This is a genomic window from Paracoccus chinensis (assembly GCF_900102885.1).
GTDB lineage: Bacteria > Pseudomonadota > Alphaproteobacteria > Rhodobacterales > Rhodobacteraceae > Paracoccus > Paracoccus chinensis.
In genome coordinates, this window is record NZ_FNGE01000006.1 from 1 (window position 1) to 111,506 (window position 111,506).

106 protein-coding genes, 4 tRNA genes and 1 pseudogene (1 of these 111 running past the window's edge) are annotated in these 111,506 nt (G+C 68.0%); 40 read left to right on the forward strand and 71 right to left on the reverse strand.

The annotated features are described in order from the left end of the window. Positions 1 to 861 precede the first annotated feature (861 nt). Positions 862 to 1,773, reverse strand: coding sequence for a manganese catalase (locus BLQ03_RS07575; RefSeq protein ID WP_090754499.1), 912 nt, complete (start codon positions 1,771 to 1,773; stop codon positions 862 to 864). Positions 1,774 to 1,925: 152 nt separating this feature from the next. Between BLQ03_RS07575 and BLQ03_RS07580 the strand changes: the two genes are divergently transcribed. Beyond that, entirely contained in the window at positions 1,926 to 2,669 is a 744-nt protein-coding gene (locus tag BLQ03_RS07580; RefSeq protein ID WP_245688725.1) for an MgtC/SapB family protein, read from the forward strand. Between the two features lie 24 nt (positions 2,670 to 2,693). Here the strand turns inward: BLQ03_RS07580 and BLQ03_RS07585 are convergent, their stop codons facing one another. Next, positions 2,694 to 3,839 (reverse strand): multidrug effflux MFS transporter, encoded by a 1,146-nt coding sequence (locus BLQ03_RS07585; RefSeq protein WP_090754501.1) that lies wholly within the window; start codon positions 3,837 to 3,839, stop codon positions 2,694 to 2,696. 322 nt (positions 3,840 to 4,161) lie between these two features. Between BLQ03_RS07585 and BLQ03_RS07590 the strand changes: the two genes are divergently transcribed. Then, entirely contained in the window at positions 4,162 to 5,160 is a 999-nt protein-coding gene (locus tag BLQ03_RS07590; protein WP_217629680.1) for a PAS domain S-box protein, read from the forward strand. Positions 5,161 to 5,445: 285 nt separating this feature from the next. After that, positions 5,446 to 5,625, forward strand: coding sequence for a hypothetical protein (locus BLQ03_RS07595; RefSeq protein WP_090754505.1), 180 nt, complete (start codon positions 5,446 to 5,448; stop codon positions 5,623 to 5,625). A gap of 192 nt (positions 5,626 to 5,817) precedes the next feature. On the opposite strand, the gene BLQ03_RS07600 is transcribed toward BLQ03_RS07595, so the two are convergent. The 3 genes from BLQ03_RS07600 to BLQ03_RS07610 all read right to left on the reverse strand — a co-directional run bounded on the left by BLQ03_RS07600 (position 5,818) and on the right by BLQ03_RS07610 (position 8,208). Further along, positions 5,818 to 5,903 (reverse strand) — tRNA-Leu (locus BLQ03_RS07600). Positions 5,904 to 5,947: 44 nt separating this feature from the next. After that, complete coding sequence (gene lipA / locus BLQ03_RS07605; RefSeq protein ID WP_090754507.1) at positions 5,948 to 6,895, reverse strand: lipoyl synthase; 948 nt, start codon at positions 6,893 to 6,895, stop codon at positions 5,948 to 5,950. Between the two features lie 113 nt (positions 6,896 to 7,008). Next, complete coding sequence (locus BLQ03_RS07610) at positions 7,009 to 8,208, reverse strand: DUF6456 domain-containing protein (RefSeq protein WP_245688727.1); 1,200 nt, start codon at positions 8,206 to 8,208, stop codon at positions 7,009 to 7,011. A 215-nt stretch (positions 8,209 to 8,423) separates the two neighbouring features. On the opposite strand from BLQ03_RS07610, the gene BLQ03_RS07615 reads away from it, so the two are divergent. Both BLQ03_RS07615 and BLQ03_RS07620 read left to right on the forward strand, forming a co-directional pair. Then, positions 8,424 to 8,753, forward strand: coding sequence for a DUF6477 family protein (locus tag BLQ03_RS07615; RefSeq protein ID WP_245688729.1), 330 nt, complete (start codon positions 8,424 to 8,426; stop codon positions 8,751 to 8,753). Positions 8,754 to 9,002: 249 nt separating this feature from the next. Continuing rightward, positions 9,003 to 9,779 (forward strand): invasion associated locus B family protein, encoded by a 777-nt coding sequence (locus BLQ03_RS07620; protein ID WP_245688730.1) that lies wholly within the window; start codon positions 9,003 to 9,005, stop codon positions 9,777 to 9,779. Positions 9,780 to 9,842: 63 nt separating this feature from the next. Here BLQ03_RS07620 and BLQ03_RS07625 read toward each other — a convergent pair whose 3' ends face one another. The 5 genes and pseudogenes from BLQ03_RS07625 to rpiA form a co-directional block, all read right to left on the reverse strand. Next, positions 9,843 to 11,216 carry a Do family serine endopeptidase gene (locus BLQ03_RS07625; protein WP_245688753.1) on the reverse strand — a complete coding sequence of 458 codons (1,374 nt, stop codon included), beginning with the start codon at positions 11,214 to 11,216 and terminating at the stop codon, positions 9,843 to 9,845. Positions 11,217 to 12,116: 900 nt separating this feature from the next. Beyond that, a pseudogene (gene hflC, locus BLQ03_RS19175) lies at positions 12,117 to 12,911 on the reverse strand (protease modulator HflC); the annotation flags it as partial. A 59-nt stretch (positions 12,912 to 12,970) separates the two neighbouring features. Further along, complete coding sequence (hflK, locus tag BLQ03_RS07635) at positions 12,971 to 14,227, reverse strand: FtsH protease activity modulator HflK (protein ID WP_090754509.1); 1,257 nt, start codon at positions 14,225 to 14,227, stop codon at positions 12,971 to 12,973. A gap of 101 nt (positions 14,228 to 14,328) precedes the next feature. After that, positions 14,329 to 15,708 (reverse strand): glutathione-disulfide reductase, encoded by a 1,380-nt coding sequence (gene gorA, locus BLQ03_RS07640; RefSeq protein ID WP_090754511.1) that lies wholly within the window; start codon positions 15,706 to 15,708, stop codon positions 14,329 to 14,331. After that, positions 15,705 to 16,433, reverse strand: coding sequence for a ribose-5-phosphate isomerase RpiA (rpiA, locus tag BLQ03_RS07645; protein WP_090754513.1), 729 nt, complete (start codon positions 16,431 to 16,433; stop codon positions 15,705 to 15,707). Before rpiA ends, gorA begins: the two co-directional genes overlap by 4 nt. Positions 16,434 to 16,657: 224 nt before the next feature. Here rpiA and BLQ03_RS07650 point away from each other — a divergent pair, with 224 nt between their 5' ends. From BLQ03_RS07650 to BLQ03_RS07660, 3 genes are read left to right on the forward strand one after another with little or no spacing between them, the layout of a single operon-like run. Next, complete coding sequence (locus BLQ03_RS07650) at positions 16,658 to 17,839, forward strand: bifunctional 2-C-methyl-D-erythritol 4-phosphate cytidylyltransferase/2-C-methyl-D-erythritol 2,4-cyclodiphosphate synthase (protein ID WP_090754515.1); 1,182 nt, start codon at positions 16,658 to 16,660, stop codon at positions 17,837 to 17,839. Continuing rightward, entirely contained in the window at positions 17,839 to 18,327 is a 489-nt protein-coding gene (locus tag BLQ03_RS07655) for a phosphatidylglycerophosphatase A family protein (protein WP_090754835.1), read from the forward strand. The genes BLQ03_RS07650 and BLQ03_RS07655 overlap by 1 nt, the downstream gene beginning before the upstream one ends. Then, positions 18,327 to 18,821, forward strand: a complete 495-nt coding sequence (locus BLQ03_RS07660) for a CinA family protein (RefSeq protein ID WP_090754517.1) — start codon at positions 18,327 to 18,329, stop codon at positions 18,819 to 18,821. Before BLQ03_RS07655 ends, BLQ03_RS07660 begins: the two co-directional genes overlap by 1 nt. Here BLQ03_RS07660 and BLQ03_RS07665 read toward each other — a convergent pair. From BLQ03_RS07665 to BLQ03_RS07705, 10 genes are all read right to left on the reverse strand, one after another. Further along, positions 18,818 to 19,849 carry a threonine aldolase family protein gene (locus BLQ03_RS07665; protein ID WP_090754519.1) on the reverse strand — a complete coding sequence of 344 codons (1,032 nt, stop codon included), beginning with the start codon at positions 19,847 to 19,849 and terminating at the stop codon, positions 18,818 to 18,820. The two genes, BLQ03_RS07660 and BLQ03_RS07665, sit on opposite strands and share 4 nt — an antisense overlap. Beyond that, positions 19,846 to 20,286, reverse strand: a complete 441-nt coding sequence (locus tag BLQ03_RS07670; protein WP_090754520.1) for a YcgN family cysteine cluster protein — start codon at positions 20,284 to 20,286, stop codon at positions 19,846 to 19,848. Before BLQ03_RS07670 ends, BLQ03_RS07665 begins: the two co-directional genes overlap by 4 nt. Further along, complete coding sequence (locus tag BLQ03_RS07675) at positions 20,286 to 21,230, reverse strand: bifunctional riboflavin kinase/FAD synthetase (RefSeq protein WP_090754837.1); 945 nt, start codon at positions 21,228 to 21,230, stop codon at positions 20,286 to 20,288. The genes BLQ03_RS07670 and BLQ03_RS07675 overlap by 1 nt, the downstream gene beginning before the upstream one ends. A 52-nt stretch (positions 21,231 to 21,282) precedes the next feature. Then, entirely contained in the window at positions 21,283 to 21,726 is a 444-nt protein-coding gene (locus tag BLQ03_RS07680) for a MaoC family dehydratase (RefSeq protein WP_090754839.1), read from the reverse strand. A gap of 101 nt (positions 21,727 to 21,827) precedes the next feature. Next, positions 21,828 to 22,691: a TIGR01459 family HAD-type hydrolase gene (locus BLQ03_RS07685; protein ID WP_090754523.1), complete on the reverse strand. Its 864-nt coding sequence runs from the start codon at positions 22,689 to 22,691 to the stop codon at positions 21,828 to 21,830. Positions 22,692 to 22,766: 75 nt separating this feature from the next. Continuing rightward, positions 22,767 to 23,684 (reverse strand): manganese-dependent inorganic pyrophosphatase, encoded by a 918-nt coding sequence (locus tag BLQ03_RS07690; protein ID WP_090754524.1) that lies wholly within the window; start codon positions 23,682 to 23,684, stop codon positions 22,767 to 22,769. Positions 23,685 to 23,763: 79 nt separating this feature from the next. Then, positions 23,764 to 24,078: a DUF1345 domain-containing protein gene (locus tag BLQ03_RS18825; RefSeq protein ID WP_245688732.1), complete on the reverse strand. Its 315-nt coding sequence runs from the start codon at positions 24,076 to 24,078 to the stop codon at positions 23,764 to 23,766. A gap of 40 nt (positions 24,079 to 24,118) precedes the next feature. Continuing rightward, entirely contained in the window at positions 24,119 to 24,346 is a 228-nt protein-coding gene (locus BLQ03_RS18830; protein ID WP_245688734.1) for a hypothetical protein, read from the reverse strand. Positions 24,347 to 24,349: 3 nt separating this feature from the next. Then, complete coding sequence (locus tag BLQ03_RS07700; protein ID WP_090754526.1) at positions 24,350 to 24,700, reverse strand: DUF4440 domain-containing protein; 351 nt, start codon at positions 24,698 to 24,700, stop codon at positions 24,350 to 24,352. Then, complete coding sequence (locus BLQ03_RS07705; protein ID WP_245688755.1) at positions 24,700 to 25,743, reverse strand: TraB/GumN family protein; 1,044 nt, start codon at positions 25,741 to 25,743, stop codon at positions 24,700 to 24,702. Before BLQ03_RS07705 ends, BLQ03_RS07700 begins: the two co-directional genes overlap by 1 nt. Positions 25,744 to 25,952: 209 nt before the next feature. On the opposite strand from BLQ03_RS07705, the gene groES reads away from it, so the two are divergent. Together groES and groL are read left to right on the forward strand one after the other, a co-directional pair. Beyond that, positions 25,953 to 26,240, forward strand: a complete 288-nt coding sequence (gene groES, locus BLQ03_RS07710) for a co-chaperone GroES (protein WP_090754843.1) — start codon at positions 25,953 to 25,955, stop codon at positions 26,238 to 26,240. 44 nt (positions 26,241 to 26,284) lie between these two features. Continuing rightward, positions 26,285 to 27,931: a chaperonin GroEL gene (groL, locus tag BLQ03_RS07715; protein ID WP_090754528.1), complete on the forward strand. Its 1,647-nt coding sequence runs from the start codon at positions 26,285 to 26,287 to the stop codon at positions 27,929 to 27,931. A gap of 118 nt (positions 27,932 to 28,049) precedes the next feature. Here groL and BLQ03_RS07720 read toward each other — a convergent pair whose 3' ends face one another. The 5 genes from BLQ03_RS07720 to BLQ03_RS07740 form a co-directional block, all read right to left on the reverse strand. Continuing rightward, the gene (locus BLQ03_RS07720; protein ID WP_245688736.1) at positions 28,050 to 28,712 is read right to left on the reverse strand and encodes a GNAT family N-acetyltransferase; all 663 of its coding nucleotides are present in this window, start codon (positions 28,710 to 28,712) and stop codon (positions 28,050 to 28,052) included. A gap of 94 nt (positions 28,713 to 28,806) precedes the next feature. Beyond that, positions 28,807 to 30,336 (reverse strand): Ppx/GppA family phosphatase, encoded by a 1,530-nt coding sequence (locus tag BLQ03_RS07725; RefSeq protein WP_090754532.1) that lies wholly within the window; start codon positions 30,334 to 30,336, stop codon positions 28,807 to 28,809. A 52-nt stretch (positions 30,337 to 30,388) separates the two neighbouring features. After that, positions 30,389 to 32,554: an RNA degradosome polyphosphate kinase gene (locus tag BLQ03_RS07730; RefSeq protein WP_090754534.1), complete on the reverse strand. Its 2,166-nt coding sequence runs from the start codon at positions 32,552 to 32,554 to the stop codon at positions 30,389 to 30,391. A gap of 147 nt (positions 32,555 to 32,701) precedes the next feature. After that, positions 32,702 to 33,391: a P-loop NTPase family protein gene (locus BLQ03_RS07735; protein ID WP_090754536.1), complete on the reverse strand. Its 690-nt coding sequence runs from the start codon at positions 33,389 to 33,391 to the stop codon at positions 32,702 to 32,704. 5 nt (positions 33,392 to 33,396) lie between these two features. Further along, positions 33,397 to 34,812, reverse strand: a complete 1,416-nt coding sequence (locus BLQ03_RS07740) for an AI-2E family transporter (protein WP_090754538.1) — start codon at positions 34,810 to 34,812, stop codon at positions 33,397 to 33,399. A 171-nt stretch (positions 34,813 to 34,983) separates the two neighbouring features. Here BLQ03_RS07740 and proS point away from each other — a divergent pair, with 171 nt between their 5' ends. Further along, positions 34,984 to 36,342, forward strand: a complete 1,359-nt coding sequence (proS, locus tag BLQ03_RS07745; protein ID WP_090754540.1) for a proline--tRNA ligase — start codon at positions 34,984 to 34,986, stop codon at positions 36,340 to 36,342. Continuing rightward, complete coding sequence (locus tag BLQ03_RS07750; protein ID WP_090754542.1) at positions 36,339 to 36,827, forward strand: DUF2937 family protein; 489 nt, start codon at positions 36,339 to 36,341, stop codon at positions 36,825 to 36,827. The genes proS and BLQ03_RS07750 overlap by 4 nt, the downstream gene beginning before the upstream one ends. 34 nt (positions 36,828 to 36,861) lie before the next feature. Here the strand turns inward: BLQ03_RS07750 and miaB are convergent, their stop codons facing one another. Together miaB and BLQ03_RS07760 are read right to left on the reverse strand one after the other, a co-directional pair. Then, positions 36,862 to 38,169 carry a tRNA (N6-isopentenyl adenosine(37)-C2)-methylthiotransferase MiaB gene (miaB, locus tag BLQ03_RS07755; RefSeq protein WP_090754544.1) on the reverse strand — a complete coding sequence of 436 codons (1,308 nt, stop codon included), beginning with the start codon at positions 38,167 to 38,169 and terminating at the stop codon, positions 36,862 to 36,864. 65 nt (positions 38,170 to 38,234) lie between these two features. Further along, positions 38,235 to 38,681: a DUF2380 domain-containing protein gene (locus tag BLQ03_RS07760; RefSeq protein ID WP_175558789.1), complete on the reverse strand. Its 447-nt coding sequence runs from the start codon at positions 38,679 to 38,681 to the stop codon at positions 38,235 to 38,237. A 176-nt stretch (positions 38,682 to 38,857) separates the two neighbouring features. Here BLQ03_RS07760 and BLQ03_RS07765 point away from each other — a divergent pair, with 176 nt between their 5' ends. The 5 genes from BLQ03_RS07765 to wecB all read left to right on the forward strand — a co-directional run bounded on the left by BLQ03_RS07765 (position 38,858) and on the right by wecB (position 45,880). Beyond that, on the forward strand, positions 38,858 to 40,234 hold the full coding sequence (locus BLQ03_RS07765; RefSeq protein ID WP_090754846.1) for an aminotransferase class III-fold pyridoxal phosphate-dependent enzyme: 1,377 nt from the start codon (positions 38,858 to 38,860) through the stop codon (positions 40,232 to 40,234). Between the two features lie 104 nt (positions 40,235 to 40,338). After that, positions 40,339 to 41,847 (forward strand): hypothetical protein, encoded by a 1,509-nt coding sequence (locus BLQ03_RS07770; RefSeq protein WP_090754548.1) that lies wholly within the window; start codon positions 40,339 to 40,341, stop codon positions 41,845 to 41,847. Continuing rightward, positions 41,820 to 43,820, forward strand: a complete 2,001-nt coding sequence (locus BLQ03_RS07775) for a glycosyltransferase (RefSeq protein WP_090754549.1) — start codon at positions 41,820 to 41,822, stop codon at positions 43,818 to 43,820. The genes BLQ03_RS07770 and BLQ03_RS07775 overlap by 28 nt, the downstream gene beginning before the upstream one ends. A 36-nt stretch (positions 43,821 to 43,856) precedes the next feature. After that, positions 43,857 to 44,783, forward strand: a complete 927-nt coding sequence (locus BLQ03_RS07780; protein WP_090754551.1) for a sulfotransferase family 2 domain-containing protein — start codon at positions 43,857 to 43,859, stop codon at positions 44,781 to 44,783. Next, positions 44,780 to 45,880, forward strand: coding sequence for a non-hydrolyzing UDP-N-acetylglucosamine 2-epimerase (gene wecB / locus BLQ03_RS07785; protein ID WP_090754554.1), 1,101 nt, complete (start codon positions 44,780 to 44,782; stop codon positions 45,878 to 45,880). The genes BLQ03_RS07780 and wecB overlap by 4 nt, the downstream gene beginning before the upstream one ends. A gap of 214 nt (positions 45,881 to 46,094) precedes the next feature. Here the strand turns inward: wecB and BLQ03_RS07790 are convergent, their stop codons facing one another. Then, the gene (locus BLQ03_RS07790; RefSeq protein WP_245688738.1) at positions 46,095 to 48,443 is read right to left on the reverse strand and encodes a ComEC/Rec2 family competence protein; all 2,349 of its coding nucleotides are present in this window, start codon (positions 48,441 to 48,443) and stop codon (positions 46,095 to 46,097) included. A gap of 105 nt (positions 48,444 to 48,548) precedes the next feature. Here BLQ03_RS07790 and gltX point away from each other — a divergent pair, with 105 nt between their 5' ends. The 3 genes from gltX (at position 48,549) to BLQ03_RS07805 (ending at position 52,671) form a co-directional block, all read left to right on the forward strand. Then, positions 48,549 to 49,940 carry a glutamate--tRNA ligase gene (gene gltX, locus BLQ03_RS07795; protein WP_090754556.1) on the forward strand — a complete coding sequence of 464 codons (1,392 nt, stop codon included), beginning with the start codon at positions 48,549 to 48,551 and terminating at the stop codon, positions 49,938 to 49,940. A gap of 52 nt (positions 49,941 to 49,992) precedes the next feature. Then, positions 49,993 to 51,285, forward strand: coding sequence for a citrate synthase (gene gltA, locus BLQ03_RS07800; protein WP_090754559.1), 1,293 nt, complete (start codon positions 49,993 to 49,995; stop codon positions 51,283 to 51,285). Positions 51,286 to 51,360: 75 nt separating this feature from the next. Next, positions 51,361 to 52,671, forward strand: coding sequence for an NAD(P)/FAD-dependent oxidoreductase (locus tag BLQ03_RS07805; protein ID WP_090754561.1), 1,311 nt, complete (start codon positions 51,361 to 51,363; stop codon positions 52,669 to 52,671). Positions 52,672 to 52,673: 2 nt separating this feature from the next. Here the strand turns inward: BLQ03_RS07805 and BLQ03_RS07810 are convergent, their stop codons facing one another. The 4 genes from BLQ03_RS07810 to folK all read right to left on the reverse strand — a co-directional run bounded on the left by BLQ03_RS07810 (position 52,674) and on the right by folK (position 56,600). Continuing rightward, positions 52,674 to 53,297 carry a DUF2062 domain-containing protein gene (locus BLQ03_RS07810; RefSeq protein WP_090754563.1) on the reverse strand — a complete coding sequence of 208 codons (624 nt, stop codon included), beginning with the start codon at positions 53,295 to 53,297 and terminating at the stop codon, positions 52,674 to 52,676. Between the two features lie 130 nt (positions 53,298 to 53,427). Beyond that, positions 53,428 to 55,548, reverse strand: coding sequence for a RelA/SpoT family protein (locus tag BLQ03_RS07815; protein WP_090754566.1), 2,121 nt, complete (start codon positions 55,546 to 55,548; stop codon positions 53,428 to 53,430). 31 nt (positions 55,549 to 55,579) lie between these two features. Further along, entirely contained in the window at positions 55,580 to 55,936 is a 357-nt protein-coding gene (gene rpoZ / locus BLQ03_RS07820) for a DNA-directed RNA polymerase subunit omega (RefSeq protein WP_090754568.1), read from the reverse strand. Between the two features lie 64 nt (positions 55,937 to 56,000). Next, entirely contained in the window at positions 56,001 to 56,600 is a 600-nt protein-coding gene (folK, locus tag BLQ03_RS07825) for a 2-amino-4-hydroxy-6-hydroxymethyldihydropteridine diphosphokinase (RefSeq protein ID WP_342672013.1), read from the reverse strand. Between the two features lie 4 nt (positions 56,601 to 56,604). On the opposite strand from folK, the gene BLQ03_RS07830 reads away from it, so the two are divergent. Further along, the gene (locus BLQ03_RS07830; protein ID WP_090754573.1) at positions 56,605 to 57,174 is read left to right on the forward strand and encodes a LabA-like NYN domain-containing protein; all 570 of its coding nucleotides are present in this window, start codon (positions 56,605 to 56,607) and stop codon (positions 57,172 to 57,174) included. Between the two features lie 82 nt (positions 57,175 to 57,256). Next, positions 57,257 to 57,964 carry a PAS domain-containing protein gene (locus BLQ03_RS07835; RefSeq protein ID WP_245688740.1) on the forward strand — a complete coding sequence of 236 codons (708 nt, stop codon included), beginning with the start codon at positions 57,257 to 57,259 and terminating at the stop codon, positions 57,962 to 57,964. A 32-nt stretch (positions 57,965 to 57,996) separates the two neighbouring features. On the opposite strand, the gene BLQ03_RS07840 is transcribed toward BLQ03_RS07835, so the two are convergent. Beyond that, positions 57,997 to 59,424 carry a class II 3-deoxy-7-phosphoheptulonate synthase gene (locus BLQ03_RS07840; protein WP_090754577.1) on the reverse strand — a complete coding sequence of 476 codons (1,428 nt, stop codon included), beginning with the start codon at positions 59,422 to 59,424 and terminating at the stop codon, positions 57,997 to 57,999. A 186-nt stretch (positions 59,425 to 59,610) separates the two neighbouring features. On the opposite strand from BLQ03_RS07840, the gene BLQ03_RS07845 reads away from it, so the two are divergent. The 6 genes from BLQ03_RS07845 to BLQ03_RS07870 all read left to right on the forward strand — a co-directional run bounded on the left by BLQ03_RS07845 (position 59,611) and on the right by BLQ03_RS07870 (position 66,216). Further along, entirely contained in the window at positions 59,611 to 60,795 is a 1,185-nt protein-coding gene (locus BLQ03_RS07845) for an ABC transporter substrate-binding protein (protein WP_090754579.1), read from the forward strand. A 122-nt stretch (positions 60,796 to 60,917) separates the two neighbouring features. After that, complete coding sequence (locus BLQ03_RS07850; RefSeq protein WP_090754581.1) at positions 60,918 to 62,102, forward strand: ABC transporter substrate-binding protein; 1,185 nt, start codon at positions 60,918 to 60,920, stop codon at positions 62,100 to 62,102. A 108-nt stretch (positions 62,103 to 62,210) separates the two neighbouring features. After that, complete coding sequence (locus BLQ03_RS07855) at positions 62,211 to 62,993, forward strand: ABC transporter ATP-binding protein (protein WP_090754583.1); 783 nt, start codon at positions 62,211 to 62,213, stop codon at positions 62,991 to 62,993. Next, positions 62,990 to 63,811, forward strand: a complete 822-nt coding sequence (locus BLQ03_RS07860; protein ID WP_175558790.1) for an ABC transporter ATP-binding protein — start codon at positions 62,990 to 62,992, stop codon at positions 63,809 to 63,811. Before BLQ03_RS07855 ends, BLQ03_RS07860 begins: the two co-directional genes overlap by 4 nt. 49 nt (positions 63,812 to 63,860) lie before the next feature. After that, complete coding sequence (locus BLQ03_RS07865; RefSeq protein WP_090754585.1) at positions 63,861 to 64,862, forward strand: branched-chain amino acid ABC transporter permease; 1,002 nt, start codon at positions 63,861 to 63,863, stop codon at positions 64,860 to 64,862. Between the two features lie 10 nt (positions 64,863 to 64,872). Beyond that, positions 64,873 to 66,216 (forward strand): branched-chain amino acid ABC transporter permease, encoded by a 1,344-nt coding sequence (locus BLQ03_RS07870; RefSeq protein ID WP_090754588.1) that lies wholly within the window; start codon positions 64,873 to 64,875, stop codon positions 66,214 to 66,216. An 82-nt stretch (positions 66,217 to 66,298) separates the two neighbouring features. On the opposite strand, the gene purN is transcribed toward BLQ03_RS07870, so the two are convergent. Together purN and purM are read right to left on the reverse strand one after the other, a co-directional pair. Beyond that, a complete protein-coding gene (gene purN, locus BLQ03_RS07875; protein ID WP_090754590.1) occupies positions 66,299 to 66,889 on the reverse strand; it encodes a phosphoribosylglycinamide formyltransferase in 591 nt (196 codons plus the stop codon). Next, positions 66,883 to 67,932 (reverse strand): phosphoribosylformylglycinamidine cyclo-ligase, encoded by a 1,050-nt coding sequence (purM, locus tag BLQ03_RS07880; RefSeq protein ID WP_090754592.1) that lies wholly within the window; start codon positions 67,930 to 67,932, stop codon positions 66,883 to 66,885. The genes purN and purM overlap by 7 nt, the downstream gene beginning before the upstream one ends. Before the next feature lie 127 nt (positions 67,933 to 68,059). Here purM and BLQ03_RS07885 point away from each other — a divergent pair. Next, positions 68,060 to 68,135, forward strand: a tRNA-Ile gene (locus tag BLQ03_RS07885). 19 nt (positions 68,136 to 68,154) lie between these two features. On the opposite strand, the gene BLQ03_RS07890 is transcribed toward BLQ03_RS07885, so the two are convergent. From BLQ03_RS07890 to BLQ03_RS07920, 8 genes are all read right to left on the reverse strand, one after another. Further along, the gene (locus tag BLQ03_RS07890) at positions 68,155 to 69,258 is read right to left on the reverse strand and encodes a tyrosine-type recombinase/integrase (RefSeq protein ID WP_090754594.1); all 1,104 of its coding nucleotides are present in this window, start codon (positions 69,256 to 69,258) and stop codon (positions 68,155 to 68,157) included. A gap of 1 nt (position 69,259) precedes the next feature. Further along, entirely contained in the window at positions 69,260 to 69,427 is a 168-nt protein-coding gene (locus BLQ03_RS18250; protein ID WP_175558791.1) for a hypothetical protein, read from the reverse strand. A 2-nt stretch (positions 69,428 to 69,429) separates the two neighbouring features. Further along, positions 69,430 to 69,648: a phage head-tail joining protein gene (locus BLQ03_RS07895; protein ID WP_090754596.1), complete on the reverse strand. Its 219-nt coding sequence runs from the start codon at positions 69,646 to 69,648 to the stop codon at positions 69,430 to 69,432. 4 nt (positions 69,649 to 69,652) lie between these two features. Further along, the gene (locus BLQ03_RS07900) at positions 69,653 to 71,422 is read right to left on the reverse strand and encodes a prohead protease/major capsid protein fusion protein (protein WP_090754598.1); all 1,770 of its coding nucleotides are present in this window, start codon (positions 71,420 to 71,422) and stop codon (positions 69,653 to 69,655) included. Then, on the reverse strand, positions 71,419 to 72,720 hold the full coding sequence (locus tag BLQ03_RS07905; protein WP_090754600.1) for a phage portal protein: 1,302 nt from the start codon (positions 72,718 to 72,720) through the stop codon (positions 71,419 to 71,421). The genes BLQ03_RS07900 and BLQ03_RS07905 overlap by 4 nt, the downstream gene beginning before the upstream one ends. Beyond that, entirely contained in the window at positions 72,720 to 73,160 is a 441-nt protein-coding gene (locus BLQ03_RS07910) for a hypothetical protein (RefSeq protein ID WP_217629682.1), read from the reverse strand. The genes BLQ03_RS07905 and BLQ03_RS07910 overlap by 1 nt, the downstream gene beginning before the upstream one ends. 79 nt (positions 73,161 to 73,239) lie before the next feature. Further along, positions 73,240 to 73,611 (reverse strand): hypothetical protein, encoded by a 372-nt coding sequence (locus tag BLQ03_RS07915; RefSeq protein WP_139166663.1) that lies wholly within the window; start codon positions 73,609 to 73,611, stop codon positions 73,240 to 73,242. Continuing rightward, positions 73,608 to 73,799: a hypothetical protein gene (locus BLQ03_RS07920; RefSeq protein ID WP_090754607.1), complete on the reverse strand. Its 192-nt coding sequence runs from the start codon at positions 73,797 to 73,799 to the stop codon at positions 73,608 to 73,610. The genes BLQ03_RS07915 and BLQ03_RS07920 overlap by 4 nt, the downstream gene beginning before the upstream one ends. Before the next feature lie 92 nt (positions 73,800 to 73,891). Between BLQ03_RS07920 and BLQ03_RS07925 the strand changes: the two genes are divergently transcribed. Further along, positions 73,892 to 74,158 (forward strand): helix-turn-helix transcriptional regulator, encoded by a 267-nt coding sequence (locus BLQ03_RS07925; protein WP_090754609.1) that lies wholly within the window; start codon positions 73,892 to 73,894, stop codon positions 74,156 to 74,158. A 133-nt stretch (positions 74,159 to 74,291) separates the two neighbouring features. Here BLQ03_RS07925 and BLQ03_RS07930 read toward each other — a convergent pair whose 3' ends face one another. The 13 genes from BLQ03_RS07930 to BLQ03_RS07985 all read right to left on the reverse strand — a co-directional run bounded on the left by BLQ03_RS07930 (position 74,292) and on the right by BLQ03_RS07985 (position 88,325). After that, positions 74,292 to 76,076, reverse strand: a complete 1,785-nt coding sequence (locus BLQ03_RS07930) for a phage terminase large subunit family protein (protein ID WP_090754611.1) — start codon at positions 76,074 to 76,076, stop codon at positions 74,292 to 74,294. Continuing rightward, on the reverse strand, positions 76,063 to 76,560 hold the full coding sequence (locus BLQ03_RS07935; protein WP_090754613.1) for a terminase small subunit: 498 nt from the start codon (positions 76,558 to 76,560) through the stop codon (positions 76,063 to 76,065). The genes BLQ03_RS07930 and BLQ03_RS07935 overlap by 14 nt, the downstream gene beginning before the upstream one ends. Beyond that, entirely contained in the window at positions 76,557 to 76,919 is a 363-nt protein-coding gene (locus BLQ03_RS07940) for a hypothetical protein (protein WP_090754615.1), read from the reverse strand. Before BLQ03_RS07940 ends, BLQ03_RS07935 begins: the two co-directional genes overlap by 4 nt. Then, positions 76,919 to 77,089, reverse strand: a complete 171-nt coding sequence (locus tag BLQ03_RS18255; RefSeq protein WP_217629683.1) for a hypothetical protein — start codon at positions 77,087 to 77,089, stop codon at positions 76,919 to 76,921. Before BLQ03_RS18255 ends, BLQ03_RS07940 begins: the two co-directional genes overlap by 1 nt. A 131-nt stretch (positions 77,090 to 77,220) precedes the next feature. After that, complete coding sequence (locus tag BLQ03_RS07945; protein WP_245688742.1) at positions 77,221 to 78,402, reverse strand: AAA family ATPase; 1,182 nt, start codon at positions 78,400 to 78,402, stop codon at positions 77,221 to 77,223. After that, positions 78,395 to 78,823 (reverse strand): hypothetical protein, encoded by a 429-nt coding sequence (locus BLQ03_RS07950; protein ID WP_245688743.1) that lies wholly within the window; start codon positions 78,821 to 78,823, stop codon positions 78,395 to 78,397. Before BLQ03_RS07950 ends, BLQ03_RS07945 begins: the two co-directional genes overlap by 8 nt. A 52-nt stretch (positions 78,824 to 78,875) precedes the next feature. Continuing rightward, positions 78,876 to 79,244 (reverse strand): YigZ family protein, encoded by a 369-nt coding sequence (locus BLQ03_RS07955; RefSeq protein WP_090754617.1) that lies wholly within the window; start codon positions 79,242 to 79,244, stop codon positions 78,876 to 78,878. Beyond that, a complete protein-coding gene (locus tag BLQ03_RS07960; RefSeq protein ID WP_090754620.1) occupies positions 79,245 to 80,909 on the reverse strand; it encodes a formate--tetrahydrofolate ligase in 1,665 nt (554 codons plus the stop codon). Between the two features lie 121 nt (positions 80,910 to 81,030). Beyond that, positions 81,031 to 84,663: a vitamin B12-dependent ribonucleotide reductase gene (locus BLQ03_RS07965; RefSeq protein WP_090754623.1), complete on the reverse strand. Its 3,633-nt coding sequence runs from the start codon at positions 84,661 to 84,663 to the stop codon at positions 81,031 to 81,033. Between the two features lie 409 nt (positions 84,664 to 85,072). Then, positions 85,073 to 85,624 carry a 5-formyltetrahydrofolate cyclo-ligase gene (locus BLQ03_RS07970; protein WP_090754625.1) on the reverse strand — a complete coding sequence of 184 codons (552 nt, stop codon included), beginning with the start codon at positions 85,622 to 85,624 and terminating at the stop codon, positions 85,073 to 85,075. Next, positions 85,609 to 86,991, reverse strand: a complete 1,383-nt coding sequence (gene mgtE / locus BLQ03_RS07975; RefSeq protein WP_090754627.1) for a magnesium transporter — start codon at positions 86,989 to 86,991, stop codon at positions 85,609 to 85,611. Before mgtE ends, BLQ03_RS07970 begins: the two co-directional genes overlap by 16 nt. A gap of 74 nt (positions 86,992 to 87,065) precedes the next feature. Next, on the reverse strand, positions 87,066 to 87,881 hold the full coding sequence (locus tag BLQ03_RS07980) for an inositol monophosphatase family protein (RefSeq protein ID WP_090754629.1): 816 nt from the start codon (positions 87,879 to 87,881) through the stop codon (positions 87,066 to 87,068). A 90-nt stretch (positions 87,882 to 87,971) separates the two neighbouring features. Next, entirely contained in the window at positions 87,972 to 88,325 is a 354-nt protein-coding gene (locus tag BLQ03_RS07985) for a helix-turn-helix domain-containing protein (protein ID WP_090754631.1), read from the reverse strand. A gap of 153 nt (positions 88,326 to 88,478) precedes the next feature. Here BLQ03_RS07985 and BLQ03_RS07990 point away from each other — a divergent pair, with 153 nt between their 5' ends. Together BLQ03_RS07990 and BLQ03_RS07995 are read left to right on the forward strand one after the other, a co-directional pair. Beyond that, positions 88,479 to 89,459 (forward strand): NADPH:quinone oxidoreductase family protein, encoded by a 981-nt coding sequence (locus tag BLQ03_RS07990; RefSeq protein WP_090754633.1) that lies wholly within the window; start codon positions 88,479 to 88,481, stop codon positions 89,457 to 89,459. A gap of 140 nt (positions 89,460 to 89,599) precedes the next feature. Continuing rightward, the gene (locus tag BLQ03_RS07995; RefSeq protein WP_090754635.1) at positions 89,600 to 90,343 is read left to right on the forward strand and encodes a Bax inhibitor-1/YccA family protein; all 744 of its coding nucleotides are present in this window, start codon (positions 89,600 to 89,602) and stop codon (positions 90,341 to 90,343) included. Between the two features lie 72 nt (positions 90,344 to 90,415). On the opposite strand, the gene BLQ03_RS08000 is transcribed toward BLQ03_RS07995, so the two are convergent. From BLQ03_RS08000 to BLQ03_RS08020, 5 genes are all read right to left on the reverse strand, one after another. Further along, on the reverse strand, positions 90,416 to 91,282 hold the full coding sequence (locus BLQ03_RS08000) for a hypothetical protein (protein WP_090754638.1): 867 nt from the start codon (positions 91,280 to 91,282) through the stop codon (positions 90,416 to 90,418). After that, a complete protein-coding gene (locus BLQ03_RS08005) occupies positions 91,279 to 92,136 on the reverse strand; it encodes a polysaccharide pyruvyl transferase family protein (RefSeq protein WP_175558793.1) in 858 nt (285 codons plus the stop codon). Before BLQ03_RS08005 ends, BLQ03_RS08000 begins: the two co-directional genes overlap by 4 nt. 110 nt (positions 92,137 to 92,246) lie before the next feature. Further along, positions 92,247 to 92,323: transfer RNA gene (locus BLQ03_RS08010), tRNA-Arg, on the reverse strand. Between the two features lie 48 nt (positions 92,324 to 92,371). Then, positions 92,372 to 92,845: a GNAT family N-acetyltransferase gene (locus tag BLQ03_RS08015; RefSeq protein WP_425415724.1), complete on the reverse strand. Its 474-nt coding sequence runs from the start codon at positions 92,843 to 92,845 to the stop codon at positions 92,372 to 92,374. After that, positions 92,842 to 93,153, reverse strand: coding sequence for an ETC complex I subunit (locus BLQ03_RS08020; protein ID WP_090754642.1), 312 nt, complete (start codon positions 93,151 to 93,153; stop codon positions 92,842 to 92,844). The genes BLQ03_RS08015 and BLQ03_RS08020 overlap by 4 nt, the downstream gene beginning before the upstream one ends. Before the next feature lie 134 nt (positions 93,154 to 93,287). Between BLQ03_RS08020 and BLQ03_RS18260 the strand changes: the two genes are divergently transcribed. Next, positions 93,288 to 94,055 (forward strand): superoxide dismutase family protein, encoded by a 768-nt coding sequence (locus BLQ03_RS18260; protein ID WP_090754644.1) that lies wholly within the window; start codon positions 93,288 to 93,290, stop codon positions 94,053 to 94,055. Positions 94,056 to 94,163: 108 nt separating this feature from the next. Further along, positions 94,164 to 96,353, forward strand: a complete 2,190-nt coding sequence (gene uvrB / locus BLQ03_RS08030; RefSeq protein WP_090754646.1) for an excinuclease ABC subunit UvrB — start codon at positions 94,164 to 94,166, stop codon at positions 96,351 to 96,353. Between the two features lie 19 nt (positions 96,354 to 96,372). Here uvrB and parA read toward each other — a convergent pair whose 3' ends face one another. Then, complete coding sequence (gene parA, locus BLQ03_RS08035) at positions 96,373 to 97,029, reverse strand: ParA family partition ATPase (RefSeq protein WP_090754648.1); 657 nt, start codon at positions 97,027 to 97,029, stop codon at positions 96,373 to 96,375. Between the two features lie 150 nt (positions 97,030 to 97,179). On the opposite strand from parA, the gene BLQ03_RS08040 reads away from it, so the two are divergent. Next, positions 97,180 to 98,229, forward strand: a complete 1,050-nt coding sequence (locus tag BLQ03_RS08040) for a dipeptidase (RefSeq protein ID WP_090754651.1) — start codon at positions 97,180 to 97,182, stop codon at positions 98,227 to 98,229. Position 98,230: 1 nt separating this feature from the next. Here the strand turns inward: BLQ03_RS08040 and BLQ03_RS08045 are convergent. Continuing rightward, positions 98,231 to 98,305: transfer RNA gene (locus BLQ03_RS08045), tRNA-Thr, on the reverse strand. 160 nt (positions 98,306 to 98,465) lie between these two features. Here BLQ03_RS08045 and BLQ03_RS08050 point away from each other — a divergent pair. Beyond that, positions 98,466 to 99,341, forward strand: coding sequence for a hypothetical protein (locus BLQ03_RS08050; RefSeq protein WP_090754654.1), 876 nt, complete (start codon positions 98,466 to 98,468; stop codon positions 99,339 to 99,341). A gap of 150 nt (positions 99,342 to 99,491) precedes the next feature. On the opposite strand, the gene BLQ03_RS08055 is transcribed toward BLQ03_RS08050, so the two are convergent. Further along, positions 99,492 to 99,743, reverse strand: coding sequence for a DUF2312 domain-containing protein (locus BLQ03_RS08055; protein WP_090754657.1), 252 nt, complete (start codon positions 99,741 to 99,743; stop codon positions 99,492 to 99,494). 104 nt (positions 99,744 to 99,847) lie between these two features. On the opposite strand from BLQ03_RS08055, the gene BLQ03_RS08060 reads away from it, so the two are divergent. Continuing rightward, positions 99,848 to 100,072: a hypothetical protein gene (locus BLQ03_RS08060; RefSeq protein WP_175558794.1), complete on the forward strand. Its 225-nt coding sequence runs from the start codon at positions 99,848 to 99,850 to the stop codon at positions 100,070 to 100,072. Positions 100,073 to 100,079: 7 nt separating this feature from the next. Next, positions 100,080 to 100,529 (forward strand): D-aminoacyl-tRNA deacylase, encoded by a 450-nt coding sequence (gene dtd / locus BLQ03_RS08065; protein ID WP_090754659.1) that lies wholly within the window; start codon positions 100,080 to 100,082, stop codon positions 100,527 to 100,529. A gap of 3 nt (positions 100,530 to 100,532) precedes the next feature. Here the strand turns inward: dtd and ligD are convergent, their stop codons facing one another. From ligD to BLQ03_RS18265, 4 genes are all read right to left on the reverse strand, one after another. After that, positions 100,533 to 102,950 carry a DNA ligase D gene (gene ligD / locus BLQ03_RS08070; protein WP_090754662.1) on the reverse strand — a complete coding sequence of 806 codons (2,418 nt, stop codon included), beginning with the start codon at positions 102,948 to 102,950 and terminating at the stop codon, positions 100,533 to 100,535. Continuing rightward, positions 102,951 to 103,841 carry a non-homologous end joining protein Ku gene (gene ku / locus BLQ03_RS08075; protein WP_090754664.1) on the reverse strand — a complete coding sequence of 297 codons (891 nt, stop codon included), beginning with the start codon at positions 103,839 to 103,841 and terminating at the stop codon, positions 102,951 to 102,953. Between the two features lie 75 nt (positions 103,842 to 103,916). Beyond that, positions 103,917 to 104,279: a cell division protein ZapA gene (zapA, locus tag BLQ03_RS08080; RefSeq protein ID WP_090754667.1), complete on the reverse strand. Its 363-nt coding sequence runs from the start codon at positions 104,277 to 104,279 to the stop codon at positions 103,917 to 103,919. Beyond that, complete coding sequence (locus BLQ03_RS18265; RefSeq protein ID WP_175558795.1) at positions 104,279 to 105,046, reverse strand: hypothetical protein; 768 nt, start codon at positions 105,044 to 105,046, stop codon at positions 104,279 to 104,281. The genes zapA and BLQ03_RS18265 overlap by 1 nt, the downstream gene beginning before the upstream one ends. A 220-nt stretch (positions 105,047 to 105,266) precedes the next feature. On the opposite strand from BLQ03_RS18265, the gene ileS reads away from it, so the two are divergent. Then, positions 105,267 to 108,218 (forward strand): isoleucine--tRNA ligase, encoded by a 2,952-nt coding sequence (gene ileS / locus BLQ03_RS08090; protein ID WP_090754668.1) that lies wholly within the window; start codon positions 105,267 to 105,269, stop codon positions 108,216 to 108,218. 6 nt (positions 108,219 to 108,224) lie between these two features. Here the strand turns inward: ileS and BLQ03_RS08095 are convergent, their stop codons facing one another. The 3 genes from BLQ03_RS08095 to BLQ03_RS08105 all read right to left on the reverse strand — a co-directional run bounded on the left by BLQ03_RS08095 (position 108,225) and on the right by BLQ03_RS08105 (position 110,665). Next, entirely contained in the window at positions 108,225 to 108,464 is a 240-nt protein-coding gene (locus BLQ03_RS08095) for a DUF1289 domain-containing protein (RefSeq protein WP_090754670.1), read from the reverse strand. Between the two features lie 10 nt (positions 108,465 to 108,474). Further along, complete coding sequence (folE2, locus tag BLQ03_RS08100; protein WP_090754672.1) at positions 108,475 to 109,437, reverse strand: GTP cyclohydrolase FolE2; 963 nt, start codon at positions 109,435 to 109,437, stop codon at positions 108,475 to 108,477. A gap of 61 nt (positions 109,438 to 109,498) precedes the next feature. Next, positions 109,499 to 110,665: an aminotransferase class V-fold PLP-dependent enzyme gene (locus tag BLQ03_RS08105; RefSeq protein ID WP_090754674.1), complete on the reverse strand. Its 1,167-nt coding sequence runs from the start codon at positions 110,663 to 110,665 to the stop codon at positions 109,499 to 109,501. A gap of 150 nt (positions 110,666 to 110,815) precedes the next feature. Here BLQ03_RS08105 and BLQ03_RS08110 point away from each other — a divergent pair, with 150 nt between their 5' ends. Continuing rightward, positions 110,816 to 111,506: the 5' portion of a TerC family protein gene (locus tag BLQ03_RS08110; RefSeq protein ID WP_090754676.1), read on the forward strand. The gene runs 341 nt beyond the window's last position; the window shows 691 of its 1,032 coding nt (coding positions 1–691); its start codon is at positions 110,816 to 110,818; the stop codon falls past the right edge of the window.

The window sequence follows — 111,506 nt, forward strand, 5'->3', positions numbered from 1 at the left end:
GCCCGCATATCCCTTCAGATATCTCGCAATGTCAAACAGCAGAGGAACAAAACAGACCGCAGTCGCCAATACCACTTGGCGCCAACAGCCAGCCCGTCCCGAATTTCCTTCCGCCCCGTCGCCGAGGCCGGAACCCTATCTAGCCATCCCGCGTTGCCCCGTCAAGACCAAAATCCCGACTTTCTTCCGCAGCAGCCTCAAGAGCCCCACCCGGTTCCGCCTCCCGGCTTCCCCGTCCCGCCCAGCGTCCCCGCCGTTCGGTGAAGCGGTATCTAGGGGGAGATGCAGACAGGGGCAAGCACAAAAAATCACCCGAGCCGCAACTTCGTTGCAACCAACTGAAGCACAACACTTTCCTCTGCCAGTTCCGCCACCCGCAACCGGCCCGGAACCCAGAACAGCCACAACCCGACCCGAATCTCCCATGGAATCGCAACAGCCCAGTGACGGAAGACGTTCCAACACGCGGGACAGGACAGGGGAACTGGAGGGCCAGGGAACCGGCCTCCAATCCGTTACCAAGTCCATCCTCCAGCGCCCGGCGGACCTGTCCTATTTGGCAACTAACCAGACCGGATCTGCTGGGGTAATCATCGCCTTGTTAGTGAGTGTGCCACTTGGCGTTTACCAGTGCGTGGGGGTGACCTTTGGTTGCCCCCTTCTGGTTGGTCCCTGATCGATCCTGAAAAGCCCGCCCTCCCAGGCGGGTTTTTTCCTGTGCATCTTCTGTGCATCTTACACGCAGAACAACGCGGATGTGCCTTCCCTACTTCCCCTGACCCTCTAGCCCGCAGCGGGCGCCTGCCGATGCAGCACCCGCACAGGGATGGGGTCAGGCAGTGGAGACCAGCCTTCGCGACCTTACTCCTTCGCGGTCTTGGGAACGGGGTGCGTGGGCGTGCCGTAAAGCCGCGGATCGACCGCGTTCAGCTGGCCCTCGTCGCTCGATATGGGCTGGGGCGAGGCGAGATATTCGAATGTCCCCTCGCCATCGGGCGTGGTGCCCGCCGACCAGCGGCCCTCGCTGCTTTCGGTGTCCTCCGAGCAGTTCCAGAACTGGTAGCTGACGCGCCCGTCCTCGAGCGACTGCGGGAAGTTCGAGGGCACGGGGGTTTCCTCCGGGCCGTTAGCGGCCGTTTCCTCTATGGCGGCAAGACACTGGTTCTGGTGCATGGTGTCGCGCGCGATCATGAAGGCCAGCATCCGCTTGACGCCCGGGTCGTTGGTCAGGTTAAACAACCGCGACACCTGCAGCCGACCCTGGCCTTCCGCCGTGACGTTGAACCGGAAGTCGGCCAGCAGGTTGCCGCTGGCAATGGTGTATTTCGCGTTCCAGGGATAGCCCACGCTGTCCGCGGGCATCGCCCCCGAGCCCGAGACTAAAGCGTGCTGCGGATTCATGCCGGCCACGATCACGTCCTCGACCCAGCTGCCGCCTAGCACGGCACCCACGACGCTGTTCCGGGCCGCATCCTCCTGCGCCTCGACGGGCGAGTTCTCCAGCAGACGCGCGATCATGGTGGCGAGCATCTCGACATGGGCGATCTCCTCGGTGCCGATGTCCATGATCATGTCCTTGTATTTCTGTGGGCCGCGGCAGTTCCAGCCCTGGAACAGATGGGGCATCATCACGCTCATCTCGCCCCATTGGCCGCCCAGCGGCTCTTGCAGCATCCTGGCGAGGACGGGGTCGGAACGTTCGGGCTTGGCGTCGAACTGAAGGTGCGACCGAGGCTCAACTGTCCCGCACCGCCTCGATTGCCCGGCAGCCACTTATGTTATGTCATTGCCGCATCACGCAGGGATCATTGGCCCCCTGCCCTCTCTCGAACGGGCACCCATGCTTGCGGACTTGAGTTCTGCGCGGCATCAGCTTCTGCTGATGTCTTGCAGACCTTTGTCTGAACCGCTGACAGGAGCGCGCCTTGCCGGACTTCCTCTTGCCTGTGCTGACGGCCGAAATGTGGCTTCCGCTTGCCAGCAGCCTGCTGACCGGCATGCTGATCGGGCTCGACCGCGAGCTGCAGGGCAAGCCGGCGGGGCTGCGGACACATACGCTCGTGTGCTTCGCCTCGACGCTGCTGACGCTTGCGGCCGCACATCAGGCGCAATGGACGGTCGATCTCCTGCCGGGCACGCAGGTCGTCTCGGATCCCACCCGCATGGCGCATGGCATCCTGACCGGCATTGGCTTTCTGGGCGCGGGCGTGATCTTCCGCGAAGGCTCGTCGGTCCACGGCCTGACGACCGCCGCGTCCCTCTGGATCGCGGCTGCCTTGGGGGTGGTCTATGGCGTGGGGATGTTCGGCGTGGCTCTGGTCGGCACGGTCGCCACGCTAGTCGTCCTGATCGCGCTGCGGCTTCTTTACGCGGTGCTGCCGCGCAGCTCGAGCCTGCGCCTGACGATCACCGTGGGCGAAGGTGCGGACCTTGACGCGGCTGCCGTCCGCCAGCTTCTGCGGACCCACGGCCTGCGCGACCAGCCCCTGAGCCAGAGCTACGATTCGCGCAACAAGACCATCCAGTTCACGACCTCGACCTACAGCCGCAATCTTTCCGGATGCGACCAGCTCGCCGAGGCCCTGCGCGCCCACTCGGCGGTTCTGGGCTACACGATGCTGCTGATCGAGGACACGGGCGCGACCGACTCGCCGGAACGGGACGGCTAGGCAGGAAGCCGACCGGGTCCTCCCTTAGCGCGCATTCATCACGGCCAGGATCGCACCCAGCGACCCCAGCGCAGACAGCAGCATGATGACCAGCAGAGAAGTGGCACCCGCGCCCGGCACCAGGAAATAGCCCGCAAGCGCCGCCAGCGCCGCGCCCCCCGCAACCGCCATCGCGCCGCCCAGTCCGCTGGCGGTTCCCGCAAGCTCGGGCCGCACGCTCATCATCCCGGCATTGGCGTTCGGCATCACCATGCCATTGCCCAGGCCCATGAAGGCGACAGCCCCGAAGAACATCAGGGGATGGTGCAGTTGCGCCAGGTCGGCCGTCAGCGACACCGCCAGGGCAGCCACCGTCACGACCGCGCCCCACAGGATCATCCGGTCCATGCCGACAAGGATCGACCAGCGGCCCGAGGCGAAGTTGCCCAGCAGATAGCCGATCGAGGGCGCGGCGAACCAGTAGCCCACCTCGGCAGGGGACAGGTGGAACACCGTCTCGCCGACAAAGGGGGCACCGCCCAGGTAGGCGAAGAAGGCCCCCGAGGCGAGCGTCGCCGCCATTGCATAGCCCCAGAACCGGCCCGACCGCGCCAGCACCGGATAGGCCTTGATCTGCGCCCGCAGGGACAAGCCGCCCCGCGCGGTTTCGCCCATATCCACCCAGGCCAGAACGAACACCGCCACTCCAAGCGCGAGCATGGCAGTGAAGCTCGCCTTCCAGCCCCACAGCTGGTCCAGCGCGCCGCCCAGGATGGGGGCCAGCATCGGGACGACCGACATCCCCATGGTGACATAGCCGATGCGGCTGGCGGCCGCGGGTCCCGCAACCATGTCGCGCACCACTGCGCGCGACAGCACCAGCCCCGTCGTCACCACCGCCTGAATCATCCGCATGACCAGGAACCAGCCCGCGTTCGGCGCCAGCAGCGTGCCCGCGCTTGCCGCAAGGAAGATCGCCAGCGCCCCCAGCATCACGGGCCGGCGTCCCCAGCGGTCACTGATCGGCCCGACCAGCAACTGGACCACCGCCGAAGCCGCCAGATAGGCCGAGACCGACAGCTGCATCAGCCCGTAATCGACGCCGAAATACCGTGCCATCCCAGGAAGGGAAGGCAGGAACACATTCATCGACAAAGCGGCGATGCCCGCCAGTGCCACCAGCGTCGCCATCTTGGGCGGGGTTCTCGTCCCAGTCGTGAAAGACAATCCATGCTCCCGAGGAAGATCAGGGCGGCATCCGTGTCGTGTCGCCAAACCGTTTTCTCACCCGGACCGAGCCACGAAGACAAGCCTGTGGCAGCCGGGCGACCTGCCCAAAGCCAGCAGTGCCAGCCCTCGGGTGCAGCCCGCGATGGCGTAGCGTCCGCTCTTGCCTTTGGGGGTCGCCTATGCCCGGGGGGCATGCTAGCCTTCGCCGCCCCGGGCCCGCATGGGTCTAGCGGACATTTCATTACCCGAAACCAAGCACTTCGCCCTTCATCCAAGAGATGCCATGTCAGTTCTGGAAGAAAACCTGCAGCAGCACTTCGCTGCGATCGTGGCGGGCTCGGATGACGCGATCGTCGCCAAGGATCTCAACAGCATCATCCTGAGCTGGAATCCGGCAGCCGAACGCATCTTCGGCTATTCGGCCGAGGAGGTGCTGGGCAAGCCGATCACCATCCTCATCCCCGAGGACCGCCAGCACGAGGAGGTGGACTTCATCGACCGCCTGCGCCGGGGCGAGCGGATCCAGCATTTCGAGACGCTGCGCCGCAAGAAGAACGGCGAACTGTTCCCGATCTCGGTCAGCATCTCGCCCATCCGGGACAGGAACGGGAAGGTCATCGGGGCGTCGAAGATCGCCCGCGACATCACGGCCCAGCGTCGCGCCGCCGAGCAGCAGCGCCTTCTGCTGTCGGAGATGAGACATCGCGTCGGCAACAGCTTCGCGATTGCCAGCGGGCTGCTGAGGCTCTGCGCGGACCAGGCCTCGGAGGTGGACGACTTCGTGGGGCTCATGCGCGGGCGCTTCCTTGCCCTCGCCGCCGCGCATTCCCTTGCCGCGCCAGCCACGGCAGAGGGAACGGAATCCTCCGGGGAAAGGCCCCTCGGCGCGCTTCTCGAAGCAATCCTTCAGCCCTTCACGGGACCTCTTCCTGCCGACGTCAGGGTCGAGGATGTCGTCGTCAGCGGTGCCGCCGTCACGCCTCTGGCGCTGGTGCTTTACGAACTCTGCACCAACTCGGTGAAATACGGGGCCCTGTCCCGGAAGAACGGACGCCTTGCGATCACCGGCACGCGCAAGGGTGATCGCCTCATCATCCGCTGGACAGAGGAATTCCAGAACCAGCCCCGGGACGAGCAGGTTTCCCGAAGCGGCTTTGGAACCACGATGTGCGAGTCGGCGGTAACGGACCAACTGGACGGCACGTTCCAGCGTGTCTTCACGCAAAGCGGGATGGAGGCCACGCTCGACCTCAACCTCCATCGCCTGACGGCGAAGACCTGAAGGCTTCCGGTCCGGCGAAGCCGGAATGCACAGGTGCAGAGGGCGCATCCAAACCCGGAATGCCTGTCGGACTTGTCTGTGGTGGCAAGGCATTCCAGGCAGAGCAAGCCTGCGCCTTTTCCGGGCAGATTCCGGAACAGCCATGGATCGTCAGTCCTGTCCTGCGCGTTGAAGCGCGATCACCATGGTTTCGGGCGCCCCGATCAGGCGCCTGGCGGCAATGCTCCGGCAAGGAATGCAGGGGCGGACCCTGTACATGGACCCATTCCACGAGGATGCCGGGCAATGTCCGACCTCGCTGCCCGACTGGAAAACGAGCTGACCGCCCTGAATCACGCTGCCCAGCGCGCGGCGGCCACCGCCCTGTCGCTGAACCACCCGCAGGCCGAGGCCCTAAGGATGATCGCCGCCTTCACCGAGCGCCTTGTCAAGGAAAGCGGCCCGTCCTCAAGCTTCAGGCAGTGAGGCGCGCTTGAGGGCCATCGGGGAACACGCAGCCCTTGGCTTGGATCAGCAAGGCACGGTGCCCTATATGCGCAACGCGCCCGCCGCCAGACCCACCAGTTCAACGATCAAGCGCCACCCACCGGTGGCATCCAACGGATCTCTCGGCCAGACCCCGAGGGCATAGCGGCTGAAATCCATTGATTATGGAAGTGGTACCCGAGGTCGGACTCGAACCGACATATCCTTGCGGATGGCGGATTTTGAATCCGCTGCGTCTACCATTCCGCCACTCGGGCACGCGCCTCAGCGATAGACTGACGCAGGCGCCGACGCAAGCGGCTCAGGCGCCGGCGAGCTTTGCCTGCCGTGCCAGGCGCAACCGGGCGAAGTCGTCGCCTGCGTGATAGGAGGATCGCGTCAGGGGCGTGGCCGACACCATCAGGAAGCCCTTGCCCCAAGCCGCTTTCTCGTAACCCGCGAACTCCTCGGGCGTGACGAAGCGGTCCACGCGGTGGTGCTTGGGCGTGGGCTGCAGGTATTGGCCGATGGTGATGAAGTCGATATCGGCCGCCCGCATGTCATCCATGACCTGCAGCACGCCCTGCCGGTCCTCGCCCAGGCCCACCATGATCCCGGACTTGGTGAACATCGAGGCGTCCAGTTCCTTGACCCGCTGCAACAGCCGCAACGAGGCGAAATAGCGCGCCCCCGGTCGCACGGTCGGATACAGCCCCGGCACGGTTTCCAGGTTGTGGTTGAAGACGTCGGGCCTCGCCTCGACCACGGTTTCCAGCGCTCCGGGCTTCGCCTTCAGGAAGTCCGGCGTCAGCACCTCGATGGTCGATCCGGGCGAGCGGTGGCGAATGGCGCGGATCGTCTGGGCAAAATGCTCGGCCCCGCCGTCGTCCAGGTCGTCGCGGTCCACGCTGGTGATCACCACGTGCTTGAGGCCCAGGGTCGCCACGGCATGGGCAACGCGGCCCGGCTCGAACACGTCCAGCGCGTCGGGCTTGCCCGTCGCCACGTTGCAGAAGGAACAGCCGCGCGTGCAGATCTCGCCCATGATCATCATGGTGGCGTGGCCCTGGCTCCAGCATTCGCCGACGTTGGGGCAGCCGGCTTCCTCGCAGACGGTGGACAGGCGGTTGGTGCGCAGGATGTCGCGCGTATCCTTGTAGCCCTGGCTGACAGGCGCCTTGACGCGGATCCAGGCGGGCTTCTTGGGCTGGTCCTGGTCGGGACGATGGGCCTTTTCGGGGTGGCGCAGGACCGGCGGCAGGTCGGACATCGGAAAACCTCGAAGGGTCGGAAGCGGCCATGCGGCCCGAACCCCGAGGTAGTCCTTTCCGCCGGGTTGATCAACCGGCGCGGCCGGGTGCCGCAGATCGGTCCCGCAACCTGTCAGCCGATCAGCGGCCCGCCCCGGCCGTAACGCTCGCGGTAATGCCGCTCCAGGCGCATCAGGGCCAGCCGCAGCACCACCTTTCCCGAGCGGGCGGACCATCCCAGCCGCCGTTCGGTCATCTCGATCCCTTCCAGAAAGCAGCAGACGCGCAGCACCAAGTCGCCCATGCCGGGGCCAAGCTCGCGCAGCGCCTCGGCCACGCGGCGGCGCGCGGCCTCGGACCCGCCTCCGCCAGCGCCGGGGACGAAGCCCGCGTCGATGCCCGCCGTCATGAAGCCGTCCCAGTTCTGGGTGACGCGCACGCCCATCTGCGCCAGCTCGAAATCCTCGCGCAGCCGCTCGCCCGCAGTCACCATGCCGCTGTCCAGGAAGGGCTGGCCGTTGGCGTCGCGGCGACGCGCGAGGACCAGCAACGGGCTTTCCGCGATGTTGACGCGCATCCGCCGCATCCCGTCGCCATCGGGATCGTCGAGGACGCGCTCCTCCATGATCCGGTGGGCCTGCGCGGCCTGAGGGCCGAAGTCGGGCATCTCGAAGGGCGCGGCCGCCTCGGCCATGCCGCCGGGGGCGTCCACGGGGGCCGCGTTGCCGAAATCGGCCGCGGTCGGCAGTCCCGCAGAGCGGCCGGTGACCATCGACTTCAGCGCCGCACGGCCCGCTGCCGTGATCGCGTGGCGGGTGATGCGGCCCTGCCCCACCAGCGCGACCCAGCCGCGCAGGGCCAGCGTCTCGGCCACGCGGCGGTCCAGCACGGCCGTGCGGATGTCGGCGCGGGTGACGATCGCCTTGTCCATTCCCTCGGCCACGGCCAGCACCGCGCCGGGCTCGGCCAGCCGCCGCAGGACGCGGCGCATCTCGGTGCGGTCCTGCTCGGTCATGGCATCCTGGCCGACCCGCTCCACAGCGCGGTCGATCAGGGGGTCGTCGCGGCGGTTCTCGAACCGGCGGATGCGGCGCAGGATGGTCGAGGCATGGCAGCCCGTCTCTCGCGCCAGTGCGCGGATCGACTCTCCTCCTTCGACATGGCGCAGGTAAAGCTGCGCATCCTCGGGCAGGGCCAGTCGAGGTACTGCCTCGGCCACCTCGGAGGCAAGCGGCAGCGCCGCCGCTTCGGCGGAAGCTCCGGGCAGCACCCCTTCGCAGGACCGCAGCGGGATCGCGGCAGCGTCGGCGAAATCACCCGTCAGTATCGTCATTTCAGCATTTCCCTTGTCATCCTCGGGCCGACCCGACCCTGGGTCCCGAACCTGTCCGAAAAGACAGGTCGGCCTTCATCTCGGTGAGGAATGGCTAAGAATCCCTAAAGATCATTAACCACGGCGGACGCTGCTGCCGCCGCTGGCGCAACATCGGCACAAGGCAGGCAAGACTTGGGGCATCACCCGACGCCCGGAGCCTCATGATGAGCCTGATGTCCAACGTCCTCGCCTTTCCCGCGCAGCCTGTCCTGCCGTCGCTGAGCCGTCCCGCCGCGCTGGTCCGCGCGGCCATTGCCGGCCAGGCGCAGTGGCGGCGCGACCGCGACCTGCGCCGCACCCTGCGCAGCGACAGCCTGCCCGGTCCCGGCCAGGCGCTGGCCCAGCTGCGGGCCGACGAGGACCGGATGAACGCCGCGCGCCAGGAAGGCGCGGCCGACTACGACCTGCATCAGCACGTCATGCTGATGATCGCGATCCTGGCCGAGTCGCGTCTGGCGATGGCGCAGCAGGCTCCCGGCCCGCGCCTGCGCGCGATCGGCTGAAAGCCCGGCCGATGCAGTCCTTTTAGCCAATTGACGCATGGTGCCTGCCGCACTAACGTCCGTCGCAATAAGACCGCCGGTCTGACAGGGATGGACGGGGAACGGGGCGAAGGCCGTCGTTCCCCGTTTCGTTTTTCCGCAGGTCTGCAGGCTGGTTGCCGCCTCCTACGCAAAGGTTACGGCGCGCCCGCTGACATGGCGCGGGACGCATGGTAACAGGGCCGCCGCGTACAGCCGAAAGGATCATACATGGCTCGCACCTCTTCTGCCGTTCTGGCAGCCCTGCTCGCGGCCGCGCCGCTGGCCGGCGCCTTCGCGCAGGCGCCTGCCGAACAGACCCCCGCCCCGGTGACGGCCCCCGCGGCCGAAGGCGCGGCCGCCCCTGCCGAAACTGCGCCGGCTGCCGAGGCCCCCGCACCGGCCGAAGCACCCGCGACCGCCGAGGCCCCTGCCCCCGCGGCATCGGACACCGCCGCCCCGGCTCAGCCCGCAGGCACGGCCCAGCCCGCAGCCCCGGCGCAGTCCGCAGGCACCGCCCCGGCGCAGACCCCGGCTCAGGACCAGGTCGGCAGCTACTACACCAAGTCGACCCACGGCGACTGGCAGCTGCGCTGCCTGCGCACGCAGGACGGCAAGGATCCCTGCGAGCTTTACCAGCTGCTGCGCGATGACCAGCAGACTCCGGTCGCGGAAATCTCGGTCGTTCCCTTCTCGGGCGAGGCGGCGGCGATCATGAACTTCGTCGCGCCGCTGGAAACGAACCTCGAGGCCGGCATGGGCCTGCAGATCGACGCCGGCAAGAACAACCGCTATCCCTTCATGGTCTGCGCGCCGATCGGCTGCGTGTCACGCATCGGGATGTCGCAGGCGGAACTGGACAGCTTCAAGCGCGGGAGCAAGGCCACCGTCTCGCTGCTGCCCTTCGGCGGCACGATGGAGGAAAACCTTGTCCGGCTGAACGTGTCCCTGTCCGGCTTCACGGCAGGCTTCGACGAGCTGGTGAAGGTGCTGGAAGCGGCGAAATAAGCCAGGCACCGCAAATAAAAAAGAGGCGTCCTAGGGCGCCTCTTTCGATTCAGAGGGTCGCGATCACTCTTCCAGCGACAGCGCGACGAAGCGCGGCTCTCCCTGGCGGCGGATCAGCACAAGGACCGACTGCCGGCCAGCCTCGCGCGCCTCGGTGATGCGGGCGTTCAGGTCGTCCAGGCTGGTGACCGGCTGCTGGCCCGCCTCGACGATCAGGTCGCCCGTCTGCAGCCCCTTGGCCGAGGCGTCGCTGGCGGGATCGACGTCCTGCACCACCAGCCCCGACGTGCCCTCGGGCACCTGCAGCCGCGTGGCCAGTTCGGGCGTCAGCGGCGCCAGCGTCATTCCGAGCACCTGGCCCGGAGCGCCCGGCTGGCCGCTGCCGTTCTGCTGGCCGGTGCCCTCGGCATCCGCCAGTTCGCGCCGGCCCAGCGTGACCTTCAGCGTCACGGGCTTGCCGTCACGCAGCACGGTGACGTCCACCGCATTGCCCACCGGCGCGTCCGCCACGCGGCGCACCAGGTCGCGGGTGTCCTTGACCGGGCCGCCCGCGAAGGCCGTGATGACGTCGCCCGCCTGGATGCCCGCGTCGGCCGCAGGACCCGCCGGAACATCCGTCACCATCGCGCCGCCTTCGGTTTCAAGGCCGAGCGATTCGGCAATGTCGGGGCTCACGTCCTGGATCTTGACGCCCAGCCAGCCGCGCCGGGTTTCCCCGAATTCCTGCAACTGCTGCACGACGCCCTGCACCACGTTCGAGGCCATCGAGAAGCCGATCCCGATCGAGCCACCGCTGGGCGACAGGATCGCGGTGTTCACGCCGATGACCTCGCCCTGCAGGTTGAACAGCGGCCCGCCCGAGTTGCCCCGGTTGATCGCCGCGTCCGTCTGGATGAAGTCGTCGTAGGTCCCCGTCAGCGCCCGGCTTTTCGCCGAGATGATGCCGCTGGTGGCCGAGAAGCCCTGCCCCAGCGGGTTGCCCAGCGCCAGCACCCAATCGCCCACGCGGGCCGCGTCGCTGTCGCCGAAGCTGACGAAGGGCAGCGGGTTTTCCGCCTCGACCTTCAGCACCGCGATATCGGTCGTCGGGTCGGTCCCGACCAGAGTCGCGGGCAGGCGGGCACCCGAATAGAACTCGATCTCGATCTCGTCGGCGCCCTCGATCACGTGGTTGTTCGTGACGATCAGCCCGTCCGCCGAGACCACGAAGCCCGACCCCAGCGCATTCGAGCGCTGCTGCATCTGCGGCCCGCCCGGGCCGCCGAAGGGCGATTCAGGACCGCCGGGGATGCCGAAGTCCCGGAACAGGTCCGAGAAGGGGCTGCCCGGGGGAAGGCCGGGGAACTGGTTCACCGGGCGCGAGACGATCGCAGTCGTGGTAATGTTCACCACGGCGGGGCTGACCTGCTCGACGATATCGGCGAAGGTCTGGGGCATGACCGCCGTGGCCGCGGCCACCTGGTCGCCCGCGGGCCGGGTCGGATCGGCGGCCTGGGGCACCTCCCCGGTCGCCGCCTGGCCGGGGACCGTCGTTGTCTCGGGGGTCTGAGAAGGGGCCGCCTGCGCCGGCTGGACCGGCTGCTGCTGCGCGGGCTCAGGCTGCGTCTGGGCCTGCTGGGCATATGCCGGGGCAAGGGCCAGCGACAGCGCCATGACCGACGCCGTCACGCCAAGCCGGGACATGAGCGAGTTGAAGTTCATCAATTATCTCCATGACTTGGCCGGCAGACGCAGTCCCCGGCCGGCCCCGGGGGCATGCCTCGCATATGTGTCAGCCGTTGCCCGAAGGCAACGCATCTTTGCGTCATCAGGTCGTGAAAACCGTTTCGCTCTTGACGAGCTTTCACCACGGTTTCCCCGGCACATGCAAAAAGGCGCGACCGCTGGGCCGCGCCTTTCGTCAACTTCCTTGCGCCGGGGTCAGTTCCCGGCGGGCGCCGGTTCCACGGGATCGGCCGGGACAGCGGCGGGCGCCTGCGCTTCCTCGACGGGCGGCTCGGCCAGAACCGCCGCGCCCGTGACCGGATCACCGGCCGAAGGCGCCTGCGGAACGCCGGCAGCCGGAGCGACCGCGCCAGCCGACGCGCCCTGATCCCCGGCGGTGGGCGCAGCGGTCGGGGCTGCGCCGCTTTCGCCATCGACCGCCTCGTCCACGCCGATGATCTCGCTCAGACCCTCGGCAGCGGCGGCGGTCGCCTCGGCCTGGGCCGCGGCAGCGGCGGCCTGCGCGGCGGCTTCCTCGGCCACCTCGCTGATCGAGGGTGCCTCGGGCGGCACGGCGGCGGCGACCTCGGGCGGCACGGCGGTCGGGTTCACCCCAGTGTCCGAGCCGGTGCCCAGATAGGCGAAGAACTCGCCCGTCGGGTTGATCACGATCGAGCTGTTGCCCTGCTGCAGCGCCCGCTCATAGGCGGTCATCGAGCGGGTGAAGGCAAAGAACTCGGGGTCGCGGCCGAAAGCCTCGGCATAGATGGCGTTGCGCTGCGCATCGGCCTCGCCGCGCACGATCTCGGCCTTGCGGCGAGCATCCGAGGTCAGTTCCACCACGGTCCGGTCGGCGGTGGCGCGGACGCGCTGCGCGGCCTCGCCGCCGCGGGCGATCTCGTCGGCGGCCTCGCGCTCCCGTTCCGCCCGCATCCGGGCGTAGGTCGCGGCGAGGTTCTGTTCCGGCAAGTCGGTACGGGTCAGGCGCACGTCAATGATCTGGATGCCAAGGGCATCCGCCTCGTTCCGGGCCGCGTCGCGGATCTGCGCCATCAGCGCGGTCCGGTCGTTCGACAGCACCGTGGTCGAGGGGACCGCGCCAAGCACGCCGCGGATGGCGTTGGTCATGATCCCGCCCAGGCGCTGCTGGGCGAAGTCGATCCCGCCCTCGCCCACGGCGCGGCGGAAGGTGACGGCATCGGCGATCTGCCAGCGCGCGAAGGCGTCCACCACGAGGCGGCGGTCGTCCAGCGGGGTGACCTCCATCGGCTCGGTCTGCAGGCCGAGGATGCGCGCATCATAGCGCACCACGCGGTCGATGATCGGCAGCTTGAGGCCGAGGCCCGGCTCCTCGCGGACGGTCACGACCTCACCGAAGCGCAGCACCAGCGCCTTTTCGCGCACGTCCACGATATAGACAGAGGCCATGATCGCGACCGCAAGAACGACGACCAGCGGCAGGGCCAGGATTGAAAGGGTACGGCGCATCAGTTGGTCCCCGTCTGCGGAGTCGTCGTGGTCGGCGTGGCGGTTCCGGCGCTGCCGGCCCCTGCGTTCGCGCCGGTGCGCGGCGCGGGGGTGCTGTTCAGCTGGTTCAGCGGCAGATAGGGCACCACGCCCTGCCCGGCCTCGCCGTCGATCAGCACCTTGTCCACATTGCCCAGCACCCGCTCCATCGTTTCCAGATACATCCGGCGGCGGGTCACGTCGGGCGCCTTGACGTATTCGTCATAAACCGAGTTGAAGCGCGCGGCCTCACCCTGGGCGCTGTTGACGGCCTGGGCGCGATAGGCCTCGGCCTGCTCGACCAGCGCGGCGGCCTCGCCTCGAGCGGCGGCCAGGACGCGGTTCGCATAGGCGTCGGCCTCTTTTTCAAGCCTGTCGCGTTCCTGCTGGGCGGCCTGCACCTCGCGGAAGCTGTCGATCACCTCGGCGGGCGGATCGGCGCGGCCCAGGTTCACCCGCACCACGTTGATGCCGGCCTGATAGCTGTCCAGCGTCGCCTGGATCGCCTGTTCCAGGTCGGTGGCGATCACGCCTCGGTCGCGGTTCAGGATCGGCGCCAGTTCGGTCCGCGCCACGATGTCGCGCATGGCGCTTTCGGCGACGGCACGGATCGTGCCTTCGGGGTCAGCGAGGTTGAACAGGAATTGTTCCGGGTTCGAGACGTTCCAGACGACCTGATAGGTCAGATCCACGATGTTCTGGTCGCGGGTCAGCATCAGCCCGCTGTCCATCGGGTCGCGGCCGGTGCCGATGTCGATGGTCCGTTCGCGCGTCACGCCGATGATCTGGTAGGTGACGAAAGGCCAGGGCGCGAAGTTCAGACCGTCGTCGCGCACGGCATAGGGCTGGCCGAACAGCAGCTCGACCGATTTTTCTGACGTGTCCACCTGGTAGATGCTGGCGAAAGCCCAGAGCGCCACCGCGCCCAGCGCGAAGATGCCCCACTTGCCGCGGTCCATCCGGGGAAGCTCGCGGCGCGGACCCCTTGGCCCGCCGGTGCGGCGCGCGCCGTCGTCGCGCCCGCCCATCAGGACCCGCAACCGGTCCTGACCCTTGCGCATCAGTTCCTCGATCTCGGGGATCTGATCGGGCCGCTTGCCGCCAGGCGGCGGCTGCCCGGGTCCCTGCTGCCCCCAGGGACGTTGGGGTTCACCCCGTTCGGGTCTCGGCGCTTGCGGGCGTGGTGGCCGTTCGTCGTCCCCGCCGTTGCCGCCGCCCCAGGGTCCCTGTTGTGCCATTCGTAAGCCTTTCGTCCAATTCAAAGCCTTAACTAAGGACCATGCCGGTCACGACAAGGCCTTGCGACCCGCACCTTCGCGTATGTGACCGCCCTTGGCGATCACGCCGTCGCACCTCCTGCCCGCCGCACCGGCATCCGCATCGTCACCAGCTCTTCGGCAAGGGTCGGATGGACGGCGATGGCCGCGTCGAACTGTTCCTTGGTCGCGCCCATGCCGATGGCCACGGCGGCCAGCTGGATCATCTCTCCCGCCTCGGGGGCGAAGATGTGGCAGCCCAGCACCCGCCGCGTCACGTCATCCACCACCAGCTTCATCATCGCCCGCAGGTCCGATCCCGCGAAAAGCGACCGCATGGGCCGGAACAGCGCCTCGTAGACCTCGATCGGCCCCTGCTCGGCCGCCGCTTCCTCGGTCAGTCCGATCGAGGCCAGTTCGTGCGGCCGGACATAGACGGCGGCGCCGACAAGATCGTGGCAGACCTTGCGGGGCTGCGCGCCGAAGACGGTATCGGCGAAGGAATGGCCTTCGCGGATCGCGACGGGGGTCAGGTTCATCCGGTCGGTGACGTCACCCACGGCGAAGATCGAGGGCACGGCCGTCTGCGACCATTCGTCCACGACGATCTCGCCGCGCCGGCCCAGCCTGACGCCGGTGTTTTCCAGCCCCAGCCCCTTGATATAAGGCGAGCGACCGGTGGCGAAGAGAACGGCGTCGTGATGCTCGACCGCGCCATCCTCGTAGGTGACGCGGATGCCCTGGGCATCGCGGTCCAGCCGCGCGGGGTTCGCGTTCAGGCGCAGGGTGACGCCGATATGTTCCAGCTGGTGGGTGACGAGCGTGCGACCGCCCTCGTCGAAGCCGCGCAGCAGCTTGCCGCCGCGATAGGCGAGCGTCGTGTCCGCGCCGAGGCCCTTGAGGATCGTCGCGAACTCGCAGGCGATGAAGCCGCCGCCGACCAGAAGGATGCGGCGCGGCATCTCCTCCATGGTGAACAGGTCGTCCGAGACCATGCCCAGCTCCTCGCCGGGGATGCCCGGCAGGGTGGGACGGCCGCCGACCGCGATCAGGATGTGCTTCGCGGTGACCTGCCGCCCGTCGGCCAGCGCGACCGTGTGGTGATCGACCAGCGTGGCGCGGCAGTCGTGGACCTCGACCCCCGCCGCCAGCAGACCGCTGCGGTAGGCGCCTTCAAGGCGCGACAGTTCGGCGTGCAGCTTCTCGCGGAAGGCGGGCCAGTCGAAGCGGCCCGCCTCGGCACCCACCCAGCCGTAGCCGCGGGATTCCTCGGCGGCCGCAGGGGCCTGCGAGGCGAAGACCATCAGCTTCTTGGGCACGCAGCCCCGGATGACACAGGTGCCGCCCATGCGGCTTTCCTCGGCCAGCGCCACTTTCGCGCCATGCTGGCCCGCCGCGATGCGCGCCGCGCGCACCCCGCCCGAGCCGCCGCCGATGACGAAGAGGTCGTAATCGAAGCTCACGCCGTCACCTCGGGCTTGGTCATCTCGATCACCGAGCCATCCGGCGCCCCCACCAGCGCCAGGTCGCACATGCCGAGGAACAACCCATGTTCCACGACGCCCGGGATCGCGTGCAGCCCCGAGGAGATCGCGCTGCAATCCGTGATCACGTCCAGCGACAAGTCGAGGATCAGGTTGTCCTCGTCCGTGCGGAAGAGGCGCCCGTCGCGCTGGCGCGGCAGGATCGGGCGATGCGTCAGGTCAAGCGAGTCGAGCAGACGGCGGATATGGGTGATAGTGGTTTCCACGCCGAAGGGGATCACCTCGACCGGCAGGTGAAAGGCGCCCAGCGTCTCGACCACCTTGGTCGGGTCAGCGATCACCACCATCCGGTCGGACGCGGCGGCCACGATCTTTTCGCGCAGATGCGCCCCGCCGCCGCCCTTGATGAGGTTCAGGTCGGGGTCGATCTCGTCCGCGCCGTCCAGCGTCAGGTCCAGCCATCCGATCTCGTCCAGCTCCTCGATCTGGATGCCGAGCTGGCCCGCCAGGTCGCAGGTCGCGCGGCTGGTCGCGGCGCAGCGCAGGCGCAGCCCCTCGGCCCTGATCCGCTCGGCCAGCCGATGAACCATGAAGACGGCAGTCGAACCGGTGCCAAGGCCAAGCCGCATCCCGTCCTGCACCAGCGCGACCCCGGCACGCGCGGCGGCATCCTTGGCAAGGTCGCTGGGGGAAAGATCGGTCATCGGCGGCTCCTGTCGCTTGGCGCGGTGTTGCCACGGGATATAGCCGCGATGGACCCCGGGCGCGAGGGGGCGGAGGTTTGGAGGGCTCCGCCGCCGGACCGGGGGTTTCACACCCCCGGAGCCCCCGTGGGATATTTGGGCGAAGAAGAAATACCGAGGTTTCGAAAGCGAGCCGCCACGTCTCATGCTGGCCTAAGCCCATCAGCCGCGCTAATCGGCAGGGCATGAGTTCCGACCGCGCGCCCCGCCCCGCCCTGCCCCGCGACCGCATCGCCGTGCTGATCACCGCCGCAGGGCGTGGCACGCGGATGGGCGGCGAGATGCCCAAGCAGTGGCTTCCGCTGTCCGGCCGCAGCGTGCTGGCGCGCAGCATCGACGCCTTCGCGGGCTTGGGCCGGATCGTCGTCACCGTCCACCCCGACGACATGGACCATGCCATCGGGGAACTCGGCGGGCGCATCACGCTGGTCGCGGGCGGCGCCACGCGGTCGGACAGCGTGCGCGCGGGACTCGAGGTGCTGGAGGGCTCGGGCATCACCCATGTCCTGATCCACGACGGCGCGCGTCCGCTGGTCTCGGCCTCCACCATCGGCGCGGTGGTGGAGGCGCTGGCGGAAGGGGCCGAGGCCGCCGCGCCGGGGATCGCGGTCACGGATGCGCTGTGGCGCGGGGCCGAGAATGTCGTCACCGGCTTTGCCGACCGCGCCGGGCTTTACCGGGCACAGACGCCGCAGGGCTTTTCGCTGCCCACGATACTTGCCGCGCACCGGGCCGCCGCCGAGGCCGCGCCCGACGACGTGGAACTTGTGCAGCGGCAGGGGCTTGCCGTCCGCATCGTTCCGGGGGACGAAGACAACCTCAAGATCACATGGCCCGGCGACCTGGAACGGGCCGGGCGGATATTGCGGATGCGGGGGACTGACATGGATGTGCGGCTTGGCAATGGTTACGACGTCCACGCCTTCGGGCCGGGTGACCATGTCTGGCTGTGCGGCGTGCAGGTGGCCCATGACAAGGGCCTCGTCGGCCATTCCGACGCCGATGTGGGGATGCACGCGCTGACGGACGCCATCTATGGCGCGCTGGCACAGGGCGACATCGGACGGCACTTCCCGCCCTCGGACCCGCAGTGGAAGGGCGCGGCCAGCGAGATCTTCCTGCGCCACGCCGCCGAGCTTGCGCGGTCCATGGGCTATCGCCTGGGCAATGCCGACGTGACGCTGGTCTGCGAGCGGCCGAAGATCGGCCCCCATGCCGACGCCATGCAGGCGCGGCTGGCCGAGATCATGGGCGTCGAGCCCGAGCGCGTCAGCGTCAAGGCCACCACCTCGGAACGGCTGGGCTTCACGGGCCGCGAAGAAGGCATCGCCTCGATCGCCACCGCCACCCTGATCCGCGAGGCATGATGGAACGGCTGATCGCAACCGGCTTCGGCCTCGGGCACCTGCGGCCCGCGCCGGGCACCTGGGCCTCGGCCGCGACGGTCGCGCTTGGCTATGGCCTGCACCGGCTGGGACATTTCCCGCTGGTCGCCATGGCCACCCTGCTGGTGACCCTGCTAGGCTTCTGGGTTGTCGGCAAGGCAACCCACGGGCGCGCAGAAAAGGACGAAAGCGCCATTGTCATCGACGAGGTCGCGGGGCAGATGATTGCGCTGTGCGCCACCTCGGGCGGGTTCTGGTTCGCCGGGATGCCCGCCAGCGTCTTTCCCTGGCCGGCCTGGGTCGTGCCCTTCCTGTTGTTCCGCCTGTTCGACATCTGGAAGCCCTGGATCATCGGCCGGGCCGACCAGCGCGCTGACGCGGCAGGCGTGATGCTGGACGACATCTGGGCGGGGATCTTCGCGGCCGTGGCCTCGATCCTGGCCGCCGGACTTTCGCACGGAGTGATGTGATGGACGACAAACCCGCAGAGGACCTGAAGGCGCTGGCCGAGCGCGCCCTGAAGGCGGCGACCGACAAGGGCGTGATGCTGGCGACCGCCGAAAGCTGCACAGGCGGCATGATCTCGGCGGCGCTGAGCGACATTCCCGGCTGCTCGGGCGCGCTGGACCGGGGCTTCATCACCTATTCCAACCACGCCAAGACCGAGATGCTGGGAGTCGCGCCCGAGACCATCGAGGCCCATGGCGCCGTCAGCCCCGAGGTCGCGGCCGAGATGGCGACGGGTGCCCGCGACCGCGCCAAGGCGGGCTTGGCCGTCGCGGTCACGGGCGTCGCGGGGCCGGGCGGGACCGAGAACAAGCCCGAGGGCCGCGTCTGCTTCGGCATCGCCGACGAGCATGGCACCCGGACGGAAACCGTGGACTTCGGTCCCCTGGGCCGCGACGGCGTGCGCCGGGCGACCACGGCGCACGCGCTGAAGATGATGATCGAGGCGCTGGGTTAAAGCGCGCGCAGAAGGGCCGCGACTTCGTCCTCGGTCGTGGCCCAGCTTGTCACCAGCCGGATCGTCCCTTGCGCCCCATCGTCGCCCGCCGTGGGCCAGTCGGCGGCGCGCAGGCCCGCTGCCCGCAGGCGCGTGACCAGGTCGCGCGGCAGGCGGATGAAGATCTCGTTGGCCTCGACCGCGACCATCGGCTGGAAGCCCGCGGTTCGCAGGCCCGTCGCCAGTTCAGCCGCTGCGGCGTTGGCGTGGCGGGCAAGGGTCAGCCACAGGTCGCCGTCCAGCCAGGCCAGCATCTGCGCGGCGAGGAAGCGGTGCTTGGACCACAAGTGTCCCGCCCGCATCCGGCGGAAGGAAAAGTCGCGGGCGCGGTCGGGGTCGAAGAACACCACCGCCTCGAGCGCGAGGCAGCCGTTCTTGGTGCCCCCGAGCGAGATCGCATCGACCCCCGCGCGCCAGGTCAGGTCGGCAGCCGAGGCCCCCGTCGCCGTCACCGCGTTGGAAAAGCGCGCCCCGTCCATGTGGACCGTCATACCCGCGTCCCGCGCGACCGTCGTCAGCGCTGCGACACCCGCCGCGTCGTGGACGGTGCCCCACTCGGTCGCATTGGTGATCGACAGGACGGCGTTCTTGCCGTCGTGCTCGTCCTCCTGCGGGTAATCCGCGATGCGGACCGCCAGCGTGGCGGGCGTCATCCGGCCCGCCTCGCCGTCGACCAGCGCAAGCTGCGCGCCGCCGGCCATCCAGGCGGGGGCGCCGGATTCCGAGGTCTCGATATGTGCCGTCCTGTGGCAGAAGATCCGGCCCCAGGGCGGACACAACTGCGCCAGTGCCAGCGCGTTCGCGCCCGTGCCGGTGCCCAGCAGGAAGACGGCGGCCTCAGGCGCGCCCAGCATCTCGCGCACGGCCTCGCAGGCGCGGCGGGTCAGGTCGTCGCGGCCGTAAGATCCCGCCACGCCCTCGTTCGCATCCATCAGCGCCTGCAGGATGCGCGGGTGGACGCCCGATGAATTGTCCGAGCCGAAATTCATGAAAGATCCTCGATGACGTAGCGGTCCCAATCTTCCTCGGGCACGTCTGCCTCACTGACCGTGCGGCCGCGCACGGAAACGCCCGCGCGATGGATTGACTCGGGGTCGCCGGAGATCAGGTGGTGCCAGGGGTAAAGCGGCTTGCCCTCGGCCCGCAGGCGATAGGCGCAGGTGGCCGGCAACCACCATGAAATTTCGGCCAGCTTGTCTGGCGTCAGCACCACGCAATCGGGCACGAAGTCATGGCGGTTCGGATAGGACGAGCAGAGGCAACTGTCGCCGTCCAGCAGCTTGCAGGCGACGCAGGTGAAATCCAGGCTGCCGTCGTCCTCGTATTCGATCTTGTTCAGGCAGCACTTGCCGCAGCCGTCGCAGAGCGCTTCCCACTCGGCGGGCTCGAGTTCGTCCAGCGGCAGTTCCCAGAAACGCTCGCGCATCAGGCAGCCGCGAGGATGCGGCGCGCCTGATCCTCGTCCCTGCGCATCTGGGCGATCAGTGCCTCCAGCCCCTCGAACTTCGCCTCGGGGCGCAGGTAATCGACAAGGGCGACCGAGATGTGGCGGCCGTAAAGATCGCCGTCGAAGTCGAAGATGAAGGTCTCCAGGTTGGGTGCGTTCTCGCCGAACATCGGGCGGACGCCCAGCGAGGCGACGCCGGCATAGTTGCCCTTGTCCGGCCCCTCCAGCACGTCCACCAGAACCGCATAGACGCCCAGCTTGGGCAGGTGCAGCCCTTCCAGGGCAAGATTCGCGGTCGGATAGCCCAGTTCGCGGCCGCGCTTTTCGCCGTGGATCACCTCGCCCTCGATGCGGTGCCAGTGGCCCAGCATCCGCTCGGCGTCGCGGGGGCGGCCCCCGGCCAGCGCCTCGCGGATCGCGGTCGAGCTGGTGGCCGCGTCATCCGTTTCCAGCAGCGGCACGGCCGTCACGCCGAAGCCGAGGCGCTGGCCTGCCTCGACCAGCGTGCGGATGTCGCCCGCCCGGCTGCGGCCATAGCGGAAATCCTCGCCCACCGTGACATGGGCGACGCCTAGCCCCTCAGCCAGCACCTCGCGGGCGAAGTCCTCGGGCGTGAGCCCGGCCAGAGTGGGGCCGAAGGGCAGTTCGTAAAGCTGGCTGACGCCATGGCGGGCCAGGCGGTTGGCGCGCGCCTCGGCGTTCATCAGGCGGAAAGGCAGCTCCTCGCGCCCGGCGAGGCGGGCGAAATATTCGCGCGGATGGGGTTCGAATGTGACGATGCCCAGGGGCGCGTCAGGGCGCGCGGCGCGGGCCGCATCGATCACGGCGCGATGACCCCGGTGGACGCCGTCGAAATTGCCCATGGCCACGGTGGCGCCACGAGCGGCGGCCGGAAGGCCGCGCCAGTCGCGGTGGATGTGCATCGGCGGGTTCTGCATGGGCCTCCACGTCCGGGCCATGCCCCGGTCGGACTGGTCAGTCGAACTTGCGCGACGGCGCCAGAACCACCGCCTCGCCTTTCAGCACGACCGTATCGCCCACGAGGCAGCGCGTGGCAAGTGTGACGCGGCGCTTTGCGTGCTCGATCGCTTCCACCTGCACCTCGGCCCGGACGGTGTCGCCGGGGCGGACGGGCGCCATGAACTTCAGCGTCTGACCCAGGTAGACGGTGCCGTGGCCCGGCAACTGTTCACCGATCACGGCCGAGATCAGCCCCGCCGTCAGCATCCCGTGGGCGATCCGCCCCTCGAATATCGTGTCGCGGGCGTAGGCATCATCCAGATGCACCGGGTTCCGGTCGGTCGAGACCTGCGCGAACATCTCGATGTCGTCGTCCGTCACCTGCTTGAGCAGGTGCCGCATCATCCCGATCTCGAGATCCTCGATGACGATTGTGCCGCGCGGATGGTTGTCGAGCATCATGGCCCCCTCTGCTGCATTGCAGCATAGCAGAGGGAGAGAGGGCGAGCAATAATCCTAAAGGATAGGTTATTGTGGCGAAGTATTATTTCGACGCCGCGTCAACGCATGCGTCCTATGGCATAGGTGGCCGAGATGCGCTGCTCTGACAGCCAAGCCTCCAGCCGGTGCGCTTCGGGGCTTTCCACGTCGTCACCCATGTGCTCGGCGGCAAGGCCACCCGTGACGAACAGCGAATCGATCCCCTGGTTGACGGCGCCCAGGATGTCGGTGCCGATTCCGTCACCGATGGCGAGCGCGGGCACATCGGAACCCACGCCAAGGCGGCGGCGGGCAAGGTCATAGATCGGCGCATGGGGCTTGCCGAAATACAGCGCCTCGCCGCCCATCTCCTCGTAAAGCTGGGCCAGGGCGCCCGCGCAGTAAAGCCGCTGCTCGCCGTAATCGACCACGAGGTCGGGGTTCACGCAGAGAAGCGGCAGGTTGCGGGCGCGGGCCGCGGCCAGCCGCTCGCGGTAGTCCTCGGGCGTTTCGGTGCGGTCGTCAAAGGGGCCGGTGACGACGACGCCCTCGGCTTCCTCCAGCGGGACGCGGGTGATGCCAGCCGCGCGCGGGTCCTCGGTTTCCGTGAAGAAGCCCAGGTCGCGGTCGGGGCCGACGTGCCAGACGCGCTGGCCGACGCGGCCCGCGAACATCGCCTCCTGCGCGGCGTCGCCCGAGGTCACGATGTCGTCCCACGCGTCATCCGGCACGCCCAGCCGCGCGATCTGGTCGGCCACGAGGCCGCGCGGGCGCGGAGCGTTCGTGACCAGCGCCACCTTGCCGCCCGTGGCGCGATAGGCCTGCAGGGCGCTGATGGCCGCCGGATAGGCGATCTTGCCATTGTGGACGCAGCCCCACAGGTCGCAGAACAGAACGCCATAGTCGCCGCCGATCTCGGCGAGGTTCCGGATGATGCGGGTCATGCCCTGCCCTTTCGCTGGCCTTGAAAATGCGAGGGGCCGGGAATGGCCCCGGCCCCCGTCGTCACGATGCCCCGCTCAGACCTTGAGCACGGGGATGATCTGCTTCTTGCGGCTGACCACGCCGGGCAGGACCACACTGTCGCCCTCGACCGGAACGCCGAAGGACGCCTCGGCCACGCGGCGGACGAAGTCGTTGGGGACCAGCAGGGTCGACTGCTCGTTCAGGATGTCCACGATGAACAGCATCACCTCGTCGGCGCCATCCTCGGCGGCGACGGCGGGCATGGCGGCGACCAGCCGGTCCTTGCGGTCCAGCAGCACCTGGGGCGCGGTGGTTTCCAGAACGGAAATCCGCATCTGCTTGCCGCCGAGCGTATATTCCTTGCTGTCCATCTTCAGCAGCGCCGCGTCCGAGAAGGCCGAGACGTCGGATTTCGCGGTGAACATCTCCATCGCGTAGGTCGGAATGGCGATGTCCAGATCCTTGGCCAGCTTTTCCGCCACGCGCCGGTCATGCGGCGTGGTGGTGGGCGAGCGGAACTCCAGCGTGTCGGACAGGATGCAGGTCAGCATCAGGCCCTTGACCCAAGCCGGCGCGCGGTCGAGGTCCGCGCCCATCAGATCGTGCATGATCGTCGCCGTGCAGGCGAGCGGACGGATCGTGATGTTGATCGGCGTGCGGGTGGTGATGCCGCCGGCCAGCAGGTGGTGGTCGATGATCTCGATCACCTCGGCCTGGTCCAGCGAGGCGGGCAGCTCGGCGGGGTTGTTGGTGTCCACGATCACGCACTGGTCGCCCGGCGCCACGTCCTCGATGATCTCGGGCATGGCGACGCCCCACTTGCCCAGCATCCAGACGGCCTCGGTGTTGGGCATTCCCTGCAGGACCGCCTTGGCCGGGGTCTTGCGGACGTCGGACAGATACCAGGCCCAGATCAGCGGCGAGCCGGTGGAATCGGTGTCGGGGGCCTTGTGGCCGAAAACCTGGATCATGAAGCGTTCCCTCGTGGCGCGATTGGCCCGGCTTATAGGCGCGGGGCCGCCCGTTGTGAAGGCTGCGGCGCGGGTCCGGTCAGCCGCCCTGGACCAGAGCCATGCCCGCGTTGACGGCCAGCGCCACGATCACGGCGTTGTAGAAGAAGCTCAGCACCGAATGGCCCAGCGTGACGCGGCGCATGTCGGTTGTCGTGACGGCGATGTCCGAGGTCTGGGCGGTCATCTGCAGCGTGAAGCTGTAGTAAAGGAAGTCCCACGGCCCCGGCTCGGGGCGATTGCCGGGGAAATCCAGCCCTCCGCTGTCCCAGGTCGCGCCCATTCCCGCGCCCGCATCGGCAGCCGGGGCGTAGAACAGCCGCGTGTAAGGGAAGGCCATCACCGCATGGACCATGACCACCCCAAGGCCACCGCCCCCAGCGCCATTGCCACGATCAGGGTCCCGCCCTCGTCGGCATCCCCGAAATGGGCCCGCAGGCCGTCCCGGACCGCCCGCGCACCCACAGCGCCATGACCAGCAGATAGACGATGAAGAACAGGTCGGCTCCGATCAGGATGCGGTCGATCAGCGGCAGCCGAAAGGCCAGCAGGGCGGCGGCGAGGCTCACGGCGAAGGCCCCGTGAAAGCGGATGTGGTGCGACAGACCTGCCCTAAGGGACAATCGTCAGGCCTCGGGGGCGGGATGAGCCGTGCGCTGGTGCTGGATCAGCTGCCAGTCGTCCTTCTGCCGGACCCAGGTCGAGCTGCACAGCAGTTCGGTCTCGGTTCCCTGCCGGGCCACGGTGGCGCGGTAGGCCAGCACCACGCAGTCCTCGGTTTCGACCATCAGCCGCTCGGTCAGCCAGACCTTGGACGCGCGCGGACCCGCGTTCAGCAGGGCCAGGACCTCGGTCCCCTGGATCGCCCCCTCGGGGCGCACCACGATGCAGGACGGGTGCATCCGCCGCCAGGCCTCGCCCGCGCCCATGGTCCACAGGGCCTCCTCGTCGGCCCACCGGTTGTCGGTCCTGCTCATCATCCGCCCTCTGTGATCGTCCACCCTTCGGCTTCCAGCAGGCGCAGCACGCCGGTCTCGCCCGGCAGGTGCAGCGCCCCGAAGGCCGCGACCACGGGCTTGCCCTCGGCCGCGGCCGCCTCGGCCGCCCGGGTCAACGGGCCGATCCATGATCTGTTCCGCCGGGTCATCAGCCGATCCTCGGCAAGCTGCATCTGCCGGTCCACGGCCTCGGACGGCAGGCCCGAGTTCTCGCGGGCATCCAGGCGGCCGAATTCCCACAATTGCCAGATGTCGCCCCGGAAATACGCCTCGAGCGAGGTGGCCGCATAATCATCGGCCAGCCGCGCGGCAGGCAGCGCGGCGCGAATCATGTCGTTCTCCTCCTCGGGGGTGAGATCCCGGAAGATGGTGAAAAGCGTGTCCCAAGGCTCCAGCGCCAGCACGGGCACGCCCTCGCCCCGCGCATGATCCACCAGCCGATGGTCAAGGCCCTGCCGGTCGGCAAGATCCTGCGCCTGGCCCAGCATGCAGGGCGACAGCCCCAGCAACATGGCGACATACCAGGGGCGCATCCGGCTGGCGAGGATGGCAGGCACGCCCCGCTGCTCGATGGCTTGGGCGACGGCCTGCCAGTCCTTGTCCCCCAGGCGCTGCGGCAGCGTGGGCCCGGTGGGATCGACCATCAGGGCGGGGTCGCGGCTCAGGTGATCGGTCAGGGCCTTCTCCTCGTCCGGCCCTGCCTCGACCAGAAGGGCACCTGCTTGCGTGATCAGGGGGGCCATGCGCGCGACCGTCGCCTCGTGCCGCGGGTCGGGAAAGTGATAGGTGCCCGCGATCTCAATCCGCGCCTCACCCTTGGTCGCCCGCCAGAAGATGCCCTGCGGATAGGGCGTGCCGGCGACGGCCTCGTCCAGCTGCGCCCGCTGCCCGGCCGGCAGTTCGGCGATCAGGTCGCGGCCCGTGCAGTCCGCCGCGCTTGCGGCCGTGGCGAAGACCAGCGCGCAAAGCGTCGCAAGCGTCGCAGCCAGCCCTCTTCTGCCCTTCGTGCCGATCATGCGCATGGTGGCCACCCTTGTCTTTCCCGAAGCCGGGCCGCCGGCGGGCAACCCTTCGATGATCCAATCACTTGCGGCCGGTGCTGTGAACCCGAGGCCGTGTCCGAGCCTGTTGACAGCCCCGTGAAGCCCGCCTATCTCGGCGTCACTGGCACTCACCTCGGTCGAGTGCCAACAACCGAAACACTGCAACCTGAAAGATCGGAGTGTTCACGATGGGATTCAAACCGCTGCACGACCGCGTCCTGGTCCGCCGCGTCGAGTCGGACGAGAAGACCAAGGGTGGGCTGATCATCCCCGACACCGCCAAGGAAAAGCCCGCCGAGGGTGAAGTCGTGGCCGTGGGCGCCGGCGCCCGCAACGAGGACGGCGACCGCATCAAGCTGGACGTGAAGGAAGGCGACCGCATCCTGTTCGGCAAGTGGTCGGGCACCGAAGTCACGGTGGACGGCAAGGAACTGCTCATCATGAAGGAAAGCGACATCCTCGGGATCATCGACTGATCCCTGACGGTCACGCTTTCAACACTCTGACAAGGAAGAGATAAATGGCTGGCAAGGAAGTCAAGTTCAACACCGACGCCCGCGACCGGATGCTGAAGGGCGTCAACATCCTGGCCGATGCGGTCAAGGTGACGCTGGGCCCGAAGGGCCGCAACGTGGTCATCGACAAGTCGTTCGGCGCGCCCCGCATCACCAAGGACGGCGTCACCGTCGCCAAGGAAATCGAACTGACCGACAAGTTCGAGAACATGGGCGCCCAGATGGTCCGCGAAGTCGCCTCGCGCACCAACGACGAGGCCGGTGACGGCACCACCACCGCCACCGTCCTGGCCCAGGCCATCGTCAAGGAAGGCATGAAGGCGGTTGCCGCCGGCATGAACCCGATGGACCTCAAGCGCGGCATCGACATGGCGACCCAGCGCGTCGTTGAATCGATCAAGTCGGCGGCCCGTCCCGTGTCGGACAGCGCCGAAGTCGCGCAGGTCGGCACCATCTCGGCCAACGGCGAGAAGTTCATCGGCGAGCAGATCGCCGAGGCGATGCAGAAGGTCGGCAACGAGGGTGTCATCACCGTCGAAGAAAACAAGGGGATGGAGACCGAGGTCGAAGTCGTCGAAGGGATGCAGTTCGACCGCGGCTACCTGTCGCCCTACTTCGTGACCAACCCCGAGAAGATGGTCGCGGAGCTGGAAGACGCGCTGATCCTGCTGCACGAGAAGAAGCTCTCGTCGCTGCAGCCGATGGTGCCGCTGCTGGAAGCCGTGATCCAGTCGGGCAAGCCGCTGCTGATCGTGGCCGAGGACGTGGAAGGCGAGGCCCTGGCCACGCTGGTCGTCAACCGCCTGCGCGGCGGCCTGAAGGTTTCGGCCGTCAAGGCTCCGGGCTTCGGCGACCGCCGCAAGGCCATGCTGCAGGACATCGCGATCCTGACCGGTGGCCAGGTGATCTCGGAAGATCTCGGCATGAAGCTGGAGAATGTCGGCATCGACATGCTCGGCCGCGCCAAGAAGGTGTCGATCACGAAGGACAACACCACCATCGTCGACGGCGCCGGTGACAAGTCCGAGATCGAGGCCCGCGTCGGCCAGATCCGTCAGCAGATCGAGGAAACCACCTCGGACTACGACAAGGAAAAGCTGCAGGAGCGTGTTGCGAAGCTGGCCGGCGGCGTCGCCGTCATCCGCGTCGGCGGCATGACCGAGATCGAGGTGAAGGAGCGCAAGGACCGCGTCGATGACGCGCTGAACGCAACCCGCGCCGCGGTTCAGGAAGGTATCGTCGTCGGTGGCGGCGTGGCTCTGGTGCAGGGCGCCAAGGCGCTGGAAGGTCTGGAAGGTCAGAACGCCGACCAGAACGCCGGCATCGCCCTGGTCCGCCGCGCGCTGGAAGCCCCGATGCGCCAGATCGCCGAGAACGCCGGCGTCGACGGCGCCGTGGTGGCCGGCAAGGTGCGCGAGTCGGACGACAAGTCCTTCGGCTTCAACGCCCAGACCGAGGAATATGGCGACATGTTCAAGTTCGGCGTGATCGACCCTGCGAAGGTCGTCCGCACCGCGCTGGAAGACGCCGCCTCGGTGGCCGGCCTGCTGATCACGACCGAAGCCATGATCGCCGAGAAGCCCGAGCCCAAGGCTGCCGCCGGCGGCATGGGTGGCGGCATGGGCGGCATGGGCGGCATGGACATGATGTGATCCATCCGCCCGGCCGAACGGTCGAGCGAAAAGGGAAAGGCCGCCCGCTTGGGCGGCCTTTTTCCGTTGAGGCAATTGCGTCGGCTGGGACAATCTGAGGCTCGCGCCCCAGGCTATCTTATCGGAAGGTCAGCTTGATGGCCTGCCCACCCGAAGCGTCGAAGTTTCCGGGCCGCAGCCAGCTTTCGTAGCCTGCCCGCAGCCGGGGCCATTCGCCGTCGAGGATCGAGAACCAGGCCGTGTCCCGGTTTTCGCCTTTGACTACCATGTGCTGACGGAACAGGCCCTCGAAGCTGAAGCCGAACCGCTCTGCGGCCCGCTTGGACGGCAGGTTGAGATCATTGCACTTCCACTCGAAACGGCGGTACCCAAGGCTGAAAATATAGTCGGCGAACAGGAACAGCGCCTCGGTAGAGGCGCGCGTCCGTGCGATGCCCGGTCCCCACATGATATGTCCTATTTCGGCCACGCCATTGTTGGCGTCGATGCGCATCAGCGCCTGCCGCCCTTCGGCGCGCCCAGTGCTCTTGTCGATCACCGCGAAAAACAGCGGATCGTCACTGGCTGCGGCTTCTTCTGCCCAGCGACGAAGCTCTGCGACATCGGCCGGTGTATCTTCGGCAAGATAGCGGAAACGTGCCTGCGCGCCGGGCGCGGTTGCCGCCTTGAACAGGTTGTCCGTGTGCCGTGTCGGGTCCAGCGGTTCAAGGCGCACATAAGCGCCATCAAGGATCATGCGTTGAGGCTTGGGGGCGGCTTTCCAGCGGCGCAGCTCGGTCAAGGCATCTCTCTCGTTCACGGCAGAATGCTCTGTCATGTCGCTGTTGATCGACAGGACAAGCCGAGGGCAAGATCAATCACGAAGGTTCTTCACCTCACCCCACCACCGCCCCCACCCCCAGCGCCCCCGCCAGCGCCTTCAGCCGCGACTCGGCGACCTCGCCCATCAGGTCGCGGCCGGCCTTGGTGAGGCTCAGGGTCAGCGTGCCCGCCTCGCGGTCCAGGGTCAGGGTGCCCGCCTCGTTCGGGTCCCCGATGGCGAACATGGCGCCGAAGCGCATAGCGCGGCCCAGGATCTCGGCGTCGCGGATCTCCTCCTCGGACAGCAGCTTCAGCAGCGGCGTGATCAGGGGCGAGGCCGCGCGGCCGTTCTTGTAGCGGTGCAGCAGCGCCAGCCCCAGGAACACCCGCTCGGGGTGGGACAGCGCCGCCAGATTCGAGCGCGTGACGTTGTCGAAGCAGGCCTCGGCGCGGTAATCGGGATGGGCGCGCCAGCTGGTGTCATGCAGCAGGCAGGCCGCGCGGATCAGCCGCTCGCGCCTTGGCGAGACGCCCGGGAAAACCGGCGCCAGGAACTGGTGCAGCTTCTTCCCCGTCCCCGGCATCCGCGCCATCTGGCGCTCCATGAAGCGCGCGGCCTCGATCAGAGGGTCCCGCTTGCGGATGCTGTCGGACATCTGCTCGTAAAGCAGTCCCTCGCGGATGCCATAGGAGCTGACGGCGATTTCCTGCGGCTCGAAGGTCAGCACGAGCTGGCGCAGCACCTGCACGGCCAGCGGGACCAGCTCGAGCCGGCCCGAGGAGATGCCGGTCCGCGACTTGAGATCCGACAGGTTCTCGTTCCCGATCCACTTGACCGTCGCCAGCACGTCATCGGGGGTCATGCGGTATTCGTGCAGCACCGTCATCGGATAACCGCGGCGTTCCATGTCCAGCCGCGCGATGGCCCGCCAGGACCCGCCGACCAGATAGATGCGCTCGTGGTCGCGGCCGACCGCCTCGACCAGCCCTTCCATGATCTTCTCGATATGCCGCTTGAGGGCCTTGCCCTCGACCTGCTGCAGCCGGAAGGGCCCCAGCGGAGAGGTCGCGCGCCGCCCGATCTGGCCGCCCGCCACCTCGGCCAGCTCCATCGAGCTGCCGCCGATGTCGCAGACCAGACCCTTGGCGTCCGGCCAGCCCAGCAGGACGCCCTGGGCGGACAGCCGCGCTTCTTCCTCGCCGTCGATCACCATCAGCTTGAGGCCGGTCTGCCGCGCGACCGCGCGCTGGAAGGCCGGGCCGTCCTCGGCCTCGCGCACGGCGGCGGTGGCGACGCAGGTCAGCGCCTCGATCCCCATGCTGCGGGCCAGCGCGGCAAAGCGCTTGAGCGCCGCCATGCCGCGCTGCGCGCCCTCGGGGTTCAGCCGGCCGGTGTTCACCAGCCCCTGCCCCAGGCCTGCCATGACCTTCTCGTTGTAGAAATAGGCCGGGCTGCGGGCCGCGCCGTCGAAGACGACAAGCCGGATCGAGTTCGATCCGACGTCCACCACGCCCACCCTTGCCAGTTCGCGCATGGACCGCACGGGCAGGCCCTGCTTGCCAAAGGGGGAAACTTTCTGGCCGCTGGTCGTGGTCACGTTCATCGCTTGTCTTTCTGGCTGGCGGCGGACCCGGAGGGCTGCGCCGTGGTCAGGGTCACTCGCTGGCGTGGGTCAGCGCCGGCACGTCGCCCGCCCCTGCGGTCCCCCGCCCGGACAGCGACGGGTTTTCCATGAAGAAGCGGTGGCAGTTGAACAGGTCGTCACGATCTTCGGGAAGATGACGCAGATACCTGCCATCGGGTTGCAGGATCCAGCTCTGCGCCTCGTCGGCCATGTTGGCGGCCATGATTTGGCTGGTGATCTGCGCCTTGACCGTGTCGTTCAGGCATTCGACCAGCGTTTCCACCCGACGCGACAGGTTGCGGTCCATCCAGTCCGCCGAACTGATGAAGACGCGGGCCTTGCGCGAAGGGAGCCCGTGGCCATTGCCGAAGCAGACGATGCGGCTGTGTTCCAGAAAGCGCCCGACGATGGATTTCACGCGGATGTTGTCGGACAGCCCCGCGATGCCGGGGCGCAGCCCGCAGATGCCGCGCACGACCAGGTTGATCTTCACCCCGGCCGAGGAGGCCGCATAAAGCGCTTCGGTCACATCCGTTTCGACCAGGCTGTTCATCTTGGCCCAGATCTCGGCGGGACGGCCACGGCGGGCGAAATCGGCCTCGCGTGCGATCAGGTCCAGCAGGGTGGATTTCAGGTTGATGGGGCTGATGGCCAGGTTCTCCAGCCCCTCTGGCTGAACGTAGCCGGACAGGTAGTTGAAGACCTTGGCCGCGTCCCGCCCCAGGGCCGCATCGCAGGTGAACAGCGACAGGTCGGTGTACACGCGCGCGGTGATCGGGTGATAGTTGCCGGTGCCGAAATGGGTATAGGTGACCAGCCGGTCGCCCTCGCGTCGGACCACGGTGCTCATCTTGGCATGGGTCTTCAGCTGCATGAAGCCATAGCTGACATGCGCGCCCGCGCGTTCCAGCCGGCGGCTCTGCCGGATGTTCGCGGCCTCGTCGAAGCGCGCCTTCAGTTCCACCAGCGCCATGACCGACTTGCCGCTTTCGGCGGCCTCGCACAGCGCGTCTACGATGGGGCTGTCGCGGCTGGTGCGATACAGGGTCTGCTTGATCGCCACCACGTCGGGGTCCCGCGCCGCCTGGTTGAGGAAGCGGATGACCATGTCGAAGGTCTCGTAGGGATGATGCAGCAGCATGTCCTTCTGGCGGATCGCCGCGAACAGGTCGCCGTCGTGGTCCTGCACGCGCTCCGGCACGCGCGGCGTGAAGGACGGCCATTGCAGGTCGCGGCGGCTGTCCAGCACCAGCTCGCGCACATCGGCCATGCCCAGCAGGCCCTCGACCTCGACCATGGCGTCGGGGCCGACGCCCAGTTCCTGCATGATCATGCGGCGCAGCCGGTCGGGCGCGCCCGCGGTGATCTTCAGCCGCACGACCTCGCCCCGGCGGCGGCGCTTCAGCGCGGTCTCGAACTCGCGCACCAGGTCCTCGGCCTCGTCCTCAAGCTCAAGGTCGCTGTCGCGCAGCACGCGGAAGCCGCAGTGGCCAATGTCGCGGTATCCGGGGAACAGCGTCGGCAAGTGCATCAGCAGCAGGTCTTCCAGCCGCAGGAAGCGCTGCCCGCCCGGCAGGGCGATGAACCGCTTGAGCTGGGTGGGGATCGGCAGCAGCGCCTGCATCTGCCGCCCGTCCGTTTCCCGCGCCAGTTCCAGCGCCAGGCTGAAGCCGGTGTTGGGGATGAAGGGGAACGGGTGCGCGGGGTCGATGGCAAGCGGCGTGAGGACCGGGAACACCTGTTCCGCGAAATGCTGGCGCAGGAAGGCCGCCTCGGCCCGGGTGATGCGCGAGCGCGACAGGATCACGATCCCCGCCCGTTCCATCTCGCGCCTGAGCTTGTTCCAGACGGTCTGCTGCGCGCCCATCAGGCGGCGGGCGTCGGCGTTGATCAGCGTCAGCTGCTCGGCAGGCGGAAGGCCGTCGTCCGAAGGGGTGGAGTTCCCTTCGCGCACCAGCTCGCGCAGCCCCGCGACGCGGACGGTGTAGAATTCATCGAGGTTGGTGGCCGAGATCGACAGGAAGCGCAGCCGTTCCAGCAGCGGCACGCGCGGGTTCCGCGCCTCGTCCAGCACCCGCCAGTTGAAGGACAGCCAGCTGAGTTCCCGGTTGAAGAACCGGGCGGGCCCCGTCGGCGCGCCCTCGGGCAGGCTGCGCGCGGGCGGGAACGGGCACTTCAGGAAATCGGCCTGGGTCATGACAGGGTTGATGCCGCGATTCCCGAGGCCGTGCAACTCGTCCCAAGGCCCACGGCCCCGCGACGTCCCGGTCCGAAGGATTCATCCTGACGGAAAACCACTTCCAGGGTGCAGGGCCCGAGAAGCCCTGCCGTCAGCGGCGTCACCTCAGACGGCGCCCGCCCCAAGCCGGCCCAGCGCCGCCATCGCAAGGGGCCGCGTCACCGCCCGCCCCTCGGACAGCGCGTCGCGGTCGATCTCGGCCACCAGCTTGCGGGCAAGGCCGAGGTCGCGGTCCATGTGGCGCACCAGCGCCTCGATCACGCCCGGCCCCGGAGACAGCTGCCGGTCGGCAAACAGCTTGACCAGCACCGCCGTCAGCAGGTGCTCGTCGGGCGGTTCCAGCCGGACCAGCGCGGTCGAGGCCATGCGCGAGGCTAAGTCCGGCAGCGCCAACCCCCAGTCGCGCGGCGGCGTGCGCGCCGTGATCAGCAGCAGCGCGCCGCGCTCGGCGGAAAGGTTCCACAGGTGGAACAGCGCCAGCTCCGCGCCCGCTGCGCCGCCCGCGCGGTGCGCGTCCTCGATCACCAGGGCGCCGTCCGGCTGGACCAGCGTGTCGGCGATCTCGGGCCGCAGGGCCGAAGCGCGCATCCGCTGCGCGCCGTTCTCGGCCGCCCAGAAGGCCGCAAGATGGGACTTGCCCGAGGCCTCGGGACCCACCAGCAGCAGCCGGCCCTGCGGCCAGTCGCGCGGGCGGTCCAGCAGCGCCAGCGCCTCGGCATTGGCCGGCGCTGGCAGGAAGTCGGCGCGCGACAGCGCGGGCGGGGTGCGAAGGTCCAGCGTCAGTTGGCGCGCCACGGGTGTCAGCCCCTCCGGCCGTCTTCGATGATCTCGGCGGCGGTGCGGGGGGCGTTCCGCTCTTCGGGGTCCTGCGGATCGGTGCCGTCGGGGGTACGTCCGCCCCAGGTCCGCACCCGGGGATGGGAATGCCCGGTCCCCAGGGCAGGCGAGGCGTCGGGCCATTTCACCTCGACCTCGGCCATGGCGATCTGCGCGCCGTCCTCGGCGGCGGCCTCGACGGCGGCGATATGCGCCTCGTCACGGGCCGATTCGATGCGCGCCTCGCGCATGGCCTCGTCATGGGTGCGCTGCGCGGTGGCGACCCGGCGGGCGACGGTGCCGCGCGGCGCAAGCTCGACCAGCGTGGGCGTGGGAACGGGGGCGGGCGCCTCGGCCCCGGTGTAAAGGGGGCTGACCTTGTAGCGATCAACCGAGTAGCGCACGATCACCCCCACCGCCGCGCCCAGCGGCACCGCGACCAGCAGCCCGACGAAGCCGAACAGCGTGCCGAAGACGCTGAGCGCCAGCATCAGCCAGACCGGGTGCAGCCCGACCTGGCCACCCACGATCTTGGGCTGAAGATAGTTCCCTTCCAGCATCTGGCCGGCGACAAAGATCCCGGCGACGGCGATGATCTGCGCAGGCTCCCCCCAGAAAGAGAACAGCGCGACCCCGATCGAGATCACGCCGCCCACCAGCGTGCCGACATAGGGGATGAAGGACAGCGAGGCTGCCGACACGCCGATGACGATGCCGAAGGGCAGGCCGACCAGCGCCAGGCCGACCGAATAGAAGACGGCAAGGATCAGGATCACCACCGCCTGCCCCCGCACGAAGCCCGAGATGCTGTCGTCGATCTGGCGGGCCAGCCCCCGCAGCGTGTCAAGGTGCGGACGCGGCAGCAGCGCGTCGATGCGGCGCACCATCCGGTCCCAGTCGAGCAGCATGTAGAAGGCCACCACCGGCGCGATGACCAGCACCATGACAAAGCCGATCACGCCGTTGATCGACCCCATGACGGTGCCGACGATGGTGCCCATGCTGGCCGCGACCGTCGTGCGCGCCTGCTGCAGGGCGTTGTCCACGAAGCCCCCGTCCGGGAACAGTTGCGGATAGCGGCTTTGCACCACGGCCTGCAGGCGGTCGATCATGGCGGGTGTGGTTTCGACCAGTTGCGTGCCCTGACGGATCAGCAGCGGCACCAGCCAGACCAGCGCCGTCGTCAGGGCCAGGACGGCAAGCCCGGTGATCAGCACGACGGCCAGCACGCGGGACACGCCCGCGCGTTCCAGCCTGTCCACCACGGGATCAAGAAGATAGGCGATCGACATGCCCAGCAGGAAGGGCATGATCGCGCCCCCCAGCAGCCACAGGACCAGCACCAGGACCAGCGCCACCGCACCCCACCAGATGGCCTGCTTGCTGCCGGCAAACCGCATTGCGCATGCTCCGTTCAGGGTGTCGGGCGCTGATCGTCCCGGCCGGTTCTGCCGGTCCGCCTTCTGTTTGTCCCGCCCTGCCGCGCGGCGCAAGCGCCTCGGCGCGCGGGCGTTGCCCCCCGGGCGGCGATCCGGTAACCGGGCCGGGCAACTCGCCAAAGGTCACGCCCCATGCGTCTGTCGCGCTATTTCCTGCCCGTCCTCAAAGAAAATCCCTCCGAGGCGCAGATCGTCAGCCACCGGCTGATGCTGCGCGCGGGCATGATCAAGCAGCAGTCGGCGGGCATCTATTCCTGGCTGCCGCTGGGGCTGAAGGTCCTGCGCCGGGTCGAGCAGATCGTGCACGAGGAACAACAGCGCGCAGGCCATATCCCCGTCCTGATGCCGACGCTGCAATCGGCGGACCTGTGGCGCGAATCCGGCCGCTATGACGATTACGGCGAGGAGATGCTGCGCATCACCGACCGCCACAAGCGCGAGATGCTGTACGGCCCCACCAACGAGGAGATGATCACCGACATCTTCCGGGCCCATGTGAACAGCTACAAGGACCTGCCGCTGACGCTGTACCAGATCCAGTGGAAGTTCCGCGACGAGATCCGCCCCCGCTTCGGCGTGATGCGCGGGCGCGAGTTCCTGATGAAGGACGGCTACAACTTCGACCTGACCAAGGAAGACGCGCTGCACGCCTATAACCGGCACCTCGTCAGCTACCTGCGGACCTATGAACGCATGGGCCTGCAGGCGATCCCGATGCGGGCCGACAGCGGCCCCATCGGCGGCGAGAACACGCACGAGTTCCTTGTGCTGGCCGAGACGGGCGAATCCGAGGTCTTCTATGACAGCCAGATCACCGACCTGACCTTCGGCGACCGGCAGATCGACTATGACGACCACGCCGCTTGCGCCGCCGTGCTGGAGGAGTTCACGAGCCGCTACGCCCGCACCGACGAGACCCATGACGAGGCGGTCTTCGCCCAGGTCCCCGAGGAGCGCCGCAAGTCCGCGCGCGGGATCGAGGTCGGCCAGATCTTCTACTTCGGCACCAAGTATTCCGAACCGATGGGCGCCACCGTGGTCGGCCCCGACGGAAGCCGCACGCCCGTCCACATGGGCAGCCACGGCATCGGTGTTTCCCGCCTGTTGGGGGCGATCATCGAGGCGGGCCACGACGACAAGGGCATCATCTGGCCCGAGGGCGTGACCCCCTTCCATGTCGGGCTGGTGAACCTCAAGCAGGGCGACGCCTCGACCGACAGCGCCTGCGAGGCGCTGGAGCGGGAACTCTCGGCGCGCGGGCTCGAGGTCCTCTACGATGACCGCGACGAACGCGCGGGCGCCAAGTTCGCCACGATGGACCTGATCGGCCTGCCCTGGCGCATCACCGTCGGCCCGCGGGGCCTCGCCAACAACGTGGTGGAGCTGACCAACCGCCGCACGGGCGTGTCGGTCGAGCTTTCTGCCTCCGAGGCCGTTTCGCGCCTGGCCGACGTCTACGCCCCGGTGTTCGCGGCAGCCTACAAGCCGTGACCGGCCTGCTCCGCCTGATCCTGGCGCTGGGCTGCGCGGTCGCGCTGTCCCAGTTCCCGGCCTTCTCGGACCAGTATGTACAGAGGCTGGGGGGTCAGGCGGACGCCCTGCGGCAGGTGGCGGCCGAGTTCGACGCCAGCGCCGACCGTGCCGGGCTGACCCGACAGGCGGCGCTGGATCAGCTGGCCGGAACGCGGTTCCTCGATTCCCACGGGCAGGACATGGGCCGGGTCTTCACGCGCCTTTCGCGGATCGAGACCGACCTGGAGCTGCTGCGCGCCGCCTCGGCGCTGGAACGCATCGCCCTGCCCCACCGGATGCGCGACAGCGAGACGCTGGCCGCGACCTGGGGTGACTTCCGTTCTGCGGTGCCGCTGACAGCCTCCGGCTTCTGGGCCACGGGCATCGGCTTCCTGCTGGGATGGATGATCGGCGGGTTGCTGGGACGATTGTTCCGGCGCGGCGAACAGGACAGCTGGGCCTGACACCCGACGCGCGGCCTGGATGACGGCGGCGCCGTCAGGCCAGTTCGCCCTGCAGCGAGTTCGGGGCGCTGGCCCTGATCCTGACCTGCACGAGATCGCCCACCTGCGCATCGGGCGCATGGACAAAGACCGAATGCAGATAGTCCGACTTGCCGACAAGCTGACCCGGCAGACGGCCCGGCTTCTCGAACAGCACGCCCAGCGTCCGGCCCACCATCGAGTCCTGCGCGGCCTTCTGCTGGCGGTTCAACAGGGCCTGCAATTCCTGCAGGCGGGCGTCGGCCACGGAGTCGTCCACCATCGGACGGTCGAAGGCAGGGGTGCCGGGGCGCGGGGAATACTTGAAGCTGAAGGCGGTGCCGAAGCCCACCTGTTCCACCAGCCGCAGGGTGGCGGCGTGGTCCTCGTCCGTCTCGCCGGGGAAGCCCACGATGAAATCCGAGGTCAGCATGATGTCGGGACGCGCCGCGCGGATGCGGTCGATCAGCCGCAGGTACTGGTCCGCCGTATGCTTGCGGTTCATAGCCTTGAGGATGCGGTCGGACCCTGACTGCACCGGCAGGTGCAGGTAGGGCATCAGCTGCGGCACGTCCCGATGCGCCTCGATCAGGTCGTCGGCCATGTCGTTGGGATGGCTGGTGGTGTAGCGGATGCGGTCCAGCCCCTCGATCCCGGCAAGCGCCCGGATCAGCGTGCCGAAGCCCGCCATCCCCTCGCCATGCCAGCCGTTGACATTCTGGCCCAGCAGGGTGATCTCGCGCACGCCGCGCGCGACCAGATCGCGGGCTTCCGCCAGGATGCGCTCGGCGGGGCGGCTGACCTCGGTCCCGCGGGTATAGGGGACGACGCAGAAGGCGCAGAACTTGTCGCAGCCCTCCTGCACGGTCAGGAAGGCGGCAGGCGCGCGACGGGTCGCCGCGCGCTGCGGCAGGTGGTCGAACTTGTCCTCGGCCGGGAAGTCGGTGTCCACGGCGGGCGCCTCGCCCCGCGCCATGGCAGGCAGGCGGTGATAGGCCTGCGGGCCGACGACCAGGTCAACCAGCGGCATCCGGCGGATGATCTCATCCCCTTCGGCCTGGGCCACGCAGCCCGCGACGCCGATCTTCAGGTCCGGCCGCTCGGACTTGAGCGGCTTCAGCCGCCCGAGGTCGGAATACAGCTTCTCGGCCGCCTTTTCCCGGATGTGGCAGGTGTTCAGCAGCACCATGTCCGCATCCTCGGGCCGGTCCGTCTGGACATAGCCTTCCGCGCCCATGGCCTCGGCCATGCGCTGGCTGTCATAGACGTTCATCTGGCAGCCGTAGGTCTTGATGAACAGCCGCTTTGGGGTCTGGTCGGTCATGGCGCGCGCTTTCCGTGGAATCCGGCCCATATAGCGCCGCACCCGGGTCAAGGAAAGCGCGGGCGTCAGCCCTTGGTCTGCAGCTTCCCGGCTAGGAAATGCGCGGCCTTCCGCCACGCCTCGTCGTTGTCGCCCCGGAAGCTCAGCTCGGTATGCGTCACCAGCCTTTCGCCCTCAAGGTCCACGAGGCTGGCAAAGGCTTGGAGGATCAGGGTGCTGGCCTTCTGCACGACGATGAACAGGCCACGTTCCGCGCCCCGCTCGCGCAGCGCGGCGACAAGGCACTCGGTTGTCTCGCGCGGGCAGGCGGCAGAGATCTCCTCGCGGCTGACCAGCGTGCCGGACAGTTCGTCGGCAAGGATGCCCTCCATCAGCGCCAGGCGGCGGTCGTGGTCGGACTGCTGGTCGCGGGCCTCGCGCGAGGTGTCCAGCATCTTGACCGGCGCGATCGCCAGGTCCTGCGCCATGAGCGGCATGGGCAGCAGGGCCAGCGCCAGGACGAGTTTCCGCACGGCATCCTCCCCGGGATATGCCCGTGCAGGATGGGCCCGTGCACCCGCCTCGACAATCCGACCAATGTCCGAGGCTTGGCAGCCTGCCCGCGCCACCCTCCACATCGCCGCCGGGCGATTTGTTGAACCCGGCGGCGGCCCCGGATAGCCTTGCGCCAACCGCATTGGAGGCGATCATGGACGACAAGAGCTGGGCCGCGCGGGCCGAAACCGTTTCGATGTATGGCTTTACCGACATGCCCAGCGTCGGAAGCCGCGGCACGATCGTCCTGACGCATGGCCAGGGGCCCTATGTCTTCGACACCCAGAGGCGCAAATGGCTCGATTCGAACTCGGGGCTGTGGAACATGGTTGCGGGCTTCGACCATCCGGGCCTGATCGAGGCCGCCAAGGCGCAATACGACCGCTTTCCCGGCTATCACGCCTTCTTCGGGCGGATGTCGGACCAGACGGTGATGCTGAGCGAGAAGCTGGTCGAGGTCTCTCCCTTCCAGCGCGGCAAGGTGTTCTACACCAACTCGGGGTCGGAAGCGAACGACACCATGGTCAAGATGCTGTGGTTCCTGCACCGCGCCGAGGGCAAGCCGCAGCGCCGCAAGATCCTGACCCGCTGGAATGCCTATCACGGCGTCACCGCCGTGTCGGCCAGCATGACCGGCAAGCCCTATAACGAGGTCTTCGGCCTGCCGCTGGACGGCTTCATCCACCTGACCTGCCCGCATTTCTGGCGCTACGGGAACCCCGGCGAATCCGAGTCCGAGTTCGTGAGCCGCCTCGCCCGCGAGCTTGAGGACACGATCCAGCGCGAGGGCGCCGACACCATCGCGGGATTCTTCGCGGAACCCGTGCAGGGCGCGGGCGGGGTGATCCCTCCGGCGAAAGGCTATTTCCAGGCGATCCAGCCGATCCTTCAGCGCCACGGCATCCCGCTGATCGCGGACGAGGTCATCACCGGCTTCGGCCGCACCGGCAACACCTGGGGCTGCCAGACCTACGATTTCACGCCGGACGCGATCATCTCGTCGAAGAACCTCACCGCCGGTTTCTTCCCGATGGGCGCGGTGATCCTGGGGCCGGAACTCAGCGACCGTCTGGACGCAGCCATCACGCCTATCGAGGAATTCCCGCACGGCTTCACCGCCTCGGGGCACCCGGTCGGCTGCGCCATCGCGCTGAAGGCCATCGACGTGGTGATGAACGAGGGGCTGGCACAGAACGTCATCGACAAGGCCCCGCGGATGGAGGCCGGTCTGCGCGCCATCATGCAGCGCCACCAGAACATCGGAGAACTGCGCGGCGTCGGCTACATGTGGGCGCTGGAGGCGGTAAAGGACGCCGACACCAGGGAGCCCTTCCCCGGCCACCTTTCGGTCAGCGAGCGCATCGCCAACACCTGCACAGACCTCGGCCTGATCTGCCGCCCGCTGGGACAGTCCATCGTGCTCTGTCCGCCCTTCATCCTGACGGACGCGCAGATGGACGAGATGTTCGACAAGCTCGACGCCGCCCTGGCGCGTGTCTTCGACGGGTTGCGCGCCGAGGGTCAGGCCTGAGCGCCACATCCTGCAGGCAGGGGCAGCAGATTTTAGATGCGTTGACCGTAGGTTGCATGGCAGTTAGGTCAAGTCGCGTCTGACGCCATCAGGATCGTACAGCCTTGCCCCAGCCATCGACCGCCCTGCTGATCGCGGGCATGCACCGCAGCGGCACCTCGTTCCTTGGCGAAAGCTGTGGTGCACTCGGGTTTACCCTTCCGCGCGACGCGGGCGGCCCGGCCAGTGACAACCCGCGCGGCCATTTCGAGCCGCGCGCCGTGGTCGCGCTGAACGATGCGATCCTGTCCGAGCGAGGGGCCTTCTGGCTGCGGGTCGGCCCGCTGGACCTGCCCGCGCCCGACGCGGCGCTGCTGGCGCGCATGGACGCGGCGGTGGCCGAAAGCTTCGGCGACGCGTCGCGCATCATGGTCAAGGACCCCCGGCTGTCGCTGATGCTGCCCCTGTGGCGCGTCTGGCTGGAAGCGCGCGGCATCGAAGCGGCCGTATTGGTCGCCCTCCGCGACCCGCGCGAGGTCGCCCAGTCGCTGGCGCGCCGCAACGCCTTCGGCGCGGATGCGGCGATGCTGTCCTGGATCAACCACACGCTCGGCGCCATCGAGGGCTCCGAGGGGCTGCCGCGCCAGCTGGTCCTGTTCCCCGACTGGACCCGTGACCCTGTCCCCACCCTGGCGCGGATCGCGGGCCTGTTCCGGGACGTCCCGGCCGACGAGGCCGTGTCTTTGGTTGCGCAGGCCTTCCTGCCCGAGGCCGTGCATGGGCGGGGCGAGGCGGCGGCTTCCGAGCGGCCGGTCGAGCAACTGGCGCTGGACCTTTTTGCGTTTCTGGCCGGGGCCGCCAAGCGCGGCGAGGTTCCCGGCACGGCCGAGCTTGCCCCTTATCGCGACCGCCTTGCCGCGCTGTCCTGCGCCGCCCGCGCAGTCGAAGAGGCCCATGCCGGGCAGATCCTCTCTGCCCAGGCCGCGATCGTCGCGCTGGACCGGCGGCGAGCCCAACTGGAACGCGATGTCGCGGACCGGCTGGCCGATGCCGAGGCCATGGCCGAACGCGTCCGCGCAACCGAAGTCCAGCGGGACGACATCCGGGCGCGGTTGACCGAGCAGTTGCGCGCAACCGAAGCCCAGCGGGACCAGTTCGTGGCCGAACTGACCGAGCAGCTGCGCGCCACCGAGGCGCAGCGCGACGAAGGCATCGGCCTGCTGACCGAACAGCTGCAAGCCACCGAAGCCCAGCGCGACGAGGCCTTGGCCCGCCTGCGCAGCGTCGAGGCCCAGCAGGACGAGGCGCGCAACCGCGCCCTGACGTTGCAAGCCCGGCTTGCCGCCACCGAGGCGCAGCGGGACGAGATGACCGACCTCGCCGAAACGCGCTGGGCCACGATTGAGGAACTGCAGGACCACGCGGCGCAGTTGCAGGCGCATCTGCAGGCAACCGAGCAGACGCTGGCGGAAACCTCGGCCTGGCTCGAAAGGGAACGGAACACCGTCCTGAAGCCCATCTATCGCCGCCTTTACCGCCTTGGCGGTCGGTCCATGCGGCGCGTGCTGCCAGGGCGGCCCTCGAACGCCTCAAGCGCCGCCTGCCGGTGCCGGGGGGCATCCCGCGGGCACTGACCTTCTCGCCCGTGCAGGCGCAGCCGGCCGCCACGCGCGGCTATGCCTCGGTTCCGGGGCGCGAGGGCGACAAGCCCGACATCTTCGTGCTGTCGATCATCAACTGGGATTTCCGCATCCAGCGCCCCCAGCACCTCGCCACCCGCATGGCGGCGGAAGGGAACCGCGTCTTCTTCATCGAGATGGAGCAGAACCCGCGCGAGGGCACCGTCCGCGAGGTGGCTCCGGGCGTCCATGTGGTGCGGCTGCCGAACCGGGGGATGCGCGGCCTCCAATCCTATACCGGCGTGCCGACGCCCGCGCAGGCGCGCGCCTGGATCGACCATTTCCACGCCTTGGCGGATGCCGTCGCAGCCTCGCCAGTGTCCCATGTGGTGATCGAGCATCCCTATTGGTGGAACCTCGCGCGTCACCTGTCGCCCGAATACCAGATCACCTTCGACTGCATGGACGACATCGGCGGCTTTTCCAACACCGAGGCGCATGTGCTCGAGGCCGAGTTGGACATGATCGCGCGGGCCGACAAGATGGTCGTCAGCTCGCAGTATCTTCATGACAAGTTCGGCCCCATGCGCGACGTGGTGATGGTCCGCAACGGCACGGACGTCAGCCATTTCATCGACGACACCCAGACCCAGGCGCCCGGCTGGCTGGCCGGCAAGCTCAAGCCCGGCGCGATCCGCGTGGGCTATGTCGGCGCCATCGCCGAATGGTTCCACACCGACCTGCTGGAAGCCGTCGCCCGCACCAACCCGGACTTCGACATCCACCTGTGCGGGGCGGTCACGGCCGAGCCGCCGCTGCGGCTGGGGAACCTGCCCAACGTCACCCTGCACGGGGAAATCCCCTACGGCGACGTGCCGGCCTTCCACCGGCAGATGGACGTGCTGATCATCCCCTTCCAGCTTCTGCCGATCATCAAGGCCTGCGACCCGGTCAAGTTCTATGAATATTCGGCGGTGATGCGGCCGACGGTCTCGACCTCGCTGCCGGAACTCGACCGGGCGGGCGATCTGGTGTTCCGCGCCGACGACGCGGCCAGCTTCGCCGCACAGATCCGCCGCGCCGCACCCTTAGCGCGCGATGCCGGTTTCGGCCAGCGCCTGCGGCAGTATGCGCTGGACAACGCCTGGTCCTTCCGCGCCAGCGACATGCTGGCCGAGATGCGGCGCGAGCCGAAGCTGTCCGTGATCGTCCTGCATTACGGCGCGGACACCGACATGACGCTGGCCACGCTGCACGCCATGCTCGGGCGCGGCGAGATCTATCCGAATCTCGAGGTCGTGCTGGTGGACAACGGCTCGACCCCCGAGGTGCTGGCCATCCTGCGCGCCCGCGCGGCCCAGGACGACCGCATCGTGCTGGTCGAGAACGGCGAGAACCTGGGCTTCGCCCGCGGCAACAACCGCGGCATCGAGGCCGCGACGGGCGAGTTCATCCTGCTTCTGAACAACGACACCTTCCTCGCCCCCGGCGCGCTTCTGGCGATGGTCCGCCACCTGCAGCGCAACCCCGAGATTGGCATCGTCGGCCCCATGACCAACAACATCGGCAACGAGGCACGGATCGAGATCGCCTATGCCGACATGGAGGACATGGTCCGCGCCGCCCGCGACCTCGCGACCGGCCACCGGGGCCAATGGACCCCTATCCCCGTGTGCGCCTATTTCTGCGCCATGTTCCGCCGCGCCGACCTGGACCGGCTGGGGCACCTGCCGGAAATCTACGGCCGCGGCATGTTCGAGGACGACGACCACTGCGCCACCTTCCGCCAGGCGGGGCTGGTGACCGCGCTGGCCGAGGACGCCTTCTGCCACCACCACCTGTCGGCCAGCTTCGACGCGCTTCCCTCGGGCGAAAAGCAGCAGCTGTTCGAAAGGAACCGCGCGCTCTTCGAGGATCGCTGGGGCAAGTGGGTGCCGCACCGTTACCGGGACGCCCGTCCTCCGGCCAGCCTGCCTGGCGCGCGCTGAGCCGACCCCTTCCTTCCGACAGCCGAAAGTCCCGCGATGCGCACCGTCATTCTTCACTACCATATCTACAAGAACGCGGGCACGTCCTTCGACCATGTCCTGACGCACAACTTCGGCGGCCGGCACGAACTGTTCGACGGTCCCTTTTCCTTCTTCACCATTGACCAGGACCAACTGGACCGGATCATCATGCGCCGCCCCCAGGCGGTTGCCTTCTCGTCCCACCAGATCGTCCTGCCGGCGCCCAGTTCGCTCGACTATCGCGCGCTGGCCGCGATCTTCGTGCGCAATCCCTTCCTGCGCATCGCCTCGATCTACCGCTTCAAGCGCGGGCCCGAGCGCCCGGACGGCACACCGCTGGGGGCCCTGTCTCCCGAGGACCTGCAGGCGGAACTGGCGCGCCGGGCCCTCGAGGCCCAGCGTGCGGCAAACCCCGAAGCCGGACCGGATCTGCCGCCCCCCGATCCCCTGCCCGTGCCCGAGTTCGACACGAGCTCGACGGCCCAGGCTGCCCGCAAGCATGACATGGCGGGGTGGATCGACCATTGCCTGAACTCGCGGACAGAGGTTGTCCATGTCTCGAACGCGCAGACCCGCTTCTTCGCCTCGCCCTACCGGACGCGCCCGCTCCACAAGCGCAGCGCCGAGGGCCTCGTTTATGACATCGCCACGGCGCTCAGGACGCTGACAGGCGTCGAGCTGCTGGGCCGGACCGAACATTTCGAGGCGGATGTCGCCCGCTTCGGCGACATCCTGGCTCCGTACGGCCTGACGCTGAACCTGCCCGAGGACACCCGCCACAACGTCACCCATGCCGGGACCGACAGCACGGCCGAACGGGTCGAGGCGATGCTGTCCTCGCTGTCCCCCGACCTGCGCGACCGGCTGATCCGCGCCAATCGGCAGGACAGCGCCCTTTACGACCGTGCCTGCGCGCTGATCGACCGGGACCACCGGATATGACGAAGAAGGTCCTCTGCACGGTCGGCACCCGGCCCGAGGCGATCAAGATGGCCCCGGTCATCCGGGCGCTGCAGGCCGACCCCGATTTCGACTGCCGGGTGCTGGCCACGGCGCAGCACCGCCAGATGCTGGACCAGGTGCTTCAGGTCTTCGGGATCACCCCCGATATCGACCTCGACATCATGCAGCCGGGCCAGACCCTGACCGGGCTGACCGGCCGTCTGCTGATCCGGCTCGAAGAGGTGCTGGCGGCCGAGCGTCCCGACGCGATCCTCGCGCAAGGCGATACGACGACCGTGCTGGCCACCGCGCTTGCGTCCTTCTACGACCGCATCCTCTTCGGCCATGTCGAGGCGGGCCTGCGCACCGGCGACATCGCGAACCCCTTCCCCGAAGAGATGAACCGTGTTGTCGCCAGCCACCTGACCCGCTGGCATTTCGCACCCACCCGCTTTGCCGCCGACAAGCTGCTGGCCGAGGGCTATCCGGCGGCGGCCGTTCATGTGACCGGCAACACGGTGATCGACGCGCTGCATCACGTCGCGGCGACTGACCCCCAGACGGGCCTGAACCTCGACCCGTCGAAGCGCCTGATCCTGGTGACGCTGCACCGGCGCGAGAACTTCGGCGAGCCCCTGCTGCGCATCTGCGATGCGCTGGCGCGGCTGGTCGCGGAGAACCCGGACGTGCAGATGGTGCTGCCGGTCCACCACAACCCAAACGTCCGCGGCATCGTGCGCGAGCGTTTCGGCGCCCTGGATCGCGTCATCCTGTGCGAGCCGCTGGACTACACCGCCTTTGTCGCGGCGATGAAGGCCTCGACCCTGATCCTGTCGGACTCGGGCGGCGTGCAGGAGGAAGCCCCTGCCCTTGGCAAGCCCGTGCTGGTGCTGCGCGAAACGACCGAGCGTCCGGAGGCCGTCGAGGCCGGGGTGACAAAGCTTGTCGGCACGCGGTCCGAGCCGATCCGCGCCGCCGCGCAGGAACTGCTGGACGACCCTGCCGCCTATGCCGCGATGGCCCGCTGCGAGTCGCCCTATGGCGACGGCAAGGCCGCCGCCCGCATCGTCGAGACCCTGCGCCGCGATCTGCTGTAAGCCCGCGAGGCCTCGGGGCCGTTCAGGAGATGATCGCCCGTGCAGGCGGCACTCCAAGGCGGCCTTGTCCTTGCCAGAGCCAGGGGACGTCACGGTCTGGTAGGAAACAACGCAGCCCAAGGCGGTCCCGCGCGACGCCGTGCACGTGGGGGTTATAACGGACCTGCGGGGTCATCCGCACTCCGGCTTGTTCACGGCCCATCGTGCCTCTAGGTCAGGGTTGCTCTCTTTCCGCCTCCCTCTCCTTTGTCTCGGCACCGCCGCCTTTCGGCTCGGCAGGGTCACCCTTTGCCTTTGCGCCCACCGCGCCGGGCCTCTCCTCCGCCGCGCCTGCTCCCTCGCCAGAAAACCTGCGGGTTTCGTTCAGACCCCATGCGCGCCGCACGGCGGGCGAGATCCACAGCCGCGCGCCCACTGCCGTCTCGTCACTGATCCAGCGCATCTGCCCCTTGCGCAGCCAGCCCGCCATCGCGCCGCTGCGGGCAAGACGGGACTGGTCCAGCAGCAGGCAGTCCCTCCCCGTGCCCTCGGGCGCGCGCGCGGCGAGGATGACGATGGCGCCCTCGGTACAGGCCTGCGCGACCCGATCGGCTGCACCCTTGCCAGAAAGATGCACGATCCTGAACTCGCCAAGGCTTGCCTGACGGCCACCCTTCTCGCCCTCCCAGCCGGGACGAGCCGCGGCCTCCTCGGCGGTGGCAAGATCACCATCGGCACGCAGCCAGCTGTCGGCGATGAAGGCCCCGGCTGGCTTCGACAACACCCGGCCGGCCGGCGTCATCAGCCCCACGGCCGTGCCGTCCCCGGCGATCAGCAGGTGGGGACGCTCGGTCCCTAGCCATAGCAGCGCCCCCCCCAGGACCATCAGCCCGGCCAGCGCGGCGATAACACGCGATAGCCGCCCCCGCGCGCCATGCAGCGCCAGCAGCGCGATCGTGGCTCCGGTTCCGCCCAGTGGTACCGCCGCCCAGTGGGGCGCCGTCACCGTGACGACCGCCCCGCCCCAGCCGGTCACCAGTTCGGCCACATGCAGCATCCAGCGAGTGCCCAGCCCCATCAGCCACAGCGCGGGACCGGCCAGCCCCACCGGCGCCAGCAGGGCGGCGAAGACCCCGGCAGGCATCACGACCGCGCCCATCACCGGCACGACCAGCAGGTTCGCCACCATCCCGTATTGGGCCGAGCGGTTGAAATAGGCGGCTGCCAACGGAGAGGTCGCCAGCGCCGCGATCAGGGACGAGATCACCAGCAGCGCTGCCCCTCTCAGGACCCAAGGCAGCAGCTGCGCCCTGCGCGACCAGGCGGGGAACAGCAGTATCAGTGCAGCGGTCGCGGCAAAGCTCATCTGGAATCCGGGCGTCACCAGCGCCTCGGGCGCGACCAGCAGGATCACCAGCGCGGCGAGCGCCACCGTCCGCAGCGAGATCGCGCGGCGGTCGGCCAGCACGGCTGCCAGCATCACGGCGACCATCAGCCAGGCGCGCTCGGTCGGCACGCCCCCGCCCGAGAGCCACAGGTAGACGGTCGCCACCACCAGCGCGACCAGCGCCGCGAGCTTGTGGACCGGCCTGCCCACCAGCAGCCCGGCCGCCTGCACGCCCGCCAGCGCCAGCCTGAGGGCGGCATAGACGAAGCCTGCAAGCATGCTCATGTGCAGGCCCGAGATCGAGACGATGTGGTACAGGTTCGAATCCCGCATCAGCTGGTTCGTGGACTCGGCAATGCCCGAGCGGTCGCCCGTCATCAGGGCCGAGGCGACCGCGCCTTCCTGCCCGCCGATCCCGCGCTGCATGGCGGCCGAGAGCGCCAGCCGCACGGCGGTCGCATCAAGGCGGCGCGGAGGCGCTGGCTCGACGGTCAGGATGGGGGTGCGCGTATAGCCGACCGCGCCCAGCCCCTCGAAAAAGGCCGCGCGGCGGAAGTCGAAGCCGTAAGGCTCGGCCGGGCCGGGCGGCGGGCCGAGATGACCGGTCAGCATGACCCGGCTGCCCACCTGCGGAAGCGGGATGTCGCCGGTCAGGGACAGCCGCACGCGCCGGGGCGTGCGCGCGGGGGCAGTGTCGCGCAACGTCACGCGGTCCAGCATCACCCGCATCCGGTCGCGGGCGGAACGGTCGATTTCCACCACGCGGCCCTCGACCGGCCCGTAATAGCGGTAATCCATCACCGGCGCTGCCACGAGATGCAGCCGCAGACCTGCCGCGAGAAACCCCGCCAGCGCCAGCGCCACGCCGAGACTGCCCAGCCGCAGCAGGTCGGCCCGGTCCCAGTCGAGCCGCCCCGCGATCGCCCCGCGCGGCGCAAGCCATGCCAGCCCCGCTGCCGCCAGCATCCCGGCCAAGGCCAGCCCGTAATGCGGCAGGCCCGGCTCGAACCGCAGAAGGAACCAGCCGCCGATTCCCAGCGCGACCAGCACCGGCGCCCAGATCAGCAGGCCCGCGCGCGTCACCCGTTCGGCCGTGGGCAGCGTGCGCGAGGTCCCACGCGCCATCAGCGCCGCAACCAGTGTGCGCAGCCCCGCGCGCAGCCGGCCGTCCGAAGGTGCCGCGTCGGTCGCCGTCAACCTTGTCCTTCCCCGCAATCGTCGCGTATCCCTGCCGCGACCCTACCCTCGCGGTCCTTTCCGAAAGGTTAACGACCGCCCGACCGACCGCATCAGGACGCGCCCATGCCCCAATCCCCCGTCGTCACCCGCTTTGCGCCCTCGCCCACGGGCTATCTGCACATCGGGGGGGCGCGCACGGCCCTGTTCAACTGGCTTTATGCGCGCGGCCGCGGCGGCAGGTTCCTGCTGCGGATCGAGGACACGGACCGCGCGCGATCGACGCCCGAGGCGACGCAGGCGATCCTGGAAGGGCTGACCTGGCTCGGCCTCGACTGGGACGGCGAGCCGGTCAGCCAGTTCGCCCGCGCTGAACGTCATGCCGAGGTCGCGCGCCAGATGATGGCGGCAGGCACGGCCTACCCCTGCTACACCACGCCGGCCGAGATCGAGGCCTGGCGGGCCGAGAACCCGAACCAGCCCTTCGTCAGCCCCTGGCGGGATGCGGACCCTTCGACCCGGCCGGACGCACCCCACGCGATCCGCCTACGGGCACCGCGCGAGGGCGTGACGGTCATCCATGACGCGGTGCAGGGGGACGTGACTTTCCGCAACGACCAGCTGGACGACATGGTGCTGCTGCGCTCGGACGGGACGCCGACCTACATGCACGCGGTGGTGGTGGATGACCACGACATGGGTGTCACGCATATCATCCGGGGCGACGATCACCTGACGAACGCGGCACGGCAGGCGCAGGTCTATGCGGCGAACGGCTGGGACCTGCCGGTCTTCGCGCATATCCCGCTGATCCACGGCACCGACGGCAAGAAGCTGTCCAAGCGCCACGGCGCGGTCGGCCTGCACGAATATGCGGCGCTCGGCTATCCGGCGGCGGCCATGCGGAACTATCTCGCCCGGCTGGGGTGGAGCCATGGCGACGACGAGCTGTTCGACGACGCGCAGGCGCTGGAGTGGTTCGACCTGGACGGCATCGGCAAGGCGCCCGCGCGGCTCGACTTCAAGAAGCTGGAGCATGTCTCGGGCCACCATGTCGCCGCCATGGCTGACGAGGCGCTGCTGAAGGAACTGGCGGACTTCCTTGAGGCCACCGCCCAGCCCGCCCTGACGCCGCTGCAGCTGCAGCGCCTGACGCCAGCGCTGGGCGTGCTGAAGCAGAAGGCCCGCACCCTGCCGCAACTGCTTGAGCAGGCGCGTTTTGCCCTGATCGACCGCCCCGTCCAGGCGGACGACAAGGCGCGCGCGGCGCTTGATCCGGTATCCGTTGGTATACTCAATCATTTGACCGCTGCGCTGCAGAATGCTAACTGGGCGCGAGACGATCTGGAGGCGGCGGCCCAGCGCATTGCCGAGTCGCACGGCGTCGGACTGGGCAAGATCGCAGCCCCCTTGCGGGCCGCGCTGGCCGGCCGGACCACGACCCCCAGCGTATTCGACATGATGCTGGCCCTGGGCCGCGACGAAACGCTCGCCCGCCTGGCAGACGCCACGGCGTGAGAGACCCCGATCTTATCGGCCCGGTTCGGGCCTCTGGCAGAAGGACTGTGTGATGGCCGAAGCGAAGACTGCCCGGATCATCGTTAACGACAAGGAACTCGACCTGCCGATCCTCAGCCCGACCGTGGGGCCGGATTGCGTCGACATCCGCAAGCTCTACGGCCAGGCGGACGTGTTCACCTTCGACCCCGGCTTTACCTCGACCGCATCCTGCGCCAGCGCCATCACCTATATCGACGGCGACAAGGGCGAGCTGTGGTATCGCGGCTATCCGATCGAACAGCTGGCCCAGCACGGCCACCATCTCGAGGTCGCCTATCTGCTGCTCTACGGCGAGCTGCCGAGCCCCAAGCAGATGGAAGACTTCGAGAACCGCGTCACGCGCCACACGATGGTGCATGAGCAGATGCACTATTTCTTCCGGGGCTTCCGCCGCGACAGCCACCCGATGGCGACCATGGTCGGCGTGGTCGGCGCGCTGTCGGCCTTCTACCACGACAGCCTCGACATCAACGATCCCTGGCACCGCGAGGTCGCCTCGATCCGCCTGATCGCCAAGCTGCCGACGATCGCGGCGATGGCCTACAAGTACTCGATCGGCCAGCCCTTCGTCTATCCGCGCAACGAGCTGGATTACGCGTCGAACTTCCTGCACATGTGCTTCTCGGTCCCGGCCGAGGAATACAAGGTTGATCCGGCGCTGGCCCGCGCGATGGACCGCATCATGATGCTGCACGCGGACCACGAGCAGAACGCCTCGACCTCGACCGTCCGCCTGGCCGGTTCCTCGGGCGCGAACCCGTTCGCCTGCATCGCGGCGGGCATCGCCTGTCTCTGGGGTCCGGCCCACGGCGGCGCCAACCAGGCCTGCCTTGAGATGCTGCAGGAAATCGGGTCGGTCGACCGCATCCCGGAATACATCAAGCGCGCCAAGGACAAGGACGACCCCTTCCGCCTGATGGGCTTCGGTCATCGCGTCTACAAGAACTTCGACCCGCGGGCGAAGATCATGAAGGAATCGGCCGACGAGGTTCTGGGCATCCTCGGGATCGAGGACAACCCGACCCTGCAGGTCGCCAAGGAACTCGAGCGGATCGCGCTGGAGGACGACTACTTCGTTCAGAAGAAGCTTTACCCGAACGTGGACTTCTATTCCGGCATCATCCTGTCGGCGATGGGCTTCCCCACCTCGATGTTCACGCCTATCTTCGCCCTCAGCCGCACCGTGGGCTGGATCAGCCAGTGGACCGAGATGCTGGGCGACCCGGACAGCAAGATCGGCCGTCCGCGCCAGTTGTATGTCGGCCAGGATCGCCGGGACTACGTGCCCGTCGCCAACCGCTGAGGCGGTCCTGCCCGGACGAACGGCAGAAGGGGCCCTTGCGGCCCCTTTTCTATCTTTGTCGAAGCCGAGGCCGCAATGAACCTGCTGTTTGCCAATGACCGGCGCGGGGAATACCCGCCAAGCCTTTACGCCGAGCAGAACCCGGCCCTTGCCCCCTTCCCCCGCCTGCGCGGCGAGGCGAGGGCCGACGTGGTCGTGGTCGGCGGCGGCTACACGGGCCTGTCGGCGGCGCTGACGCTGGCCCGCGCGGGACGGCAGGTCGTGCTGCTGGAAGCGCAGCGGGTGGGCTTTGGCGCCTCGGGCCGGAACGGCGGGCAGCTTGGCTCGGGCCAGCGGCTTGAGGTGGACGAGCTGGAACGCATGGCGGGGCGCGAAGCTGCGCGGCGCCTGTGGGACATGGCCGAGGAGGCCAAGGCGCTGGTGCGCGCCTATGCGGCCGAGGCGGGCGTCACGGTCCATGACGGCATCGCCCATGCCGCCCGGACGGCACGCGAGGCCGCCCATGCCCGCGAGAACGCCGAGCGGCTGGCACGCGACTATGACTATCCCCTGGTCCAGCCGCTGGATCAGCAGGGTCTGCGTGCTCTGGTCAAGTCGCCCCTTTATGTCGGCGGCGACGTGGACCGGGGCGCCGGACACCTCGACCCGCTGGCGCTGTCCCTGGGGCTGGCGCGGCTTGCGGTCGCCGCCGGTGTGCGCATCCACGAGAACAGCCATGTCCACGCGATCCGCCATGCCGCGCGGGCAGGCGACAAGACAATCGTGCAGACCGGCACGGGCCGGGTGCTCTGCGATCACCTCATCCTCGCCGCGAACGGCTACCTCGGCCGTCTTGATGAGCGCGTGGCTGCCCGCGTCATGCCGATCAACAACTTCGTCGTGGCCACCGAGCCGCTGGGCGCGCGCGCCGACGAGATCCTGGGCGAGAACGTGGCGGTCCACGACACGCGCTTCGTCGTGAACTACTGGCGGCTCAGCGACGACCGGCGGCTGGTCTTCGGCGGGGGCGAGAACCTGGGCTATCGCTTTCCCAGGGACATCGCCGCCAAGGTCCGCAAGCCGCTGGAACAGGTCTATCCCCAGTTGAAGGGCGTCAGGATCACCCATGCCTGGGGCGGGACGCTGGCGATCACCCTGAACCGGATGCCGCATTTCACCCGTCCTGCGCCGAACTGCCTGTCGGCCAGCGGCTATTCGGGTCACGGCGTCGCCCTTTCGAACCTTGCGGGCAAGCTGATGGCGCAGGCGGTGATGGGCCAGTCCGAGGGGTTCGATGCCATGGCCGCCCTGCCCTCGCGTCCCTTCCCCGGCGGCGCCGGCCTGCGCTGGCCGCTGCTGGTCGCGGGGATGAGCTGGTATTCCCTGCGCGACCGGCTGGGCGTCTGAGCTCAGGCGCCCCTGTCCTTGCGCACCTGGCCCACCGCCCGCCGTGCCAGCCGGGCGGCGCGGTGGCGCTGATAGCCCTCGACCACCCGCACGGTCAGGTAATGCGCGATCAGGGCCGAGATCACGCCGGGGATGATGCTGCCGACGAGATAGGGCAGGAAGATGGCGTGAAAGAAGGTCTGCAACTGGTCCCACTGCGCCACGCGGCCGTCGAAGATCGCCATGAAGTTGTGGGTCAACTGCCGCCCGGCCGAGGTGAAGGAGCCCAGGATGGCGGCCGGCGCCATGCTGCCCTCGACCCCCAGCATCCAGCGGCCCAGCGCCATCGAGATCATCGCCATGAAGGGGATCGTCACCGGATTGCCGATGAAGGTTCCCAGCACCGCCGCCAGCAGGTTGCCACGCAACACCCAGGCCAGCGCCAGAGCCCCCAGCAGGTGAAAGCCGAACAGGGGCGTGAAATTGATGAAGGTTCCCGCCGCGAAACCGCGCGCTATCCGGTGCGGCTGGTCGGGCAGCCGGCCCATGCGGTGCGCCACATATTGCGCCGCCCGGGACCAGCCTCCGCGAGGATAGACGAAATCCCCCAGCATCTGGGAATAGCTGCGTGGCTTGCGCTTGAACACCGGCCCGCCTCCTTCGAACCCGAACCGACCTGACCCCGAGTGAACCAGCCCGAAGGCCGCCGCACAACCCGCCCCACCCTGGCGCGGCGGTCAAATATGCCAGAGGGTGAGCAGCGTGGCGGACAGACCGTCAGACCCGCGCGGTCTCGTCCCGGATGCGCGACACCTGCGCCACGTCGCTTTCGGCTTCAAGCGCCGTCAGCAGGGCGTGCAGATGCTCGATGTCGCGCAGATCGACCTCGACCCGCAGACGATAGAAGTCGGGCTTGCGGTCCACGAACTCCAGGTCCGAGATATTGGCGCCCTGCGTGCCGATCAGCGTGCAGATCCGCCCCAGAACGCCCGCATCGTGGCGGATCGTCAGGCTCAGCTTGGCGCAATAGACCGGCGGATGCCGCCCCTCGCGCCAGCGCAGATCCACCCAGCGGGCAGGCTGATCCTCGAAATCGGCCAGCGCCGGGCAGTCGATGGCGTGGATCACGACGCCCTTGCCGCGATAGGTGATGCCCACGATCCGCTCGCCCGGCAGCGGGTCGCAGCAGGGCGCGCGGGTCAGTTCACGGTCCGCTTCCAGTCCGGCCACGGCGCGGGAGGGATCGACCTCGGCCTCGGCCGGGGCAAGGTCGGGGTAAAGGACGCCCACCACCTGCCGCGCCGACAGTTCCGCCGAGCCGATGCGGGCCAGCATCTCGTCGGCGTCCGGCAGCGCCAGCGCCTTGGCCGCGGCGCGCAGCGCCTTGTCGGTGACCTTGCGGTTCACCGCCTCGAAGGCCACGCGCACCAACTCGGACCCCAGCCGGATGAAGCGCGAACGGTCCTCCTCGCGCAAGCTGCGCCGGATCGCGGCCTTGGCGCGGCCGGTCGCCACGATGTCGAGCCAGGTCGCCTGCGGCCGCTGGCCCGAGGCCGCGATGATGTCCACGGACTGCCCGTTCTTCAGCCGCGTCCACAGCGGCACCCGGATGCCGTCCACCTTGGCACCGACGCAGCTGTTGCCCAGCCGCGTGTGGATCGCATAGGCGAAGTCGATGGGCGTGGCCCCTTTCGGCAGCTGGATCACGTCGCCCTTGGGCGTGAAGCAGAAGACCTGGTCCTGGTACATCTCGAGCTTGACGTGCTTGAGGAACTCGTCGTGATCCTCCTCGCCGAAGCGCTCGCTCAGCGAGGCAAGCCATTCGCCCGGGTCGACGGCAAAGGGGTTCTTGCTCAGCACGCCGTCGCGATAGGCCCAGTGGGCGGCGACGCCGGCCTCGGCCACCTCGTGCATGGCGCGGGTGCGGATCTGCACCTCGACGCGGGTACCGTCACGGGCCGAGACGGTGGTGTGGATCGAGCGGTAGCCGTTCGACTTGGGCTGGCTGATGTAGTCCTTGAAGCGCCCCGGCACCATCCGCCACTTGCGGTGAATGATCCCCAGCGTGCGGTAGCAGTCGGATTCGCTGCGCGTGATGATGCGGAAGCCGTAGATGTCGGACAGGCGGCTGAAGCTCAGCTGTTTTTCCTGCATCTTGCGCCAGACGCTGTAGGGCTTCTTGGCGCGTCCGAAGACCGTGGCCTCGATCCCCTCGGCTTCCAGCAGGGCGCGGATGTCGCCGGTGATCTGCGGGATGACGTCGCCGTTTTCCTTCTGCAGCGTCACGAAGCGGCGGATGATGGAATTGCGCGCCTCGGGGTTCAGGACCTTGAAGGCGAGATCCTCGAGCTCCTCGCGCATCCACTGCATGCCCATGCGCCCGGCCAGCGGCGCATAGATCTCCATCGTCTCGCGCGCCTTCTGGACCTGCTTTTCGGGGCGCATCGACTTGATCGTGCGCATGTTGTGCAGCCGATCGGCCAGCTTGACCAGGATCACCCGCAGGTCGCGGGACATGGCCATGAAGAGCTTGCGGAAGTTCTCCGCCTGCTTGGAATGGGCGCCCGACAGCTGCAGGTTGGTCAGCTTGGTGACGCCGTCCACCAGGTCGGCGATCTCGCGCCCGAACAGCTGCGCCACGTCGGACCAGGTCGAGCGCGTGTCCTCGATCGTGTCGTGCAGCAGGGCGGTGACGATGGTGGCGTCGTCCAGCCGCATCTCGGTCAGGATGGCGGCGACGGCGACCGGATGGGTGAAATAGGGCTCGCCCGACTGCCGGAACTGGCCCTCGTGCATCCGGCGGCCATAGTCATAGGCCTGCCGGATGAGGTCGGTGTTGGTCCGCGGGTTGTAGTTGCGGACAAGCGCGATCAGATCCTCGACGTCGAACTTGTCCAACCGAAGGTTCCGTCCCGCTCAGTCTTGCCGTTCAGTTGCGGCTCTGCGCTTCCAGCATCATGCGCAGCATCCGCTCCTCGGATTCCTCGTCGGCGGGCTTGGGCCGGTCGACCTCGGCGCCCAGCAGCAGCGCCATCGCGTCCTCTTCCGGCTCGTCGACCTCGATCTGGGTCTGGGTCTGCTCGATCATCCGCTCGCGCAGTTCATCCACCGGCTGGGTCTCGTCCGCGATCTCGCGCAGGGCGACGACGGGGTTCTTGTCGTTGTCGCGGTCCACGGACAGCGGCGCGCCGGCCGCAATCTCACGCGCGCGATGGGCGGCAAGCATCACCAGGTCAAAGCGGTTCGGAACCTTGTCGACGCAGTCCTCGACGGTCACGCGTGCCATGCAACACCTCTGCGAATCGGCTGTAAGAGCAAGGTGGCATAAGTGGAAGCCACGGACATGAAAGTCAACCCAAGGGCGCCATTCCGTCAAGTGCCGCAGGGTCCAGCGCCGCCAGCATCTGCGAAACCGTCCGCCCCGTGCGCGGGTGGCGCCACGAGGGCGCGACCTCGGCCAGCGGTGCCAGCACGAAGCCCCGGTCCTGCAGGCGCGGGTGCGGCAGGATCAGGGTGCCGGGGGTCGCCTGCACCTGCTGCTCGGGCGGCAGGGCCCGCCACTGGTCCTGCGTGGCAGCGTCCGGCAGGACCAGGTCGCCCATCGCCAGAAGATCGAGGTCGATGCCCCGCGCCTGCCAGCGCCCTCCGGTCCGGGTTCGGCCCAGCGTCGCCTCGATCCGGTGCAACGCGGCCAGCGTGTCTTCCGGCCCGAGCGCCGTGCGGACCACGGCGGCGGCGTTGACATAGTCCGGCCCGCTGCCCGGCGGATAGGCGGGCGAGCGCCAGAAGCGGCTGACCGCCACGACCCTGATCCCTTCCGCGGGCAATGCGCGAAGAGCCGCGCACAGAGTCCGGGCCGGCGAACCTGTCGAAGAAAACAGGTTCCCGCCCAACGCGACCAGAGCTAGGTTCTGCAAACCATTACCGATGAATGAAGATTGATGGGGCAAGGCATTGTTCTACAAGGATGACCGACTGGCGCTGTTCATTGACGGCTCGAATCTGCACGCCGCTGCAAAGTCGCTGGGGTTCGACCTGGACTACAAGCTGCTGCGGCAGGAGTTCGAGCGCCGCGGCAAGCTGATCCGTGCCTATTACTATACCGCCCTGCTGGAAAGCGAAGAGTATTCTCCGATCCGGCCGCTGATCGACTGGCTGAACTACAACGGCTACACGATCGTGACCAAGCCGGCGCGGGAATATACCGACTCGATGGGCCGCCGCCGGGTCAAGGGCAACATGGACATCGAGCTGGCCGTGGACGCGATGGAGCTTGCGCCCCGTCTGGACCATGCGGTGCTGTTTTCGGGCGACGGCGACTTCCGTCCGCTGGTCGAGGCGCTGCAGCGGCAGGGCGTGCGGGTGTCGGTCGTGTCCACCATGCGCAGCCAGCCGCCGATGATCGCGGACGAGCTGCGCCGGCAGGCCGACAACTTCATCGAACTGGACGCATTGCGCGACATCGTGGGCCGTCCGCCGCGCGAGCCACGCGAACCTGCCCCCGCGCCCACAACCGAGACCTGAACTTAACCTTTCGTCAAACTTGAACGGGACGCTGCGCAGGCTTGTGTGTTATCAGGTACTTGCCGCCAAAGGGATGCCGGGGATGATCGAGGACGAGGGAACGGACAAGGTTGGAACACCCGACCGCGTGCTGCGCCTGTCGGACTTCGGCCAGCCCCAGCCAGGGCGCGTGATCGCCGAGATGCGCGCCTACTGGTCCTCGCTGCGGCAGGGGCGCGCGATTCCGGCGCGGGCAGATGTCACGCCCCTGGGACTGCGCGCCACGCTGGACTTCGCCTTCATCCTGGAACGGATCGCGCCAGGCGCGGCGCGCTTCAGGTTGGCGGGGAAGCACCTGATCGACCTTTTGGGCATGGAGGCCCGAGGGATGCCCCTCTGTGCGCTGATGAACCCCGGCTATCGCGGGCGGCTGTCGGACGTGCTGGAAACCGTCTTTCAGGGGCCGCAGATCGTCGAGGCGGACCTGCTCTCGCCTGCCAGCTATGGCCGCCCGGAACTGACCGGCAAGCTGCTGCTGCTGCCGCTGCGCTCGGACCTGGGCGACGTCACCCGGGCGCTGGGATGCCTCGTGTCCGTGGGAGAGGCGGGCGCCGCGCCGCGCCGCTTCGACCTGGGCGCGGAACGGGCCGATCCGGTGATTGAGGGCGGGCGGGTGCTGACCCCCTCGCCTTCCGCCCTCGGCATGGCCGAGCCGCCCGCGACCTGGCGTCCTGCGCCCCGCCCCCCGATCATCGAGGAGGAAACGCCCGAGGAACGACGCGCGCGCTTCCGGATCATCTCGAACGACTGAAAACGGCGCCCCTTTCCGGGGCGCCTTTCCTTTCAGCTGGCATCGCTCAGTTGGACCGGTGTGCCGGTGCGGCGGGCGCGCAACTCCTCGGCCACCAGGAAGGCCAGTTCCAGCGACTGGCTGGCGTTCAGGCGCGGATCGCAGGCCGTGTGATAGCGGTTCGAAAGGTCGTGGTCAGTGATCGCCCGCACGCCGCCTGTGCATTCGGTCACGTCGCGGCCGGTCATTTCGAAATGAACGCCGCCCGGAACGGTGCCCTCGGCCGCATGGACCTGGAAGAACTCGCGCACCTCGCGCAGGACCGAATCGAAGGGCCGCGTCTTGTAGCCCGAAGCCGACTTGATCGTGTTGCCGTGCATGGGGTCGCAGGACCAGACGACGTTGGCGCCTTCCTCCTGCACGGCGCCGATCAGGCGCGGCAGGTGGTCGCCCACGGTCCCCGCGCCGAAGCGCGCGATCAGCGTCAGCCGGCCGGCCTCGTTCTGCGGGTTCAGCTTCGCGATCAGCGCCTTGAGGTCGTCCGTCGAGATCGAGGGGCCGCATTTCAGCCCAACCGGGTTCTGGACGCCCCGGCAGAATTCCACATGCGCGCCATCGACCTGCCGCGTGCGGTCACCGATCCACAGCATGTGTCCCGAGCCCGCGACCGGCAGGCCGGTGGTGGAATCAATCCGGGCCAGCGCTTCCTCGTATTCCAGCAGCAGGGCCTCGTGGCTGGTGTAGAACTCGACCGTGCCCAGTTCATGCGCGGTTTCCGAGGTCACGCCCGCCGCCTGCATGAAGGCCATCGCGTCCGAGATCCGGTCGGCGATATCGCGGTAGCGCGCGGCCTCGGGACCGTCGGTGAAATCGGCGATCCAGCTTTGCACCCGGTGGATGTCGGCATAGCCGCCGGTCGAGAAGGCCCGCAGCAGGTTCAGCGAGGCCGCGGCCTGCGTGTAGGCCTGCAGCATCCGCACGGGATCGGGCACCCGCGCCGCAGCGGTGAAGTCGAAGCCGTTGATGATGTCGCCGCGATAGCTGGGCAGCTCGACGCCTTCCATCGTCTCGGTCGGCGCGCTGCGGGGCTTGGCGAACTGTCCGGCCATGCGGCCGACCTTGACCACGGGAAGCTGCGCGCCCCAGGTCAGCACCACGGCCATCTGCAGCATCACCTTGAAGGTGTCGCGGATGTTGTCGGCCGAGAACTCGGCGAAGCTTTCGGCGCAGTCGCCCCCCTGCAGCAGGAAGCGGCGGCCCTGCGCCACGTCGGCCAGTTGCGCCTTGAGCCGGCGCGCCTCGCCCGCAAAGACCAGCGGCGGGAACTTGGCCAGCTGCGCCTCGACCCCGGCAAGGGCTTCGGCATCAGGATAGTCGGGCATCTGCACGCGCGGGCGGGTCCGCCAGCTGCCGCGCTGCCAGTCGTCGCCGCGCAAGGTGGCGCGGGCGTTGCGGTCGATGTCGGGCGTCTGCTGCGGCATGGCTCTTCTCCTGCGGATTGCAGGGTTATAAGGGCCGACGGGCGCGGAATAAAGCCTCAGCCGCACGGCTTCCCCCGGAAGGGCCCGGCCTCGTCAACCGTCCCTCGAACGACACGCTTTTCTTTCAAAAAACGCCGTCCTACTGTCCCCTGCGAAGGACCCCGGTCCGATCAGGGAGAAGACTGCATGAAGAAGCTGTTGCTGGCCACGGCGGCCATCGCCCTAGGCGCGGGCGGCGCCTTCGCCGAGGACGTCAAGATCGGCCTGTCGCTGGGCTTCACGGGACCGCTGGAATCGATGTCGCCGAACATGGCGCGAGGCGCCGAGATGGCGATCGAGGAAGCCAACGCGTCCGGCAAGTTCCTGAACGGCTCGACGGCGACGGCGGTGCGCGCCGACAACACCTGTGCCGATGCGGCGGCGGCGGTCGCGGCTGTGGAACGGCTGGTCACGGCCGAGAAGGTCAACGGCATCATGGGCGGCATGTGCTCGGGCGAGACGATCGCCAGCCTCGAACGCGTGGGCGTGCCGAACGGCATGGTGATGATCTCGCCCTCGGCCACCTCTCCGGCGCTGACGGACATCGAGGATGGCGGCTTCTTCTTCCGCACCTCGCCGTCGGACGCGCGGCAGGGCGAGGTGATGGCCGACATCGCGCTGGAGCGCGGGGCCAAGTCGGTCGCCATCACCCACACCAACAACGACTATGGCAAGGGCCTGGCCGAATCCTTCAAGTCGGCTTTCGAAGCCAAGGGCGGCACGGTGACGATGCTGCAGGCGCATGACGACGGGAAGGCCGACTATTCGGCCGAGGTCGGCGCGCTGGCCGCCGCCGGGGGCGACGCGCTGGCGGTCGTGGGCTATGTCGATCAGGGCGGCTCGGGGATCATGCGCGGCGCGCTGGACGCGGGCGCCTTCGACACCTTCATCCTGCCCGACGGGATGGTCGCGCAGGGACTGGTGGACCGCTTCGGGTCCGAGCTGGAAACCTCGTTCGGTCAGAACCCCTCCTCCGAGGGCGAGGGCCGGACAAAGTTCAACGAACTGGCCACCGCCGCCGGCTTCGACGGCACCTCGGCCTTCGCGGGCGAATCCTATGATGCCGCCGCGCTGATCCTGCTGGCGATGCAGGCGGCCGGGTCCAGCGACCCCCGCGTCTACAAGGACAAGGTGATGGATGTCGCGAACGCGCCGGGCGAGAAGATAAGCGCCGGCGAGATCGGCCGCGCGCTGGAACTGATCGCGGCGGGCACCGACATCGACTATGACGGCGCCTCGGCGGTCGAGCTGATCGAGCCGGGCGAAAGCGCGGGCACCTACCGCGAGGTCGACTTCAAGGGCGGCCAGATGAACGTCGTCGGCATGCGCTGAACCTTTACCCCGGCCGGGGTCGCCTCGGCCGGGGCTTTTTCATGCCTGCCGCATCCCGCGGCAGGTCCATGCGCGATCCCGGCGATGAACGATCGGAACGCGCTCTACAGGGAGACGAGAAGATGAACCGATTTCTGATCGCAACCGCCGTTGTTGCGCTGACGGCCGGTGGCGCCCTGGCGCAGGACGTCAAGCTGGGCGTGTCGCTTGGCTTCACCGGGCCGCTGGAATCCATGGCACCCTCGATGTTGAAGGGCGCGGAACTGGCCGCAAAAGAGGCCAGCGATTCGGGCAAGCTGCTGGAGGGCGGCACCGTGACGGTCGTGCAGGCCGACAACACCTGCGCCGACGCGGCGGCCTCGGTCACGGCGGTCGAGCGGCTGGTCACCTCGGAAAAGGTCAATGGCATCGTCGGCGGCATGTGCTCGGGCGAAACGATCGCCAGCCTTGAACGCGTCGCCGTGCCGAACGGCATGGTAATGATCGCGCCGTCGGCGACCTCGCCCGCGCTGTCCACCATCGACGACAAGGGCTTCTTCTTCCGCACCGCGCCCTCGGACGCGCGGCAGGGCGAGGTGATGGCCGACATCATCACCGAGCGCGGCATCAAGAACGTCGCCGTGACCTATACCAACAACGATTACGGCAAGGGGTTGGCGGACAGCTTCGCCGAAGCCTTCAAGGCCAAGGGCGGGTCGATCACCATCAACGCGCCCCATGACGACGGCAAGGCCGACTATTCGGCCGAGGTCGCGGCACTGGCATCGGCGGGCGGCGACGCGCTGGTCGTCGCCGGCTATGTCGACCAGGGCGGCTCGGGCATCGTGCGCGGCTCGCTGGATTCGGGCGCCTTCGACACCTTCGTCTTCACCGACGGCATGGTGACGCAGGCGCTGGTGGACAAGTTCGGGACCGAGCTGGAACATTCCTTCGGCCAGAACCCCTCGGCCGAGGGCGAAGGCCGCGACGCCTTCATCGCGCTGGCACGTGACGCCGGCTTCGAGGGCTCGGACGCCTTTGCCGCCGAATCCTATGATGCCGCCGCGCTGATCCTGCTGGCCATGCAGGCCGCCAAGTCCACCGATCCTCGCGTCTACAAGGACAAGGTCATGGACGTGGCCAACGCGCCGGGCGAGAAGATCATGCCCGGTCAGCTGGCCCGCGCGCTGGAACTGGTCGCGGCGGGCACCGACATCGACTATGTCGGCGCCTCGGCGGTCGAGCTGGTCGGCCCCGGCGAAAGCGCGGGCTCGTACCGCGAGGTCGAGTTCAAGGGCGGCACCCTGACCCCCGTCCGCACCCGCTGATCCCCTGACGCAAGGTTGCGGCGCCTGCCACAGGGCGCCGCGATGCGTTTTTCGTGGCGAAACGCGCGGACCTGCCTTATGGGACAGCTCCGACGAAACGGGGGGCACATGATCGAGGTCCACGACCTTCACCGGCATTTCGGCGGCTTCCGCGCCGTCGATGGCGCCAGCCTGCAGATCCGCACCGGGTCGATCACCGGGCTGATCGGGCCGAACGGCGCCGGCAAGTCCACGCTGTTCAACGTGATCGCGGGGGTACTGCCGCCCACCTCGGGCCGCGTCGTCATGGACGGCGAGGACATCACTGGCCTGCCTCCGCACGAGCTGTTCCACAAGGGCCTGCTGCGCACCTTCCAGATGGCGCACGAGTTCTCGTCCATGTCCGTGCGCGAGAACCTGATGATGGTGCCGCCGGGCCAGTCGGGCGAAAGCCTGTGGAACACCTGGTTCGGCCGCAAGCGCATCGCAAACGAGGAACGCGCGCTGCGCGCCCGTGCTGACGAGGTGCTGGACTTCCTGACCATCAGCCACGTGGCCGAGGAAAAGGCCGGGAACCTGTCGGGCGGTCAGAAGAAGCTTCTGGAACTCGGCCGCTGCATGATGGTCGAGGCGAAGATCGTCTTCCTGGACGAGGTCGGCGCGGGCGTGAACCGCACGCTTCTGGGCACCATCGCCGATGCGATCATCCGCCTGAACAAGGAACGCGGCTATACCTTCTGCGTGATCGAGCATGACATGGATTTCATCGGAAAGCTCTGCGATCCGGTGATCGTCATGGCCGAGGGCAAGGTGCTGGCCGAAGGCCCCGCCGCCCACATCATGGAAAACGAGGCGGTGATCGAGGCCTATCTGGGCCGCGGCCTCAAGAACAAGGCGATGGTGGGAGCATGAGCGATCCTTTCGCCAATCGCGGCAACCGCGACGCCTCGGTGGTCAACCCGCGCCCTGCGGGCACGGCCGAGGGCAATCATCACAGCGGCCCGACGCGACCGGGGCACTCGGGCGATCCCTTCCTGATCGGCGAAGGGATGCGCGGCGGCTACGGCAAGGCCGATATCCTGAACGGCTGCACGCTGGCCGTCGAGAAGGGCCAGATCGCCGTGATCGTCGGCCCGAACGGCGCAGGCAAGTCCACCGCCATGAAGGCGATCTTCGGGATGCTGAACCTGCGCGAGGGCAGCGTCCGGCTGGACGGGCAGGACATTTCCGCGCTGAACCCGCAGGACCGCGTCAAGGCGGGCATGGGCTTCGTGCCGCAGGTCGCCAACGTTTTCCCGACCATGACGGTCGAGGAGAACCTGGAAATGGGCGCCTACCTGCGCGGGGACGATTTCCGCGAGACGATGCAGCAGGTCTACGAGCTGTTCCCGGCCGTCGCGGACAAGCGCCGCCAGAACGCGGGCGAGCTGTCGGGCGGCCAGCGCCAGCAGGTCGCCGTCGGCCGCGCGCTGATGACCCGGCCCAAGCTGCTGATGCTGGACGAGCCGACCGCGGGCGTCAGCCCCATCGTCATGGACGAACTGTTCGACCGCATCATCGAGATCGCGCGCACGGGCATTTCCATCCTGATGGTGGAACAGAACGCCAAGCAGGCGCTTGAAATTGCCGACATCGGCTATGTGCTGGTGCAGGGCGCCAACCGCTATACCGGCACCGGTGCCCAGCTGATGGCCGACCCCGAGGTGCGCCGCACCTTCCTGGGGGGCTGACGATGGCGGGACGTAACGGACAGGCCCTGCCTGCGGGGGAAAACCTCTGATGGACTTGCTCAACGCCCTCGTGGCGATCCTGAACTTCGTGGTCATCCCGGCCGCGGCCTATGGCGCGCAGCTTGCGCTGGGCGCACTGGGCGTCACGCTGATCTACGGCATCCTGCGCTTTTCCAACTTCGCCCATGGCGACACGATGGCCTTCGGCACCGCCATCGTCATCCTGCTGACCTGGGGGTTGCAGGCCCTGGGCATCGGCTTCGGCCCCCTGCCCACGGCCCTGCTGGCGCTGCCGTTGGGCATCGCGCTGACAGCAGCCTTGGCCCTGCTGACCGACCGCTGGGTCTATCGCCACTACCGGCAGGTCCGGGCCGCGCCCATCGTGGTCGTCATGGCCTCGGTCGGCGTCATGTTCGTGATGAACGGCCTGACGCGCCTCGTGATCGGCGTGGACGAGATCCAGTTCGCGGACGGCGCGCGCTTCGTGATCTCGGTCCCGCAATTCAAGGCGATGACCGGCCTGACCGAGGGTCTGGCGCTGCGGACCACCCAGGCGATCACGCTGGTGATCGCGGCCCTGTCGGTCTGGGCGCTGTTCGCCTTCCTGAACCGCACTCGCGCCGGCAAGGCAATGCGCGCCTATGCAGATAACGAGGACCTCGCGCTGCTGTCGGGCATCGACCCCGACCGCGTGGTGCGGCTGACCTGGATCATCGCCACGGGATTGGCCGTGCTGGCCGGGACGCTCTACGGCTTGGACAAGTCCTTCAAAGCCTTCAACTACTTCCAGATCCTTCTGCCGGTCTTCGCGGCGGCCATCGTGGGCGGCCTCGGCAGCCCGCTCGGGGCCATCGCCGGCGGCTTCCTGATCGCCTTCTCCGAGGTGGCGCTGACCTACCCCTGGAAGAAGATCGCCGAGTACCTGGGCTTCGAGCCCGCGGGCCTGATGCAGATGCTGGGTACCGAATACAAGCTGGCGATCAGCTTCGTCATCCTGATCGTCGTGCTGCTGGTGCGCCCCACGGGGCTGTTCCGCGGCAAAGCCTATTGAGGAGGCCTGAATGAGCTCCAACCGTCAGGCCGAAACCACTGCCAGCCCCTGGCGCGCGCCCCTGCTGTTCGCGGCCGTGATCCTGCTGGTCGTGCTGGAGGGCACGGTCTCGAACGCGATGTTCTCGGGATCCTGGAACAGCGCGCTGTCAATCCTGAACATGGGCCTGATCTCGGCCGTGACCGCCCTTGGCGTCAACATGATCTGGGGCTACGGCGGGCTGTTCAACGCGGGCGTCGTGGGCTTCGTGGCGCTCGGCGGCCTTGCGCCGGTGCTGATCTCGACCCAGCCCGTGGCCGGTGCCTGGGCCGCCGGGGGGCCCCAGCTTGTGCTGGCGCTGGCTGCGGGGCTCGCGACGCTGGTCATTGCCGTGACTACCGCCGCGCGGATGAAGGGCGTGGCGCGGGTGCTGGTCGTCGCGCTGGTCCTGATCGGCGGCTACGTGGCCACGCGGATGCTGTTCGACCCCGCCGTCACGGCGATCGAGGCCAACAATCCCTCGAAGGCGGGCAACATCGGCGGCCTGGGCCTGCCTGTCCTGCTCAGCTGGCCGGTGGGGATGGTCTTTGCCGCCATTGCCGCCTGGGGCATCGGCAAGGTCGCCCTGGGGTTGCGGTCGGACTATCTGGCCATCGCCACGCTGGGGATCGGCGAGATCATCGTGGCGATCCTCAAGAACGAGGGCTGGCTGGCGCGGGGCGTCCTGAACATCACGGGCGTCCCCCGCCCCGTGCCCTACGAGCTTGCGCTGCAATCGAACCCTGCCTTCGTCGAGGCCGCAGCGCGCTGGGCCATGGACCCGGCCACCGCCTCCGCGATCTACGTCAAGCTGTGCTATGCTGCGATCTTCGTGGCCGTGGTGCTGATCCTGATCCTGCTCTCGGAGCTGGCGCTTTACTCGCCTTGGGGCCGGATGATGCGGGCGATCCGCGACAACGAGACTGCCGCCGAGGCGATGGGCAAGGACGTGACCCGCCGCCACCTGCACCTGTTCATCATCGGCTGCGCCGTGATCGGGCTGTCGGGCGCGATGATGGTGACGCTGGACGGGCTGATGGCGCCGGGCGGCTACAACCCGCTTCGCTATACCTTCCTCGTCTGGGTCATGGTGATCGTCGGGGGCTCGGGCAACAACTGGGGCGCTGTCCTGGGCGCGGTCCTGATCTGGTTCCTGTGGATCAAGGCCGAGGTCTGGGGTCCGGCGGGGATGTCGCTGCTGACCTCGCCCCTGTCGGACGGGCCGCTGCGCCAGCACCTGATCGAAAGCGCGCCGCAGATGCGCTATGTCGCCATGGGGCTGGTGCTGCTGCTGGTGCTGCGCTTTGCGCCTCGTGGGCTGCTGCCGGAACGGTAAGAGCCGGGTGAGACTCCGGACCGGGGCGCTGCCCCATCGTCGTATACGACGATCCCGGGATATTTGGGCAAAGAAGAAAGACCTAGAGGTCGATCCGCTCGGTGGTACCCGCTGCAAAGCGGCGCAGCACGGCCGGATAAAGCCGGTGCTCGGCGATCAGGACGCGGGCGGCCAGCGTTTCGGGCGTGTCCTCCGGTTGGATCGGCACACGGGCCTGCCCCAGAATTGGGCCATCATCCAGAACCGGTGTTACAAGGTGCACCGTGGCCCCCGCCTCGGTGTCCCCTGCTTCCAGCGCGCGGGCATGCGTGTGCAGGCCGGGATATTTCGGCAGCAATGAGGGGTGGATGTTCAGCATCCGGCCCTCGAAGCGCTGAACGAAGCCGGGCGTCAGGATGCGCATGAAGCCGGCGAGGCAGAGGATGTCCGGCTGCGCCGCAAGCAGGGGTTCCAGCAGCGCGGCCTCAAAGGCGGCACGGTCGCCCTTGAAGGCGCGGTGATCCACCGTCACTGTCGGGACGCCCATGGCGGCGGCGCGTGCAAGGCCCGTCGCCTGCGGATCGTTCGAGGCGACCAGCACCGGACGCGCCGGGTGGTCGCCCGTCATCGACCGCACCAACTCGACCATGTTCGAGCCGCCGCCGGAGATCAGGATGGCGACGCGTCTTACCACAGCGTGCCGGTGTAGCCGACGCCCTGGCCGCCGCCGACCTCGCCCAGCAGGACAACGCGCTCGCCCGCCTCGCGCAGCATCTCGGTCAGCGCGCGGGCGCGGTCGGGCGCCACGACAAGGATCATGCCGATGCCGCAGTTGAAGGTCTTGAGCATCTCACGCTCGGGGATCCCGGCCGTCTCGGCCAGCCACTGGAACACCGCCGGAGGCTGCCAGCTGTCCAGGCTGACCTCGACGCCCATGCCCTCTGGCAAGACGCGGGGCAGGTTCTCGGTGATGCCGCCGCCGGTGATATGAGCCGCCGCGTGGACACCACCCGCTCGGATCGCTTTCATCACCGCGCGGACGTAAAGCCGGGTCGGCGTCAGCAGCGCGCGGCCCACGGGACCCTTGGCGAAGGGGGCCGGGTCGGTCCAGCCGAGACCGCTTTGTTCCACCACCTTGCGGACCAGCGAGAAGCCGTTGGAATGGATGCCGTCCGAGCAGAGGCCCAGCAGCAGGTCGCCCTCGGCCACATTCTGGGGCAGGTGCGCGCCGCGCTCCATCGCGCCCACGGCGAAGCCCGCGAGGTCGAAGTCGCCGCCGTGATACATGCCGGGCATCTCGGCCGTCTCGCCGCCGATCAGGGCGCAGCCCGAGTTGCGGCAGCCCTCGGCGATGCCCGCGATGACGCGCGCGGCCTCTTCGACCTGCAGCTTGCCGGTGGCGAAGTAGTCGAGGAAGAACAGCGGCTCGGCGCCCTGGCAGACGAGGTCGTTCACGCACATCGCGACAAGGTCGATGCCGACCCCGTCCAGTTCGTTCGTCTCGATGGCGACGCGCAGCTTGGTGCCGACGCCGTCGGTCGCGGCCACCAGCACCGGGTCGCTGTAGCCCGCCGCGCGGGGGTCGAACAGCGCGCCGAAGCCGCCGAGGCCAGACATCACGCCCGGCCGCGCCGTGGCCGCCGCCGCCGGCTTGATCCGTTCGACCAGCGCGTTGCCCGCGTCGATGTCCACCCCCGCCTGCGCGTAGGTCAGCCCCTTGCCATCCGCCTTGCTCATGTCGTCCCAACCCCGATGCTTGCGCCGGCTGGATAGCCCAGCGACCCCGCGCAGACAATCGAGCCCGGGCGCAATCGGGGGTTTTCCTTGACCCGCGCGCTTGCATTTGCGACAGCCCTTCGGGCGCGGGCCTGTAGCTCAATGGTCAGAGCAGGGCGCTCATAACGCCTTGGTTGGGGGTTCGAGTCCCTCCGGGCCTACCAAACCCGCCGATTTCTTCAATCATTGCAACCTCTTGCGTGATTTTTCGACGAACCTTGCGGGGTGGTTCGTCAACTTCTGTTCCCCGTTCGCCCCGCCGGGAAGGCTTGCGATAGCGGAATCAGCCATGCCTTTGCGGCCGAACTCCTCGCAGTATTTCTGCGCCTCTTTCAGGCTTATGTGTCCGCTCACCGACATGATTGCGAATGCCGTCCCGCCCGCTTCGGCAATACGGCGGCAGATCGCTTTGCGTAAGCCGTGCGAGCTGCACAGGGGCAATCCGGCCTTGTCGCACCACTTCCGCATGGACGTTCCCAAGCCCTTCACCGACCGGGACAGGCCATCCTTCGTTTGCAGGAAGGTGAAGGCATCGGGCGGCACGTGCGCCAGCGTTTCCGCCAGGTAGGGATGGATCGGAATGTTGACCTCGATCCCCTCGGGGTTCCGGCGCGTCTTGTTGCGGCGATAGACAAGCCGCCCGTCGCGGATGTTCCCTCGCCCCAGCTTCACCGCGTCACACTTCGCCGCGCCCGTATAGAGCATCAGCGTCATTGCCAGATGCGGCACGCTGCCGATCTCGTAGACCTCGTAGAACCTGGCGATCTCGCCTTCGTCCCAGGTGTGGAAACCGCCGGGATTGGTCGGATAGAGCTTCACGCCGTCAACCGGGTTGTCAGTGCGCCACTCCAAGTCCTTCGCCAGTTCCATCAGCTGGGACAGCCGCTTGAGCGTCTTGTTCGCCTGCTGGGGGGTGTCGGCCATCTCGGCCTTGATCGCAATGACGTGACGGCGCGCCATGTGCGACACGCGCTTGTGCCCGTGCTTCACGCGCAACCTGTCGATGACGAAGCGATAATTGGCAGCGGTGCTTTCCCCCACTGTCGGCAGGTGCAGCTTGTAGAACCGGACAGCGAGGTCATCGAGAGTGCCGGGGGCCGTGCGGCTTGCCCCTGCCCCATCCTTGGCCGGCCCGTTCACTGCGGCCGCATAGCGGCGGCAAAACTCCTCGCTGCCCCAATCGGTGCCCAGCTCGGCCGTGACGCCCTTATGGCGATACCGCCAGCGGATTTTCCCGTGGCGGTCGCGGTAGGATTTGGCGTGAGGGAATCGCTCGGCCCTTTTCATGTCAGTCCCAGTCGTTCTTCTCCACGGGCGCGTTGCCGTCCGCGATAAGGATCACGATTTTGCCGTCGCGGTCGATCTCGACCCGCCCTACCGGCAATCCGGCGGCCACAACGCCCTTTGCGGCGCGGGTCACGTCGATCTGCTTAAATGGGGCGGAACGATTTGCCATTATCAAAAGCCCTTGGAGCTTGTGAACCTGATGGCCGAGGGGCGAGCGGGCCGCCCCAAGGTATCTTCCGCGTAGCGCAGCGCTTCCTTCATTTCGGCAATTGACCGATACTCGACCGTCTTGCCGTCATAGGTCACGCGCAGGGTGCCACTGACGATCGCCAGCCTCAGGGCCGGGATGGCGGCCCTGAGTTCCACTTCCTCATCGTAGCTCAGGGCCATCGGATCAGCCGACCCGCTGCCAGGCGCGGTGGTCGATCCAACCAGCGCCGAAGTCGAGCCGCACCTTGACCTCCACCCCGTCGATCTCGAAGCCCGTGCGGGTGTCGATCTGCGGGCCGGCGGCGCCTTCGAGATAGGCATACTCCAGGCCGTCACTCAGCGCGGGGTCCGCAACCAGATACCAGCGCGTCTGGCTGGTCAGGCGCGGCTCCACGATCAGCGTCAGGCCGGTGAAGGGGTTGGCCTCGGCCGTCGTGGTCGCGGCGATATCTGCCAGCACCTGTTCCGCCACCGTCTCCAGCTCGGGCGGGACAAGCAGGAACTTGGGGGCAATGTCGATCACCTCGCCACCGATGCCCTTCTGCCGGCGCATCGCCAGACGGGACAAGGCCAGCGTGGTCATGCTGGGCGCGCCGTCGGCGCCCAGGTTGCCGTGGTCGGCATGGAACACCGCCTTGCCATCCGAAAGCTTCGGGTTGTTCTCGATCACCTTAACCAGCTGGGCGGCCTCGAAGGCCCGTGCCGCCGCGCCCAGGCGGGCCGGAATGTCGCGGAAGGCACCGATATCATCGTTGATGAGCGCCTGCCGGGTGATGGCGAAGATGCGCCCGAAGGTTTCCACGGCATAGGCTTCCGCGCCGGTGCCGAAGGTGCCGTATTGATACTCGCCACCTTCATTGACCTTGAGCAGGTCCGGCCCGTTGGTCAGGGCAATGCTCGCACGGGGGCGGAAGTCCTTGGCCGTGGTCTGCCGCGCGAGCTGCTTGATCGGCGCGGGGGCGGTGGCATAGCTGCGGCGCAGCTCGCGCCCGACCGCATCGCCCAGGATCGCGGGAAAGTCGCTGGTCGTGTGGTAGCCCACGCCCGCGCGCTTGAACACCGTCTCAGCCGCCATGCCGGTGGTGCTGATGCCCGCACGGCGCAGCGAGTCGCGGGCGAGGTCCAGCATGGTCATGCCGGCAAAAGGCCGGGCGGCCTCGCTCAGCTGGTGGCCGGGGTGCATCCGGGCGTAGAGGGCTTCGCCGGCCCGCTGGGTCGCCAGGCTGGGGTCGCTGTGGTCGAAGGTGATCTCCGCCCGCTGGCTGCGCGTCCGCGTCTCTGTGCTGCGCTGGCGCATGGCCTCGAACGCCGCCGTGCGGGCAGTGTCGGGGGTGGCCTCGGCGTCGATCTGCGCATCCGCCCAGGCACGGGACAGGCCGGCCGCCTCGGCAATGCTGCGGATCGCGGCGTTCGCCTCGGCCCGGGTGGTGCGCGCCGTCTCGTCGGCCGGGCGCTCGGCCGTCTGTTCTTCGGGGTTCATGCGATTGTCTCCATGACGAAAGTGTGCGCCCGGATCGGCCGGGACAGGGACAACGGACGCCTCGATGGGCGTCCATTTGGCTGCGATGCGGATCCGGCGGTTGCCGTCCCGCGTCTCTTTCCACTCGGCCACCTGGTAACCGATGCTCAGGCCGCGCAGGGTGCCCTCGGCAATGTCGGCCAGGACAGCTTGCGCCGCGTCGTTGCTGCGGAACTTCATGCGGACCCAGATGCCTTCGGGGCGGATCTCTGCGGCCTCGATCACGCCGAGCTGGTCACGGGTGGAGCTGGACCGATGCGCATCCAGCACCGGGGCGCCAACGAAGCGGGACAGGTCGGCGCCGGACAGGTCCAGCCGCTCGGTGATGCTGCCGCGCTGCACATCCGCGCCGGTGGAAACAATCGCCTCCACGGTGCGGGCGTTGCGGTCCAGGGTGGACGGCGCGGGCGTGAGGGTGCGGATATGGATGGTCACTGCGTGGCTTCCTTGGCTTGCGTGTCGCGGGCGCGTTCGGCGTCCAGGTCGTCGATGTCGCGGCCGCGGCCGGCGACGACTTCCTCGCGGGATTTCAGGCCGGCGTTGATCGCGGCGACCTCCGCCTCGACCTCGTTTCTCGGATCGACCCATTGCCAGCCGGGCGCGACGAAGCGGACGGGCAGGTAATCCTCGACCTGATCGGCGGGGATGGTGCCGGCGAGCGCCTGCGCCTCGATCCAGCGCCGCCACAGGGGGCGCAGGAACTGGCCCTCGATCAGAAGGCGCTGCAGCATCTCGACGCGGCGGCGAAACTCCAGCAGGCCCACGCGGGCGCTGGAATAGTTGGCCTCGCCCAGGTCGCCGGTCAGTTGCTCGAAGGTGACGCCAACGCCGGCCGCAATCTCGCGATCCTGCGCCCTCAGAAAGTCGATGGCCTGCGTGAGGCCCTGCCCCGGCTGGCTGAACGTCACCTCGGCGCCCGGGGGCAGGATGCGCATGGCGCCCGGCTCCAGGGACACGTTCACCGCGCCGTCCGCGCCATCACCGAACCCAGCACTGCCGCCGTCAGGATCGCGGACAAAGCCGGTCATCAGCGAGGCGACCTTGAGCTGCATCAGCAGGGCGTCGGACGCCTCGTCACGGTCCCGCAGCTTCAGCAGGACGGGCGCCAGCCACGACAAGCCGCGCACCTGCCCCGGAAAGAGCGGGTCGAAGACATGCAGCACGTCGCGGGCAGGCAGCCGGTGCGGCGGGGCATAGGCCGTGCCGGGCGGCTCGGGCAACACGTGATAGGCGACGATCTGGTCGTCGGCGTCGAACTCGACCCCGGCAACGATGCGTCCCGCGCCGGGCTGCTCGCGAGTCAGGCTGGCATCCAGCTGCTCGCAGGGCAGAAGCGAGAGGCGCAGCTGGTCCGGCCCGGTCTGGAGGGAAAGCCGGACCAGCGCCTCCCCGTCGCGGACCAGGGCCCGCGCGAGAGGGGTGAGGATGGGAAGGATCAGGCCCTCGAAGGCGTCACCGATCCAGCGCCGCACCTCGGCATCGGGGTGCTGCGAGCGAACCTGCCAGCCCTTGCCGACGATGGCAGAGGTCCAGGTCTCCACGATCCGCGATCCGTAGGGGGTATTGACGTGCAGCGCGGCCGCGCGCTTGTGCGCTGGACCGCGTGCCGACAGGATCGAACTGTTGGGGTTCGCCAGCATGGGCGACCCGGCCCACCGGCGCCCATTCGCTCCGGCCTCGATGCCGCTGCGCTTGAAGATGCGGGACAGGGTGCGGGCAAATGGAACGGGCATCAGTCGGCGATGCCCAGATCAGCCGCGCGGGCCAGCAGTGCACGTGCAGCACGAGATGCATTGACCAGGATGATGCGCGAGGAGTGGCCCGGCTTGTCGAGCCTGTCCGCCAGCTGCACCAACGTCCCGAAGTGGCCCCCGAACTCTCCGCCGGGCTTGGTGAACTCGCCGAACCACAGGTCAGGGGTGGTTTCGGCCGCGTGGCGAACATCAATCATCGATGCCCCGTGCAGCACGGATTTCGCCTCGGCAGGACCAAGGCCGCTCCCCACCATCAGGTCGAGCATCATGCGCAGCTTGAAGGCGTCTTGCAGGCTGAACTCCTGCCATCCGCGCTCGCTTTCGGCCGCGCCGACGAAGGGCAGCTGATCGCGGCGCCGCAGGACGTTGAAGCGTTCGGCGTCCATTTCGACCAAGGCGGTTAGGGTGGCGCGTCTCATGTCATTGTCTCCAATCAAGGTCATTTGACCCCAATTTAGCAAAGCGCATGAATGCGGTCAAGTTACCTCATCTTGAGTGTCAAGCTCCGACCAGTGCGCGAACGTCTGCCGCCAGTTGGTCCTTGGTGGCGAGTTCGGGGAACTGGATGTCCTTGCCAAAATCGGTCACAGCCAGAAGCTTCAGGCAGAGGTCTGCCATGTCGCGGCACGGCTCACCGCACATCTGCTCGATCATCCTCACGTTCTCGGCGCAGTGGGCGTTGAACTGATCTTCGGGGCATTCGGCCGTCTCCGGCTCGTTCAGCCAGGCGCTATGCGCGCGCCACTCGCGAAACAGCGTCGCGACCGGGGTTTCGGTCGAAGGTGTAACCATCATGGTTATACCTTGCGCCGGGGCGGCTCCGGCCAGTGCCAGCGCAGGCGCGGCTTTTAGAAGGGCGCGGCGGTTCATGCCCGGACCTCCAGCAGACGGCCGACGCGACGTTGCGCGGTCCGCATGTAGGAGCGCGCCTCGCGCTCGGACTGGCTGTAGCCATCCAGCCGCTCGGTCGCGTCCAGGGCCAGCGTCAGGCAGTCGTGGATTTCGAGAAGGCGGGCAAAGGGCAAGCCGCGAGCGGCTGCCGGAACAGGGTTCGGCATTGGTTGCTCCAATCTGGTGCTTCGTGGTATGTGTTGGGCACAATGCCCAACACAGGGCACTATGTCAAACATTAAGCGCAAGGTTGGGCTTCATGACAATTTCACCGGCGCAATGTCGTGCCGCCAGGGCGTTAGTAGAACTCGACCAGGCAACGCTCGCTGATGCTGCGAACGTCTCGCGCAATACGGTAGTCGCATTTGAGAAGGGGCAGCGAGTTCCGAACCTTAACAACTTGCTCGCCATCCAGGCTGCCCTTGAAGCCGCAGGGGTCGAGTTCATTGCCGAGGACGGTCAAGGGGCCGGCGTGAGGCTCAGGAAAGATCACCGGATTGACGAAGGCGACTACGACTACGCCTGATGCTCCGCCACCCTTGTGCGATGGATGGGCGCCGCGCCGTGAGGAGCCACGGCCGCGCCCTGTCGGGGTTTACCCACTCGCCGACTAACGGGGATGCATGGCGGGAAAGACGATACCGCCGGGCGCATCCAGCCTATCCTCTTGCCATCCAGGACGATTGCAGCACCGGCCCCTTGCGAAGGATGGGCGCGGCCTCTTGCGCCAACTCGGCGCGACGCATCTCGGGCACGATGTTGACCAGGGCGCGCACGGCCACCGCATAGACCACGCAATCCAGCGCCTCGGCCCGTCTGCCCGGTATGCGGACGAACTGCCGCACGGGCTGGCCGCGCAGGTAGCGCAGCTGCGCCCGCTCGCTGGTCGCCTGCTCGAACCACACGGCGGGCAGGCTGGCAGAGAACCGGGCCGAGGATGGGCGGGGGAAGCGGGCGAAGACCTGCGCCTTCACCGTGTCCACGCCGACGATCCACAGCCGCGCGCCGGTCTTCGTGGTCGATCCGGCCCGCTCGATCACCGGACGCGCGAAGCCCGCCGCGCCCTTGATGGCGATGATCTTGCGGCGCGTCCTGGCGCGGCAGAAGTCCGTCACCCGGTTCATCGACGTGCCGTCACCCGCGTCGATGGCGGTGGCGTCGATGGCAATTCGGCCGCCGAGCTCGTGCGGGAACCGCTCGCTCAGCATCGTGTCGAGCTCGGCCCAGGTGTCATCGGCATCCCATGCTCCCCAGATCACCCGGTGGCCGAGGATCAGCATGCAGCCGGTCTCGGTCCAGCCGACATAGGTCAGCTCCAGGCGGTCGTGCTGCACGTCGCAGCCCACGGTCAGCGCAAGCACCTCGGCCGGCACGTTGTCCAGGCCGAAGGCTTCGGCGCGGGCCTGCATGTCGGCCTCGTCCAGGTCCTCGCCGTCGCTGCGCCAGCCCTGCCCGAGGATGGTGTTGACGAACGTCTGCAGAGTCGTCGGGTCATCCTTGGCGCTGAGGAACTCGGCCGCCAGCTTTGACCAGGATGCGTTCGCATGCAGCGAGACCAGGGCGTTCAGCCGGAAGCCCGCATGGCCCTGCACCTCGGGCCGCAGCGCCCGCCAGCGTCCTTCCGCGACCATCGCGGGCTTGTGGCGCTCCTCGATCTCGGCCGCGCAATGGGGGCAGCGCCAGCGGGCCGTCTCGGGCGCGTCATCGTCCCAGGTGATCGCGTCCCAGGTGATCTCCGCGAAGGTGCCGCAGCTGGGGCACGGGATCTCGAAGATGCGCTGGTCCGACTGCGCGTAGGCCCGCAGGACGTGGCTGGTATCCTCATGCACCGGGGTCGAGCCGAGAACGATCTTGCGATCGGGGAAGGACAGGGTGCGGCGCTCGGCCAGCAGGATGGGCGAGCCCTCGGCGGTGGCCTCCATGCCGTCCACCTCGTCCATGAACAGCAGGCGGACGTTGTGGCGGCGCAGGTTGCGCGGGGCTTTGGCGGCGACGACCTTGAGCGAGCCGCCGGGGAAGCGGCGCGACAGCAGCGTGTTGCGCCCGGCCTCGTCGCGTTCCTCTGACAGGACGGCGGCGACGGCAGGCGAGGCGGCGAAGATCGGCTCCACATCCGAAACCACGTAGTCCCGGCAATCGGCCTCGGCGGGCAGCAGGCAGAGAATCGGCGCGGGGTCATTCGCCACGAAGCTGGCAACGGCCGAGGTCAGCAGGGTGGTGAAGCCGACGCGCACCGGCTTGACCAGGGTGACGCGCTCGATCAGCGGATCCCCGATGGCATCGGCAATCTCGCGCTGGAAGGGCCAGAGGCGGACTTGTCCAGGCTGCGCCGACACGCCTTCGGGCAGGTGGACCTCGCGCTCGATCCATTCCGACAGCCGCAACCTGGGCGGCGGGCGCAGGGCGCGCAGGGCCTCGCGGCGGATGTCCTCAATCGTCGCCATCGGCAAGCGCCTCCAGTGTCGAACGCAGTTCTCGGTCGATCAGCGCGACGTCCGAGGCAGACAGGTGCGGTAGATCGGCCCTCAGACGCGATGGCAGGGCCATCAGACGGGCGCGAAGGCCCCGCAGGGTATCCGACCACCCGGCAAGCACGGAGGCCGCTGAAACAAGCTCTCCTCGCCTCTCCGCGTTTTTGAGTGATTGAGCGTCGGCCTGTTCCTTGGCGAGCCGGGCGCGTTCGCTGGTCAGGCTCTCGACGTGCTGCTCGCCGCCCCGGCCGCTTGCGGTGCCGCGAAGGTGCTGGACGTAGTTGCGGACGGTTTCTTCGAGGTTCCAGGCATCCCGGCCATGATGAACCGCGATGCCGCGCTGCTTGAGGTTCGTCAGCGCCGCCGGCGACAAGCCCAGCAGGTCGCAGAGCCCGGCGCCGTCGATGCGGTGCACCGGGCGGTCCCCCTCCAGCGGCAGTTCGGACACGATCCTCATTTTAACCCCTTGTAATTTATTGCAAAGGTCGAAGCGTCGGGCCTCGCTGACCCGTATAGCGCGGCCTCGGGAAGGACCCGCGAGGGTAGATGGCCAGTCCGTTCCGTCGCGCCGAACCGGGGAACAGCCAGTGGGGCGGTGTCGAACCGGCGCTCGACTTCCATGTCGATGCGCAGGGCGCGCAGCTGGCGCTGCATCTTCGCCAGTGTCGCGCTCGCCCGTGCCGTGAGCGGGTTCGGCTCCAGTGTCGAGTTGCCGGTGACGATAGAAATCAGTTCGTATTCCATGCGCTTGATCCGCTCGGCAATGGCCTTCGCGTCATCGTTGCTGGTCGTCTCGCGATAGATGCGGGTGGCCATCAGCGCACCGCCCGCGCCAACCGGCGCATCTCGTCGGCAATGTCGCTGCGCTCGACGAAGAACTGTTCGGGGTTCCGGTGCGACACCATCAGGCGAAGAACCCTGCCTGCCAGCACATGCAGCTGATCCGAAACCAGCACAGGCGTGTGCCGCACGCCCGAGGGCGGCACGCTATATTCCCTTCCTTTAGGAAGGGAGGGAGTTTCGCGCCCGAGATCGCGGGGAGATCGCGGGGAGATCGCGGGGAGATCGCACCCGGTTTTTTGAGATCGCGGGGAGATCGCGGGGAGTTTCGCACCCATCATTCCGCCTCCTGAAGAACGGTTGTCGGCTTCCGGTCGCGCGTGATCTGCACGTTGCGAATGGTGTTCTGAGCGAACAGGATTTCCATCGCCTCGCGGAAAGCGGCCTTGGTGATGCCTTCTGAATCGGGATGAGCGGCGAACACCGAAGGCGCATAGTTGGGGCCGCTGCGGCTGTTCACGTCGCGACCCTGTTGGCGCAGCAATCGCAGCAGCTCCATGAACTTGCGCGTGGCCTTGCTCCGGCGCGCGAGGCGGTCAAGGCCGCTCTCTGTCGGATCCACGGAGAACACGCCGTCGCGCCACGTCAGGCTGATCTCCTCGCCGGTCGGCCCGTAGTTCGCCTTCATGGTCTGCAGCACCCGCGCATCGGGGTTGGGTTCTTCGTCGCCCTGAATGACGCGATGAAGGTAGAGCCGCGACCGCACCGAATTGTGCCAGCCGGTGCTGCCCGACATGCCGGTGCCGCTCTGGATGCCGGAAAGGGACGGATGCGCCAGCAGCACCACCGCACAGCTGTGCCGGATCGCTATGCCGCGCAGGAGGCCGATGAACTGACGCGCTTGGGCTCGGTCGTTCTCGTTTCCTGGGAACAGGTCCGCCAGCGTGTCCAGCACCACCAGGGCGGGCCGCAGGTCGGTCAGGAAGGCATCCAGTTCCCGGAACAGGTCCGTGATCCTCTGGTGCCCGGTGCGCGCGTCCAGCGCGGTCAGCAGCGCGTCCTCGCCCGCGAGGCTGCGCAGTGACAGCTGGTCCAGGTCGAGGAAGTCCGCGCCGCCGGCCTGCAGGATGCCCGCGAGTCGGCGGTGCAGTTCCGCCTCATCATCCTCGGCCGAGACATACAGCGCGGTGCCGCCCGCGACCTGGCGGCCGATCCACGGCCTGCCCAGGGCGCAGGCGACGGCCAGCTGCAGCGCCAGCAGTGACTTGCCGGTGCCGCCGTCGCCCGACAGCAGCGTGACGGTGCCGGACGGAATCATGCCGGGAACCAGCCAGTCGCGGACGGGCACCTCGCGGCCGTCCAGTTCGGCCGCCGAGAAGAACCGGCTCTTGCGGGCGTTCCGATCCGTGCGTTTCGCCTTCTCGGCGGCGAAGTTCACCACGGTCGGGCCGCCGGCCATCTCTGCCCACGGCGTGGTGTCAGTGTCCTCGGGGCGGTCGCGCTTGTCATCGTCAGCCATGACGCGCCCCCGTGATATAGGCCACGAATGAACGGCGGGCGGGTTCGGGCATCGCCTCGTAGCTGGCCAGCGCCATGGCCTTGCGCTGCCGGTCAGAGGCGCTGGCAGCCCACCACCGGGCGTCCTGCATGTCATCGATCAGCGCCAGCGCCCGCCAGTCGGGCTCAATCGCGTCCAGCATGGTTTCGAGAAAAGAAACGCGATCCTGGGCGCTGCAATTCATCAGCGCGGACACAAGTGCGCTTGCAGCCGCCTGGCGCTTCAGGTTATGGTCGAACCAGCTCCAAAAGCTATTCTGATTTGTCCCGGTTGCGCCCGCCAGCGCACCGGGATTTTCTTTTGCGCCCCCCCTTGAGAGGTTCGCCACGTCCCGATTTTCGCCAGTGTTTTCAATGCGGCGATTTTCAGGGTTCGCCAGCATAGTCCCTTGAAAGGCTTGGCTTACGCCCTGCCCTCCGGGCCTACCACCCGCCTCAGGTCGGCCGATGCGCGAGGTAATGGCGCACCGCGCCGATCACGTGGCGGAAGCGGTCGCCACCCAGGTGCTTGCCGCCGTACCAGCGCGTGACCACGACCAGGTGGTCGTCCAGCCCCTCGCTTTCCAGCATCCGCAGGATGATCGCGCCGGCGCCGGATTCGCCGTCGTCGGCCTTGAGCCCCTCGCCGCCCAGCCGCGCGGCCCAGCTGTTGTGCGTGGCCTTGGCGAAGCGGCGGACGGATTTCAGTTCGGCCAGCCGCGCGTCGATCCCGGCGCGGTCCGCCACCGGCCCGCCCGAGACCGCATAGACCGAGCCCCGGTCCGAGATGATGCGGTCGAAGACGGCCAGCGGCGGGGCGGACATTCAGAACAGCCCCTCGATCCGGCCGTGCGAGTCGAGGCCGATGCGATTCGCGGCAGGCTCGCGCGGCAGGCCGGGCATGGTCATGATATCGCCGCAGATGGCGACCACGAAGCCTGCGCCCGCGGCCAGCCGCACCTCGCGCACGGGGATGGTGAAGCCGGTGGGTGCCCCGTGCAGGGTCGGGTCGGCCGAGAAGCTGTAGGGGGTCTTGGCCATGCAGACCGGCAGATGGCCGTAATCCGCCTGCCACGCGTCCAGCCGGGCCCGCACGGCCGGGGGCGCCTCGACCCGCGCCGCGCCATAGATGCGGGTGCAGATCGTCTCGATCTTCTCCCACAGCGGCATCTCGTCGGGATACAGCGGGCGGAAGTCCGAGGGTTGGGCCGACAGCCGCAGGACCTCGCGGGCGAGATCCTCGGCCCCTGCCCCGCCCTTGGCCCAATGGCGGCACAGGATGGCACGCACGCCCTCGGCTTCGGCAGCATCCTGGACGGCGGCGATCTCGGCGGCGGTGTCGGTGGCGAAGTGGTTGATCGCCACGACGACCGGCAGGCCATAGCCCTGCAGGTTGCGGATGTGGCGGGTCAGGTTCGCCGCACCCGCGCGAACGGCCGTGACGTTCTCGGATCCCAGGTCGGCGCGCGCAACGCCTCCGTTCATCTTCAGCGCGCGGACGGTCGCGACCAGCACGACGGCGGCAGGCGACAGGCCCGCCTTGCGGCACTTGATCCCCAGAAACTTTTCAGCCCCCAGATCCGCGCCGAAGCCGGCTTCCGTCACGACGAAGTCCGACAGCCGCAGCGCCGTGCGGGTGGCGAGGACCGAGTTGCAGCCATGCGCGATATTGGCAAAGGGGCCGCCGTGAACCAGCGCGGGGTTGTTTTCCAGCGTCTGTACCAGGTTCGGTTGCAGGGCGTCGCGCAGCAGCACTGTCATGGCGCCGTCGGCCTGAAGGTCGCGCGCCGTCACGGGCTGTCCGGCGCGGGTCTGGGCCACGATGATGCGCCCCAACCGGTCCTGCAGGTCCGCAAGGTCGTCCGCCAGGCAGAGGATCGCCATCACTTCCGAAGCCACGGTGATGTCGAAGCCCGATTCGCGCGGCACGCCGTTGGCCGTCCCGCCCAGGCCCAGCACCAGGTCGCGCAGGGCGCGGTCGTTCATGTCCATCACGCGCCGCCAGGTGATCCGGCGCGGATCGATGTCCAGCGCGTTGCCCCAGTGGACGTGGTTGTCGATCATCGCCGCCAGAAGGTTGTGGGCGCTGGTGATCGCATGGAAGTCGCCCGTGAAATGGAGGTTCATGTCCTCCATCGGGATCACCTGGGCGTGGCCGCCGCCCGCAGCCCCGCCCTTCATGCCGAAGTTCGGGCCCAGAGAGGCCTCGCGGATGCAGACGGTTGCGCGCTGGCCAATGCGGTTCAGCGCGTCCCCCAGGCCAACGGTGGTCGTGGTCTTGCCCTCGCCGGCAGGCGTCGGGTTGATCGCGGTGACAAGGACCAGCTTCCCCTCGGGCCGGTGCCGGAGGCCGTCGATGAAATCGCGCGAGATCTTGGCCTTGTCATGGCCGTAGGGAAGGATCTCCTCGGACCCGATCCCCAGCCGTTCGGCGATCCGGGCGATGGGCAGTTTCGTCGCCGCGCGGGCGATCTCGATGTCGGTCTTCATTGGCGTCCCCTGTTCCGCGCCCGACCCTAGCCTGCGTCGCGCGCCCGCAAAAGGCATCGCCGCCCGGACAAGCCGGGCGGCGATCGGTCACGTCCCTCGTGTTATCCTGTGTGACCTTGTCTCAGCTGCAGCCCGAGGTGCCGCCGCAGGTGTTGCACTTCATGCAGGTGCCGTTGCGGACCAGCGTGTAGTTGCCGCATTCGCCGCAGGGGTCGCCCTCGTAGCCCTGCATCTTCGCCTTGGCGCGCGGGTCCAGCGTGACCGTGGCGACGCCCACCTCGAAGCTCGCCTGCGTCTCGGCCAGGCTGGAGGACACGGCGACCGTCGAGACCCCGCCCTGCAGCACCATCAGGTCGCGCGGCAGGCGCTTGCGCAGGTAGCCGGTCGAACTGATCTGGCGCAGCAGTTCCACCGACTTCGAGGCATTGCCCTCGCCCGAAGTCTCGGGCCGGCCCTCGTTCTCGCCGCCACCCAGCGTGTCGAAGCTCGCGCCGTTCGGCTTCACATGGGCAAGGTCCGTGCGGTCCAGATAGGACACGGCCAGTTCCCGGAAAATGTAGTCCAGGATCGAGGTCGCGTTCTTGATCGAGTCGTTGCCCTGCACCATCCCCGCGGGTTCGAAGCGGGTGAAGGTGAAGGCGTCCACGAACTCCTCCAGCGGCACGCCATATTGCAGGCCCACGGACACGGCGATGGCGAAGTTGTTCATCATCGCCCGGAAGCCCGCGCCTTCCTTGTGCATGTCGATGAAGATCTCGCCCAGCTTGCCGTCGTCGTATTCGCCGGTGCGCAGGTAGACCTTGTGGCCACCGATGATCGCCTTCTGCGTATAACCCTTGCGGCGGGCCGGCAGCTTCTGGCGGTTCGAGCGGGCGGCTTCCTTGACGATGATCCGCTCGACGATCTTCTCGGCGATGACAGCGGCCTTTTCCTGCGGGCTGCCGGATTCCAGCACCTCGGCAGCCTCGTCGTCATCCTCGACCAGGGCTGCGGCCAGCGGCTGCGACAGCTTGGACCCGTCGCGGTAAAGGGCGTTGGCCTTGATACCCAGCGACCAGGACAGCTCATAGGCCGCCAGCGCATCCTCGATCGTCGCCGTGTTCGGCATGTTGATCGTCTTCGAAATGGCGCCCGAGATGAAGCTCTGCGCCGCCGCCATCATGCGGATGTGGCTTTCGACCGACAGGTAGCGCGTGCCCTTCTTGCCGCAGGCATTGGCACAGTCGAAGACGGCGTAATGCTCGGGCTTGAGGTGCGGCGCGCCTTCCAGCGTCATTGTCCCGCAGACATGGTCGTTCGCGGCCTCGATCTGCGCGCGGGTGAAGCCCAGGTGCCGCAGCAGGTCGAAGCTGGGGTCTGCCAGCTTCTCGGCCGGGATGCCCAGGGTGCGCTTGCAGAAATCCTCGCCCAGCGTCCACTGGTTGAAGACGAAGCGGATGTCGAAGGCCGAGGCCAGCGCCGCGTCCACCTTTTCCAGTTCGCGCGGGCCGAAGCCGTGGCCGACCAGCGCGGGATGGTTGATGCCGGGGCAGTTGCCAAGCGAGGCGTGGCCCACGGCATAGGCCACGATTTCCTCGATCTGGGCCGAGGAATAGCCCAGCACCTCCAGCGCGGCCGGAACCGACTGGTTGATGATCTTGAAGTAGCCGCCGCCGGCGAGCTTCTTGAACTTGACCAGCGCGAAGTCGGGCTCGATCCCGGTGGTGTCGCAGTCCATGACCAGGCCGATGGTGCCCGTGGGCGCGATCACGGTGGTCTGGGCGTTGCGGAAGCCGTTCTCCTCGCCCAGCGCCAGCGCCTTGTCCCAGGCGCGCTGCGCCATGGTGGCCAACACCGGATCGGGGCAGTTGTCCACGTCCAGTTCGACCGGGTTGACGTTCACGGCCTCGTATTCGCCGGTGCCGTGGGCCGCGGCGCGGTGGTTGCGGATCACCCGCAGCATGGCGTCGGCGTTGCGGGCATAACCCGGGAAAGGCCCGAGTTCGCCCGCCATCTCGGCCGAAGTCGCATAGGAGACCCCGGTCATCAGCGCGGTCAGCGCGCCGCAGAGCGCCCGGCCCTCGTCGCTGTCATAGCTGAGGCCGAGGTTCATCAGCAGGCCGCCGATGTTGGCGTAACCGAGGCCCAGCGTGCGGAAGTCATAGGACCGCTGCGCAATCTCCTTCGACGGGAATTGCGCCATCAGCACGCTGATCTCCAACGTGACGGTCCAGAGCCGGGTGGCATGGACATAACCCTCGGCGTCGAACTGGCCGGCCTTGAGGAAGGTCAGCAGGTTCATGGACGCAAGGTTGCAGGCCGTGTCGTCCAGGAACATGTATTCCGAGCAGGGGTTCGAGCCCCGGATCGGCCCGTCGGCCGGGCAGGTGTGCCAGGCGTTCACCGTGTCGTGGAACTGGATGCCGGGGTCGGCGCAGGCCCATGCGGCGTGCCCGATCTGGTCCCACAATTCGCGCGCCTTGACGGTCTTGGCGGTCTTGCCGTCGGTGCGGCGGATCAGCGTCCAGTCGGCGTCGTCCTTCACGGCCTTCAGGAAGGCGTCGGTGACGCGGACCGAGTTGTTCGAGTTCTGGCCCGAGACCGAGGCATAGGCCTCGGAGTCCCAGTCAGTGTCATAGGTCGGAAACTCGATCGAGTCGAAGCCCTGGCGCGCGTATTGCAGCACGCGGTTGATGTAGGTTTCCGGGATCATCGCCTTCTTGGCGGACCGGATCGCGCCTTTCAGCGCCTCGTTCTTCGCCGGGTCGGTCGCGTCCTCGGCGCTGCCGTCCAAATGGCGGATCGCGGCGAAGATCTCGTTCAGCTTCGCCTCGTGCATCTTCGAGCCGGCCACGAGGCTCGCGACCTTCTGCTCCTCGATGACCTTCCAGTTGATAAAGGACTCGATGTCGGGGTGATCCATGTCGCAAATCACCATCTTGGCCGCACGGCGCGTGGTGCCGCCCGACTTGATCGCGCCCGCCGCGCGGTCGCCGATCTTCAGGAAGCCCATCAGGCCCGAGGACTTGCCGCCGCCCGAGAGCTTCTCGCCCTCGCCGCGCAGCGACGAGAAGTTGGTGCCAGTGCCCGAGCCATACTTGAACAGCCGCGCCTCGCGGACCCACAGGTCCATGATGCCGCCTTCGTTCACCAGGTCGTCGGCGACGGACTGGATGAAGCAGGCGTGGGGCTGGGGATGCTCATAGGCCGAGTTCGACTTGACCAGTTCGCCGGTCTGGAAATCGACGTAGAAGTGGCCTTGGCTCGGCCCGTCGATGCCATAGGCCCAGTGCAGGCCGGTGTTGAACCACTGCGGCGAGTTCGGCGCGCCCATCTGGCGGGCCAGCATGAAGCGCATCTCGTCGTAATAGGCGCGGGCGTCGGATTCGGTCGTGAAGTAGCCGCCCTTCCAGCCCCAGTAGGCCCAGGCGCCGGCCAGGCGGTCGAAGACCTGCCGCGCCGAGGTCTCGCCGACAAAGCGCTTGTCCTCGGGCAGCTTCGCCAGCGCGGCCTCGTCGGGGACCGAGCGCCACAGGAACTCGGGCACACCCTTTTCCTTCACGCGCTTCAGCGCGGCAGGGACACCCGCCTTGCGGAAGTATTTCTGCGCGATGACGTCGGATGCGACCTGGCTCCAGCCCTCGGGCACCTCGACGGACTCGTTGCGGAAGACGACCGTGCCGTCCGGGTTGCGGATTTCCGAGGCCGTGGTGGTGAACGCAACGGCGCCATAGGCCCCGCTGTCTTCCGTCGTGAAACGCCGTTCGATCTTCATGATCCGCCCTCTCTGTCCTGACTGCACCGCGCTGCCTGTTCCGGGCTGAGGCCACTAGATATTGCGGTTGCCGGTCCAGAACTATCTATAGGGGCTAAAGTTGCGCCTCGCGCAAGCGGGCTGTTCGGCACGATAATCCACAGGCGAAAGGGCTGACGGCGCTAAGAAAATCGCGTCGCGAGGGCCTTCCATCCGCCCTTCCCGGCATCTATCCGAGGCCTCTCAGGCGACATATGCACAGCCTTATCCACAGAATTCTGCAGTTGACAGGACTGGCCGCCCATGCACCCCGCGAAGGAGCCCTGTCCGACTCGTGCAGCCGCCGGTTGTTCGTCCGGCGGGCGGATCCTGAACAGAATCGCTCGACCCGAGCAGGTTGGCGGGTTCACCGATCGACCCCTGAGCGTCTTCACGGATGCAGAATGGTGCCCACGTCGGTGACGATCATGTCGAGCGGCTGGTCGAAGGGCTCGGCCGGGATGGCGGGAAGGCGCTGGACCTCCCAGGCGAGGCCGATGGCCGCGACCGGGCCGGACTTCCGCAGCAGTTCCAGCGTCCTGTCGTAATAGCCGCCGCCATAGCCAAGCCGGTTCAGCCCCCCGTCGAAGGCCACCAGCGGCACGATCAGCACCTCCGGCCTGACCTCGGGCAGCGAATCAGGCGGCTGGCTGGTGCCCAGCGGGCCGGGCTCCAAGGCTTCGCCCTGCCATAAACGGAAGACCAGCGGCACGGCTCGGCCCGGCACCACCGGCAGGCACAGGGCGCCGCCATGGGCGCGCATGGCGGGCAGTGGATCGGGCTCGTCCCGCATCGGCCAGTAGCCTGCAAGGACGCGACCGGCATGGGGTGCCAGCGCCTTGCGCAGGTGGCGGTCCAGCGCCTCCTGGTCGCCCCCCTGCCCGCGCGCGGCCAGCGCCTGCGCCCGCAGCCCGGCCTTTGCGGCGCTCAGATCAGAAGCCATGTCGCGAGTCCCAGAAAGGCGAGAAAGCCCATCACGTCGGTCAGCGTCGTGACGAAAGTGCCGGAAGCCAGCGCCGGGTCGAGGCCGAAGCGTTCCAGCGTGAGGGGAACCAGCACGCCCCCCAGTGCGGCCACGATCTGGTTCACGATCATGGCCATGGCCAGCACAGCCCCGAGGCGCGCATCCCCGAAGACAAGCATCCCCACCAGCCCCAGGATCAGGGCCAGCCCGAGGCCGTTCAGAACGCCCGCAACCAGTTCGCGCCGGATCACGCGGGGCGCGGTCGAGCGGTTCAGGTCGCGCGTGGCCAGCGCACGGACTGCCACGGCCAGCGACTGCGTGCCCGCGATCCCGCCGGTCGAGGCCACGATCGGCATCAGCGCCGCCAGGACCACCAAAGTGGCGATGGTGTCCTCGAACTGCGCGATCACCAGGGCCGACAGCGAGGCCGTGAACAGGTTGGTCACCAGCCAGGGCAGGCGCTGGCGGGCAGTCGCCAGGGCGCTGTCGGAGACATGGCTGTCAGTGTTGACGCCCGACAGGCGCAGCATGTCCTCTTCATGCTCTTCGTCCAGGACGGTCATGGCGTCGTCGATGGTGATGACGCCCACCAGCCGGTCGTGATCGTCCACCACGGGCGCCGAGATGATGTGATACTTGTTGAAGGCATAGGCGACGTCGCCCTCGTCCTGACGGGCCGAGATGGTGCGGAAGCTGTCCTCGGTGATGTCGCGCAGGCGGGTTCCGCGCTGCGAGGACAGCAGCCGGCCCAGCGTCACGTAACCCACCGGATGACGCCGCGGATCGACCAGGATCATGTGGTAGAACTGGTCGGGCAGCCAGTCCTCGGACCGCAGGTAGTCGATGGCCTCGCCCACGGTCCAGTGCTCGGGGGCGGCGACCACTTCGGACTGCATCAGGCGGCCGGCGGAATGTTCGGGCCAGTTCAGCGACTGCTCGACGGCGGCGCGGTCGGACTGGTCCAGCGCCGACAGGATCGTCTCGCGCCCGGGGCCCTCCATGTCCTCGACCAGGTCCACGACGTCGTCGCTGTCCATCTCGCGCACGGCGTCGGCCAGCACCTCGGCAGGAAGCTGCTCGATCACCTCCTCGCGGATGGATTCATCGATTTCCGAGATGATCTCGGCGTCGAACTCCCCGGAATAAAGCCGCACGAGGCGCTGGCGGCGCTGGGGGGTCAACTGCTCGATCAGGTCGGCGATGTCGGCGCCGTGCAGGGGGTCCAGCAGCGCGTGCAGGCGCGCGCCGTCGTCCTCGTCGATGGCCTCGGCAATCTCCGCCACGAGGGTCCGGCTGGGGACGAAGTCGTCGTCGCCCGCTTCGGGTTCGGGGCGGATTTCGGTCATGGGACACCTGCCTTTGGCTTGCGCGCCGCGACCATAGGCCCCGCGCGCCGAGGCGGCAACCGGGCCGGGAAGCCTCAGCCCGCCAGCAGCGCCAGGGCCTGGGCGTGAAGCTCGGGCGTGGCGGCGGCGATCACGCGCCCGCCCGCATGGGCCGGGCCGCCGGCCCAGTCGGTGACGATGCCGCCCGCGGCCTCGACCACGGCAATGGGCGCCACGACGTCATAGGGCTGCAGGCCCGCCTCGATCACCAGGTCCACCTGCCCCAGCGCCAGCAGCGCATAGGCATAGCAGTCGAAGCCATAGCGCGTGAGGCGCACCGCATCCGCCACGCGGCGGAAGGCAGCGGTGTCGTCGGCGCCGCCGACCTCGGGGTAGGTCGTCATCAGCGTGGCCTGCGCCAGCGCGACGCCCCGGCGCACGGAGAGTTCGCGGTTTCCCTGCGGGGCCGTCACGCCGGCGACTCCGGGGCCGCCCTCGAACCGTTCGCCGGTCCAGGGCTGGTCGATCAAGCCGTAAACCGCCCCTTGCGCGTCCGTCACCCCGATCAGCACGCCCCAGGTCGGCGCCCCGCACAGATAGGCGCGGGTGCCGTCGATGGGGTCCAGCACCCAGGTCAGGCCGGTGGTGCCGGGCGTGGGCCCGTATTCCTCGCCGAGAATGGCGTCATGGGGTCGCCGCTCGGCCAGGATCGTGCGCATGGCGCGTTCGCAAGCGCGGTCGGCCTCGGTTACAGGATCGAAGCCGGTCGCTGCCTTGTTGTCGGGCGCAAGCAGGGGGCTGCGGAAATGCCTCAGCGTCTCGATCCGCGCAGCATCGGCCAGGGCGGCGGCGGTTTCCCGGATAGCGGCAAGATCCGCATCCGCGATCCGTGCAGGGGAAAGGGTCGGCATCGGCACACTCGGCTTGGGCCGCATCGGTGCGGCGTCAAGCCAGCCTTAGCCGGGCGCGCGCGCCAAGGCCAGCGCGCGCGCCCGTTGCCGTCAGGCGGCTTCGGAAAGGACCCGGGCCAGTTCGAAGATCTGGCGGCGCTGCGGCTCGGGCATCGCGTAATAGGCGCGCACCAGTTGCAGTGCCTCCTTGTCGCCCAGCAGATCCACCTCGGCGTCATGCGCTTGGTCGCCCAGACCTTCGAAGAAGAACGAAACAGGGACGTCCAGTGCGGCGGCGATGTCCCACAGCCGCGAAGCAGAAACGCGGTTCATCCCCGTTTCATACTTCTGGATCTGCTGGAACTTGATGCCGACAGCATCGGCCAGCTGCTGCTGAGTCATTCCGACAGTCCAGCGCCGGTGCCGAATCCTCTGTCCGACGTGTACATCGACAACATGCTTCATCGTTAACCTCACACAATCTATCCTTGCACTAGCGCAGGCAAACGCAATCAGCGAGGATTATCAGCAGGAAAATGGCCGATTATGTCCAAAAAGATAGGTCCGGAGCGGGCGTTTAACCCTAATTGTCGCGGGGACCCGCAAGAGGTGGAAAGCATGAGCCGAATCATCGAGATCGCCGAGTCGGGGGCACTGCCCCGGATGGGTCGAAAGGGGCTACGCGACCCCGGTCCCGGAGAGGTGGCCGTGCGCCTTCACGCCGCGGCGCTGAACTTCGCCGACCTGCTGATGGCCGAGGGACGCTATCAGGACACGCCCCCCACGCCCTTCGTCGCGGGGCTTGAAGGTGCGGGCGAGATCATCGCCGCGGGGTCGGACGTGGACCTGCCCGTGGGCGCCCGGGTCGCGGTCGCGGCGCAGGGAACGCTGGCCGATCACGGGGTCTTTTCGGCCAAGGACTGCATTCCGATTCCCGACAGCATGTCCTGGCGCGACGCGGCCGGCTTCCAGGTCGCCTATGGCACCAGCCACCTGGCGCTGACCGGCCCTGCCCGGCTGCGGGCGGGCGAAACCCTGGCGGTGCTGGGCGCAGGCGGCGGCGTGGGCCTGACGGCGGTCGAGATCGGCGCCGTTCTGGGCGCGCGCGTGATCGCGGTCGCCCGGGGTGCGGACAAGCTGGCTGCCGCGCGCGAGGCCGGCGCCGCCGAGACGATCGACAGCGCCGAATGCGAGGACCTGCGCGCCGCGCTGCGCGCCCTGGGCGGCGTGGACGTGGTCTATGACGCGGTCGGCGACGCGCCGGGGCTGGCGGCTTTCGGGGCGCTTCGGACAGGCGGGCGGCACCTGGTGATCGGCTTTGCGGGCGGGCGCCCCCCGGCGCTGCCGCTGAACCATGCGCTGGTCAAGAACATCTCGATCCTCGGCTTCTACTGGGGCGGCTACCGCAAGCTGGACCGGGCGGCGATGCAGGACAGCCTGCGGGCGCTGTTCGCGCTGCACGCGGCGGGCCGGCTTCGGCCCACCGCCGGCGCGGTCCTGCCGCTGGAACAGGCGCCCGAGGGGTATGAACTGCTGCGCAGCCGCAAGGCCGTGGGAAAGGTGATCCTGACCATGACCCCCGAGGCCGCCGCCGGATAAGGCGGGCCCCGTTCAAGAACATGTCAAGGTCTTGGAAATTCGGTCCGAAAGCCCTGCCGGCGGTTGATAAAAAGGGGCAGAGTTCCGATATTCCCCACACGAGGACCGGCCCCTGCCGGACCGTCCAAGAGGGAACACTGATGGTCGACTACAACACGATCCGCCGCCCGGCCACGACGGCCAACCGTGCTGCGGTCTATGACGAGGGCCTGCGGGCCTACATGAACAAGGTCTACGGCCTGATGACCGTGGGCATGCTGGTCACGGCCGTCGTGGCCTGGAGCTTTGCGCAGATGGCCGGTGGCCCGGGCGCCTGGACCGAGTTCGGGCGCGTGATCTACACGACGCCGGTGCGCTGGGTCATCATGCTGCTGCCGCTGGTGATGGTCTTCGCCTTCGGCGCGGCGCTGAACCGGCTGTCGACCCAGGGCGCGACCCTGCTGTTTTACGCCTTCGCCGCGGCGATGGGCGCCTCCGTCAGCTCGATCTTCCTGCGCTACACCGGCAGCTCGATCGCCATGACCTTCGTGGCAACCGCCGCGGGCTTCGCGGGCCTGTCGCTTTACGGCTACACGACCAAGCGCGACCTGAGCGCGATGGGCCGCTTCCTGATGATCGGCCTGATCGGCCTGATCGTGGCGATGCTGGTCAACCTGTTCGTGGGCTCCAGCGCGGTGAACTTCGCCATCTCGGTGATCGGCGTGCTGATCTTCGCCGGCCTGACTGCCTATGACACCCAGAACATCAAGAACACCTACCTGGAGTTGGCGAACTCGGACGCCGACTTCCTGGGCAAGTCGGCGATCATGGGTGCGCTGACGCTGTACCTGGATTTCCTGAACCTGTTCACCTTCCTGCTGAGCTTCATGGGCCAGCAGGAGTGATCCCTGCCTGATCGACGGAAAAGGGCCGGCCCAGCGCCGGCCCTTTTTCATGGGAGGGACGCCAGCCCGGCCTCAGAAGACCGTCTCGAAACGCTCGGGGATGCGGTGAAGCTCCTTGCGAAGCCAGCCCTTGCGCTTCCAGAAGCCCTGCTCGTCCTGGCTTGCCGAGGACAGCCATTTCGCCCGATCCTTCCTGAAGCGGATCCTCTTCATCGGCTCGGACGCCTTGATCGCATAACGCTCGAACTCGTTGGTGCGCTGCCAGCTCGGTCCCCCCAGGCCCTCGATGACCTTGCCGGTTCCGGGGTCCGTGACCATCGCCCTGCGGTTGGCCGAGCGTTCCTGGTAGACCCCCCTGTCGAACAGCCGCAGGTGAAACAGAACGAGATCCTCCGAAAGGAAGACCTCGGACTTGTCCGAGTAATGCCCGCCCTTGCTCCAGTTGATCGGCTCGGACGTGATGCAAGGCTTGGAATAAGGCGCGCTCGAGCAGACGAAGCTGCGCTGCGACAGGATCGGCCGCGATAGGTCGATGGGCGGCAGGTCCAGTTCCGCGGGTTCGACCACGTCGACACCGTAGGGAGAGATCACCGCCTCGGTCCTGTTCAGGACATGCTCGACCGGGTCGCTTCCGTTCTTCGGGTCCAGCGCGATGATCTCGTCCACGTCCGTGTAGATCACCCGCTCGAACATGAAGGTCAGGCTGGAGGCCAGCCTAGACAGCATCCGCCAGCGGTCCGCCTCGAGATCCACATGCACCGGAGGGCGCGCGATGCGGATCGTGTTGCAGCCCCTCGCCATCTCCTCGTAGTGGTCGTGGTTGGCGTGGGTCAGGACATAAAGGTTGCTGCGCGGAAGGAAGCGCTCCCAGTAGGCCAGCCAGATTTTCAGGTAGATGTCATCGTCATAGACCATCGTCAGAATGGCGATCGGCTTCATGACGCACTCGCGGTCGGAAGCTCGGCAGCGAACGGGCTGTAGTCCTGGGAAAAGGTCACATTCGGGAAGGCCTGCTTCAGGGACGCTTCGTAGATCGACCGGTTTTTGAAGTAGGAATTGGCGTAAAGATGCACCCGCCGCCCCATCATCGCGGCGGCGATCGAGACATGCAGACGGTTCGTGTGGATCGTCTCGAAACGGGCGATGGCCTCCAGGAAGGCCGCCATCGGAGTGCTTTCTGTCCCCTCGGCTGAGATGTCCCGGTTGTCCGGAGGGAGCGCCATTCCTTCGACCTTCTCGACGTCGCGCCGGAAGAAGAAGCCGGTGCCGGAACCTTCTCCCTGACACGCGATCCGCCCGAGGCTCAGCGCCATGTCGTGGCAGAACACGGACCTGGGCGCGAATTCGATGGAACCACTTTCGTCGCGGCGGAACAGGATGTCGGACTTGCGGAAACCCAGCTTGCGGCGCGGGACCGCGAAGGTATGGGGCAGCACCAGGATCCGCTCGGACCGCTCGACCAGGGCGGGAATGCGGCGGTGCATGTGGTACTTGTTCAGGAAGGCCCCGCCCCCGCTGTAGACCATCCGCACCTTCGCGCCGGAACACGCCTGCCGCAGTTCCTCGACCGACAACGACACGGCGCTTGCCACGGGAATGCTGACATGGCGGAAGCCGTTCTGCCGGAAGAACCGCTCGGTCGCATAGCGGATCAGCCCGTCGCCCCAGTTTCCCCTATTGACGACGAAGACGAAGGTTTCGTCCTCGGCGAAGTTCCGCAGTGTTTCTTCCAGCCTGATGAACTCGATGGCCCCGGCAAGACCGGAGGGCTGAAAGCGCTCGGCATCCGTCACCCGGTTCCTCCGCGGTTCGGTGACAGCCACCAAGGCAGGGCCGTCCCTGTCGCACCTCGGATGACGCTAGCACCTTGACAGGCTTTTTCAACCTTGCAGCGGCGGCGTGCTGGCGACCCCGGGAGGGCTCGAACCCCCAACCTTGGACTTAGAAGGTCCCTGCTCTATCCAGTTGAGCTACGGGGCCGCGCAGCCCCGTGATTGCGGCAAAGCGGGCAGCGACGCAAGGCGGAAGCTAGAGCGGTCGGCTCATGAAGACGCTGTTCGGGTCGGGGCCATAGCCCTCGAAGGGGCCGCATTCCGCGAGACCCGCCCCGGCATAAAGCGCGCGGGCGGCGCGGAAGCTGTCCTGCGCCCCTGTTTCCAGCGACAGGCGCGTCATGCCGCTGTCGCGCGCCTGTGCCACCAGGGCTTCAAGCATCAGGCGCGACAGGCCCTGCCCCCGGCGTTCGGCCAGGACATGCATCGACTTGATCTCGCCGTGATCCGCGGACAGCCGCTTCAGGGCGCCCATGCCGACCGGCTCGCCCGCCTCGCGCATCACAAGGAAAGTGATGCAGGGCGAGACGAGATCCTCGCGCGGCAGCATGTGGATCGACTCGGGCGGCGTATCGGCATGCATCGCCTGCACATGCCGCGCAAACAGCAGGTCGAGGTCCGGCGACAGCGGGCTTTCGGCCGCGATCGCGACCGTCCCTTGGTCCCTCAATGCGTCCACGGCAGGCGGCGGTCGGTGGCGAAGTTCTCGCCATAGCCGCGCGGACGGATGTTGGGCGCGCGGGGCTTCGGCTCGGTCACGATGTAGTCCAGCCCCTTGGCCTTCGCATAGGCCTCGGCCTCGGCGCGGGTGTCGAAGCGCAGGCGCACCTGGGCCTGGGTGTCATCCGAGGTGGTCCATCCCATCAACGGGTCGAGCGACGGATGGTCCTCGCGGGCGAACTCGAGCACCCAGCCCTTGCTGCGGGCGACGCCGGACTGCATGGCATTGCGGGACGGCTGGTAGATGCGGACGCGCATGGGTTCCCCTTCGGCGGCTTGACGCGGGCTGGCCTCTTTTGGCGCAGGTCGCGGCCGCGATCAAGCCGCCCAAGGGGAACGGCGCGGTGGTCCGGGGCGTTGACCCGACGCAAGGACAGACAGGAGAATCCTCGATGACCCGTTCCCGCGCAGAAACCCGCGCCCTGCCTCATCCTCAAGCCCTTGGCGTGCTGATGCTGGGCGCGGCACTGGCCCTGATTCCCTTTGCAGGCCATGCGCAGACGGCGCAGCCCGCCGATGCCGCAGCCGGGCAGGCCGCGCCGATCGAGAACGCCTCGCCCGCCGCGACCACCACCGGGCAATCCGCCGGAGGGGCGACGACAACCGACACCGGTGGAAACGACACCTCGGGCCAGGCAGGGGGCGCCTCCGGCCAGGCGGCTTCGGGATCGGCGGCTCAGGGAGCAGCGGGCTACGGCACGGGCCAGCTTCGGCAGGCAGGCGGGGTCCTGCGCAACGCCGAGGGCGGCGACATGGGCACCGTCCTTGTCACGGAAACCGAGTCGGGCGTGATGCATTTCGTCCTCGACATGGCCGAAGGCGCCTTGCCTGCGGGTGCCCAGCGCGCGATTCACATTCACGAGAACGGCGTCTGCGAAGGGCCGACCTTCGAAAGCGCCGGCGGCCATCTTCCGGGCGACAAGGAACATGGCGTGCATTCGGCGAATGGCCCGCATCCCGGCGACCTGCCCAACATCACCATGGGCGCCGCGGGCGCGCTGCATACCGAGTATTTCCTGCCGGGCGTGCTGATGGACCAGATCATGGACGACAACGGCTCGGCCGTGATCATCCATGCCGAGGTGGACGACTACACCTCCCCGCCTTCGGGGAATGCGGGCGACCGCATCGCCTGCGCGGTGCTTGAACTGGAAAACTGACGCCTGCACCGGGACCACGCGGGGGCCGCCTTCCGGGGCGGCCCTCTGCCTTGAAGCGGACAGGCCCTCGCCCCATGTTCCGTGATCGCCCCTACCCCCAGGATCGTCATGGCCCACAACAACACGAACGCCCCGATGCCCATGCTGCTGCAGCCCCAGCGCCGGGCGAAGCTGGAAGGCGGCAAGCGCTTCGTAATGCAAAGCGAGTTTTCCCCCGCGGGCGACCAGCCCACTGCCATTGCCGAACTGGCCCAGGGCGTGCTGAACGGCGAACGGGACCAGGTGCTGCTGGGCGCGACGGGCACCGGCAAGACCTACACCATGGCCAAGGTGATCGAGGAAACGCAGCGCCCGGCGATCATCCTCGCCCCGAACAAGACGCTGGCCGCGCAGCTTTACGGCGAGTTCAAGGGCTTCTTTCCCGACAACGCGGTGGAATATTTCGTCAGCTACTACGACTACTACCAGCCCGAGGCCTACGTCCCCCGCAGCGACACCTATATCGAGAAGGAATCGCAGATCAACGAGGCCATCGACCGGATGCGCCACTCGGCGACCCGGGCGCTCTTGGAACGCGACGACGTCATTATCGTGGCCTCGGTCAGCTGCATCTACGGCATCGGCTCGGTCGAGACCTACTCGGCCATGACGCAGGACATGATCGTGGGCCAGTCCTACGACCAGCGCGGCTTCATCAATGAACTGGTGGCGCAGCAATACAAGCGGCTGGACACGGCCTTCCAGCGCGGTGCCTTCCGGGTGCGCGGCGACGTGGTCGAGGTCTGGCCCGCCCACCTTGAGGACCGCGCCTGGCGCTTTTCTTTCTTCGGGAACGAGCTTGAGGCCATCGTCGAGTTCGACCCCCTGACCGGCGCGCGCGAGGGCGATTACAAGCAGATCCGCATCTACGCCAACAGCCACTACGTCACCCCGCGCCCGACGTTGCAGCAGGCAACCAAGGGGATACGACAGGAACTTGACGCACGGCTGAAACAACTGAACGACGAGGGCAAGCTGCTGGAAGCCCAGCGACTTGAGCAACGCACGAACTTCGACCTCGAGATGCTCGAGGCGACCGGCGTCTGCAACGGCATCGAGAACTACTCGCGCTACCTGACCGGCCGCGCGCCGGGCGAGCCGCCGCCGACCCTGTTCGAGTTCATCCCCGACAATGCCATCGTCTTCGCCGACGAAAGCCATGTCAGCGTGCCGCAGATCGGCGGGATGTATCGCGGCGACTTCCGGCGCAAGTTCACGCTGGCCGAGTTCGGCTTCCGCCTGCCCTCCTGCATGGACAACCGTCCGCTGAAGTTTGAGGAATGGGACGCGATGCGCCCACAGTCGGTCTTCGTCTCGGCCACGCCGGGCCAGTGGGAACTGGACCAGTCCGGCGGCGTCTTCACCGAGCAGGTGATCCGCCCGACCGGTCTTCTGGACCCGGTGATCGAGATCCGGCCTGTCGAAACACAGGTGGATGACCTGCTGGACGAGGTGCGCCATGTCTCGAAACAGGGCTATCGCACGCTGGTCACCACCCTGACCAAGCGCATGGCCGAGGACCTGACCGAATACCTGCACGAACAGGGCATCCGCGTCCGCTACATGCATTCCGACATCGACACGATCGAGCGGATCGAGATCCTGCGCGACCTACGGCTGGGCGCTTATGATGTTCTGGTGGGCATCAACTTGCTTCGCGAAGGGCTTGATATTCCTGAATGCGGCCTTGTCGCGATCCTCGACGCGGACAAGGAGGGCTTCCTGCGGTCCGAGACCTCGCTGATCCAGACGATCGGCCGCGCGGCCCGGAACGTCGATGGCCGCGTCATCATGTATGCCGACCGCATCACCGGCAGCATGGAACGCGCCATGCGCGAAACGGAACGCCGCCGTGCCAAGCAGCAGGCCTATAACGAGGCGCATGGCATCACCCCCCAGACCGTCCGCAAGAACGTGGACGACGTGCTGGCTGGGCTGTGGCAGGGCGACACCGACCAGTCGCGGATCACGACCAAGGTGGACAAGCCCTTGGTCGGATCGAACCTGCAGGCGCATCTGGACGCGTTGCGCACGCAGATGCGCAAGGCTGCCGAGAATCTCGAGTTCGAGGAAGCCGCCCGCCTGCGCGACGAGGTCAAGCGGCTGGAGGCAGTCGAACTGGTCGTGTCCGACGACCCGCTGGCCCGCCAGACCGCCGTCGAGGAAGCGGCCGAGGCCGCCGTCCGCGCCCAAGGCCGCTCGACTGCGGGCCGAGCAGGTCAGCGGGGCGGCAACAAGCGCAGCAAGCGGCGGGGCTGACCCGCCCCTGCGACTACGGCTAACGGATGGTCGCCGCGCCCTCGATGCCGGCCTGCGCCATGATCTCGTCGGCAAGCGCGGTGATCTCGTCCCGTCCCGGGCCGGCGGGGCCCTCGGCAACTGCACCGCCGCGCCCTAGGCTTTCGGCGTAGGACACGCGATGGGCCAGCTGCGCCCGTGCCACGTCCACACCCAGCGCGGCCGCCCCGGCGGCGACTTCGGCGCCCAGGCGCGTGTTCGGGCGCGTCCGGTTCAGGACGATCATCACGGGGCGCTTCTCGCGCGCGGCAAGGTCCAGCACACCCTCGGTCGCCCACAGGTCCACCTGGCTCGAGGCGACAGGGACCAGCACCAGGTCGGCCACGCGCAGCGCGGGGCGCAGGTCGCTTTCGATCTTGGGCGGCGTGTCGATCAGCACCACGTCGAAGCGCCGCTTGAGCTTTTCGCCCTCGTAGCTCGCACCCCAGGCAGATGAGGTCGAGAACTCGAGCCCTCCGTCCTCGCCCACCCCCTGCAGCCGCTCCATGAACCAGCGTCCGAGGCTGCCCTGCGGGTCGGTGTCCAGCACCGCGACAGTGAATCCCTTTCGCCGCAGGGCAATGGCAAGGTTCGCGGTCAGCGTCGTCTTGCCCGAGCCGCCCTTCTGCTGCGCCACGGTGATGATGCGTCCCGCCATGCCGTCCCCGCTGCAAGCTCCCTCATCCTTGGGTCGCATGCACCCGGCCTCAGGGCAAGCCCAAGGGGCAATCCTCATGGCGCGGCTTGCATCCCCGCCGCCGTGGTGGTCTTCGTGCCCCGCCAGACACAGCCTTGGGACCCGGCCCGCATGATCCCCGTATTCGACGGACACAACGACTTCCTGCAACGTGCGGTGGCCGCAGGCCATGAGGCCGGCCAGCTCTGGACCGAAGGGGACGGCACCGGCCACATGGACCTGCCCCGGCTGCGGGCGGGCGGCATGGTCGGCGGCTTCTTCGCCATGTGGGTGCCGGACGCCGAAACCGGCGACGTGGCCGAACTGCTGCGCCAGAAGGAGAACCCGCCCTTCGACCTGCCCCTTCCGCCCAAGGTCGCCTGCGACCAGGCCCTGCCCCTGGCCTTCGCGCAGGCCTCGGCACTGTTTGCCCTGGAACGGACCGGAACGCTGTCGGTCTGCCGCAGCGCCGCCGAGATCCGCGCGGCGATGGACGCAGGCCGCATCGCCGCCATCCTGCACATGGAGGGGGCCGAGCCGCTGGCCGATCTGGATGCGCTGCACCTGTGGCACGCGATGGGCCTGCGCTCGATGGGCTTCGTCTGGTCACGGCCGACGGCTTACGGCCACGGCGTACCCTTCGCCTTCCCGTCCTCCCCGGACCGGGGCGAGGGGCTGACCGACCGGGGCAAGGCGCTGGTCCGCGAATGCAACGCACTGCGAATCATCATCGACCTGTCGCACCTGAACGAGAAAGGCTGCGACGACGTGGCCCGGCTGACCGACGCGCCGCTGGTCGCCACCCATTCGGGCGCCCATGCGATCTGCGAAAGTTCCCGCAACCTGACCGACCGGCAGTTGCGCCGGATCGCCGACACGGGCGGCGTGGTCGGCCTGAACTTCAACACAGGCTTCCTGGCCCCCGATGGGCGGCGTGAACAGTTCCGCGGCTTCGACATCCTTCTGCGCCATCTCGACCACATGCTGGCAATCCTGGGCGAGGACGGCGTGGCGCTGGGTTCGGACTTCGACGGAGCCGTCATGCCCGCCGACCTGTCCGACGCCGCCGCCCTGCCCCGGCTGACCGACGCCATGCTGGCCCATGGCTATGGCCGTGAACTGGTCGAGAAGATCGCCTGGAGAAACTGGCTGTCGCTGGTGGAACGCAGCTGGGGCGGGTGACTGGTGCCGGTTGAGGGATTTGAACCCCCGACCCCCTGATTACAAATCAGACGCTCTACCACTGAGCTAAACCGGCCTGCGCTTCCAGATACGCGCACGCCCACGATGGCGCAAGCGCGGCACCACACTGCCGCGCATCCCTTGCAAGTTTTTCTGCCCCCCTTCCTCGCAACCCCTTGACCCTGTGTGCACACAAGGCGACGGGACAGGTCGGCAGCAAAGATGAGGTCTGGCCCATGCAGGTCGCCATCCATTTCGGCACCCACGGCACCGAGCCCGAGCGGATGATCCGCACGCTGATGGAAAACCGCGACTGGCTGCTGGCCAACGGGGTCGAGGTCGTGCCTCCCGGCCGGTACAAGGGCGTGCTGGACGAGGCGCTGAGTTCGCTCAAGGGTGGCGAGGCCCCGCCCGAGATGGAGGACGTCATCTACGACGCCCTGCTCGAGGCCGACAACGTCCAGCGGATGGTGCTGTCGCAGGCCTCGCTGATCGGGGCGCCGGTGCGCTGCCTGTCCGACAGCGGCCTCTTCCCGCAGGCGGGCGCGCGGATGCGGGCGGTGGCCGCGCTGTTCCCCTCGGCCGAGGTCGAGGTCTCGCTGGCGATCCAGAACCCGGCGCTGCAGATCCCGCATCTCGTCTCGCGGATGCCCGACCCCTCGTTTGAGCGCGTGCTGGGCAACTGCGACCCGCGCCAGTTGCGCTGGGGTCCCGCCATGCAGCGCATCGTCGAGGCAATGCAGGGCCGCCGGGTCATCGTCTGGTGCTACGAGGACACGCCGCTGATCTGGCCCGAGGCGGTGCGCCGCATCGCCCGGATGCCTGCCGACGTGCCCCTGAAATCGGGCCTCGCCGTTCTGGGCGACCTGCTGCCGCCCGAGGGCATGGCCGAACTGAAGGAGGCGCTGACCAAGTCGGGCCGCCTGACGGTCGACGCCCGCCGGGCGATCTTCGCCGAGATGTTGGGACGCCACGCCAAGCCCGAAGCGGTGCGCCAAGAGATCACCGCGCCCGGCTGGACACAGGACCTGGTGGACGAGATCACCGACGCCTACGAGGAGGACGTCGCCCTGATCGCCGCGCTGCCGGGGGTCGAGTTCCTCAGCCCCTGATCGGTGCCTTCAAGCCACCGTTCTGCCCCTGCGCCTGCAAAGAGCCAGTTTTCTTCTTTGCCCAAGTATCCTCCGGGGTGCGGGGGTGGAAAACCCCCGGCTCCGGCATGTCGGCAGAGCACTCCGGCAGATACCCGGGCGCCTCGGCCCTCAGGTCATCCCGAGGGCGCTCTTGTACATCTCCAGGATCGCTTCTTCCTCGGCGACGTCGTCCTTGTCGCGCTTGCGCAGCGCCACGATCTTGCGCATCACCTTGGTGTCATAGCCGCGCGCCTTGGCCTCGGCCATCAGCTCCTTCTGGCGCTCGGCCACGTCCTTCTTCTCGGCGTCGAGCTGTTCATACTGTTCGATGAACTGGCGCAGCTCTCCGGCTGCGATGCCATAGGCCTGATCGTCGCTCATGTCGCTGTCCTTCGCCGGCGGGAATGAGGCGCTGCAATAGGCCGTCTTGCCCGGACGCGCAATCGCCGCTAGGGCGGCAGGGCTTGAGGACTGACGGAGGCGCCATGACCATCCACGACATCCTGATCTGGGGCGGCGCGGCTCTGACGGCGCTGGGGCTGGCAGGCATCGTCTGGTGCATCACGGCCGTCGGGCGGGCCAAGCGCCAGCGGCAGGACGACGCCGCCATGCGCGCCACCATGCAGCGCGTGGTGGCGGTGAACATGGGCGCGCTCGCGGCCTCGATGCTGGGGCTGATGGCGGTCGTCCTCGGCATCATGCTGCGCTGAGGCGGCCATGCGGGTCCTGATCCAGCGCGTGTCGCAGGCCGAAGTCACGGTCGAGGGCCGCTCGACAGGCCGCATCGGCACAGGGCTTCTGGTGCTGGTCTGCGCAATGGGGGGCGACGACCGGGCCACCGCCGAGCGGCTGGCGGGCCGGGTCGCGCGGCTGCGGATCTTTCGCGACGACCAGGGCCGGATGAACCGCTCGGTGCAGGACATCGGCGGCGCGGCGCTGGTCGTCAGCCAGTTCACCTTGGCCGCCGACACCCGCACCGGAAATCGCCCCGGCTTTTCCACCGCCGCCCCGCCCGACGAGGGTGAGCGGCTCTATCTCGCCTTTGCCGAGGCGCTGCGCGCCCAGGGGCTGCCGGTCGAGACGGGCGAGTTCGGGGCCGACATGAAGGTTTCGCTGGTCAACGACGGGCCGGTGACGATCTGGATGGACTCGGCCGACCGGAGCTGAGGTCTAGCTCCCGATCAGCCGCCGGGCCACCGCCTCTAGCGACACCGGCTTCCCGCGCTCGGGCGCCACCTTCTCGGCAAGCTCGGCAGCCGTCCGCAGGTCATAGGCATTGGCCGAGCTTTCGCCTTCCAGCGCCTCCCAGGACAGCGGCATGGCGACCGGAGCCCCTGCCCCTGCGCGGACGGAAAATGGAGAGACCGCAGTGGCTTGCTCCTCGTTCCTCAACCAATCCACGAAGATCTTTCCGCTGCGCTTGGCCTTGGACATAGTGGCGACGTAGCGCTCGGGCTCTTCGACCGCGACCAGATGGGCGAAGGTGCGGGCGAACAGCTTGACCGTCTCCCGGCTCGCCGTTCGACGCAGGTCGGCCACGACATGAATGCCCTTGCCCCCCGTGACCATCGGCCAGGTCGGCAGGCCCAGCGCCGCCAGCCGGTCGCGGAACTGGAAGGCCGCCGCCTTGACCGCGTCGAAGCCCAGCCCTTCGTCGGGATCAAGATCGAAGACCAGCCGGTCGGGCCGGTCAGTGCGGTCGCGCCGCGTACCCCGGATGTGGTACTCCACCACCCCCATCTGCGCGCCCGCGACCAGCCCGGCGGCGGTCGAGACGTAGATCGCGGGCTCCTCCTCGCCATCGATCTGCGTCTGGCGCATCTCGGCCGGAAAGCCCTTGCCCGCGTGTTTCTGAAAGAAACGCTCGCCCCCCATGCCCTCGGGCAGCCGCACCAGCGCCAGCGGACGGTCAGCGCAGTGGGGCAGCATCAGGGGCGCGATGCGCTCGTAATAGGCGGCGAGGTCGCCCTTGGTCACGCGCGCCTCGGGGAAGACCACGCGGTCGGCGCTGGTGACGGTCACGCCCGCGATCTTGAGGCTGCGGCCCGTGGGTTTCTCGACGCGGACGACGGGGGCGGGTGGAGTCGGCGGCATCTTGTCCTCGCGCAGTCCCAGAAAGCTCGCATGGCGCAGGATGTCATCGCGCGTCATTTCCGCATAGCGGACTTCCGCCACTAGCCGGGGCTCGATCCAGGTTGCACCGCGGGATTCCACCTTCGGGACCCGCGTAGCGGCTGTCCTGCGGACCAACGGGCGCATGAGCGCGGCAAGCTCCGCCTGCGTTTCCGCCGAGAACCCGGTGCCGACGCGCCCGCGATAGCGCAGGGCGCCGTCCGGCCCGTCAGGACTGGCCAGCAGCAGCGAGGCGAAAGGACGTCCCGCGCTTTCTGACGGCGTCCAGCCGATCACGGTCATGGCCGTACGGTGTTCGCATTTCGTCTTGCGCCAGCTGTCGCCCCGCCCCGGCACATAAGGCGCGCGGGCGAGCTTGCTGACGATCCCCTCGCCCCCCGCCGCGCAGATTGCCGCCAAGGCCGCCGCGCCATCGCCGGGCACTGCCTCGCTCAGTTGCACCAGTCCCAAGGGTGGAACATCGGCCAGCAGGCGCTCCAGTGAGGCGCGGCGTTCGACCAGGGGCTGGTCGCGCAGGTCGCGGCCTTCAAGTTCCAGCAGGTCGAAGGCCACGAAGCCGAAGGGCCCGCCGGCCGTGATCGCCGCCTGCAGCGCGGAAAAGCCAAAGGCGCCCGCGCCCGCCACGATCTCGCCGTCGATCAGCGCGGAGCGCGGCGGCAGTTCGGCCAGCGCCGGGATCAGCGAGGCGAAGCGGCTCGTCCAGTCCAGTCCGTTGCGGGTGCGGATGACCGGCCCTCCTTCCCCCAGATGAACCAGCCCGCGATAGCCGTCGATCTTGATCTCGTGCAGCCAGTCCTCGCCCGAGGGCGGTGCCTCGACCAGCCGCGCAAGCATGGGCTCGACCTGTTCGGGCAAGGGCAGCAGCTCGGCGGGGCCGAAGGGATTTGCAGGGGCATCGGCCGCGATCTCGGCGAAGCTGCGGTTGGTCGAGACGCTGGTCCAGTAGCGCACCACCGGGTCGGGGCGATGAGCGGCCGCGTCCTCGGCCTTGACGAGCAGCCAGTTCTCGCGTCGCTCGGACGCCTTGCCCTTGATCCGCACCAGATCCCAGGTGCCCGTCAGTCGCCGCCCGTAAAGCTGGAAGCGCAGGTGCCCCTTGGAAAGCCCGCGCTCCACGTCCTCGAGGGGCCGCCAGTGGCCCAGGTCCCACAGCATCACCGTGCCCGCGCCATACTGGCCGCCGGGGATCACGCCCTCGAAGGTGACATAGGGGATGGGGTGATCCTCGGTCCTGACCGCCAGCCGCTTTTCCGCAGGGTCCAGGGAGGGGCCGCGCGTGACGGCCCAGCTCAGCAGCACGCCATCCCATTCCAGCCGCAGGTCCCAGTGCAGCCGCGTGGCATCGTGGTTCTGCATCGAATAGCGCAGCGCGCCTCCCGAGGGCGTGCCGGCGTCAAAGGGCTCGGGCGTCGCCCTAGGGTCGCGCTTGGCGCGATAGTCGTCCAGCCGCGCCAATCAGCTTGCCTTGCGGGTTGGACGCTTGGCTGGGGCCTTGGCGGGCGCGTCCTCGGACTTGGACTTGGCGCGAGAAGTAGGCTTGCCCTCCTTCTCGGGCGCGCTCCCGCCCGAGGCCTTCAGGCTTTCCCGCAGCGCCTGCATCAGGTCCACCACATTGTCCGAGGACGGCTTGTCGCTTCCGGCCGTCACGCGCGGCGCGCGGCCCTTGCGCTTGTCCTCGATCAGTTGCCGCAATGCGCGGTCGAAGTTGTCATGGAAGGCCGCGGCGTCGAAGGGCGCGGTCTTCTTCTCGATCAGGGCTGTCGCCACGGTCAGCAGGTCCGAGTCCGCCTCCTGGTCCTCGATGGTGTTGAACAGGGGCTCGGCGTCCTTGATCTCGTCGGCATAGAACAGCGTTTCCATCAGCAGCCCGTCGCCGCAGGGGCGCACGGCGCAGAGGTGTTCGCGCCCGTGCAGGGTCAGCTGGCCCAATCCCGTCTTCTGCGACTTGCGCAGCGCGTCGCGGACCACGCGATAGGCATCCTCGGCCAGTTCGTCCGCAGGCACGATGTAATAAGGCTGGTCGTAGTAGAGCGGCGAGATCTCGTTGGTGCCGACGAACTGCACGAGTTCGAAGGTCTTCTTCGTCTCGAGCTTGATCGCGTCGATCTCCTCGGGCTGGATCAGCAGGTATTCGTTGTCGCCCAGCGCATAGCCCTTGAGGATCTCGTCCGAGGAGACCTTGCCGATGCCGGGCACGACCTTTTCATAGTTCACCGGCTTGCCCGAGGGGCCATGGATCTGGCGGAAGCTGATGCGCCGGCCCGACTTGGTCGCGGCATGGATCTCGACCGGGATCGACACCAGCGACAGCCGAAGCTGGCCCTTCCAGATCGCGCGCGATGCCATGTGCCGGTCCCCCCTGTCCGTTCCCGGGGGAAACGCCGCGTCCTGTCCGGCGGTTTCCTGTGCCCCCGCAGGCGCTTAGGGGGCGAGCGATTCTTCCGCCTTGTCGGCCAGCGACTCGGCGCGCGCCGCCAGTTCCGCCATCGCCTCGGCGACCCGCGGCGGGATCACCGGCACCTCGACCCGCGGCGGGTTGGCCTTGAGCCGGCCCAGTTCGCGTTCGGCCGAGGCCAGGCGGTCCTCCAGTGTCGAGGTGCGGTCAGCCAGCATCAGCCCGGCCAGCAGCAGCAGCCGCGGCTCCGGCATCCGCCCGGCCTGCTCCAGGATCGTGCGCGCCTCGGTGTCCAGCATGGCGGCGGCGCGCTTGAGCAGCCGCTCCTCGCCTTCCTGGGCGGACAGTTCATACTGCTTGTGGCCGACGGTGAACTCGACGACGGGCATCAGCGGTGTTCCTTTTCGCTGTCAGCGGCCTCGGGACGGGTGGAACCGGCACGGGGCGGCTGGTCCTCTGCGCCGAGATCCAGAACGGGCTCATCTTCGGGCAGCGGGTCCTCGTCCCGAACGACGCTCAGCTCGCGGATCGGCTCCGAAGAGCTGTCCTCGGGCAGTCCGGCCTCGTCTCCGCCATTCGGCCGGGGGTGGGCCTGCAGCTCGCCTCCGTCAGTCCGGTCAGCAGGCTCGGCAGCCTGCACCCAGGTCCGGGTGGAATGGCTGCGCGGGGTCGTCGTGACCCCCAGCATCCGGTCCAGCGCGTCGAGGATCTCGCCCATCTGGGCGACCTCTGCCTCGCGCGCGGCCCGCAGCGCCTCGACCTCGGCCTGAAGCGCGGCCCGCGCCGCAGCCTCGCCGCGCTCGGCCCAGCCCTCGGGGCTGGCCGACGCCTCGATCAGCGCGCGGTTGGCCTGCGCCAGCTCATCATTCGCCGCCGCAAGTCGCGCCGCCTGCCCGCCCGCCGCCGCGAGCCGTTCATGCGCTTCGGCCAGCCGCGCCTGCATCGCCTCGAGTGTCGCGACCTGCCGGTCGTGCAGCGCGGCGATCTGCGGTGAAAGCCCCGGGTCCGCCCCCTGCACCGGCGCAGTTGCGGCAGGTCTTGGCGCGGGCATCCGGGCCTGCATCGTGGCCATGCGGTGGGCCGCGCCCTCGACCACGGCGTCCAGACGGTCCAGGGCGGCGATCAGCCGTCGCTCGGCGGCGGAAAGGTCTTTCATCGACGGGCCTCACTCTGCTCGGCCCTTTGTGGCAAAGCCGGGCGGGCAAGACAAGGCAGCCGCGGTTCCGCAGGGCGCTTGCCGCCGCGCGGCGCGGTTCTTATAACGCGGCCGATGGTTTTTGCGGCGCGGATATCCCGAATTAGCGGCCCGGTGGCGTGAGGTTTCGCGCCGCCGGGATGACGCCTGCCCGACCGCTTCGCCCGAAGGATTCCGCCCCATGAGCGCCGATCAGACCCCCGACTACCGCGACACCGTCTTCCTGCCCGAGACCGACTTTCCCATGCGCGCGGGACTTCCGCAGCGCGAGCCCGAGTGGCTGGCCCGCTGGGAACGCCTTGGCGTCTATGACCGCCTGCGCAGCGAAGGACAGGGCCGCAAGCCCTTTGTGCTGCACGACGGACCTCCCTACGCCAACGGGCACCTGCATATCGGGCACGCGCTGAACAAGGTGCTCAAGGACTTCATCGTCCGCAGCCAGCAGATGATGGGGCGCGACTCGCGCTATGTCCCCGGCTGGGACTGCCATGGCCTGCCGATCGAATGGAAGATCGAGGAGGAATACCGCAAGCAGGGCCGCGACAAGGACGCGGTGGACATCGTCGAGTTTCGCCAGGAATGCCGCCGCTTTGCCGAAGGCTGGGTGGATATCCAGCGCGAGGAGTTCAAGCGCCTCGGCATCACCGGCAAGTGGGACGACCCCTACCTGACCATGGACTACCACGCCGAGGCGGTCATCGCGGGCGAGTTCATGAAGCTCTTGATGAACGGCTCGCTCTACCAAGGGTCCAAGCCCGTGATGTGGTCGCCGGTGGAACAGACCGCGCTGGCCGAGGCCGAGGTCGAATATCACGACCACACCAGCCATCAGGTCTGGGTGGCCTTCCCCGTCGCCTCGCAGCGTGACTTCGCGGCACTGGACGGCTGCATGAGGACGGACCTGCTGGGCGCCTCGGTGGTGATCTGGACGACGACGCCCTGGACCATCCCGCAGAACCGCGCCGTCGCCTTCGGGCCCGACATCGCCTACGGGCTGTATCAGGTCACGGGCGACAAGGCGGGCACCTACCTGCTGGCCGACAGGCTCGCGCCCGAGGTCTTTGCGGCGGCAAAGCTGGAGGCCGACGCCTGGCAGCGCCTGCGCGACGTTTCGTCCGAGGAACTGGCGTCGCTGGTGCTCGCCCACCCCTATCGCGGGATCGAGGGCGGCGCGGGCGAGTGGGACTATGACGTCCCCCTGCTGCCGGGCGATCACGTGACCGAGGACGCGGGCACCGGCTTCGTCCACACCGCGCCCAGCCATGGCGAGGACGACTATCAGATGGGCCTGAAATATGGCCTGCCCATGACCTACAACGTCCTGCCCGACGGCAGCTATCGCGCCGACCTACCGGTCTTTGGCGGTCAGGCGATCCTGACGCCGGACGGCAAGGAAGGCCCCGCCAACGTCGGCAACATCAAGGCGCTGGCCGGACAGGGCGCACTGCTGGCCAAGGGCAAGCTGAAGCACTCCTATCCGCATTCGTGGCGGTCCAAGGCCCCGCTGATCTACCGCAACACGCCGCAGTGGTTCGCGGCGATCGACAAGCCGCTGGCCGATGGCATGGGCGAGCATGGCGACACGATCCGCGCCCGCGCGCTGACCTCGATCGACCAGCTGGTGCAGTGGACGCCCCAGACCGGGCGCAACCGCATCTTCTCGATGGTCGAGAACCGCCCGGACTGGGTGCTGTCGCGCCAGCGCGCCTGGGGCGTGCCGCTGACCTGCTTTACCAAGCGGGGCGCCAACCCGGACGATGCGGACTTCCTGCTACGGAACGAGACAGTCAATGCCCGCATCCTCGAATCTTTCGAGAAGGATGGCGCAGATGCCTGGTATCGTTCCGGTTTCAAGGAGCAGGTGCTGTCGGGCATTGTGAACCCGGACGACTATGATCAGGTAACAGACGTGCTGGACGTGTGGTTCGACTCGGGCTCGACCCACGCCTTCGTGCTGCGTGACCGCGCGGACGGCGTGCCCGACGGCATCGCTGATCTGTATCTGGAAGGCACAGACCAGCATCGCGGCTGGTTCCAGTCCTCGCTGCTGCAGGCCTGTGCCACGAAGGGGCGCGCGCCCTATCGCGGGGTTCTGACCCACGGCTTCACGCTCGACGAGAAGGGCATGAAGATGTCCAAGTCGCTGGGCAACACCGTCGCCCCGCAGGAGGTGATCGAGCAATACGGCGCCGACATCCTGCGCCTGTGGGTGGCGCAGTCAGACTATACCGCCGACCTGCGGATCGGGAAGGAAATCCTGAAGGGGACCGCCGACGCCTATCGCCGGCTGCGCAACACCATGCGCTTCATGCTGGGCGCACTGGCGGGCTTTTCGGAAGCCGAGCGGGTAGAGGCGGCCCAGATGCCCGAACTGGAACGCTGGGTCCTGCACCGTCTGGCCGAACTCGATGTCCGCGTGCGCGAGGGCTACACGGCCTATGACTTTCAGGGCGTGTTCCAGGCGCTGTTCAACTTCGCCACGGTGGACCTGTCGGCCTTCTGGTTCGACATCCGCAAGGACGCGCTTTACTGCGACGCGCCCGACAGCCCGCGCCGGCGCGCGGTCCGCACGGTCATGGACGCGCTGTTCCACCGCCTGACGCTGTGGCTGGCCCCCATGCTGTCCTTCACGACCGAGGACATCTGGCTCTCGCGCTTCCCGTCCGAAGGTGACAGCGTCCACCTGCACGACTTCCCCGAGACGCCCGCCGCCTGGCGCGACGAGGCGCTGGCTGCCAAATGGGAGGCCATCCGCCGCGCCCGCCGCGTTGTGACGGCTGCGCTGGAAGTGAAGCGCGCCGACAAGACCATCGGCGCGAGCCTCGAGGCCGCGCCCGTGGTCCATGTCGAGGATGCCGCGCTGCTCAAGTCCCTGCGCTCCGTCGATTTTATGGATGTCTGCATCACCAGCGCGATCGTCCTGACCGCAGACCCAGCCCCGGCCGAGGCCTTCCGCCTGCCCGAGGTTCCCGGCATCGGCGTGGTCTTCGAGGAAGCCGAAGGCGAGAAATGCCAGCGCTGTTGGAAGATCCTGCCCGACGTCGGCCACCACGACCACGCCGCCACCTGCGCGCGCTGCGATGAGGTGCTGGATGGCGTGGAGGATAAGGTCGAGGTTCCGGCCGCAGGCTAGGCCGGTTCAGAACGGCGTATCGGCGCCCCGCTTTTCGCAGCGGCGCCGATACTCTGCCTGCCAATGGGCATAGCGCCCCATCACAGCCTGCTGGCTCATCAGCATGGCGATGAAGGCCCGCTTGTGCCGGGCCTTCTTCAGCTTCCTGAACAGCGATTTCTGGTCGCGCGTCATCGAGCAGCCGATGCAGTGCCCCTCGCGCTGGAACTTGCAGACACCGATGCAGGGCGACGGAACCTTGCCCATCGGGGCCGCCTCAGGCCCGCAGCCCCGCAAAGGTCATGGGGTCGAGGCTGACCTGCGCAAAGGTGGGGCCTTCGGTCAACAGGCTGACGGCGTCATGGGAATGCAGCGATTCCTGATGGCTCGCGATCACGCGGAAGTCGCCGACGCGGGGTTCAAGCTCAAGCTCATGGGCGAAGGCGCGGACAGCATCCTCGACGAAGATCGGGTTCGCGGCGTTCAGTTCGGCAAAGGCCTGCTCATCCTCGCGCTTGACCATCACCTGCGTCTCGGTTGCAACGGCGCGGCGGCAGAGCGCCACCATGTCCTCGAACCACAGCTTCTCCTCGCCCTCCATCACCGCCGAGATGCGGGCGATGGAACGTTGCGAATGCGGCGTCGCCAGCTGGCTGCGTGATTCGCGGGCGTGTTCCGACAGTTCCAGCGAGCAGGGGCAGGTCGAGGAATAGACATAGTCGAAATGCATGACCTTCAGGCGCTGTCCGCCCTGATCAATCAGCTCCATCGCGATGTCGTAATACTGCCAGCCGCTGAGGCCCGAGCGCAGCGACTCGACCCGCATGGGATAGGACAGCCGCATCTGCAGCCGGGCGTCGAAGGACTCGAGGTGGTCCTTGTAGTCGCTGACCGCGGCTGCCAGCACGCCCAGCGAGAACTGCTTCTCGGCATGGGCGTAGAAGGACCGCATGATGCGGCTCATGTTGATGCCCTTGCGGTCGGCGTCGAGGCTCACGCTGCCGGTCACGCTGGTTTCCAGCACGATCTCGCCCCCATCCTTGCGGCGATAGCGGATCGGCAGGCGGAAGTTGGAAATGCCGACGTGCTGGATGACCTTGCGGGCACCCACGATCAGGCTGGCGGGGCCGTTCTGCAGGTCGGGCAGGCTTGCGCGGTACTGTTCGTCCACCTTGAAGTCGGTCGGATACGTCCGGCTGAGGGCGGGATAAACGGGAACGAACGGCTTGTTGCGGGTCATGGGCGCGTCCAGGGCAAGGGTTGGCCCGAATATGGGGAACCGGCCCCGAAAGGCCAGAGGCTCAGGCCAAGACCCCCAGAAGATCGGCGATCAGGTCGTCCTCGTGCTCAAGCCCCACGGACAGGCGGATCAGGCCCGGCCCGATGCCCAGCGTGGCGCGGTCGGATTCGCTCAGCCGCTGGTGAGTGGTCGTCGCCGGATGGGTGGCGATGGACTTGGCATCGCCCAGGTTGTTCGAGATCGACACCAGTTCCAGCCGGTTCAGCATGGCGAAGGCGGCGTCCTGCGAGCCGAGGTCAAAGGCCACCATCGTGCCGCCCGACCCCATCTGCCGCATCGCCAGATCGTGCTGCGGATGCGAGGGTAGGCCCGGATAGATCACCGGCAGCCCTGCGCCTTCCAGCGCCCGCGCCACCGACAGCGCGCTGTCGGCCATGGCCCGCACGCGCAGGTCCATGGTGGTCAGGCCGTTCAGCATGATCCAGGCGTTGAAGGGGCTGATCGCCCCGCCCGTGTGCTTGAGGTAAGGCTCGGCCACGTTCCGCACGAAGTCGCGGGTGCCGCAGATGACGCCACCAAGCGCACGGCCGCCGCCATCGACATGCTTGGTCGTGGAATAGACGACGACATCCGCGCCCTGCTCGACCGCGCGGGAAAAGACCGGGGTCGCAAAGACGTTGTCCGCCACGACCAGCGCGCCCGCCGCATGGGCGATCCCGGCGATGCCCGCGATGTCCATGACCTCGAGCGTCGGGTTCGAGACCGTCTCGAAGAAGCATGCCTTGGTGCCGGGCGTCACGGCCGCGCGCCACTGGTCCAGGTTGGTGCCATCCACAAGCACCACGTCCACGCCGAACTTCTTCAGGAACTCCAGCACGTAAAGACAGGAACCGAACAACTGGCGCGAAGCGACGACGCGGTCGCCCGGCGCGACCATGCTGGTCAGCGCGCCATTGACGGCGGCCATGCCGGATGCGGTGGCGAATGCGTCCTCGGTCCCTTCCAGCGAGGCCATGCGGTCCTCGAACATCCGGCTGGTGGGGTTGCCGTAGCGGGCATAGATGAACTCGTCCGAGCCCACCTTCTGGAACCGCGCCTCGGCCTGCTCGGCGGTGTCATAGGCGAAGCCCTGCGTCAGGAACAGGGCCTCGGCCATCTCGCCATACTGGCTGCGGCGGATGCCGTGATGGACGGAACGGGTGCGGGGGTGAAGCTTGCGATCGGCCATGCGGGGCCGATACTCCCATGGCCGAAAAAGCGCAATCATCCCCTTGACGGCCCGGGCGCCCGCCCTAGGTTGAATGCCTGACCGGGCCCCTCTGGCGATCTCTGCAGATCGTGATGTCGGTCGCATCACGCAACATATGCAGAGGACGACATGGAGCTGACCTCCCTTTTTCTTGGCAAACCTGTCTGGCTGTGGGCCATCTTCCTGGCCCTCGTGCTGATCCTTCTGGTGCTGGATCTCGGCGTCCTGAACCGGGGCCAGCGCGAGATCGGCGTGCGCAAGTCCCTGCTTCTTTCCGCCTTCTACATCGGCATCGGCCTGGCTTTCGGCGGCTTCGTCTGGGCCCAACTGGGCGAGCAGGCGGCTTTAGAATACTGGACCGGCTTCGTGGTGGAAAAATCGCTGGCGATGGACAACGTCTTCGTGATCGCCACGATCTTCGGCTTCTTCGCCGTCCCCCGCCACCTGCAGCACCGGGTGCTGTTCTGGGGCATCCTCGGTGTGATCGTGCTGCGGGCCATCATGATCGGCTTCGGCGCGGCGCTTGTGCAGCGCTATGAATGGGTGCTGCTGGTCTTCGCCATCTTCCTGATCTTCACCGGCATCAAGATGCTGTGGTCGGGGCACGAGGACGAAGGCGACCTGTCGCAGAACCGCGCCCTGCGCTGGATGCAGCGCAACCTGCGCGTGACCGATGGCTTTGTCGGCAACCGCTTCTTCGTCCGCCAGCCCAGCCCGTCGGGCAAGCTGCAGCTGTTCGTCACGCCCCTGTTCCTGGCGCTGATCGTGATCGAGTTCGCTGACCTCGTCTTCGCCGTCGACTCGGTGCCCGCGATCTTTG

Coding starts and splice junctions, on each gene's coding strand:
- BLQ03_RS07585 (WP_090754501.1), bottom strand. CDS start 3,839: ATGGCGACGCTGGTGGCACTGGCGGGCATCGCCGCTTTGTCGATGAAT.
- BLQ03_RS07590 (WP_217629680.1), top strand. CDS start 4,162: ATGTCAGTTCTGGAAGAAAACCTGCAGCAGCACTTCGCTGCGATCGTG.
- BLQ03_RS07595 (WP_090754505.1), top strand. CDS start 5,446: ATGTCCGACCTCGCTGCCCGACTGGAAAACGAGCTGACCGCCCTGAAT.
- lipA (WP_090754507.1), bottom strand. CDS start 6,895: ATGTCCGACCTGCCGCCGGTCCTGCGCCACCCCGAAAAGGCCCATCGT.
- BLQ03_RS07610 (WP_245688727.1), bottom strand. CDS start 8,208: ATGACGATACTGACGGGTGATTTCGCCGACGCTGCCGCGATCCCGCTG.
- BLQ03_RS07615 (WP_245688729.1), top strand. CDS start 8,424: ATGTCCAACGTCCTCGCCTTTCCCGCGCAGCCTGTCCTGCCGTCGCTG.
- BLQ03_RS07620 (WP_245688730.1), top strand. CDS start 9,003: ATGGCTCGCACCTCTTCTGCCGTTCTGGCAGCCCTGCTCGCGGCCGCG.
- BLQ03_RS07625 (WP_245688753.1), bottom strand. CDS start 11,216: ATGCCCCAGACCTTCGCCGATATCGTCGAGCAGGTCAGCCCCGCCGTG.
- hflK (WP_090754509.1), bottom strand. CDS start 14,227: ATGGCACAACAGGGACCCTGGGGCGGCGGCAACGGCGGGGACGACGAA.
- rpiA (WP_090754513.1), bottom strand. CDS start 16,433: ATGACCGATCTTTCCCCCAGCGACCTTGCCAAGGATGCCGCCGCGCGT.
- BLQ03_RS07650 (WP_090754515.1), top strand. CDS start 16,658: ATGAGTTCCGACCGCGCGCCCCGCCCCGCCCTGCCCCGCGACCGCATC.
- BLQ03_RS07655 (WP_090754835.1), top strand. CDS start 17,839: ATGGAACGGCTGATCGCAACCGGCTTCGGCCTCGGGCACCTGCGGCCC.
- BLQ03_RS07660 (WP_090754517.1), top strand. CDS start 18,327: ATGGACGACAAACCCGCAGAGGACCTGAAGGCGCTGGCCGAGCGCGCC.
- BLQ03_RS07665 (WP_090754519.1), bottom strand. CDS start 19,849: ATGAATTTCGGCTCGGACAATTCATCGGGCGTCCACCCGCGCATCCTG.
- BLQ03_RS07670 (WP_090754520.1), bottom strand. CDS start 20,286: ATGCGCGAGCGTTTCTGGGAACTGCCGCTGGACGAACTCGAGCCCGCC.
- BLQ03_RS07675 (WP_090754837.1), bottom strand. CDS start 21,230: ATGCACATCCACCGCGACTGGCGCGGCCTTCCGGCCGCCGCTCGTGGC.
- BLQ03_RS07680 (WP_090754839.1), bottom strand. CDS start 21,726: ATGCTCGACAACCATCCGCGCGGCACAATCGTCATCGAGGATCTCGAG.
- BLQ03_RS07685 (WP_090754523.1), bottom strand. CDS start 22,691: ATGACCCGCATCATCCGGAACCTCGCCGAGATCGGCGGCGACTATGGC.
- BLQ03_RS07690 (WP_090754524.1), bottom strand. CDS start 23,684: ATGATCCAGGTTTTCGGCCACAAGGCCCCCGACACCGATTCCACCGGC.
- BLQ03_RS18825 (WP_245688732.1), bottom strand. CDS start 24,078: ATGGTCCATGCGGTGATGGCCTTCCCTTACACGCGGCTGTTCTACGCC.
- BLQ03_RS07700 (WP_090754526.1), bottom strand. CDS start 24,700: ATGAGCAGGACCGACAACCGGTGGGCCGACGAGGAGGCCCTGTGGACC.
- BLQ03_RS07705 (WP_245688755.1), bottom strand. CDS start 25,743: ATGCGCATGATCGGCACGAAGGGCAGAAGAGGGCTGGCTGCGACGCTT.
- groES (WP_090754843.1), top strand. CDS start 25,953: ATGGGATTCAAACCGCTGCACGACCGCGTCCTGGTCCGCCGCGTCGAG.
- groL (WP_090754528.1), top strand. CDS start 26,285: ATGGCTGGCAAGGAAGTCAAGTTCAACACCGACGCCCGCGACCGGATG.
- BLQ03_RS07725 (WP_090754532.1), bottom strand. CDS start 30,336: ATGAACGTGACCACGACCAGCGGCCAGAAAGTTTCCCCCTTTGGCAAG.
- BLQ03_RS07730 (WP_090754534.1), bottom strand. CDS start 32,554: ATGACCCAGGCCGATTTCCTGAAGTGCCCGTTCCCGCCCGCGCGCAGC.
- BLQ03_RS07740 (WP_090754538.1), bottom strand. CDS start 34,812: ATGCGGTTTGCCGGCAGCAAGCAGGCCATCTGGTGGGGTGCGGTGGCG.
- proS (WP_090754540.1), top strand. CDS start 34,984: ATGCGTCTGTCGCGCTATTTCCTGCCCGTCCTCAAAGAAAATCCCTCC.
- miaB (WP_090754544.1), bottom strand. CDS start 38,169: ATGACCGACCAGACCCCAAAGCGGCTGTTCATCAAGACCTACGGCTGC.
- BLQ03_RS07765 (WP_090754846.1), top strand. CDS start 38,858: ATGGACGACAAGAGCTGGGCCGCGCGGGCCGAAACCGTTTCGATGTAT.
- BLQ03_RS07780 (WP_090754551.1), top strand. CDS start 43,857: ATGCGCACCGTCATTCTTCACTACCATATCTACAAGAACGCGGGCACG.
- wecB (WP_090754554.1), top strand. CDS start 44,780: ATGACGAAGAAGGTCCTCTGCACGGTCGGCACCCGGCCCGAGGCGATC.
- gltX (WP_090754556.1), top strand. CDS start 48,549: ATGCCCCAATCCCCCGTCGTCACCCGCTTTGCGCCCTCGCCCACGGGC.
- gltA (WP_090754559.1), top strand. CDS start 49,993: ATGGCCGAAGCGAAGACTGCCCGGATCATCGTTAACGACAAGGAACTC.
- BLQ03_RS07805 (WP_090754561.1), top strand. CDS start 51,361: ATGAACCTGCTGTTTGCCAATGACCGGCGCGGGGAATACCCGCCAAGC.
- rpoZ (WP_090754568.1), bottom strand. CDS start 55,936: ATGGCACGCGTGACCGTCGAGGACTGCGTCGACAAGGTTCCGAACCGC.
- BLQ03_RS07835 (WP_245688740.1), top strand. CDS start 57,257: ATGATCGAGGACGAGGGAACGGACAAGGTTGGAACACCCGACCGCGTG.
- BLQ03_RS07840 (WP_090754577.1), bottom strand. CDS start 59,424: ATGCCGCAGCAGACGCCCGACATCGACCGCAACGCCCGCGCCACCTTG.
- BLQ03_RS07845 (WP_090754579.1), top strand. CDS start 59,611: ATGAAGAAGCTGTTGCTGGCCACGGCGGCCATCGCCCTAGGCGCGGGC.
- BLQ03_RS07850 (WP_090754581.1), top strand. CDS start 60,918: ATGAACCGATTTCTGATCGCAACCGCCGTTGTTGCGCTGACGGCCGGT.
- BLQ03_RS07855 (WP_090754583.1), top strand. CDS start 62,211: ATGATCGAGGTCCACGACCTTCACCGGCATTTCGGCGGCTTCCGCGCC.
- BLQ03_RS07860 (WP_175558790.1), top strand. CDS start 62,990: ATGAGCGATCCTTTCGCCAATCGCGGCAACCGCGACGCCTCGGTGGTC.
- BLQ03_RS07865 (WP_090754585.1), top strand. CDS start 63,861: ATGGACTTGCTCAACGCCCTCGTGGCGATCCTGAACTTCGTGGTCATC.
- BLQ03_RS07870 (WP_090754588.1), top strand. CDS start 64,873: ATGAGCTCCAACCGTCAGGCCGAAACCACTGCCAGCCCCTGGCGCGCG.
- purM (WP_090754592.1), bottom strand. CDS start 67,932: ATGAGCAAGGCGGATGGCAAGGGGCTGACCTACGCGCAGGCGGGGGTG.
- BLQ03_RS07890 (WP_090754594.1), bottom strand. CDS start 69,258: ATGAAAAGGGCCGAGCGATTCCCTCACGCCAAATCCTACCGCGACCGC.
- BLQ03_RS18250 (WP_175558791.1), bottom strand. CDS start 69,427: ATGGCAAATCGTTCCGCCCCATTTAAGCAGATCGACGTGACCCGCGCC.
- BLQ03_RS07895 (WP_090754596.1), bottom strand. CDS start 69,648: ATGGCCCTGAGCTACGATGAGGAAGTGGAACTCAGGGCCGCCATCCCG.
- BLQ03_RS07905 (WP_090754600.1), bottom strand. CDS start 72,720: ATGCCCGTTCCATTTGCCCGCACCCTGTCCCGCATCTTCAAGCGCAGC.
- BLQ03_RS07910 (WP_217629682.1), bottom strand. CDS start 73,160: ATGAGACGCGCCACCCTAACCGCCTTGGTCGAAATGGACGCCGAACGC.
- BLQ03_RS07915 (WP_139166663.1), bottom strand. CDS start 73,611: ATGAACCGCCGCGCCCTTCTAAAAGCCGCGCCTGCGCTGGCACTGGCC.
- BLQ03_RS07920 (WP_090754607.1), bottom strand. CDS start 73,799: ATGCCGAACCCTGTTCCGGCAGCCGCTCGCGGCTTGCCCTTTGCCCGC.
- BLQ03_RS07925 (WP_090754609.1), top strand. CDS start 73,892: ATGACAATTTCACCGGCGCAATGTCGTGCCGCCAGGGCGTTAGTAGAA.
- BLQ03_RS07930 (WP_090754611.1), bottom strand. CDS start 76,076: ATGGCGACGATTGAGGACATCCGCCGCGAGGCCCTGCGCGCCCTGCGC.
- BLQ03_RS07935 (WP_090754613.1), bottom strand. CDS start 76,560: ATGAGGATCGTGTCCGAACTGCCGCTGGAGGGGGACCGCCCGGTGCAC.
- BLQ03_RS07940 (WP_090754615.1), bottom strand. CDS start 76,919: ATGGCCACCCGCATCTATCGCGAGACGACCAGCAACGATGACGCGAAG.
- BLQ03_RS07945 (WP_245688742.1), bottom strand. CDS start 78,402: ATGGCTGACGATGACAAGCGCGACCGCCCCGAGGACACTGACACCACG.
- BLQ03_RS07950 (WP_245688743.1), bottom strand. CDS start 78,823: ATGCTGGCGAACCCTGAAAATCGCCGCATTGAAAACACTGGCGAAAAT.
- BLQ03_RS07955 (WP_090754617.1), bottom strand. CDS start 79,244: ATGTCCGCCCCGCCGCTGGCCGTCTTCGACCGCATCATCTCGGACCGG.
- BLQ03_RS07960 (WP_090754620.1), bottom strand. CDS start 80,909: ATGAAGACCGACATCGAGATCGCCCGCGCGGCGACGAAACTGCCCATC.
- BLQ03_RS07965 (WP_090754623.1), bottom strand. CDS start 84,663: ATGAAGATCGAACGGCGTTTCACGACGGAAGACAGCGGGGCCTATGGC.
- BLQ03_RS07970 (WP_090754625.1), bottom strand. CDS start 85,624: ATGGCTTCTGATCTGAGCGCCGCAAAGGCCGGGCTGCGGGCGCAGGCG.
- mgtE (WP_090754627.1), bottom strand. CDS start 86,991: ATGACCGAAATCCGCCCCGAACCCGAAGCGGGCGACGACGACTTCGTC.
- BLQ03_RS07980 (WP_090754629.1), bottom strand. CDS start 87,881: ATGCCGACCCTTTCCCCTGCACGGATCGCGGATGCGGATCTTGCCGCT.
- BLQ03_RS07985 (WP_090754631.1), bottom strand. CDS start 88,325: ATGAAGCATGTTGTCGATGTACACGTCGGACAGAGGATTCGGCACCGG.
- BLQ03_RS07990 (WP_090754633.1), top strand. CDS start 88,479: ATGAGCCGAATCATCGAGATCGCCGAGTCGGGGGCACTGCCCCGGATG.
- BLQ03_RS07995 (WP_090754635.1), top strand. CDS start 89,600: ATGGTCGACTACAACACGATCCGCCGCCCGGCCACGACGGCCAACCGT.
- BLQ03_RS08000 (WP_090754638.1), bottom strand. CDS start 91,282: ATGAAGCCGATCGCCATTCTGACGATGGTCTATGACGATGACATCTAC.
- BLQ03_RS08020 (WP_090754642.1), bottom strand. CDS start 93,153: ATGCGCGTCCGCATCTACCAGCCGTCCCGCAATGCCATGCAGTCCGGC.
- BLQ03_RS18260 (WP_090754644.1), top strand. CDS start 93,288: ATGACCCGTTCCCGCGCAGAAACCCGCGCCCTGCCTCATCCTCAAGCC.
- uvrB (WP_090754646.1), top strand. CDS start 94,164: ATGGCCCACAACAACACGAACGCCCCGATGCCCATGCTGCTGCAGCCC.
- parA (WP_090754648.1), bottom strand. CDS start 97,029: ATGGCGGGACGCATCATCACCGTGGCGCAGCAGAAGGGCGGCTCGGGC.
- BLQ03_RS08040 (WP_090754651.1), top strand. CDS start 97,180: ATGATCCCCGTATTCGACGGACACAACGACTTCCTGCAACGTGCGGTG.
- BLQ03_RS08050 (WP_090754654.1), top strand. CDS start 98,466: ATGCAGGTCGCCATCCATTTCGGCACCCACGGCACCGAGCCCGAGCGG.
- BLQ03_RS08055 (WP_090754657.1), bottom strand. CDS start 99,743: ATGAGCGACGATCAGGCCTATGGCATCGCAGCCGGAGAGCTGCGCCAG.
- BLQ03_RS08060 (WP_175558794.1), top strand. CDS start 99,848: ATGACCATCCACGACATCCTGATCTGGGGCGGCGCGGCTCTGACGGCG.
- dtd (WP_090754659.1), top strand. CDS start 100,080: ATGCGGGTCCTGATCCAGCGCGTGTCGCAGGCCGAAGTCACGGTCGAG.
- ku (WP_090754664.1), bottom strand. CDS start 103,841: ATGGCATCGCGCGCGATCTGGAAGGGCCAGCTTCGGCTGTCGCTGGTG.
- zapA (WP_090754667.1), bottom strand. CDS start 104,279: ATGCCCGTCGTCGAGTTCACCGTCGGCCACAAGCAGTATGAACTGTCC.
- BLQ03_RS18265 (WP_175558795.1), bottom strand. CDS start 105,046: ATGAAAGACCTTTCCGCCGCCGAGCGACGGCTGATCGCCGCCCTGGAC.
- ileS (WP_090754668.1), top strand. CDS start 105,267: ATGAGCGCCGATCAGACCCCCGACTACCGCGACACCGTCTTCCTGCCC.
- BLQ03_RS08095 (WP_090754670.1), bottom strand. CDS start 108,464: ATGGGCAAGGTTCCGTCGCCCTGCATCGGTGTCTGCAAGTTCCAGCGC.
- folE2 (WP_090754672.1), bottom strand. CDS start 109,437: ATGACCCGCAACAAGCCGTTCGTTCCCGTTTATCCCGCCCTCAGCCGG.
- BLQ03_RS08105 (WP_090754674.1), bottom strand. CDS start 110,665: ATGGCCGATCGCAAGCTTCACCCCCGCACCCGTTCCGTCCATCACGGC.